Origin of the sequence: Agrobacterium sp. InxBP2, assembly GCF_026191755.1 — a bacterium.
GTDB classification, from domain to species: Bacteria; Pseudomonadota; Alphaproteobacteria; order Rhizobiales; family Rhizobiaceae; genus Agrobacterium; species Agrobacterium pusense.
The window spans coordinates 1-115343 of the sequence record NZ_JAINDY010000022.1 but is presented as its reverse complement, the minus strand read 5'-3'; the positions used below and the strand labels follow the sequence as shown (position 1 = coordinate 115343).

At 60.1% G+C, this 115343-nt stretch carries 105 protein-coding genes (1 of these 105 running past the window's edge); 43 read left to right on the top strand and 62 right to left on the bottom strand.

Translation table 11 applies throughout. The annotated features are described in order from the left end of the window. Window positions 1-107, top strand: partial view of a transporter gene (locus tag K7A42_RS05785; protein WP_282454954.1) — the 3' portion only. It extends 889 nt beyond the left edge of the window; only the last 107 of its 996 coding nucleotides appear in the window; its start codon lies beyond the left edge, outside the window; its stop codon occupies window positions 105-107. Between the two features lie 61 nt (window positions 108-168). Here K7A42_RS05785 and K7A42_RS05780 read toward each other — a convergent pair whose 3' ends face one another. The 4 genes from K7A42_RS05780 to K7A42_RS05765 all read right to left on the bottom strand — a co-directional run bounded on the left by K7A42_RS05780 (window position 169) and on the right by K7A42_RS05765 (window position 3868). Continuing rightward, the gene (locus tag K7A42_RS05780) at window positions 169-684 is read right to left on the bottom strand and encodes a BA14K family protein (protein WP_004440298.1); all 516 of its coding nucleotides are present in this window, start codon (window positions 682-684) and stop codon (window positions 169-171) included. Between the two features lie 214 nt (window positions 685-898). Next, entirely contained in the window at window positions 899-1363 is a 465-nt protein-coding gene (locus tag K7A42_RS05775; RefSeq protein WP_004440296.1) for a BA14K family protein, read from the bottom strand. 178 nt (window positions 1364-1541) lie between these two features. Next, window positions 1542-2615 (bottom strand): hybrid-cluster NAD(P)-dependent oxidoreductase, encoded by a 1074-nt coding sequence (locus tag K7A42_RS05770; protein WP_004440293.1) that lies wholly within the window; start codon window positions 2613-2615, stop codon window positions 1542-1544. An 8-nt stretch (window positions 2616-2623) separates the two neighbouring features. Next, on the bottom strand, window positions 2624-3868 hold the full coding sequence (locus K7A42_RS05765; protein ID WP_006699899.1) for an aromatic ring-hydroxylating oxygenase subunit alpha: 1245 nt from the start codon (window positions 3866-3868) through the stop codon (window positions 2624-2626). A gap of 330 nt (window positions 3869-4198) precedes the next feature. Here K7A42_RS05765 and K7A42_RS05760 point away from each other — a divergent pair, with 330 nt between their 5' ends. The 3 genes from K7A42_RS05760 (at window position 4199) to K7A42_RS05750 (ending at window position 7404) form a co-directional block, all read left to right on the top strand. After that, on the top strand, window positions 4199-4807 hold the full coding sequence (locus K7A42_RS05760; protein ID WP_004440288.1) for a DUF6656 family protein: 609 nt from the start codon (window positions 4199-4201) through the stop codon (window positions 4805-4807). Window positions 4808-4950: 143 nt separating this feature from the next. Further along, window positions 4951-5928, top strand: a complete 978-nt coding sequence (locus K7A42_RS05755) for an L-threonylcarbamoyladenylate synthase (RefSeq protein WP_174151046.1) — start codon at window positions 4951-4953, stop codon at window positions 5926-5928. Window positions 5929-5976: 48 nt separating this feature from the next. Continuing rightward, window positions 5977-7404: an FAD-binding oxidoreductase gene (locus tag K7A42_RS05750; RefSeq protein WP_282454953.1), complete on the top strand. Its 1428-nt coding sequence runs from the start codon at window positions 5977-5979 to the stop codon at window positions 7402-7404. Window positions 7405-7415: 11 nt separating this feature from the next. Here K7A42_RS05750 and K7A42_RS05745 read toward each other — a convergent pair whose 3' ends face one another. Next, window positions 7416-7934, bottom strand: coding sequence for a hypothetical protein (locus tag K7A42_RS05745; protein WP_004440279.1), 519 nt, complete (start codon window positions 7932-7934; stop codon window positions 7416-7418). A 284-nt stretch (window positions 7935-8218) separates the two neighbouring features. On the opposite strand from K7A42_RS05745, the gene K7A42_RS05740 reads away from it, so the two are divergent. Together K7A42_RS05740 and K7A42_RS05735 are read left to right on the top strand one after the other, a co-directional pair. After that, window positions 8219-9376 carry a PA0069 family radical SAM protein gene (locus K7A42_RS05740; protein WP_282454952.1) on the top strand — a complete coding sequence of 386 codons (1158 nt, stop codon included), beginning with the start codon at window positions 8219-8221 and terminating at the stop codon, window positions 9374-9376. A 441-nt stretch (window positions 9377-9817) separates the two neighbouring features. Next, complete coding sequence (locus K7A42_RS05735; protein ID WP_282455022.1) at window positions 9818-10471, top strand: ribonuclease HII; 654 nt, start codon at window positions 9818-9820, stop codon at window positions 10469-10471. A 426-nt stretch (window positions 10472-10897) separates the two neighbouring features. Here the strand turns inward: K7A42_RS05735 and K7A42_RS05730 are convergent, their stop codons facing one another. The 13 genes from K7A42_RS05730 to K7A42_RS05670 all read right to left on the bottom strand — a co-directional run bounded on the left by K7A42_RS05730 (window position 10898) and on the right by K7A42_RS05670 (window position 24609). Further along, entirely contained in the window at window positions 10898-12367 is a 1470-nt protein-coding gene (locus K7A42_RS05730) for an MFS transporter (protein ID WP_322784248.1), read from the bottom strand. A gap of 162 nt (window positions 12368-12529) precedes the next feature. Continuing rightward, window positions 12530-13015 carry a F0F1 ATP synthase subunit B gene (locus tag K7A42_RS05725; RefSeq protein ID WP_004440269.1) on the bottom strand — a complete coding sequence of 162 codons (486 nt, stop codon included), beginning with the start codon at window positions 13013-13015 and terminating at the stop codon, window positions 12530-12532. A gap of 1 nt (window position 13016) precedes the next feature. Beyond that, entirely contained in the window at window positions 13017-13658 is a 642-nt protein-coding gene (locus K7A42_RS05720; protein ID WP_004440268.1) for a F0F1 ATP synthase subunit B, read from the bottom strand. An 80-nt stretch (window positions 13659-13738) separates the two neighbouring features. Then, window positions 13739-13966, bottom strand: coding sequence for a F0F1 ATP synthase subunit C (locus K7A42_RS05715; protein ID WP_003494147.1), 228 nt, complete (start codon window positions 13964-13966; stop codon window positions 13739-13741). Between the two features lie 72 nt (window positions 13967-14038). Next, on the bottom strand, window positions 14039-14788 hold the full coding sequence (locus K7A42_RS05710) for a F0F1 ATP synthase subunit A (protein ID WP_004440258.1): 750 nt from the start codon (window positions 14786-14788) through the stop codon (window positions 14039-14041). Window positions 14789-14849: 61 nt separating this feature from the next. Next, the gene (locus K7A42_RS05705) at window positions 14850-15215 is read right to left on the bottom strand and encodes an AtpZ/AtpI family protein (RefSeq protein WP_022555707.1); all 366 of its coding nucleotides are present in this window, start codon (window positions 15213-15215) and stop codon (window positions 14850-14852) included. A 270-nt stretch (window positions 15216-15485) separates the two neighbouring features. Next, window positions 15486-16649: a cell wall hydrolase gene (locus K7A42_RS05700; protein WP_035209376.1), complete on the bottom strand. Its 1164-nt coding sequence runs from the start codon at window positions 16647-16649 to the stop codon at window positions 15486-15488. 364 nt (window positions 16650-17013) lie between these two features. Further along, window positions 17014-18933 carry a potassium transporter Kup gene (locus K7A42_RS05695; protein WP_004440255.1) on the bottom strand — a complete coding sequence of 640 codons (1920 nt, stop codon included), beginning with the start codon at window positions 18931-18933 and terminating at the stop codon, window positions 17014-17016. Between the two features lie 15 nt (window positions 18934-18948). Further along, window positions 18949-19926 carry a magnesium transporter CorA family protein gene (locus K7A42_RS05690; protein ID WP_004440254.1) on the bottom strand — a complete coding sequence of 326 codons (978 nt, stop codon included), beginning with the start codon at window positions 19924-19926 and terminating at the stop codon, window positions 18949-18951. A gap of 334 nt (window positions 19927-20260) precedes the next feature. Next, complete coding sequence (locus tag K7A42_RS05685; RefSeq protein ID WP_004440253.1) at window positions 20261-21391, bottom strand: Mrp/NBP35 family ATP-binding protein; 1131 nt, start codon at window positions 21389-21391, stop codon at window positions 20261-20263. Window positions 21392-21518: 127 nt separating this feature from the next. Further along, on the bottom strand, window positions 21519-22742 hold the full coding sequence (locus tag K7A42_RS05680; RefSeq protein ID WP_282454951.1) for a CmpA/NrtA family ABC transporter substrate-binding protein: 1224 nt from the start codon (window positions 22740-22742) through the stop codon (window positions 21519-21521). Between the two features lie 78 nt (window positions 22743-22820). After that, window positions 22821-23561 carry a helix-turn-helix transcriptional regulator gene (locus K7A42_RS05675; RefSeq protein WP_004440251.1) on the bottom strand — a complete coding sequence of 247 codons (741 nt, stop codon included), beginning with the start codon at window positions 23559-23561 and terminating at the stop codon, window positions 22821-22823. Between the two features lie 208 nt (window positions 23562-23769). Further along, window positions 23770-24609, bottom strand: a complete 840-nt coding sequence (locus tag K7A42_RS05670) for an IclR family transcriptional regulator (protein WP_107339382.1) — start codon at window positions 24607-24609, stop codon at window positions 23770-23772. A gap of 113 nt (window positions 24610-24722) precedes the next feature. Between K7A42_RS05670 and K7A42_RS05665 the strand changes: the two genes are divergently transcribed. From K7A42_RS05665 to K7A42_RS05650, 4 genes are read left to right on the top strand one after another with little or no spacing between them, the layout of a single operon-like run. Next, on the top strand, window positions 24723-25493 hold the full coding sequence (locus tag K7A42_RS05665) for an SDR family NAD(P)-dependent oxidoreductase (protein WP_153776684.1): 771 nt from the start codon (window positions 24723-24725) through the stop codon (window positions 25491-25493). Then, a complete protein-coding gene (locus tag K7A42_RS05660) occupies window positions 25493-26407 on the top strand; it encodes a 2-dehydro-3-deoxygalactonokinase (protein WP_035211808.1) in 915 nt (304 codons plus the stop codon). The genes K7A42_RS05665 and K7A42_RS05660 overlap by 1 nt, the downstream gene beginning before the upstream one ends. Window positions 26408-26422: 15 nt before the next feature. Continuing rightward, window positions 26423-27052: a 2-dehydro-3-deoxy-6-phosphogalactonate aldolase gene (locus K7A42_RS05655; RefSeq protein ID WP_282454950.1), complete on the top strand. Its 630-nt coding sequence runs from the start codon at window positions 26423-26425 to the stop codon at window positions 27050-27052. Window positions 27053-27056: 4 nt separating this feature from the next. Further along, entirely contained in the window at window positions 27057-27944 is an 888-nt protein-coding gene (locus tag K7A42_RS05650; RefSeq protein WP_282454949.1) for an SMP-30/gluconolactonase/LRE family protein, read from the top strand. A 181-nt stretch (window positions 27945-28125) separates the two neighbouring features. On the opposite strand, the gene K7A42_RS05645 is transcribed toward K7A42_RS05650, so the two are convergent. Continuing rightward, the gene (locus tag K7A42_RS05645; protein WP_004440238.1) at window positions 28126-29478 is read right to left on the bottom strand and encodes a putative bifunctional diguanylate cyclase/phosphodiesterase; all 1353 of its coding nucleotides are present in this window, start codon (window positions 29476-29478) and stop codon (window positions 28126-28128) included. A 183-nt stretch (window positions 29479-29661) separates the two neighbouring features. After that, a complete protein-coding gene (locus tag K7A42_RS05640; RefSeq protein ID WP_162719123.1) occupies window positions 29662-31281 on the bottom strand; it encodes a response regulator in 1620 nt (539 codons plus the stop codon). A 406-nt stretch (window positions 31282-31687) separates the two neighbouring features. Here K7A42_RS05640 and mutL point away from each other — a divergent pair, with 406 nt between their 5' ends. Both mutL and K7A42_RS05630 read left to right on the top strand, forming a co-directional pair. Beyond that, window positions 31688-33520, top strand: a complete 1833-nt coding sequence (mutL, locus tag K7A42_RS05635; RefSeq protein ID WP_282454948.1) for a DNA mismatch repair endonuclease MutL — start codon at window positions 31688-31690, stop codon at window positions 33518-33520. 150 nt (window positions 33521-33670) lie between these two features. After that, complete coding sequence (locus K7A42_RS05630; protein ID WP_004440232.1) at window positions 33671-33892, top strand: DUF2093 domain-containing protein; 222 nt, start codon at window positions 33671-33673, stop codon at window positions 33890-33892. Between the two features lie 106 nt (window positions 33893-33998). On the opposite strand, the gene lpxK is transcribed toward K7A42_RS05630, so the two are convergent. The 6 genes from lpxK to K7A42_RS05600 form a co-directional block, all read right to left on the bottom strand. Beyond that, on the bottom strand, window positions 33999-35045 hold the full coding sequence (gene lpxK, locus K7A42_RS05625; protein ID WP_282454947.1) for a tetraacyldisaccharide 4'-kinase: 1047 nt from the start codon (window positions 35043-35045) through the stop codon (window positions 33999-34001). 259 nt (window positions 35046-35304) lie between these two features. Continuing rightward, a complete protein-coding gene (locus K7A42_RS05620; RefSeq protein WP_282454946.1) occupies window positions 35305-36042 on the bottom strand; it encodes an HAD family hydrolase in 738 nt (245 codons plus the stop codon). Further along, window positions 36036-37358, bottom strand: a complete 1323-nt coding sequence (gene waaA / locus K7A42_RS05615) for a lipid IV(A) 3-deoxy-D-manno-octulosonic acid transferase (RefSeq protein ID WP_006699512.1) — start codon at window positions 37356-37358, stop codon at window positions 36036-36038. The genes K7A42_RS05620 and waaA overlap by 7 nt, the downstream gene beginning before the upstream one ends. Before the next feature lie 215 nt (window positions 37359-37573). Further along, window positions 37574-37813, bottom strand: coding sequence for a DUF4170 domain-containing protein (locus K7A42_RS05610; protein ID WP_004440223.1), 240 nt, complete (start codon window positions 37811-37813; stop codon window positions 37574-37576). Between the two features lie 60 nt (window positions 37814-37873). Next, on the bottom strand, window positions 37874-38680 hold the full coding sequence (locus tag K7A42_RS05605) for a 3'(2'),5'-bisphosphate nucleotidase CysQ (RefSeq protein WP_006699510.1): 807 nt from the start codon (window positions 38678-38680) through the stop codon (window positions 37874-37876). A 91-nt stretch (window positions 38681-38771) separates the two neighbouring features. After that, the gene (locus K7A42_RS05600; protein WP_282454945.1) at window positions 38772-40118 is read right to left on the bottom strand and encodes a TldD/PmbA family protein; all 1347 of its coding nucleotides are present in this window, start codon (window positions 40116-40118) and stop codon (window positions 38772-38774) included. A gap of 116 nt (window positions 40119-40234) precedes the next feature. On the opposite strand from K7A42_RS05600, the gene K7A42_RS05595 reads away from it, so the two are divergent. Then, window positions 40235-42064 carry a monovalent cation:proton antiporter-2 (CPA2) family protein gene (locus K7A42_RS05595; RefSeq protein ID WP_004440219.1) on the top strand — a complete coding sequence of 610 codons (1830 nt, stop codon included), beginning with the start codon at window positions 40235-40237 and terminating at the stop codon, window positions 42062-42064. Between the two features lie 205 nt (window positions 42065-42269). Here K7A42_RS05595 and K7A42_RS05590 read toward each other — a convergent pair whose 3' ends face one another. The 3 genes from K7A42_RS05590 to K7A42_RS05580 all read right to left on the bottom strand — a co-directional run bounded on the left by K7A42_RS05590 (window position 42270) and on the right by K7A42_RS05580 (window position 45766). Further along, window positions 42270-43196 carry a patatin-like phospholipase family protein gene (locus K7A42_RS05590; RefSeq protein WP_153776679.1) on the bottom strand — a complete coding sequence of 309 codons (927 nt, stop codon included), beginning with the start codon at window positions 43194-43196 and terminating at the stop codon, window positions 42270-42272. Window positions 43197-43284: 88 nt separating this feature from the next. Continuing rightward, a complete protein-coding gene (rsmD, locus tag K7A42_RS05585; RefSeq protein ID WP_004440217.1) occupies window positions 43285-43842 on the bottom strand; it encodes a 16S rRNA (guanine(966)-N(2))-methyltransferase RsmD in 558 nt (185 codons plus the stop codon). Further along, complete coding sequence (locus tag K7A42_RS05580; protein ID WP_153776678.1) at window positions 43823-45766, bottom strand: pseudouridine synthase; 1944 nt, start codon at window positions 45764-45766, stop codon at window positions 43823-43825. The genes rsmD and K7A42_RS05580 overlap by 20 nt, the downstream gene beginning before the upstream one ends. A gap of 71 nt (window positions 45767-45837) precedes the next feature. Between K7A42_RS05580 and K7A42_RS05575 the strand changes: the two genes are divergently transcribed. Further along, window positions 45838-46296 (top strand): nucleoside deaminase, encoded by a 459-nt coding sequence (locus K7A42_RS05575; protein WP_004440213.1) that lies wholly within the window; start codon window positions 45838-45840, stop codon window positions 46294-46296. Window positions 46297-46346: 50 nt separating this feature from the next. Here the strand turns inward: K7A42_RS05575 and K7A42_RS05570 are convergent, their stop codons facing one another. From K7A42_RS05570 to K7A42_RS05555, 4 genes are all read right to left on the bottom strand, one after another. Beyond that, complete coding sequence (locus K7A42_RS05570; RefSeq protein ID WP_004440212.1) at window positions 46347-46988, bottom strand: hypothetical protein; 642 nt, start codon at window positions 46986-46988, stop codon at window positions 46347-46349. Between the two features lie 142 nt (window positions 46989-47130). Beyond that, window positions 47131-50034 carry an isoleucine--tRNA ligase gene (gene ileS, locus K7A42_RS05565; protein WP_282454944.1) on the bottom strand — a complete coding sequence of 968 codons (2904 nt, stop codon included), beginning with the start codon at window positions 50032-50034 and terminating at the stop codon, window positions 47131-47133. A 280-nt stretch (window positions 50035-50314) separates the two neighbouring features. Next, the gene (locus tag K7A42_RS05560; RefSeq protein WP_107339075.1) at window positions 50315-51295 is read right to left on the bottom strand and encodes a bifunctional riboflavin kinase/FAD synthetase; all 981 of its coding nucleotides are present in this window, start codon (window positions 51293-51295) and stop codon (window positions 50315-50317) included. A 57-nt stretch (window positions 51296-51352) separates the two neighbouring features. Beyond that, window positions 51353-52201: a TIGR01459 family HAD-type hydrolase gene (locus K7A42_RS05555; RefSeq protein WP_004440197.1), complete on the bottom strand. Its 849-nt coding sequence runs from the start codon at window positions 52199-52201 to the stop codon at window positions 51353-51355. Between the two features lie 457 nt (window positions 52202-52658). Between K7A42_RS05555 and groES the strand changes: the two genes are divergently transcribed. From groES to K7A42_RS05535, 4 genes are all read left to right on the top strand, one after another. Then, window positions 52659-52955 carry a co-chaperone GroES gene (groES, locus tag K7A42_RS05550; protein ID WP_004440196.1) on the top strand — a complete coding sequence of 99 codons (297 nt, stop codon included), beginning with the start codon at window positions 52659-52661 and terminating at the stop codon, window positions 52953-52955. A 73-nt stretch (window positions 52956-53028) separates the two neighbouring features. Then, window positions 53029-54663 (top strand): chaperonin GroEL, encoded by a 1635-nt coding sequence (groL, locus tag K7A42_RS05545; RefSeq protein WP_004440194.1) that lies wholly within the window; start codon window positions 53029-53031, stop codon window positions 54661-54663. A 1046-nt stretch (window positions 54664-55709) separates the two neighbouring features. Beyond that, window positions 55710-56150 (top strand): hypothetical protein, encoded by a 441-nt coding sequence (locus tag K7A42_RS05540; protein WP_035211498.1) that lies wholly within the window; start codon window positions 55710-55712, stop codon window positions 56148-56150. Window positions 56151-56297: 147 nt separating this feature from the next. Next, window positions 56298-56744 carry a DoxX family protein gene (locus tag K7A42_RS05535; RefSeq protein WP_004440191.1) on the top strand — a complete coding sequence of 149 codons (447 nt, stop codon included), beginning with the start codon at window positions 56298-56300 and terminating at the stop codon, window positions 56742-56744. 62 nt (window positions 56745-56806) lie between these two features. Here K7A42_RS05535 and hisG read toward each other — a convergent pair whose 3' ends face one another. From hisG to hisS, 4 genes are read right to left on the bottom strand one after another with little or no spacing between them, the layout of a single operon-like run. Continuing rightward, entirely contained in the window at window positions 56807-57499 is a 693-nt protein-coding gene (hisG, locus tag K7A42_RS05530; protein WP_004440190.1) for an ATP phosphoribosyltransferase, read from the bottom strand. Beyond that, the gene (locus K7A42_RS05525; protein ID WP_282454943.1) at window positions 57496-58620 is read right to left on the bottom strand and encodes an ATP phosphoribosyltransferase regulatory subunit; all 1125 of its coding nucleotides are present in this window, start codon (window positions 58618-58620) and stop codon (window positions 57496-57498) included. The genes hisG and K7A42_RS05525 overlap by 4 nt, the downstream gene beginning before the upstream one ends. A gap of 16 nt (window positions 58621-58636) precedes the next feature. After that, window positions 58637-59005: a VOC family protein gene (locus K7A42_RS05520; RefSeq protein WP_006699502.1), complete on the bottom strand. Its 369-nt coding sequence runs from the start codon at window positions 59003-59005 to the stop codon at window positions 58637-58639. A 4-nt stretch (window positions 59006-59009) separates the two neighbouring features. Beyond that, on the bottom strand, window positions 59010-60533 hold the full coding sequence (hisS, locus tag K7A42_RS05515; protein WP_072494018.1) for a histidine--tRNA ligase: 1524 nt from the start codon (window positions 60531-60533) through the stop codon (window positions 59010-59012). A gap of 234 nt (window positions 60534-60767) precedes the next feature. Between hisS and K7A42_RS05510 the strand changes: the two genes are divergently transcribed. Genes K7A42_RS05510 through K7A42_RS05490 form a run of 5 tightly spaced genes read left to right on the top strand, consistent with a single transcriptional unit; the run spans window position 60768 to window position 62876 of the window. Beyond that, entirely contained in the window at window positions 60768-60995 is a 228-nt protein-coding gene (locus K7A42_RS05510) for a DUF6290 family protein (RefSeq protein WP_107339072.1), read from the top strand. Then, window positions 60979-61248, top strand: coding sequence for a type II toxin-antitoxin system RelE family toxin (locus K7A42_RS05505; protein ID WP_107339071.1), 270 nt, complete (start codon window positions 60979-60981; stop codon window positions 61246-61248). Before K7A42_RS05510 ends, K7A42_RS05505 begins: the two co-directional genes overlap by 17 nt. A 6-nt stretch (window positions 61249-61254) precedes the next feature. Further along, window positions 61255-62019: a hypothetical protein gene (locus K7A42_RS05500; protein ID WP_282454942.1), complete on the top strand. Its 765-nt coding sequence runs from the start codon at window positions 61255-61257 to the stop codon at window positions 62017-62019. A gap of 41 nt (window positions 62020-62060) precedes the next feature. Beyond that, window positions 62061-62444: a hypothetical protein gene (locus K7A42_RS05495; RefSeq protein WP_282454941.1), complete on the top strand. Its 384-nt coding sequence runs from the start codon at window positions 62061-62063 to the stop codon at window positions 62442-62444. A gap of 57 nt (window positions 62445-62501) precedes the next feature. Next, the gene (locus tag K7A42_RS05490; protein ID WP_022555684.1) at window positions 62502-62876 is read left to right on the top strand and encodes a DUF305 domain-containing protein; all 375 of its coding nucleotides are present in this window, start codon (window positions 62502-62504) and stop codon (window positions 62874-62876) included. A gap of 146 nt (window positions 62877-63022) precedes the next feature. Here the strand turns inward: K7A42_RS05490 and K7A42_RS05485 are convergent, their stop codons facing one another. Next, on the bottom strand, window positions 63023-63940 hold the full coding sequence (locus K7A42_RS05485; protein WP_004440182.1) for a LysR substrate-binding domain-containing protein: 918 nt from the start codon (window positions 63938-63940) through the stop codon (window positions 63023-63025). Between the two features lie 81 nt (window positions 63941-64021). On the opposite strand from K7A42_RS05485, the gene K7A42_RS05480 reads away from it, so the two are divergent. After that, window positions 64022-65065: a YeiH family protein gene (locus tag K7A42_RS05480; protein ID WP_282454940.1), complete on the top strand. Its 1044-nt coding sequence runs from the start codon at window positions 64022-64024 to the stop codon at window positions 65063-65065. A gap of 14 nt (window positions 65066-65079) precedes the next feature. Here the strand turns inward: K7A42_RS05480 and K7A42_RS05475 are convergent, their stop codons facing one another. After that, window positions 65080-65523 carry a hypothetical protein gene (locus K7A42_RS05475; protein ID WP_282454939.1) on the bottom strand — a complete coding sequence of 148 codons (444 nt, stop codon included), beginning with the start codon at window positions 65521-65523 and terminating at the stop codon, window positions 65080-65082. Beyond that, complete coding sequence (locus K7A42_RS05470; RefSeq protein ID WP_004440176.1) at window positions 65520-66149, bottom strand: DNA-3-methyladenine glycosylase I; 630 nt, start codon at window positions 66147-66149, stop codon at window positions 65520-65522. Before K7A42_RS05470 ends, K7A42_RS05475 begins: the two co-directional genes overlap by 4 nt. Before the next feature lie 234 nt (window positions 66150-66383). Here K7A42_RS05470 and K7A42_RS05465 point away from each other — a divergent pair, with 234 nt between their 5' ends. After that, window positions 66384-67160, top strand: coding sequence for a L,D-transpeptidase (locus K7A42_RS05465; protein ID WP_112766546.1), 777 nt, complete (start codon window positions 66384-66386; stop codon window positions 67158-67160). Between the two features lie 263 nt (window positions 67161-67423). Next, window positions 67424-68083, top strand: a complete 660-nt coding sequence (locus K7A42_RS05460; RefSeq protein ID WP_004440172.1) for an outer membrane beta-barrel protein — start codon at window positions 67424-67426, stop codon at window positions 68081-68083. A gap of 232 nt (window positions 68084-68315) precedes the next feature. Here the strand turns inward: K7A42_RS05460 and glcF are convergent, their stop codons facing one another. The 3 genes from glcF to K7A42_RS05440 all read right to left on the bottom strand — a co-directional run bounded on the left by glcF (window position 68316) and on the right by K7A42_RS05440 (window position 72471). Next, window positions 68316-69617, bottom strand: coding sequence for a glycolate oxidase subunit GlcF (gene glcF, locus K7A42_RS05455; protein ID WP_282454938.1), 1302 nt, complete (start codon window positions 69615-69617; stop codon window positions 68316-68318). A 3-nt stretch (window positions 69618-69620) separates the two neighbouring features. After that, window positions 69621-70835 carry a glycolate oxidase subunit GlcE gene (gene glcE / locus K7A42_RS05450; protein ID WP_282454937.1) on the bottom strand — a complete coding sequence of 405 codons (1215 nt, stop codon included), beginning with the start codon at window positions 70833-70835 and terminating at the stop codon, window positions 69621-69623. Between the two features lie 202 nt (window positions 70836-71037). After that, a complete protein-coding gene (locus K7A42_RS05440) occupies window positions 71038-72471 on the bottom strand; it encodes an FAD-linked oxidase C-terminal domain-containing protein (protein ID WP_282454936.1) in 1434 nt (477 codons plus the stop codon). Window positions 72472-72576: 105 nt separating this feature from the next. Between K7A42_RS05440 and K7A42_RS05435 the strand changes: the two genes are divergently transcribed. Then, the gene (locus K7A42_RS05435) at window positions 72577-73476 is read left to right on the top strand and encodes a LysR family transcriptional regulator (protein WP_022555676.1); all 900 of its coding nucleotides are present in this window, start codon (window positions 72577-72579) and stop codon (window positions 73474-73476) included. Between the two features lie 3 nt (window positions 73477-73479). Here the strand turns inward: K7A42_RS05435 and K7A42_RS05430 are convergent, their stop codons facing one another. Beyond that, window positions 73480-74754, bottom strand: coding sequence for a DUF3422 family protein (locus tag K7A42_RS05430; RefSeq protein WP_282454935.1), 1275 nt, complete (start codon window positions 74752-74754; stop codon window positions 73480-73482). A 288-nt stretch (window positions 74755-75042) separates the two neighbouring features. Between K7A42_RS05430 and K7A42_RS05425 the strand changes: the two genes are divergently transcribed. The 7 genes from K7A42_RS05425 (at window position 75043) to K7A42_RS05395 (ending at window position 82647) form a co-directional block, all read left to right on the top strand. Next, window positions 75043-75816, top strand: a complete 774-nt coding sequence (locus K7A42_RS05425; RefSeq protein ID WP_072494011.1) for a FadR/GntR family transcriptional regulator — start codon at window positions 75043-75045, stop codon at window positions 75814-75816. A gap of 103 nt (window positions 75817-75919) precedes the next feature. Then, window positions 75920-77266, top strand: coding sequence for a glycosyltransferase family 4 protein (locus tag K7A42_RS05420; RefSeq protein ID WP_004440158.1), 1347 nt, complete (start codon window positions 75920-75922; stop codon window positions 77264-77266). Then, on the top strand, window positions 77263-78009 hold the full coding sequence (locus K7A42_RS05415) for an HAD-IIB family hydrolase (protein WP_282454934.1): 747 nt from the start codon (window positions 77263-77265) through the stop codon (window positions 78007-78009). Before K7A42_RS05420 ends, K7A42_RS05415 begins: the two co-directional genes overlap by 4 nt. A gap of 287 nt (window positions 78010-78296) precedes the next feature. Continuing rightward, a complete protein-coding gene (locus K7A42_RS05410; RefSeq protein WP_034495984.1) occupies window positions 78297-78737 on the top strand; it encodes an NUDIX hydrolase in 441 nt (146 codons plus the stop codon). A gap of 161 nt (window positions 78738-78898) precedes the next feature. Next, the gene (locus tag K7A42_RS05405; protein WP_282454933.1) at window positions 78899-80404 is read left to right on the top strand and encodes an inorganic phosphate transporter; all 1506 of its coding nucleotides are present in this window, start codon (window positions 78899-78901) and stop codon (window positions 80402-80404) included. Between the two features lie 14 nt (window positions 80405-80418). Beyond that, window positions 80419-81156, top strand: a complete 738-nt coding sequence (locus K7A42_RS05400) for a 16S rRNA (uracil(1498)-N(3))-methyltransferase (protein ID WP_282454932.1) — start codon at window positions 80419-80421, stop codon at window positions 81154-81156. 117 nt (window positions 81157-81273) lie between these two features. Next, window positions 81274-82647 carry a glutamate--cysteine ligase gene (locus K7A42_RS05395; RefSeq protein ID WP_282454931.1) on the top strand — a complete coding sequence of 458 codons (1374 nt, stop codon included), beginning with the start codon at window positions 81274-81276 and terminating at the stop codon, window positions 82645-82647. A gap of 179 nt (window positions 82648-82826) precedes the next feature. On the opposite strand, the gene K7A42_RS05390 is transcribed toward K7A42_RS05395, so the two are convergent. Next, window positions 82827-83108, bottom strand: coding sequence for a DUF1127 domain-containing protein (locus K7A42_RS05390; RefSeq protein WP_004440146.1), 282 nt, complete (start codon window positions 83106-83108; stop codon window positions 82827-82829). A gap of 203 nt (window positions 83109-83311) precedes the next feature. On the opposite strand from K7A42_RS05390, the gene K7A42_RS05385 reads away from it, so the two are divergent. Then, window positions 83312-84262, top strand: a complete 951-nt coding sequence (locus K7A42_RS05385; RefSeq protein WP_282454930.1) for a LysR substrate-binding domain-containing protein — start codon at window positions 83312-83314, stop codon at window positions 84260-84262. A gap of 52 nt (window positions 84263-84314) precedes the next feature. Here K7A42_RS05385 and K7A42_RS05380 read toward each other — a convergent pair whose 3' ends face one another. Then, on the bottom strand, window positions 84315-86753 hold the full coding sequence (locus K7A42_RS05380; protein ID WP_282454929.1) for a DUF1217 domain-containing protein: 2439 nt from the start codon (window positions 86751-86753) through the stop codon (window positions 84315-84317). Between the two features lie 366 nt (window positions 86754-87119). On the opposite strand from K7A42_RS05380, the gene K7A42_RS05375 reads away from it, so the two are divergent. Then, a complete protein-coding gene (locus K7A42_RS05375) occupies window positions 87120-87686 on the top strand; it encodes a DUF6101 family protein (RefSeq protein ID WP_004440141.1) in 567 nt (188 codons plus the stop codon). A 77-nt stretch (window positions 87687-87763) separates the two neighbouring features. On the opposite strand, the gene ubiA is transcribed toward K7A42_RS05375, so the two are convergent. The 4 genes from ubiA to K7A42_RS05355 form a co-directional block, all read right to left on the bottom strand. Next, window positions 87764-88717 (bottom strand): 4-hydroxybenzoate octaprenyltransferase, encoded by a 954-nt coding sequence (gene ubiA, locus K7A42_RS05370; RefSeq protein ID WP_060942504.1) that lies wholly within the window; start codon window positions 88715-88717, stop codon window positions 87764-87766. Window positions 88718-88836: 119 nt separating this feature from the next. Then, window positions 88837-89637 carry a MipA/OmpV family protein gene (locus tag K7A42_RS05365; protein ID WP_112553586.1) on the bottom strand — a complete coding sequence of 267 codons (801 nt, stop codon included), beginning with the start codon at window positions 89635-89637 and terminating at the stop codon, window positions 88837-88839. Between the two features lie 283 nt (window positions 89638-89920). After that, the gene (locus tag K7A42_RS05360) at window positions 89921-91177 is read right to left on the bottom strand and encodes an SAM-dependent methyltransferase (RefSeq protein ID WP_037090848.1); all 1257 of its coding nucleotides are present in this window, start codon (window positions 91175-91177) and stop codon (window positions 89921-89923) included. A gap of 168 nt (window positions 91178-91345) precedes the next feature. Beyond that, a complete protein-coding gene (locus K7A42_RS05355; protein WP_282454928.1) occupies window positions 91346-93670 on the bottom strand; it encodes a Tex family protein in 2325 nt (774 codons plus the stop codon). 423 nt (window positions 93671-94093) lie between these two features. Here K7A42_RS05355 and purD point away from each other — a divergent pair, with 423 nt between their 5' ends. From purD to K7A42_RS05340, 3 genes are all read left to right on the top strand, one after another. Beyond that, the gene (gene purD / locus K7A42_RS05350; protein ID WP_184285245.1) at window positions 94094-95365 is read left to right on the top strand and encodes a phosphoribosylamine--glycine ligase; all 1272 of its coding nucleotides are present in this window, start codon (window positions 94094-94096) and stop codon (window positions 95363-95365) included. A 156-nt stretch (window positions 95366-95521) separates the two neighbouring features. Continuing rightward, window positions 95522-96037, top strand: coding sequence for a plant virulence effector HPE1-like domain-containing protein (locus K7A42_RS05345; protein ID WP_184285244.1), 516 nt, complete (start codon window positions 95522-95524; stop codon window positions 96035-96037). A gap of 316 nt (window positions 96038-96353) precedes the next feature. Next, window positions 96354-98177, top strand: coding sequence for a methyl-accepting chemotaxis protein (locus K7A42_RS05340; RefSeq protein WP_282454927.1), 1824 nt, complete (start codon window positions 96354-96356; stop codon window positions 98175-98177). Window positions 98178-98232: 55 nt separating this feature from the next. On the opposite strand, the gene K7A42_RS05335 is transcribed toward K7A42_RS05340, so the two are convergent. From K7A42_RS05335 to K7A42_RS05280, 12 genes are all read right to left on the bottom strand, one after another. Continuing rightward, window positions 98233-98727, bottom strand: a complete 495-nt coding sequence (locus tag K7A42_RS05335) for a DUF523 domain-containing protein (protein ID WP_077986662.1) — start codon at window positions 98725-98727, stop codon at window positions 98233-98235. Between the two features lie 229 nt (window positions 98728-98956). Continuing rightward, complete coding sequence (glyS, locus tag K7A42_RS05330) at window positions 98957-101110, bottom strand: glycine--tRNA ligase subunit beta (protein ID WP_113380951.1); 2154 nt, start codon at window positions 101108-101110, stop codon at window positions 98957-98959. A gap of 97 nt (window positions 101111-101207) precedes the next feature. Further along, complete coding sequence (locus K7A42_RS05325) at window positions 101208-103145, bottom strand: DUF2207 domain-containing protein (protein WP_282454926.1); 1938 nt, start codon at window positions 103143-103145, stop codon at window positions 101208-101210. Between the two features lie 188 nt (window positions 103146-103333). After that, on the bottom strand, window positions 103334-104611 hold the full coding sequence (gene aroA / locus K7A42_RS05320) for a 3-phosphoshikimate 1-carboxyvinyltransferase (protein ID WP_282454925.1): 1278 nt from the start codon (window positions 104609-104611) through the stop codon (window positions 103334-103336). Between the two features lie 74 nt (window positions 104612-104685). Then, a complete protein-coding gene (locus K7A42_RS05315; protein ID WP_006699477.1) occupies window positions 104686-105237 on the bottom strand; it encodes a LemA family protein in 552 nt (183 codons plus the stop codon). Between the two features lie 119 nt (window positions 105238-105356). Then, window positions 105357-105740 (bottom strand): hypothetical protein, encoded by a 384-nt coding sequence (locus K7A42_RS05310; protein ID WP_223215408.1) that lies wholly within the window; start codon window positions 105738-105740, stop codon window positions 105357-105359. A 107-nt stretch (window positions 105741-105847) separates the two neighbouring features. Then, window positions 105848-106810 (bottom strand): glycine--tRNA ligase subunit alpha, encoded by a 963-nt coding sequence (locus K7A42_RS05305; RefSeq protein WP_020813609.1) that lies wholly within the window; start codon window positions 106808-106810, stop codon window positions 105848-105850. 96 nt (window positions 106811-106906) lie between these two features. Then, window positions 106907-107887 carry an acyltransferase family protein gene (locus K7A42_RS05300; protein WP_282454924.1) on the bottom strand — a complete coding sequence of 327 codons (981 nt, stop codon included), beginning with the start codon at window positions 107885-107887 and terminating at the stop codon, window positions 106907-106909. Window positions 107888-108092: 205 nt separating this feature from the next. Next, on the bottom strand, window positions 108093-108287 hold the full coding sequence (locus K7A42_RS05295; RefSeq protein WP_004440115.1) for an NfeD family protein: 195 nt from the start codon (window positions 108285-108287) through the stop codon (window positions 108093-108095). 20 nt (window positions 108288-108307) lie between these two features. After that, window positions 108308-109174, bottom strand: coding sequence for a S49 family peptidase (locus K7A42_RS05290; RefSeq protein ID WP_416220898.1), 867 nt, complete (start codon window positions 109172-109174; stop codon window positions 108308-108310). A 90-nt stretch (window positions 109175-109264) separates the two neighbouring features. Beyond that, a complete protein-coding gene (locus K7A42_RS05285) occupies window positions 109265-110065 on the bottom strand; it encodes a tRNA1(Val) (adenine(37)-N6)-methyltransferase (RefSeq protein WP_045532704.1) in 801 nt (266 codons plus the stop codon). Between the two features lie 6 nt (window positions 110066-110071). After that, on the bottom strand, window positions 110072-110302 hold the full coding sequence (locus K7A42_RS05280) for a DUF2007 domain-containing protein (protein WP_142181855.1): 231 nt from the start codon (window positions 110300-110302) through the stop codon (window positions 110072-110074). A gap of 111 nt (window positions 110303-110413) precedes the next feature. Between K7A42_RS05280 and K7A42_RS05275 the strand changes: the two genes are divergently transcribed. The 4 genes from K7A42_RS05275 to moaB all read left to right on the top strand — a co-directional run bounded on the left by K7A42_RS05275 (window position 110414) and on the right by moaB (window position 114943). Next, window positions 110414-111430, top strand: a complete 1017-nt coding sequence (locus K7A42_RS05275; protein WP_004440110.1) for a polyprenyl synthetase family protein — start codon at window positions 110414-110416, stop codon at window positions 111428-111430. A gap of 142 nt (window positions 111431-111572) precedes the next feature. After that, a complete protein-coding gene (locus K7A42_RS05270) occupies window positions 111573-113465 on the top strand; it encodes a tetratricopeptide repeat protein (RefSeq protein ID WP_037090857.1) in 1893 nt (630 codons plus the stop codon). 6 nt (window positions 113466-113471) lie between these two features. Beyond that, window positions 113472-114371 carry a 4-(cytidine 5'-diphospho)-2-C-methyl-D-erythritol kinase gene (locus tag K7A42_RS05265; RefSeq protein ID WP_282454922.1) on the top strand — a complete coding sequence of 300 codons (900 nt, stop codon included), beginning with the start codon at window positions 113472-113474 and terminating at the stop codon, window positions 114369-114371. 26 nt (window positions 114372-114397) lie between these two features. After that, window positions 114398-114943: a molybdenum cofactor biosynthesis protein B gene (gene moaB, locus K7A42_RS05260; RefSeq protein WP_282454921.1), complete on the top strand. Its 546-nt coding sequence runs from the start codon at window positions 114398-114400 to the stop codon at window positions 114941-114943. Window positions 114944-115343 lie beyond the last annotated feature (400 nt).

Here is a 115343-nt window from a genome sequence, read left to right as displayed (position 1 = left end):
AGCTGCCGTTCACGGTCGGGACCGGTGGCACCATGGCGGCCAGCATCTTCATCGTCATCTCGGTCGTGCTCGCCTGGTTCGTGTTGAAACGCGCGCGTATCCTCTGACAGCAAAAAACCGTCCGGTCGAAACCGGACGGCTCTGTCAATCTCGGCCTTGGCCAACCTATCAGCCGTAGGGCGAATAGCAGGTCTGACGCGGACCGTTATACGGCTGGAACGTGTTGCTATAGGCGTCGTAGGAGCGATAGCGGCCATAGCACCAGTTCACATGCGCCTGGCTCATGCCGCCACGGCGGACCGGACGATACTCACGATAGACCGGGCGCGGGCGATATTCCGGCACCGGACGGTAGACTTCGCGCGGCTGCGAAAGAGCGCCGCCGATGATTGCGCCCGTTGCAAATGCTGCGAGCGGGAACCAGTAACCGTCATGGTGGCGGTAACCCGGACGATAATCGCGGTAACCGCGGTGACCGCGATACCAGCCGCGACGATCGCCCCAGCCGTCACGGTCACGCCAATATTGCACGTTCACGATATTCTTGCTGGCATCGTTGCCCGAGGTCTCAACGCTCTTCGGCGCTACAGGCAGGGGCATGGCGGCTTCGGCCGGAACAATCGCTCCTGCAACCACGATTGCAGAAAGACCGACAGCCAGGATATTCTTCACATAGCTTTTCATCTGACTTCCTCCATTCACGACGGTCGACAGGCCGTAAGACGTGAATTTCTGTTGTTCTATTCCGCCTTTGTCCGGGCGGTGTCGTATACTTCTACAGCCTAGGGACGTGTGGCTGAACCTACGATTAACGGTCCGATCACGCTTCGTTTATCAGAACCACGGCGTTTCAGGGCCAGACAAAAGCCCGGTAGAGACCGGGCTTCTGCTTGTGCAATTAGCGGCTGTAAGGCGATACGCAAATGCGGCGCGGACCGCTGTTGGGCTGGTAGGTGTTGTCGTAGGCACGATACGAGCGCCAGCGATTCTGACACCAGGATACATGGCTGCCGCCATAGGCCGGACGGGGTTGCTGAATCGCGCCGCCGATGATGGCGCCGGTGGCGAAAGCGGCAAGCGGGAACCAGTAGCCGTTATGATAACGGTAACCCGGACGGCGGTCGCGGTAACCACGGTGGCCATTATAATAGCCGTCACGCGGCGGGCGCGGGCGATACATGCGGTCGCCGTGACGGCGATCATGTCGACGGTCCCATTCGCGATATTGCACCTGCACGACATTGTCGGTGGACACCGCCGGCTTCTGGATCGGCACAGGAACCTGGAACGCCTGCGACGGCGTAAAGCTGGTCAGGAACACGACGAGCGCCGTGGCGACACTCGTTGTCCGGAAATTTATCATGATCTTCCTCCGTTTGCTTCAGCGCGTTGACCCACGCTTTTCACCCACTCACTCTTTTCGGAGATTAGGGTCAGCCCCGCTTCATGCCCGAGAAGAATTGGATGACGTGCAAACGAATTTACGGAAATTTGGTTCCAGACAATGGTAATGGAAGGAAAGCCTCAAACGCCTGCCGGCATCATGCCTCCACCTTGACATCGGTCAAAGGCCGCGAGCAGCAGGCGAGAATATAGCCCTCCTCGATTTCCTCATCGAGAATGCCACCATTGTGGTTCATCTCCACCTCGCCGGAAAGTTTCAAGACCCGGCAAGTCCCGCAGATGCCGGATTCGCAGGCTGCGCCGATCCGCACACCGGCTGCACGCGCCGTCATCAGAACGGTCTGCCCGGGCTGGCAGGGCATTTCTTTCCCGGAAAGGGTAAAACCCACCATCGACAACGCTTCGCCATCATCGGTGAGAACACTCTCGCCGACGGCGACGGGAGCAGCAGGCGAGAAGCTTTCCTGATGGTAACGGCCCATGTCGAAGCCGGAGGCTTCAAGCATGGAGCGGACGGCGGCCATGAACGGCTCCGGCCCGCAGCAGAAGACGGTACGCTCCATGAAGTCATGGGCGAGCAGCGCGATCTTGGCCTTGTCGACCATGCCCTTCAGGCCGGACCACAGATCGGTGCGTCCACATTTCTCGACAATGAAGCCAAGCGACAGGTTCGGCATGAAGCGGGCGAGATATTCCAGCTCGTGACGGAAGACGATATCGCCGGGTGTACGCGAGCAATTGATGAAGGCAATGTCGCTTTGCGGGGCGCGGTCGCTCATGTCGCGCACCATCGACATCATCGGCGTGACGCCGGAGCCCGCGGAGATGAAGAGATACTTGTCCCCGGGATGCTTGACGTAGGAAAAATCGCCGAGCGGACCAAGCGCCCGGATCTTCATGCCGGGCTTCAGATTGTCGAACATCCAGCGCGTGCCGATACTGTTGGCCTGCGCCTTGACCGTGACCGACAGCGAATAGGGCCGCGACGGGCTGGAGGACAATGTGTAGGTGCGGTAAAGCGGCTCCTTGCCCACCGGCAGTTCCAGCGTGACGAACTGGCCCGGCAGATAACGGAACCAGTTCTGATCCTCGGAGCGGAACAGGAACGTCATCACATCCTGTGTTTCGGGGGTTACCGAAATACATTCCAGCAGCTGGAGCTTGTCGCTCCACGGCTTCATCTCGTCAATATGCTTATATGTCACGACCATGTTCATCTTCACGCTACAGCCGAAAGCCGGGCCTTGTCGCCGGACAGCCGGTCGATCATGAAATCGGCGTACCAGTTGACGAACTGCATCACGCCGCCCTCGTCCTCCATGGAGTAAGGGCCGGGCTCATAAGCGGGCGAGCGGATGCCGAAGGCATTTTCCTCGACGATGCGGCGGTCCTGATCGTTGGTTTCGTTCCAGACATGGGTGAGATCCTCAAGATCGTAATCCACGCCCTCCACCGCATCCTTGTGCACCAGCCATTTGGTGGTAACCATCGTCTCGTTGGCGCTGAGCGGCAGCACGCGGAAGGAGATGGTGTGGTCGCCGAGGAAGTGGTTCCAGGTCGTCGGGTAATGGAACAGGAGCAGCGCGCCGATATGGCTGATGCTGACATCGTCCGACAGCGGCCGGCGCACGGCGCGTTTTCCCGACATTGTGTAGCTTTCCGCTTCGCCGATCAGCGGCATGCGCGCCACGCGGAACTGGCCCTTCGGGTCAATCTTGAAACGGCTGGGCAGGCCGGCTGCTTCGCAGCGTGCCCAGTGGCCGCCGATCTCGGGGTCGCTTGCCCCGCCATCCGTTCCCGTCACGCTCGGGTTTTCGGGATAGGTACGGCAGAGTTCCGGATGGTTGGCGGCGCAATGGTAGCACTCGCGGTTGTTTTCCCAGACGAGCTTCCAGTTACCCTTTTCGATGATGGTGCTCTCATGCGCGACCTTGGCTTCCCATATGCGGTGCGGCGCCATGTAGCTCTCCACTTCGGCGCGCATGGGCTCAAAATCCGCAGGCTGATCGGCGAGGCAGATGAAGACGTAGCCAGCGACGGTTTCGCAGGCGACAGGCTTCAGGCCGAAATCGCCCTTGTCGAACTCCTCGCCCATGTGGCGGGCAAAAAGCAGCTTGCCGTCAAGATCGTAGGTCCACTGGTGATAGGGACAGACCAGACGCGCCGACTGGCCCTTCTGCGTGGTGCAGACGCGGGAGCCGCGATGGCGGCAGGAATTGTGGAACGCGCGGATTTGCCCGTCGCGGCCACGAACGATGACAACCGAATAGGCGCCGACCTGCACGGTGAAATAGCTGCCGGACTTCTGTACCTCACAATCATGGCCGACAAACAGCCAGTCGCGATACCAGATGGTTTCCATATCCAGCTTGAAGTAATCCGGGTCCGTGTAGAAGGGCTGTTCCAGGCTAAAACCTTCGCGGCGGTTTTTCAGCTGGCGCAATACGGTATCACGCAATTCCATGGCCAAATCCTCGATCAAACCGCCCTGCCCGACACCATTTGCGGGGGCTGCGGAAGCATGTCCTCATCTAATCATCGGCGGTCATTTGCGGCAGCACAGACAGCGACATCGGCTTCCGCATTGGCGACAAATTGCGACATGTCCGAACGGCGTCTTCAGGCCATTCCACTGCAAAATCCGGCAACTATTTACCGCCTGCAACGACGTCGCAATATGACGCATGATGGCGCAGCCACTGCCCACCCATCAAAAAACAGGGGCTGCAGCGCAACGGAGTATTAACGCACCCTAAATTATCTTACCGGATCGACAGCAACGAGGGTGTTCCCGGTGGAGAAGGCGACACGCATACGCTATTTCGATGCGAGCAGGCATTCGGTCACACCGATACGCTCGAAGACCGCGCATTCCGATTTTTTGCGGACAGGGCGCATCAGCCGTTACGAAGAGCGGTGGCTGCCGAAAGAACGCGTCTACTACAGCCATGACGAAGTGGCTGCGCTGACCGGGCGAAAGCTGGAAGCTGCCGCCGATGCCACCCACAGCCGCCTGAACGGTTTTCACCAGTCCATCCGTTTTCCGAAGATGGTGTTTCACCATCTGCTGAATGACCGGCCGCATCTGGGTTATTGCCACGTCACGGCGGCGACGACCAGCTTTGATGCAGAGCGTCATGTGCTATGGTCCTTCTATTTCGCGAATTTCTTCGCGGAACTGAGCGGTGCCGAAAACTTCTTTGAAAATATCGATGCGCGTTATTCGCGGATGTATTTCGCTGTCGCCATCAACGCCCTTCCCGATCAGGAAATCGCCGTCGATACATCCGTCCATCGCGGCGGCCTGCTGTTCCAGACCCACGATCCGCGCGTGGCGCTGAAAAACGTCCTCATGCTCGGCGCGCGCTCGGAGGAGATGCGCAGGATCATCAAGGCGATATAGCAGCGACAAAGCCCCCAGGGACTTCATCTTTCTTTCTTAGGCATGTCGTTGTCCCGAAACCGACGACCAGTTTCGGACAATGCGCATTAGCGCTTTCCATTCTGCCCGGAAATACGCTATTGACCGCCCTGAAAGGCAGCATCATGGCGCGTCATATCCATATTGAAAACGAGCGGGAAACCGCCCTTCAAGCAGCCGTCACGGAGCTTGCCGCCGGCCAGCCGATCGCCCTGCCGACGGAAACCGTTTACGGCCTTGCCGCCGATGCCACCAACCCTGCAGCCATTGCCCGTATCTACGAGACCAAGGGCCGGCCGCAATTCAACCCGTTGATCTGCCACATGGCAGATATCGCCATGGCGGAACGTTACGCCATCTTCGATCCCATATCGCTTGATCTTGCAGAGGCCTTCTGGCCCGGCCCGCTGACACTGGTGCTGCCGCTGAAGCCGGCAAGCGATATTCATGCACTGGCGACGGCCGGGCTCGATACGGTCGGCATTCGCGTACCGCAAGGTTTTGCCGGCGATCTCATCCGCCGGTTCGGCAAACCGCTCGCAGCCCCCAGCGCCAATAGTTCCGGCAAGATCAGCCCGACAAGCGCCGCCCATGTGGAGGCCGATCTCGGTCAGAAAATCAACCTCATTCTCGACGGCGGGGCGGCTTCGGTCGGCGTCGAATCCACCATCGTCAAGGTGGAAGAAGGTGGAAAGGTGCGTCTGCTTCGTCCTGGCGGCGTCGTCACGGCCGAAATAGAGCGTGTTGCGGGCAAGCGGCTTGAACGTTCTGAAAAAGCGTCGGCGGCCATCGAGGCGCCAGGCATGCTCGCTTCGCATTATGCCCCCGGCGCCGCCGTGCGCCTCAACGCCACATCGGTTTCGCCTGGCGAAGCGTTGATCCGGTTCGAAGGTATCCCGGTTGCGGGTGAAGAGACCGCCCGCGCCGTTTTCGATCTCAGCCCCTCCGGCGATCTTTCCGAGGCCGCCGCCAACCTGTTCGATTACCTCAAGGCCGCCGATGCAAGCGGCGCAGACAGCATCGCCATCACCAGCATTCCCACTCACGGTCTTGGAGAGGCGATCAATGACCGCCTTTCCCGCGCCGCCGCACCGCGGAGCTGAGGCCCGCCGACCATTCGCCCACCGTTTCAAATGACAGAGAGACGCCCGATGACAACCGTCCCCTCCTCCGACATCCTCGACCGCTTTACCGCCATTGTCGGAGACAGGAATGCGGTGCGCGATGCGGCAGAGATGGCGCCGCGGCTGGTGGAAAATCGCGGGCTTTATCGTGGCGCTTCGCCGTTGCTCCTCAAACCCGGATCGGTCGAGGAAGTATCGGCCATCCTGCAGTTCGCCAGCGAGACGGGTACCCCAATCGTGCCGCAGACGGGCAATACCGGCCTTGTCGGCGGGCAAACGCCGCGCGCCGGGGGAACTGACATCATTCTTTCGCTGGAGCGCATGAACCGCATTCGCGATATCGATCCCGTCGCCAATATCATCGTTGCCGATGCCGGCTGCATTCTCGATGACATCCATAAAGCCGCCGATTCGGTTGAACGCATGTTCCCGCTGTCGCTCGGCTCTCAGGGGTCCTGCCGTATCGGCGGCAATCTCGCCACCAATGCCGGCGGTACCGCAGTGCTTGCTTATGGCAATATGCGCCAGCTCTGCCTCGGGCTCGAAGTGGTGTTGCCGACAGGCGAGATCTGGAACGGGCTGCGCCGGCTGAAAAAGGACAATACCGGTTACGATCTGCGTGATCTCTTCATCGGCTCCGAAGGTACGCTCGGCATCATCACCGGCGCGGTGCTGAAGCTCTTCCCGAAGCCACTCGGCCATCAGGTGGCCTTCGCCGGGCTGGCCTCAACCGAAGATGCGCTGAAGCTGTTCGAGATGGCATCAAACCTCTGCGGCACGGCGCTGACCGGCTTCGAGCTTATGCCACGAATTGGCGTGGAGTTTACCGCCAGACATATTCCCGGCGTGCGCGATCCCCTGGAACAGCCCCATGACTGGTACGCGCTGATCGACATCTCCACCTCCGATTCGGCCGCGACGGCGGATACGATGATGCAATTGCTGCTGGAGCGTGGTTTTGAGGCTGGGCTGGTCGAGGATGCCGTGATCGCCGCCTCCGAAGCCCAGCGTCAGGCACTGTGGCACATGCGCGAGAGCATGTCGGATGCGCAGAAGCCGGAGGGCGGCTCCATCAAACACGATGTCTCCGTCCCGGTTTCCAGAATACCGGAGTTCATGGCGACGGCGGAAAAGGCGGTTCTTGCTGCCATCCCGGGCGCCCGTGTCTGCGCCTTCGGCCATCTGGGCGACGGCAACATCCATTACAATATTTCCCAGCCGGTGGGGGCGGACAAGGCGCAATTCCTCGCCCGCTGGCGGGACATGAACGAAATCGTGCACGGCATCGTGCTGTCGCTGGGCGGTTCGATTTCCGCCGAACACGGCATTGGCCAGTTAAAGCGCGACGAACTGGCCGCCATCCGGCCCGGCATCGAAATGGAGCTGATGCGGCGCATCAAGCACGCATTCGATCCCGCCGGAATCATGAACCCCGGCAAGGTGCTGGCGGAATAACCCTTTCCGCCTCAGGCCGAAGCCCGCAATGCCCAGGCGGGCACCATTTCCGCATTCAGCCGGCGCGGCTTCTGCGCGCCGACAAATTGCGTCAGGCTCATGCCCGATTTCGCAATCGACATCGCGTGCTTCTTCGGCAGGAGATAACCATGCTCCAGCGGCGGGGTGCGGCGCAGGACACGGCTGAAAACATTCCGCCGGTGATAACGTGATGGGGAAAAGCGCGCTGGCTGTTCGCAGATCGCGACATATTCCAGGATTTCATCGATCCAGCCTGCCTGCGGGCGTGCGCCCGGCTCGATCAGCAGCAACCAGCCGCCACGCGCGGACTTGACGATATCCTCCAGTTCCCATTGCCCATAAAAACGGCAGCCGGCCGCATCGGCCACACGCGACGATCCATCGCGCGAACCGTGATCCAGAATCACAACATCGCTTACAAGCCCTTCCACGGCACCGGTGACAAGCGCAGACAGCGTATGCGCCAGTTCCGGCTCCTGATCCCGGCATTCCATTATGACTGTCAACATGTGCATAGCTCTAACGCATCGCACAATAAATTGCCACCATGCTCGTCGCGGTAAAATCCGCGGGGGTTGATGTCGCTCTCCGCGATCTCAGGTGCCGGCGTGCCCGTCCTGGCGCTGGCCCCGGCAGTACAAAAGGAGCCAAATTTACAATTTTGTTCTTGTAATGTTCTCATTCGTGATGTAGGAATTTAATCATTCGAGGGGCGATGAGGCCTCTCAGGATGGAAACGGTTTAGGGCGTTCAGCGTGCCTCGAAAGGCGTGCGACGTCTTGGGAGCATCCAGATGAGAAATCATTCGCTTTCGGGGCAGGCTGCCTTCCAGCCGAGCCATATGCCTGGCATTGCCAATGCGCTGGCCGATGCATCCGGCCTGCGCATCGAGATTGACCGTCGCCGCGGCCGTGGTGCGGGGCTCAATCCCGACGGACGTTTCGAAGCCTTGCAGCGTGAGGTCTTCGACGATGGCTGGCAGACGCTGGAAGAGATGCCGGAATTCCGCACCGAGGTGCAGGTGGAAAAGCCACGCAGCATCATCACCCGCAATGAATCGCCCGATATCCCCTTCGATCGTTCCATCAATCCATACAGGGGCTGCGAACATGGCTGCATTTACTGTTTTGCCAGGCCCACTCACAGCTACATGGGCCTTTCGGCCGGACTTGATTTCGAGGCCAAGCTGTTTGCCAAGCCTGATGCGGCCAAACTTCTGGAACGGGAACTGGCGAAACCCGGCTACAAGGCGCGGGTAATCGCCATCGGCACCAATACCGACCCTTACCAGCCGATTGAGCGCGAATGGCGCATCATGCGGCAGATACTGGAAGTGCTGGCCAAGGCTGATCATCCCGTCGCCATCGTCACCAAATCGGCGCTGATCAAGCGGGATATTGATATTCTCGCGCCAATGGCAAAAAAGGGGCTCGTCAAGGTCGGCATTTCCGTCACGTCGCTGGATCGCAAGCTTTCGCGCACGATGGAGCCGCGCGCCGCCACGCCGGAGAAGCGGCTGGAGGCCGTCAAGGCGCTGACGGATGCCGGAATTCCGGTGGCGGTGATGATGGCACCCGTCATCCCGGCGCTTAACGATCATGAAATCGAGCGCATTCTTGAGGCCGGCAAGGCTGCTGGCGCGACCGAGGCTTCCTATGTGCTTTTGCGGCTGCCGCTGGAGGTAAGCCCGCTGTTCCGCGACTGGCTGCTGCGCAACTATCCGGACCGTTACCGTCATGTCATGTCGCTGGTGCGCTCCATGCGCGACGGCAAGGATTATGACGCGGAGTTCGGCAAGCGCATGAAGGGTGATGGCCCTTATGCCTGGCAGATCGGCAGGCGATTCGAGATGGCGACCAAAAGACTTGGTCTCATCCGCCGCGGCATCAACCTGCGTGACGACCTGTTCGTGCCTCCGGGCGGTGCCGGGGTGCAATTGTCTCTGCTTTGAGAGCCGCATGGTGAAAGTGACTGAAGGTAATGAATGCCTGTGATGAACCAGACGCTACCCTCGGGCTCGACCCTGGAACGTGAACCGAGCGCGGCAGGATCTCGGGTCAAGCCCGAGAGGACATCGAGCATGGGGTAACGCGCCGACAATACGAGGTTCTGTGAGCTTTTAATAAACGGAATTCAAAATGACAGGAGCAACCGTCTCATCGTGTTGCTCTCGACGAAATGCCCGGCTGGTTTTCCCTGGCCCGCCGGACATCGCCCCTGGAACCGCCGCCTCGCGTGCGATCGTTTTTCCTCCGCCGCCCTGCTGGAGGATAAAAGGTCATGACGACCTTGGGCACGGTGAGCCACGCCCCTTGACCCCGGCTCATCGTGCCTGTCATCGCCCGCTTCCGGGGGCTTGCAGGAGATCGGGTGTGTGTGCCAGTTTCGCCGCATGAAACGCACGGCCACACCCGATTCTTCTGCCCTTTTTGATCTTGCCGATACCGGCCCGGATTTCTCGTTCGAACTGGAAGCGCGAAAGAAGGGCCTCTGGCCGGTCGCCGGCACGGACGAGGCAGGGCGTGGCCCGCTCGCCGGCCCTGTGGTTGCGGCCGCCGTCATTCTCGATCCGGACAATATTCCTGACGGAATGGATGATTCCAAGAAACTGACGAAGCAGAAGCGCGAGAGCCTGTTCGTCCAGATCATGGAAACCTCGATCGTATCGGTCGCCTCCTCCGGCCCGGGCCTGATCGACACGATGAATATCCTGCGCGCCAGCCTCGACGCCATGCGCCGCGCAGTCCTCGGACTCGAAATTTCCCCCGCCCTCGTACTGGCCGACGGCCGCGACAGGCCACCAGGCATCACCTGCGAAGCCAAGGCCGTCATCAAGGGCGATTCCCGCTCCCTCTCCATCGCCGCCGCCTCAATCGTCGCCAAGGTGACCCGCGACCGGATGATGGAACGTGCGGGTGTGGTGCATTCATCCTATGGCTTCGAAGGCCATGCCGGTTACGGCACGCCGGCCCACCTGCGCGCCATCGAAAGCCACGGGCCCTGCGCGCTGCACAGGATGAGCTTTCGGCCACTGAAGCGGGATTGATGACAAAGTAGTGAACTTCCGTTGAAATGCGGTTCGCATATCTCTTGGGTCGCCGGCTCCAATCCCAGTCGCGAAAAGTCTACATCCTACGGCGACCAGTTATTTCCGAAAGAGCCGGTTAGGTCAGCACGATTTCCAGCTCAAGGTTAATAACAATGCAGCGCGCCGTTTCAGCCTGAGTTGTGATTCGTGACGAAATCCAGACGGACATCATAGGCCGCCGCGTGGCGTCGATCTTCGATCCGTTCGGCCACATTTGCTTGTCGGCGTAAGACCGAGAGCACGTCACTTGCGGCGTCATTCTGTCGTAAACTTATATCGCAAGACTTCGAGTTCAGCGACTGAGTTTCGCGACAGAAATTACCCTCACTTTTAAAGAGTTGAGAATTTCTCGCATATGTCAGCATTTATGCGAAGACTGTTCCCTTAAACCTCCCCAATGGTAGTCTCTTGTTCGACCGGCAAAGCACGTAGTCCTAGCACTGGCGAAAGGAGGATAATCAGAAACTGGATCATGAATCCTCCCGTTGCCAAGAATAGACATGCTGCAACCCCGAAGTAGCCAGCGACTACAGCGCCGAGAGCAGCCCCCAGCGGCCTTGAGCCATAGGTGGCGGTCATTATCAGCGCCGATACTCGACCAAGCAAGAGGTTTGGCGTGACCGCCTGACGCAGTGTCATCGTCGTGATGCTCCAAAGGATTGGACCGACGCCGAACAGGAAGAAACTGGTACATACCAGCCAGAATGAAGGAAGCCACAGCGTCAACAACATGAGGAAAGCTCCGCAAAATCCTCCGAGCGGCCCCAATACAATCATGGTTCCAACCGTAAAACGCCGCGCGAGGACTGGCGCGATCATAGCTCCCACGATCATGCCGACACCGTCAACTCCCAACGCAATCCCTACCTGGGTTGCACTCATGCCCAGGTCCTGGACGGCGTAGGCAACAAAGACCGCCATCAAAATCACCCACGCGGTATTAAAGAAAATCGCGGTGAATAGAATCGGAAGTAGGAGTTTATGATGTGCAACGAATGCCGCTCCCGCCTTCAGGTCACGTAGCGGGTTGCTGAAGGGGCGTGATGTCACATTGTCTTTTGAAATGCTTGCTAGATACAGCGCGGCCAGAATGGAAAGCACGGTTGCAAACACATAAGCAGTAGATGCGCCGGTCCAACCGACCAATGCACCGCCGAGGGCGGGGCCCGCGGCGAAAGCAGCGCTGCGCACCAATTCAAGCCAGCGGTTCGCATCGCCGAGTCGTGGACGAGGCACAATTGAGGAAATAATCGCGGGAGCGGCCACGCTGTAACAAACCGTGCCAACCGCACCTATGAAGCCGAGAGTCGCGAGAAGCGGCACGTTCAGCAATCCAAATACTAAAAGCAGTACAGTAACGATAAGGGAAACACTGCGCAAGACCTCCGATCCCACCATCAATGCTTTGCGCGAAGCCCGATCAACGGCAAGTCCAGCCGGAATGGACAAAAGTAAAAACGGAAGGGTTTGCGCCATTTGCAGCCAGCCTGTTTCAACCGGACCCGCACCAAGCAGTAAAACCGCCGCCAATGGAGCCGCTGCCAATGCTATCTGCTCGGAAAATTGCGCGAAGAGATTCGACCAGCCTATGCGTTTGAATGCGGAGGGTAGTGGAGCAGATTGGATAGAATTCAACATCGTTGTCCTCATGTTCAATACATGAGGACAGATGGACTGATCTACAGAGCCACAGGCCACCCGTTTCTTGCGGATAAAGCTTTCTTTGTCGCGGAGATCCCAATTAATGCGACACTTGTTTTTCTGATTTTTGCGACGCCGCACAACAGGGAGTTTTGCGACGGTCGCAATGACCGGTGTTGGCGCGAAGCGGAAGCACAATCCAGCATTCAGCATAAAATAACACCAATCACCGCCACCTCCGAGGGAGGCCTGTGGCCGCGAATGCCGCATTTCCGTGGTGCAGGCGACACCCTATTCCTAACCAGCTTTATCACCTCAAACAAAAAACCCCTCGCGGCGGGGCCGGAGGGGTTTTGAACAATACCGAGATAAATCTCAGTTCAGTTTCGACTTCACTTCGCCGATCGTGGCAGTGAAAAGCTTGGCCTTTGCGGCGGCCGTCGTCTTTTCGGCCAGCAGCTTCTCGGAAGCGGCAATGGCGATGTCGACGGCGGCGGCGCGGACGGCGCCGATGGCGTCTTCTTCGGCCTGCTTGATCTTCTGTTCCGAGAGGGCCGTGCGGCGGGCGACGAATTCTTCCGTCTTCTGCTTGGCCTCTTCCGTCAATGCGGCGGCTTCGCGTTCAGCGGCGGCAACGATGCCGGCGGCTTCGGCTTCGGCTTCCTTGCGCTTGCGCTGATATTCGGCCAGCAGGTGCTGGGCCTCTTCACGCAGGCGCTTGGCTTCGGCCAGTTCGTCCTGAATGTTCTGCGCGCGCTCGTCCAGAGACTTGGAGAGCATGCCCGGAACCTTGAGATAGGCGATCAGGACGAAGAAAAGGACGAGACCGACGAGAGCGAAAAATGAAGCATCAAATGCCATATCAGGCTCCCTTCACGTTCGAAGCGGCGGCAATCGCTGCCTTGACGTCCGTGTCCTTGACCTTTGCGCCAACCAGCTGGTCGACGATTGCGGTCGCGGTTTCCTCGGCGATGGCGCCGACATCGGCGAAAGCCTGGTCCTTGATGCCGGCAATGCGCTTTTCGGCAGCGGCAAGCTTTTCGGCGAGACCGGCTTCAATAGCGGCGCGATCGGCATCGGCCTTCGCCTTGGCGGCGTCACGGGCCGCGGCGCCGATCGAGCTTGCCTTGGCGCGGGCTGCCGCGAGTTCTTTTTCATAGGTTTCGACGGCAGCGTCAGCTTCAGCTTTCAGCCGTGCCGCTTCGTCGAGATCCTGTGCGATGCGTCCATGACGGTTTTCGAGAATGCCGCCGACGCGCGGAACGATGACCTTCTGCATGAGCAGGTAGAAAAGGCCAAACGTAATCGCCAGCCATAGGACCTGCGATGCATAAGTAGACTGGTCGAACGGCGGGAAAACGCCGGAAGAACCGTGCTCGGCGCCATGCGCTACACCGGTTTCCGTGTGCGTGGCTTCCGGTTGCGGCTGGCCAACGGCCGGAGTTTCCGTATGCGTTTCACCTACGGTCGGTGCTGACTGGGCATAAGCCTCGGTCACGAACATGCTCACCTCCAGGGGGACTGCAAATGCGAAGGATCACGGCACGCTATGTTGCGGGCCGTGATCCAGACCTGATGCCGATATTAGACAGCGAACAGGAGAAGGAGAGCAACGAGCAGCGAGAAGATGCCCAGAGCTTCCGTAACGGCGAAGCCGAATACCAGACGGCCGAACTGGCTGTCGGCAGCAGAGGGGTTGCGCAGTGCGCCGGACAGGTAATCACCGAAGATACGGCCGAGTGCGAGGGACGTACCAGCCATGCCGAGGCATGCGAGACCTGCGCCGATGTACTTTGCTGCTTCCGCTTCCATGTGAGACTCCTTGAGATATTGGTTGTTGCGGCTGTTTTTGACGCCCGTTGCCGGGGCCAGCGACTTTACTTCTCAGTGACCACCATGCACGGCGTCGTTCAGGTACATGCAAGTCAGTACCGCGAAGACGTAAGCTTGCAGGAAGGCAACGAGAAATTCGAGAGCGGTCATGGCGACCGTCATGATGAGAGGCAGGACTGCACCGCCGACGCCGAGCGCGCCAAGCGCGCTCATGGAGGCGACGAAGCCTGCGAAAACCTTGAGCGTGATGTGGCCGGCCAGCATGTTCGCGAAAAGACGAACGGAAAGGCTGATCGGGCGCGACAGGAAGGAGATCATTTCAATCGACGCCACAAGCGGCAGAAGCGCCTTGGGCACGCCGGAGGGGGCGAAAATACCGAAGAAATGCAGACCGTGCTTATAAAAACCGTAAACCACGACCGTGCCGATGACGAGGCAGGCGAGCGCGAAGGTGACAATGATCTGGCTGGTGACCGTGAAGAAATACGGGAACATGCCGAGCAGGTTTGCCGTCAGCACGAACATGAACAGCGAGAAAACGAAGGGGAAGAACACCATACCCTTCTTGCCGGCGCCTTCGCGCAGCATGGAGGCGATGAACTCATAGGACATTTCGGCAACGGACTGCATGCGGGTGGGGATCAGGCCGCGGTTCGACGTTGCGAAATAAAGGAAACCGGAAGCAGCAGCCACGGTCGCGACCATGAAGAGCGACGCATTGGTGAAGGAAAAATCGACGCCGCCAATTTCGATCGGAATGATCGGCTGCACCAAGAACTGATGGGTCGGATCGTTTGCCACCGGCTGCCCTCTTTACCTGTCGCCGCCTGTCGCGGCATCTCAACTGTAAGGAAAAACAGCCTCAAAGGCCGCGTTTTCCACCCTCGTCTCGTCTGTCCGCCTTCTCAAGCAGCGGCGGCTTGGCCACCGCGCCCGTCGAACGCAACACATTCAATACGCCTGCGCAGAAACCGAGAAGAAGAAGAACGATCATCCCCCACGGCGTCGTGCCGGCAAAATAGTCCAGAAGATAACCCAGCATAGCGCCGACCACGATGGCCGAAATGAACTCCGATGAGAGCTTAACCGCCATCGCGAAGCCCTTCCGGCTCTCCGCAGCGTTGGTCTCCGCCCTCACTTCCGCCTCATCCTCCGCCTTCACCTTTGCCAACTCGTCAGCAAGGCGTTTGCGGCGCTCGTCCAGACTATCGTCACGGTTGCCAGTCATCTTAAAATCCCACCCATTTTCTCCGTTCCAGCCATGCCAGAACCCTTTGGAGTTGTAAACGGTGACGGATTAAGCCTGTTCCAGCCCGCTCTGAAGTCGCGCGCAACATAGTTTTAGGGGCTTCTCTAGTCAAGGCACTGCGAGCGGTTGTTTAGGCACAAATTAATCATGCAAAAACAATGCCTTGACTAGAAATCACGGTTTGGGGGCGATGTTTCGCCGGGGAATCGGCATTTTTGACACGCAAAATGCGACAAATTGGCGGTGGTATCAGCTCCAGCCGCCACCATAGGTACGGTAAAAGACGTGGAGGCCGATTCTGCCGACCTTCTTCATCGACTTGCCCCAGGCGGGACGCACGTAAACGGCGTGATAGTGGGTGGCAGAGCCAACTTCCTTCAGCCAGATCTTGCCGGCCGTAGTCGCCATGGCCACTTCGCGCGCCATCTTCCAGTGGCGTTCGGAATTCACCCGGTCTTTGATATTATCGCAGGCGAAGGAGAACTGGCAGCGATTGCGCCAGTCCTTGTTCTGGTAGACAACGCCGCAGATGGTTTTCGGATAGGCCGGATTGCGCACGCGGTTGAGGATGACCTGCGCCACCGCCGCCTGACCTTTAACGGACTCACCGCGCGCCTCGAAATAGATGCCCGATGCAAGGCACTGCTGTTCGGCCGGAGAAAACACGGCTGCCGGCAGCGGCGTTGCGGCCCAGGCGTGGTCATCTGGGTTGATCTGCGGTACGAAGCGGCCGGCCTCGGGCTTCTTCAGAATGGCGTCGAAGGGAGACTCGCGGGCAAAATCCGGTTCGGCGGGCGCATAGGCAGTCGCCAGGATGTCCGGCGTGCGGTTGGTGACGAGTTCCGCCAGCATCGGCGAGACGCTCTTGTCCGCCTTCTTTTCCTCGCGGCGGAAATAGAAAGAGGCGAGTTCGACATCCTTGCCGCGCTTCGGCTTGACGAAGGCGGTGCGATCCTTGCGCTTCAGCGGCTCGATATCCAGCATCGAGGTGCGCTGCAGCACCGAACCGGCGGTGAAGGCCTTCGGCGGCTGCATGATTTCGGTGGCGACGATGCGGCCCTTCTTGGCGGCGCGGTTCACCCGCTCGCTGTCCGGCGTCGTTGCCTCGCCCTTCTTGTTGGTGACGAACGCGACCTTGCTGCCATTGGGCAGGGTCATGCCGCCGCCATGCAGCGCCTCGTCCCCTTCCGCATCGTTGAATGTCAGGGAGGCGTTATGCGTCGAGCCCGCCGGGGAGGCAGTCAGCACCATGCGCCATTGTTCGCCGCCCTTGTCGAGACCCGCCAGAAGCGAGGCGAGATCGGCACGCGCAGCGAGGGAGGGAAAGACAAGCCAGGCGGCCAGGCCGAAGACGACGGGTGACGTCCACTTGGACGCCCATCCCTGAAAGGACACGGGGGACCGACGACGCATTACTCTTTTCGAACGCAAAACCAGCACTCCGAACACCGACAACCGAATTTTCTACAGGTGTTCGAGAATCTCTTATTAACCTTGATGGTTGGTTAACGCCGCGCAGGAAGGTGTCTTCACGTTAATGTGTGAGGGAATGCTAATGAGTGTGGCGTGGAGTCGAGTTCGCATGCGCCGATCAGAACTGTGCCGCAGGGCATCTCCTCATCCGTCATTCCGCCTCGAGCCGGAACCAGCCGTCGCGCGTCGGCGCGGCGTAAAGACCCCCTTCACCCCAAGGACTTGGGCTGGCTGGATACCGGCTCAAGGCCAGTATGACAGAGAGAACGAGATCGCCCAGCTGCATTGAGGGCATGCCACTTCGTCACACCACGACGTGCGAACCGAGTTCCACCACCCGATTGGCAGGCAGGCGGAAATAGTCGGAGGGATCGGCCGCGGTTTCGGCGAGCGCGATGAACAGGCGGTTCTGCCAGCCCGGCATGCCCGATTTCGGATCTGGAACCAGCTTGCGGCGGCCGAGATAGAAGGAGGTCGACATGATGTCGAACTTGTAGCCCGTGCGGCGCAGATAGCCCAGCGCCTGGGTAACATTCTGGGTTTCCATGAAGCCGAAATGCAGCTCGACCACGGCGAAACGGTCGCTCATCTTCGTCAACGTATAACGATCTGCCGGATGAACGCGCGGCTGATCCTCAGTGCGGATCGTCAGGATGACGTTCTTGTCGTGAAGGACGTGGTTGTGCTTCAGATTGTGCAGCAAAGCCGCCGGCGCCGTTTCCGGATCGCCGGTGAGGAAAATCGCCGTACCCGGTACGCGCACCGGCGCATGGGCGCTTTCCTTTTCCACCGAGGCGATGAAGGCCTTCAGCGGCACATCGATGCGGCGCGTCTTGGCGAACAGGATTCTCGAACCGCGCTGCCAAGTCGTCATGATAACCGTGAAGGCAATCGCCAGCAGCACCGGCACGTAACCGCCATCATGAATTTTCAGGAGGTTTGCGCCGAGGAAGATCAGTTCCAGCACCAGAAGCGGGGTCAGCACCGCAAGGGCAAGCCAGATCGACCATTGCCAGCGTTTGCGCACGAACTCGAAGAACATCAGGCTGGTGACGACCATCGCACCGGTGACCGAAATACCATAGGCAGTGGCCAGCGCATCCGAGCTCTTGAAGGTGAGCACCAGGGCAACGACACCGAAAAGCAGGATGGTGTTGACCGCCGGAAGATAAATCTGCCCGGTATTGGTTTCCGAGGTGAAGAGAATTTCCATGCGCGGCAGGTAGCCGAGGTGAATCGCCTGGCGAACCAGCGAGAAGGCGCCCGTTATGACGGCCTGGCTGGCAATGATTGTCGCGGCGGTCGCCAGAATGACGGCGGGCAGGATCGCCCATTGCGGGAACATCAGATAGAAGGGATTGGACATGGCTGCCGGGTCTTTCAGAACCAGCGCGCCCTGCCCCAGATAGTTCAGCGTCAGCGCCGGGAATACCAGACAGAACCACGCCCACTGGATGGGGCGGCGGCCGAAATGGCCGAGGTCTGCATAAAGCGCTTCTGCGCCCGTAATCGTCAGGAACACCGCGCCGAGCACGACAATGCCATAAAAACCTTCATTCGCCAGAAACTCGACCGCGTGCCACGGGTTGAAGGCAAAGAGAATGCTGAAGTCGTCAGCAATATGAATGAGGCCTGCAAGGCCCATGACGATGAACCAGACCGCGGTGATCGGTCCGAAAAATTTTGCCACCGTGCCGGTGCCGTGGGACTGGATGGCGAAGAGGCCAATCAGGATACCGACAGAGATCGGAATGATGAAGGCGTCCATCTCCGGGGTGACGAGCTTCAGGCCTTCCACCGCCGAAAGCACTGAAAGTGCCGGGGTGATCATGGCATCGCCGAGAAACAGCGCCGCGCCAATCAGGCCAAGCACGATAAGAACGCTGCGATGGGTGCCGGCCGTCTTCATCAGCAGCGCCAGCAGCGACAGCGTACCGCCCTCGCCGTCATTGTCGGCGCGCAGCAAAAGCGTGATGTATTTGAAGGTGACGATGATCGTCAGAGACCAGATCATCAGCGATGTGAGGCCGATGACCTCTTCCTGCGTCACCCCGTCATAGGCGATGGGCCGCAGGGCTTCGCGAAAGGCGTAGAGCGGGCTGGTGCCGATATCGCCATAAACGACGCCGATCGAACCAAGGATAGCGGCGTAAAGCCCCTTGTTCTTGTGAGCGTCATCCGCATCCGGCTTCTCGGCAACATCCTTGTCAGCGATCTGGGACATGATGATCCTGGCTCCTCAGAGCCAGCCCTTCCAACGAAAAAAGAGAAACGGGATGATTGCGGACATCACCATGACGATCAGCGCAAGTGGATAACCAAATGTCCAGTTCAACTCCGGCATGAGCTGAAAGTTCATTCCGTAAACCGAAGCCACCAGCGTGGGCGGCAGAAAAACCACCGAAGCGATCGAGAATATCTTGATGATGCTGTTCTGCTCGATGTTGATGATGCCGAGCGAGGCATCGAGCAGGAAGGTCAGATTGCCGGAAACGAAGGAGGCATGTTCGTTCAGCGACTGGATATCGCGTCCGATGGACTTGCCCTGCTCCCTCGCAACCTTGTCCGCGCTCGCCTGATCGCTGGTGGAAAAGAACGTCTGCAGCCGCGCCAGCGATGCAAGACTGACGCGGACCTTCGAAATCAGCCGATGATAGGCAGCGATGTTGGTCAGGCGGTCTTCGAGATAACGCGGCGCCTTGCGCTTGGAACGGGCCTGGCTGCCGAGAATATCAGCGGCGAGATTGTCGATGCCAGCGACCGAGTTTTCGAGAATTTCGGCCGTGCGATCGACGATTGTCTCGAGCAGTTTCAAAAGCAGCGCCGTGCCGCTGCGCATCTCATGCGGCGCGCGGGTGATGGCGGCAATGAAAAGGTGGAATGATTTCGGCTCAGCATAACGGATCGTTACGAGGCGCGTGCCGGCGAGGATGAAGGCGACATCGGTGAGGCGGGGGTCGTCCGAATCCGCCTTCCACACCAGCGATGCGGTCATGAAAACATTGCCGTCTTCCATGTAGAGACGGCTGGAGGGCTCGATATCCTTCAGATCCTCACGCGTCGGCAGATCGAGCTGCAGCAGCTTTTCCACATGCTGCTCTTCCGCCCTGTCCGGGTTGACGAGATCGATCCAGACGATGTCATCAGGAATCTGTACGGAGCCGTCGTCTGACGACAGGCTGATCGCCTCGCAATTGGCGCGATAGGCTTTTATCAATCCGTTTCTCCGCTCCACATTGCAGGCCTTAGCCGCAATGCTGCTTAACATATCCTGTTTGCTGTCGGCAAACCTTTGGACGACAGTTCAGGGACCACCGAAACAGGCGCAACGTCATATCGCGCCAGCCCGATGGACCAAGAGCCAAACGGCGCAGGCGTATGCGCCCAAAGCGAGATGCAATCAAGCAATATTTTTTCGCGACAGCTTTGCAGACGAAGCACTTCTGGATTTCATGGCCAGAAACCGCACCGTTACTGGCCACCAATCTTCTGTTTTTACAGGACTATTCACAGCGCAGGTGCGCTTTGCGGTTTTTCCGGCCGTCCGTAGCTTATTCGAAAACGATCTTTGGAGCCGCTTTTCTTTCACCGGCGCCAATACGCTCCCAGACTTTTTTCGCTATCTCGCGGTAGATCGCAGCCTGTGGACCATCCGGGTCGGCAACGACGACAGGCGTTCCGGCGTCCGACATTTCGCGGATGGCGATGGTGAGCGGCACCTCGCCGAGGAACGGCACACCGATCCTTTCGGCTTCCGCCTTCGCGCCGCCGTGGCCGAAAATATCGTAGCGGGCGCCGGTATCAGGTGCGATGAAGTAACTCATGTTCTCGATGACGCCGAGCAATGGCACCTCCACCTTGCGGAACATGGTGATGCCCTTGCGCGCGTCGAGCAGCGCGAGGTCCTGCGGAGTGGAAACGATGACCGCGCCGGCAAGCGGCACCTGCTGGGCGATGGTCAGCTGCGCATCACCCGTGCCGGGCGGCATATCCAGCACCAGCACGTCGAGCTCGCCCCAGGCGACTTCACGCAGCATCTGCATCAGGGCGGACTGCACCATTGGCCCGCGCCAGATCATCGCGGCCTCCTCATCCACCAGAAACCCCATGGACATGACCTTCAGCCCATAATTCTCCATGGGAAGTATGATGCGGTCTTCCTGCTGTTTCGGACGACCGGAAATCTTGAGGAGCCGCGGCAGCGAAGGCCCGTAAATGTCCGCATCCAGCATGCCGACCTTCAGGCCAAGCGCCTGAAGGCCGAGCGCAAGATTGACTGATGTCGTCGATTTGCCGACCCCGCCCTTGCCCGATGCGACGGCGATGATGGCACGGACGCCGGGGACGCCCACCTTGGACGAGCCCGGCTGCTGTGTTGGCCGGCCGGCTGCCGCGGCGGGACGCGCCGGCGCCGGCTGCTGTTGGCCGGGCTTGCGATCGGCAGTCAGCGCCACGACCGCGCCGGCGATGCCCGGAACGCCCTTCGCCGCCTGTTCGGCGGACAGGCGCAACGGCTCCATCTCGGCCGCCCTGTCGGCCGGGACGGTGATCGAGAAATAGGCCTTTCCATCTGCGATGAAGATTTCCGAGACCATGCCGAGGGAAACGATGCTTCTGCCGCTGCCGGGATAGATGACGGCGTCCAGAGCCTTTTCCACCTGGTTCTTGCTGACCTCTGCCATTGTCTTACTCCGTTACATCGTCCGGCCTGATAGGGAAACAATTTGCGCCATCCATAGACAAGCGGAGGCGGTTCGCCAATGCCAAAGCGCAAACAGGAACCATTCGCGACGATTTAGCGCTGCGATTTCAAATCTCGTCATCCATATCGAGCGTCTCCGGATCGAAGACGCGCCCGTCGAAGAAACAGTCGGGTCCCAGAACGAGGCCGGTGCGCGATGCGCCGACATGAACAGGTTCCCTCAGCGTGCCTTCCAGCTTCAGATTGGCGCCCGGCACCGGCACGAAAAGTGGTTTCATCGCCTTGCGAAAAATATCCGGCCTATACGCATTGCGTGCGGCTTCCACCACCGCGGCATCGAAACGGCAACCGGCGGGTATTTCCCCCCAGCGCAACATCTGGCTGAAGAACCAAAGAGCCTGGCTTTGCCACGGAAAATTCGCCGCTTTCGCGCTGGTGACGAAAAATTCCTGAAAACGCTGCATGTCCTTCTGCGAAGTCGAAATATAGCCCGTCAGGGCCGGAAGCAGGAATTCGCCACTGACGTTCATATAATGAGGAGCGGCCAGAATACCGGCAAGTTCCTCGATATTGGCGGGGTTGGCGCACCACTCGCCCGCGCGATAAAGCGCGCGTAGCAGCCCCTCCAACAGGCTGGCATTCGCATCAGCCCAATCTCGCTTCACGGCAAGTATTTTTTCCGGGGCATTGTGCCAGATGAGCGCGCCCGTCGTCACGATACGCCCGGCGCCAACCAGCACCGCAGCGCTGCCCGCGGGTTCAGCAGAACAGAGCGCATCGACGTCGCCGCTTTCCAGAAGCCCGGGCATCGCCTTCGGCAGCGCTTCGACGATTTCCATGTCACGGCCAAGCAGCACACCGCAGCTTCCGAGCAGATAACGCAGGGCATAAAAGGACGTCGAGGCGATATCCTCAACCGCGAAGACGGGCGGATTTTCACCCGCGGCCCGGCGTGCGGCGCAGACGCGGGCCATCGCGCGGCCGAAAGCCGCCGGGTCCGGCAGCTTCAGTCCCTCACGGTAAAGTTCATCATAAAACCCAGGGGAAACCGTGGTCGCGGAGCCGCCGAGGGAAAGCGTGAAAACGCCGACTATATTGGCCGGCATATCATGGAGGCCAACGGCCGACCCCACGGGAACAGGAGCGGGCAAATGCGCGATCTGAACGCCGTCCTCGCCGAGCACCGAAAGAACACCACGTGCGGACTGCTTTCGGACCAGTTCCAGTTCTATGCCTTCATCGGCGGCAAAGCCTTTTTCGGCAGCGACTATCAGCACGGCGCAATCGACAGTCGGAGAAAATCCCGCTTTTACACTATGCCGCTCCGGCAACGATTTCTCCTTTCCGGTGATTCGAAAAGAGGATCGCCCAGGAAGGGCTTTATCACAATGATAAAATTGCGAGTTTCGCTATTTAATCAGTCCGACGCGCAGGGCCTTGGCGACCGCCTGGGTGCGGTTGACCGTATCGAGTTTTTTCGTCGCGCGGTTCAGGTAGTGATTGATGGTATGCTCCGACAACATCATGATCTCGGCGATTTCGGCACTGGTCTTTCCGGCTGCCGTCCAGTTCAGGCAGTCGATCTCCCGTTCGCTCAATGTTTCCGGCACGCGGAGATCGAGACGGCGGATTTCGGACAGCCGGGCAAAGACGTGGCTGGAAATGTAAAAAAGCTCCGCAAGCCGGGCTTCCGGCAGGGCCGTCTTGTTGCCGGAAAAGGATACGGCGCCGCGCCTGAGGGTGACATCATGCACCGGGAACCATACGGAATTTATCATCTCGAACCGTTCGAAAAGCGCGACCACGTTTTTCTTCAGGACATGCCCCTCGCCTTCGACCAGGAAATCCAGCGACACGGAAAAGGGTACAGTGGATTTTCTTAGCCGCGCCATGACGCGGCTGTTCTGCAACTCGCCTTCTTCATCATAGCGTTGCAACAGTTCGGCCGGCCAGCTGGTGATGACGGTATAATGCGACAATTCGCTTGAGACCTCTGTAGTGAGGTCGAGTACCATGAAGGCCCTGAATTCCCACGCTTCCGTCAGCCGCTTCAGGAAGCGGAATATATCGAACTGCGTATTAAGATTGGCGATCTCGCGAACGCAATCAACACCAATCGACTGAACGCTGGCCGTTTCTGTTTTCTGCATGAAAGCTGTTCTTCGAGCATGAGGAAATGCCGCCGCAAAGGCCCGCCTCTGCCCGGAATTTTGAGGATGTTACTCAGCAAATCGATTCATGCAAACAAAAGTTGAAAATTAGATCAGAATATTCGAAAATTAGCGTTATCTCGCGTAAGCCGGTCATGTCTCCTCTTTTTCGCGGGCGGGCATCCCCATAAGCGGCATCGCCTTTTCGTCAATCATCCGCAACCGGCGATAAGCGATAGACAAGTTCTGCCGAAATTTTATCGGCGGTTGCACGCACCAGCGGCGCCCAGGCGCGGAGCTGTTCCACATCCACCCTGTAGGCGGGGCCGGTCACTGAAATCGCCGCGCGGAAACTGCGTCCCGGGGCCGGTAACGGCGCCGCAACGCAATGAATGCCGATCTCGTGCTCCTGAAGATCGAAACCGTAACCGAGGGTGCGAATGGCCGAAACATCCTCCATCAGGGCCTGCGGTGTGGTGATGGTGTTGTCCGTGAAGCGCTTAAAATCCAGCCCGGCCGCGAGATCTTCGAGATCGCCGGCGGGTAGCAGCGACAGCGCGGCCTTACCCACGCCTGTGCAATAGGCTGGCGAGGTCTTTCCAACCTGCGAATGCATGCGCAAGCTGTGCTTGCCCTCAATCTTGTCCAGATAGGTCACTTCGCGGCCGATCAGAACCGCGAGATGCACCGATTCCTGCGTTGCCTCCTGCAGCGCCGCCAGGTGTGGGGCGGCTATGCTGCGCAGATCGTTGCCACTCCAGGCCTTGGCTGCAAACTGCAACAGCCTCAGGCCAACAACGTAGGTCTGGTCGGGGGCCTGCTCTATTAGGCCTTCGGCAAGCAGATGTGCGAGCTGGCGATGGACGGTGCCTCGCGGCTGCCCGCACGCTTCCACCACATCGGTGAAACGCATCTGCCTTTCAGAAAGGGCGATCAGTTCTAGGAGCGAGATGGCCTTACCAAGTGTACCGGTGTCGCTATCGGTTTTTTGCCGCGCGGCTGGAACTGCGCTGCGCATCCTCCCATTGGGTATTTTGGTATCAGGCATGGCAACATCCGTTGTCATTCACCTTGACATGAGGCTTGCGCCAAGGGAATAATTCCATTTATTAAAATCTAGTTCCAAATAATGGAACAATCAAGCCCCTGACGGATGAGATCATGCCGATGACGACAGCCCAATTTCCGGACCTCAAGGATGCGGGCGTGCTGATCACCGGCGGCGGTTCCGGCATCGGGGCTTCGCTCGTGGAAGCCTTTGCCATGCAGGGCGCAAAGGTAGCGTTCATCGATATCGCCGAAGAGCCGAGCGAAGCGCTGGTCCGGCGGCTTGCCGGGGTGTCGCCCCACCCGGTCCATTTCTTCAGGGCCGACCTGCGCGACGTGGCGGCCATAGCCGTGACCGTCACTGAGGCGGCCTCGGCGATAGGCGGCATCAAGGTTCTGGTCAACAACGCCGCCTGGGACGACCGTCATGACATAGATACGGTGACGGAAGCCTATTGGGATGCCAATCAGGCGGTCAATCTCAAGCAGATGTTTTTTACCGTTCAGGCCGCGCTTCCCTACCTCCGGCTCGCGAAAGACGCCTCCATCATCAATTTCTCGTCCATCTCGTTTCTGCTCAACATGGGCGAACTTCCCTCCTATGCGGCGGCGAAGGCAGGTATCATCGGGTTGACAAAAAGCCTTGCCGGCCGGCTGGGGCCAGAAAATATCCGCGTCAACACGCTGCTGCCGGGCATGATCGTGACCGAGCGGCAGAAGGAACTGTGGCTGACGGATGAGGGCATTGCGACGACCACGGCGCGGCAATGCTTGAAGCGCACGCTCGTCGCTGCCGATTTGTCTGGGCCATGCCTGTTTCTCGCATCCTCGGCATCAAGCGCCATCACGGCGCAATCCATAATCGTAGACGGAGGCCTTCTATAATGTCTGAACCCGCTTTTATCGCCGTTGACTGGGGTACGACCAGTTTCCGGCTCTGGCTCATGAGCCGCTCGGGTGCTGTGCTGGCGGAGCGCAGAAGTTCGGAAGGCATGACCACGGCCATGCGGACCGGTTTTGCCGAGGTTCTGCAAGCGCATCTCGACGCCATCGGCGCTCCTGAAGGTTTGCCGGTTCTCGTCTGTGGTATGGCAGGCGCGCGGCAGGGTTGGGTCGAGGCGGGTTACATCGACGTGCCGGCATCGCTGTCGTCGGTGCTGGATGGCGCGGTTCGCGTGCCGGGTCAGGCGCGCGATGTGCGCATTCTGCCGGGGCTGGCGCAGCGGGATAAAAACGCGCCCGACGTGATGCGTGGCGAGGAAACGCAATTGCTCGGCGCTCTTGCCTCCTCGGACACCGGCGAGAAACTTGTCTGCATGCCCGGCACGCATTCCAAATGGGTGACCGTTCGTGATGGCGACGTCAACGGCTTTGCCACCTTCATGACCGGCGAACTGTTCGAGGTCATTTCCAAGCAGACGATCCTGTCCCATGCGGTGGCCGAGGCGGAGCCTTTCACCGGCCAACACGAGGACTTCAGAGCGGCCGTGCTCGACATTTACGCCAATCCGCAGCTCGCCAGCAACCGGCTGTTCACACTGCGCTCCGGTCAATTGCTGCATGGCCTCGCCGCCACAGATGCCAAGGCCAGGCTTTCCGGCATCATGATCGGGCTGGAGATCGCCGGCGCGCATTCGACGGCGCGGCGGGAGACACCGGTGGTGCTGATCGGCTCCGGCGCGCTTGGCGCGCTTTACGAAGGTGCCTTCACCGCTCTCGATATACACTATACGGTCATCGACGCAGACGAAGCCGTGCGGCGCGGATTGCTGGCCGCTGCAACAGCCATCTGGCCATAAGAAGAAAGATCGACCATGCGTATTCCCTTCCCTTCCATCAAATATCCGCTGATTGCCATCCTGCGCGGCCTGAAACCCGAGGAGACAGAAGGCGTTGTCGGCGCGCTGATCGAAACCGGCTTCCGCGCCATCGAAATTCCGCTGAACTCCCCCGATCCGTTCCGCTCCATCGAGATCGCGGCAGAGATGGCGCCCGCCGATTGCCTGATCGGCGCCGGGACCGTGCTGAGCGTGGAAGACGTCGCATCGCTGGACGCGGCAGGCGGCAGGCTGATGGTTAGCCCCAATGCGGATGCGGAGGTCATTACAGCTGCACGTGAAAAAGGCATGGTGACGATGCCGGGCGTTCTCACCCCCACCGAAGCGCTGGTGGCCGCAAAAGCCGGTGCGACCGGGCTGAAGTTCTTCCCCGCCAGCATCATCGGCCCCGCCGGCATCAATGCGATCCGGACGATCCTGCCGAAGGATCTGGTCATCGCCGCGGTCGGCGGTGTCTCGGATAAGAATTTTGCCGACTATACATCGGCCGGCATCATGGCGTTCGGGCTCGGAACCAGCCTCTATAAACCCGGCATGACCGCAGCGGAGTTGCGCGAACGCGCCACTGTCACACTGTCGGCCTATGATGCAGCCATCGGAGGATAAGAGCTTGGCGACTGTTTTTCCCTTTACCGGACGTGTTCTTGACGAGACGCCGATGCTGCTCGGCGAAGGCCCGACCTTCGACCCTGCGACCGGCACGGCCTGGTGGTTCAACATTCTCGAGCGGGAATTGCATGAACTGCACCTCGCCTCCGGCCGCAAGACCGTCCATGCCCTGCCCTTCATGGGCAGCGCTCTGGCGAAAGTCAGCGACAGCCAACAGTTGATCGCCTCCGATGACGGGCTTTTCCTGCGTGATACGAAGACTGGTGTGCTGACTCTGCATGCGGAGCTGGAAAAGGACCTGCCCGGCAACCGGTCCAATGACGGGCGCATGCACCCTTGCGGCGCGCTTTGGATCGGCACCATGGGCCGCAAGGCGGAAACCGGCGCGGGCAGCATCTATCATGTTTACAAAGGCACGGTGACGAAGCTGTTTGCCGATATCAGCATTCCGAATTCGATCTGCTTCTCGCCCGATGGCGCGGCCGGATATTACGTCGATACCAAGGTGAACAAGCTGATTCGCGTGCCGCTCGATCCCGAGACCGGCCTCCCCTCCGGCAAGGCTGAAGTCTTCATCGATTCGACAGGAGTCGATGGCGGTATCGACGGCTCGGTCTGCGATGCCGAAGGGCATATCTGGAATGCTCGTTGGGGCGAAGGCGCGGTTGATCGTTATGATACCGACGGCAACCATATTGCCCGATATGCGGTGCCCGCGGGACAGACGACCTGCCCGGCCTTCGTCGGCCCGGACGCATCGCGCCTTCTCGTGACGTCGGCGCGTGAAAATCTTGACGAGGACGCCCTAGCCGCCAATCCGCAGCACGGGTTGACGTTCGAACTGGGGGTTGAAGTCAAGGGCCGGTTTGAGCCGCTTTACAGGCTCTGAGACGCGGCACGCACCGCCTTCTCATTCCTGTGCTTGTCACAGGAATCTAGCCAGCCCAAGTCTTGGACCGAAGGGACTCTCTTCGCCGCGCAGACGCGCGTCGGCCGGGTTCCCGTGACAAAGACAGGAATGTGGGGTGTTGGGGGCGTCCCCACCGCCTCGTCCAAGGTCATTCCGTTTCTCAGGAAATATCCGACAATATCTCGCGGTAATTCTCGTGTAGATACCGCTGGGTCGCCGCGGCGTCGGCGGGGCGGCCGTAGAAGTAGCCTTGTCCCATGGCGCAGCCGAGCGCGCGCAGTTTTTCCTCTTCCGCCCGCTCCTCTATCCCTTCGGCCACGACTTCAAGATCAAGCCCTTCGCACATGGCGACGATGGCCTTGATGATATGTTCGGAAGGGCGGTCGCTGCTGATGCGCGAGACGAAAGCGCGGTCGATCTTCACCTTGTCGAATGTGAAATCCCGCAGGCGGCCGAGGCTCGATTGGCCGGTGCCGAAATCGTCGAGAGAAATACGAACGCCCGCGCTCTGCAACTCGCTGATGATCCGCTGGGCGGTATCGGCGGAGGTCATGACCGCCGTTTCGGTGATTTCAAGCTCCAGCCGGTGCGGGTCGAGGCCGACACGCGAAAGTATGGACAGAATATTGTCGGCCGTGCTGGGGTCCATCAGTTGCGCGGACGACAGGTTGAAGGACAGAAAGAGCTCACGCGGCCAGAAAAGCGCCGCTTCCGCGGCTTTTCTGAGCAGGGCCTCCGAAAGCGCATCGATGAAACCGCGTTCTTCGGCCAGCGGCACAAAAACCGCAGGCGATACGAAGCCGAGATCCGGATCGTTCCAGCGCGCGAGCGCCTCGAAACCGATGACCTTCGCCTCCTCCAGCCGGACGATGGGCTGGAAATGCACGTCGATCGCGTCGGTGATGATCGCGTTTCTGAGCGCCTGCTCAAGCTGCGTGGCGCGCTTCATCTCCTGCGCAATCTCACGCGAATAGACGGTGATCTGGCCGCGGCCGCGCCGCTTGGAGCGGTAGAGCGCCGTCTCGGCGCTTTTCAGCAGATCCTCAAAATCATCGCCGGCGAAGGGATAGATGGCAAAGCCGAACGAGGAGGAAAGCCGGACGTTACGATCGCCAAGATCATAGGGAGCGGAGAGCACGTCCTTGATCATGTTGCCGACACGCTCGGCACCGGTGCGTTCGAACACCAGCGGCAATACGAAAGCGAATTCGTCGCCATCATGGCGCGTCACGATGGCGCCATCGGGAATGCAGGCTTTGAGGCGGTGAGCAACCTGGCAGAGGATTTCATCGCCCGCCTGCACGCCGAAAAGGTCATTGATGGGTTTGAAGCCGTCTATATTGGCGATGCCGACCGTGAAGGGTGCTGGATCGCTGGAGCGTTCGCTGGCGAGCATGCGGATCTTGTCCCGCAAACGGTAGCGGTTGCCGAGCCCTGTCAGCGGATCGCTGTAGGCCATCGCCTGAAGCTCGTTCTGGCTAACCTGCAACGTTTGCGGCTCTGCCCGTTTCATTCCTGCATCTCTTGAATCCTCTATCGACCGCGATCACAATGCAGGGCAAGTATTAAAAAAGCCATAGAGCGACGAACCGAAAAACGCAGACCGCCCTCGTTGAGACCCGCTGCCAGCGCAAAACGGCCGAGGCAGCGGCAATTAATTGTATGTTTACGCCACGCCGTTCGATGGAGGGGGCTATCACGCCTGCAGCTGCAGCACGTCCTTGCCAAAAAGCCGCACAAAAACAGCCTCCACCATATCGGGGCTGACAGGTTTCAGCAGCATGTCCTCCATCCCGGATGCGAGGCATTTGTCGAGGTCGCCTTCGAATGCGTGGGTAATGACGCCGACAACAGGAATGCGCTTTTCACCCGAAAGATCGCGCATGCGGCGGGCGACCTCGAAGCCGTCGATATCGGCAAGCGTCGTGTCAAGCAGGACGACCGATGGAGCCTGTTCCACGAAGAGACGCAGCGCTTCCTCGCCCGACGTGGCGAGCCGCCAGGAAAGCCCGAGACCCTCAAGTATCTGCGAAAAAACGATCTGGTTGACCCGGTTGTCCTCGACGAGAAGAACGTCGCACACGCCGCCGTTGCTGAGGATTTTGGGCAGGTCCTGCGTCATGATCTCCCAGTCCTCCTCTACCGATTTCTCCTTCGGCACCGAATGGAGCCCTACAGCCACATGATGCAACAACGACGCGTCAATCTCGTCCTCCTCGATGCTGACGACGGGCAGATGGTGTGCCGCGGCAATATCGAGGCATGCGATGCTCATCTGGGCGTCGATGACAACAACATCGATGGCAACCCCGGCGGAGGCGGCGACATCGATAAAGGCGCGCTGCTCTTCCTCGCTCGTCACCGCTGCATGGTCCATGCCACCTGCCGTGAGCTGGCGGCCTGCGGCCTCTGCAAAGCGGCTGTTTTCGGAGACGACCAGCACCGCCTTGCTTTTCAGCAAGCCGTTACGGCCTTCCTTCTCCTCATCCTTTCCATAGGTTGAGGACACAAATGCCACATGCTCCAGAGAAGGGATGACGGGCATGCCGTTCGCATCGAGCGTGGCGAGCGCAGTCACATCCTCCATCGTCGTCACCAGAAAATAACGGCCTGACCGTCCTACGCGCTGTTTGCGCGTGATCGTCAGTATCTCTTCACCGTTCAGGCGTCTCACCCTTTCCGGAATGACGCTTGGCGTGCCGCTCTCCAGTACCGTCCGGTCGGCCGCATCGATCCGCCCCGCAACCTTGCTTGAATGGAGATCGAAGACCGTGCGTCCGAGCAGGCTCTCGGGGCTGGTTTCGACCAGGGTGCAGGCGGATTTGTTCACGGCGGCATAGGCCAGGTTCCGGTCCTTGACGAAGACGGGAAACGGCAGATTGTCGAGAATATCCTCGAGGAGCTGTACGCGCTCGAGATCGATACGCCATTGTTCTTCACGCTTCTTCTGTTCAGAAATATCCGCGAGGACACTAATGCCGAGACCGGATGGCAGGCGGTTCATGACAAAGCGCAGGAACCGCTCCCCCTTCAGCCGTTCGGTTTTTTCAGACCGTTCCTTCCAGTGCAGAGCCAGCCGTTCGCCGATCCACTCTTCCCGACCGAACTGGCGGGCATTGGCGGCAGGATTTTCCGTCTCGATATGGTAACAATCGTACAGGGCGCCAAGATAATCGCGCAGGCGCGCGCCGGGGCCGATGACGGCCTCTTCCAGCGGGAAAAAACTGAGGAGCTTCCGGCTTGCGAAAATAATGTGATCGTTACGGTCGTAAACGACGATCGCCGCGCCAAGCGCGTCGCAAAGGGCATCAAGCATCACCGTATGAACGCCCGCGCCGGAGGACGCCAAATCACTCAACTGCAAACTCCCGCCTGTTTTAATGGGTCAGGCTTTTGTTTCTATTGGAATCGTCCAGGGCAGATGCCGGGATGAAACGAAAATTCCGGAAAACAGACATCAGGGTTTGCCGCTTGAAGCAGTCTTGAGGAGAAGATGACGCTCACCCATAGTCGACGTCACACACCACCCGGCAGAGGTGGCCCCGTTTCTGCGGTCATTTCAAGCTGCCCCACCATAAACAAGGGCGATTAAGGGCGGATTAACGCTTAAACTGCATTGGCGGAAATGGTCCGATGCCATGCAACCCGCAAAACATGTGCAAATTTCCGCGGTCTCAGTTTTTTGCTTTCGAAGCCGGCGCGAATCCGCGAAAATGGCGATCATGGCCATCAAGCAGCTCTCAGAAACCCTTATCAACCAGATCGCCGCCGGCGAGGTCATCGAAAGACCCTCCAGCGCCACGAAGGAACTGGTGGAAAATGCCATCGACGCCGGGGCGACGCGCATCGAGATCGCCACGGCGGGCGGCGGCAAGGGGCTGGTGCGGATTACCGACAATGGCTGTGGCATGTCTCCGGCCGATCTCGAGCTTGCGGTCAGGCGGCACTGCACCTCGAAGATTTCCGATACACTTGACGATATACGCACGCTCGGCTTCCGCGGCGAGGCACTGCCCTCCATCGGCTCCGTGGCCAAGCTGACGATCACCAGCCGCCAGCAGGGCGCGGAGCAGGGTTCGGTGATTTCCGTCACCGGCGGCAAGGTTTCCGATGTGAGGCCGGCCGCCTCGAATGCCGGCACCATCGTCGAGGTGCGCGACCTGTTCTTCGCCACACCGGCACGGCTGAAATTCCTGAAGACGGAACGCGCCGAAGCGGCCGCAATCACCGAAGTCGTCAAACGCATGGCGATCGCCTTTCCGCATATCCGCTTCGTGCTGTCAGGCACGGATCGGTCGACGCTCGAAATTCCGTCGACGGGTGACGATCATCTGGCCCGCATGGCGCAGATTCTCGGTGCGGACTTCAAGGACAACGCCATTGAAATCGATGCCGGGCGTGAGGATGTGACGCTGACGGGCTTTGCCGGCGTGCCCACCTTCAACCGTGGCAATTCGGCGCATCAATATGTCTTCGTCAACGGCCGTCCGGTGCAGGACAAACTGCTTTTATCCGCCATTCGCGGTGCTTATGCCGAAACCGTGCCGCATGGGCGATATCCTGTCGCGGTGCTTTCCATCACGCTCGATCCCGCCTTTGTGGATGTAAACGTACACCCGGCGAAATCCGACGTTCGTTTTCGCGACCCCGGGCTCATTCGCGGGCTGATCGTCGGCGCGATCCGCCAGGCGCTGACGCGTGACGGCGACAGGGCGGCAACGACGGGCGCCAGCCAGATGATGAACGCCTTCCGCCCCGGCTATAGCCCTTCTGGCCTCAGGCCATCGCCTTTCACGACCGCTCCCACGCCATGGTCCGCCGCGACCTCGCCGTCACGGCCGCTCGCCGTTTCAGGCGCAACGCAGTTTTCGGAGGCGGTACAATCACATTTCTCGGACATCACCACCCCAACGGCGCGGGCCGAGTCTCGGGAAACTTATGAAGCCGGCGCGAGCTCCTCGCCCGAGCCCACGCTCTACCCGCTCGGGGCCGCGCGGGCGCAGCTGCACGAGAACTACATCATCGCGCAGACAGAAAACGGCCTTGTCATCGTCGACCAGCATGCGGCGCATGAGCGGCTGGTTTTCGAGCAGATGCGGAATGCACTGCATTCCAAACGGCCGGCTTCGCAGGTGCTGCTCATCCCCGAAATCATTGATCTGCCGGAAGAAGATTGCGACCGGCTGATGGATCACGCCACCGGTTTCGATGCGCTGGGGCTCGTCATCGAGCGTTTCGGGCCGGGTGCCGTCGCCGTTCGCGAAACCCCGGCCATGCTGGGTGAGGTCAACGTGCAGGGAATGGTGCGCCAGCTTGCCGACGAGATCGCCGAATGGGACGCCGCCTCGACGCTTGCCAACAAGCTGGAATATGTCGCCGCCACAATGGCCTGCCACGGCTCGGTGCGTTCCGGCCGGCGCATGCGGCCGGAGGAGATGAATGCGCTTCTGCGGCAGATGGAAAATACACCGGGTTCGGGCCAGTGTAATCATGGCCGTCCGACCTATATCGAACTGAAGCTTTCCGATATAGAACGGCTCTTCGGCCGCAGCTGACGCCGTCTTACATGCACGGGCGTCGGGGCTGGCCTTGCGCCACGCCGGCCTATATAAATTCAGGATACTGGAGCATCCGGATTGTTCAGGAAAACGCTACGCCGTTTCGGACTGGGTGCCCCGACAGGACAGAGCAGGAGACGAAAACGGATGAACAGATTTGAAGGAGGCGGCAATCGCCTCGCCGTCATCGAATATCTCGACGGTGACTTCCGCATCGTCCAGACCGGCTCGCATGTCATCTGCGCCATGACAGGCAAGAGCATTCCGCTCGATGAGCTGCGCTACTGGAGCGTGGCGCGGCAGGAGGCCTATGTGGATGCCGCGGCTTCTCTGGAAGCCGAAAAGAAGGCCGGTACTTTGCCGGCATAAGGAGGGAAGCGACGCGTTGAGTGTCGCGTGTTTGCCTCCCTCGTCCCTGTGCTCGTCACGTCAGTGAGGAGAAACCGGCGCACGACGGCTTGTCTTTTTCGGTGCCTTATAGCGACGTCCGCGAATTATCCCGAAGCAAACGGGCGCGGCAGTTCGCCACGGCCGTATCGATAATCGTTCCAGCCGCATTGGGATCGTCGAACACCATGTCGACCTCGATCACCAGGCTGTTCCAGAGCAATTCCTCTGCCCGGCCGTGGTGCCCGTTAAGCCGCACGGCATCCTTGGCCGTGGTGACAAGTTGCAGATCCGCCTTGCCTGCGTCCTGCAGAAGATCGGCAATCTCGTCATCGCTGAAGTGGTGATGATCCGGGAAAGCGCGCTGCATCACGATATCGCCGCCGAGCGCTTCGACGGTTCGATAAAATTTGGCCGGGTCGGCTATGCCCGCATAGGCCAGCACACGCCTTCCCCTGAAATCCTGCGGCTCCTGCGGCGTGATCGCCGCAACGAAAACGGGTTTAGCAGCCTTTGCGGCTCGCCGCACAAGGGCATCGGCCGCGTGACCATTACCGACCTTCAGGAGCCCGGTCATATGCCGCATCTGTTCGGCGAGCGGTGCTCTTACCGGACCGCCCGGCACCAGATGGCCGTTGCCGATGCCGCGCATCGTATCGATGACGACAAGCGCATAATCCAGCGTCAGACGCGCACTCTGAAACCCGTCATCCATGATGATGAGATCGACGCCCTCTTTGATCAGGCGATGCGCACCCTCAACGCGGCGGCGCGAAATCACCGTCACCGCTTCGCGCGCCAGAAGCAACGGCTCGTCGCCGACATCGGCAGAGCGATGATGTGCGGGATCGACAAGGGTGGTGACGTCCAGTGTGCCGCCATAACCGCGGCTGAGAAATCCGGGTTTCAAGCCTTTCGCAACGGCGGCCCTTGCAATTGCCATTGCCGTCGGCGTCTTGCCGGCGCCACCCACGGTAAAGTTGCCGATGCAGATGACCGGAACGGTGACACTTGCCCTTTTTGCCGTCCGCATGCGCCGGCCGGCGACCTTGCCGTAAAGAAGCGAGAAAGGAGACAGGAGCCACGCCTGCCAGCCCGCTTTCTGCCACCAGAAGGGCGGCGCTTCAGAAACCATCTATTCCCGCTCCCGGCCGGGTCGCCCACGGCATTGCGTTCGCCATTTCACGTCTGGGAGGTTGTTTGCCAGAAAAAACCGTAAATTGCAAAATCCGAATAGACGGCTTTACGCACCGGTGCTGATACGGACTGGCCGTGATTTAACATGGAACTTCAATCTGCGCGCCGCGATATCCATTTTCTCCGTCATACCGGCTCAAGGCCGGCATGACGGGACGTAGAGAGTGCCGCGACAATGCAAACCGTGCGGCACCGCTTCAAACAGCCCGTTCCGGCAGAAGCGCTTCGAGCCCGGTGATGTCATCGAAACAATAATGGGCATCCGCACCCAGGCTTTCGCGAGAGCCGGTGCCGGTGAGAACGGCGACCCTGAGACCCGCGCCGGCGTTTTTCGCCATATGCAGATCGTGGTTATTATCGCCGACGACGGCCACGCGGTCGGGAGAGATACCGATCGCCTGACAGAAGCCGAGGACCATGCCGGGCTGCGGCTTGGTGCCGTAACCGCTGTCATATCCCGCAACGAAATCGATATCGTTTTCGAAACCGAAGCGGATGGCCGTCTGGCGGATGGAGTTTTCGTTGTCGCTGGAGGCGATACCGAGCTTGTAGCCGCGAGCCTTCAGCCTCGCGAAAAAACCCTTGAGATCGGTCACCGGCACGGATTTAGCCGCGGCCTCGGTAAAAAGCCGGTCGAGACGTTGCGTGAGCTCGACAACATCGCAGGGCGAGCCGGCGGCGACGAGACCGGCGGCGATCTCCGCCGTGTTGCCGGCGGCCAGAAGACTGTCGGGCACCACATGACCGGTAACGGGATCCATGCCGCAGGCGGAGAGAAGCCTGTCGGCGAGGACGGGATCTCCCTTGGCCGCAATCGACGCGAGTTCGCGGTTCACCGGTCCCCAGCTTGCGTCATAGCCCAGCAGCGTGCCGTCCTTGTCGAAAAGCACTGCGGCGATTGACTGCGCGGCGTTGAGTTCTATATCCGCTACCATGATCCGATGGCGCTCCGCGGCTGCAGCTTGGCGGAAACGGTGAGCGGGTTGATATAGGGCTCCAGCGCCTTCACCGTGGAGGAAAGCGCGCCGCGCATATCCTGAATGACCCGATTGCCCGCATCGATCATCTTGTAACGCTCATTATCGTTGACGAGCAGATAATGCACCGCCTTTGCCAGCATCTCCACATCACGGATAATGCGGCCACCACCTGCGCGGATCAGCTTCTGATAGGCCTCGCGGAAGTTCTGCACATGCGCGCCCGACAAAACCGCACAGCCAAGCATGGCAGGCTCCAGCGGGTTCTGCCCGCCTTCGGCCGTCAGCGAGCGGCCAACAAAGGCAAGCTCGGTCAGCCGCAGGTAAAGCCCCATTTCGCCAATGGAGTCTCCGAGGAAAATATCGGTTTCAGGCGTTATCACATCATTGCGGCTGCGGCGAGCAACGGAGAGATTCATGCCCTTCAGCATGGCCTCCACCTCATCTCCACGCTCGGGATGGCGCGGCACGATGATGGTCAGTTGCCCGTTGCGCGACTTGATCGCCGCATGCACGGTGGCTGCGGCCTTCTCCTCACCGTCGAAGGTTGAGATCGCCGCCCATGTCTTGCGATTGCCGACCTGCTTGCGGTAGCTCTCCAGCAGCGCCTCGTCACAGGGCGGCGGGTCGGTGTCACCCTTGAGGTTACCCGATATCACCACCGGCCAGGAACCGAGATCGCGGAAACGTTCGGCATCGAGATCGGATTGGGCAACCACCAGCGCCAGCTTGGAAAACAGCGATTCAGCAATGTCGTGGCGAGCTTTCCAGCGATCGAAGGAACGGTCGGAAAGGCGTGCATTGACCCGGATCTGCGGAATGTGCCGACGCTCCAGTTCCATCATCGTCACCGGCCAGATTTCGGACTCGGCCGTGATGGCGGCATCGGGTGCCCAGTAGGTCAGGAAACGGTTGACCGCGATCTTGATGTCGAGCGGCACATATTGGTGGATCACGTCATCGCCGAGCCGGGTGCGGGTCAGTTCGGCCGAGGTGACCGTACCCGTGGTCAGAAGCACGAAGATGTCGCGTTTGCGGATTTCGCGGATGAGCGGAATGAGCGCCAGCGTTTCGCCGACACTTGCGGCGTGGAACCAGACGAGCGGCCCGCGCGGGCGCTCGGCACTCGCATAACCGAAACGTTCGAGCCGGCGGCGTTTGTCTTCCTTGCCCTTGGCGGCCCGATAGGAAAGATAGGGCTTGGCAAACGGGTAAGCGGCGATACCGGCAATGCGGTAACCGGAAAGAGCGAAACGTGCGATACGGCTGCTCATGACAGTCTGCCCTTGATCATTCCGCGCAATGCCCTGCCCCTGTTCTGGTTGTTATCGCCGCCTACTTCTTCTCAAATTGCGTCATTTTTTGTCATCGGAAACGAAAGCGCGATCACATTTTCTCGTAACGGCATTCCCGGGCTGCGCCGCTCGCGCAGGAATCACGGGAAAGCGCGCTTTCATCCAATAGTATTACAACGCAAGGGCAAAGGGACTCAAATTTTGTCGTCAGGATTGAGAAGACGATGCATATGCACGATAAAATAACGCATATGGGCGTTATCGACAGTCATCTGTGCCTTCGACTTCCAAGCCGTGAGCGCGGAGGCGTAATCTGGGTAGATGCCGACGATGTCGAGCGCGCTCAAATCCCGGAACTGAACATCCTGAAGGTTTTCCAGTTCGCCGCCGAAGACGAGGTGCAGCAGCTGTTTCGGTTTGCCAGTTTCCGTCATGTCTTATCTCTTTCTTGAACTCTGAGAGAGGCCTTCATCTGCGGGATTTCCCGCCAAACGTCAACTGCCAGACGGATGTGAAAACGCTTTCAAAAGTGCAGGCAGCGCATAATTTGCTGCGGCGCACAATGCGGGGTGGTTCACCCGGCGGCGATTATACATCAGAGGTTTGCCATCCAGACCGGCAAGCCGGCCGCCGGAGCGTTCGAGAATGAGATCGGCCGCGGCCAGGTCCCACTCGTGTGAGTTGGGCATGACCAGCGTACCGTCGATACGACCATCCGCCACCATCGCCAGCCGGTAGGCCAGCGACGGCACATGCGGGACACGCTCGACATTGTTGCGCATCGTTTCCGGCAGATGCGTGATCGCCTCTGCCGCGGCGGCGAGATGGAAGGTGCCGGTATTGCCGCCGCTTGCGGAGATGGGGCTTCCGTTTTTTAACGCCACGCCGCCCTCTATCGCGGTAAATTCCTCCGACAGCGCCGGTGCGACGAGTACGCCCACCACCGGTCGCCCTTCATGCACCACGGCAACGCTGATGCACCAGGTATCCCTGCCGCCAATGAAGGCGCGGGTGCCGTCGATGGGATCAACCACAAAGACGGTGGAACGGGAAAGCCTGTCCGCGTCGTCATCCGTCTCTTCGGAAAGCCAGCCATAATCCGGCCGGGCGGAGCGCAGAATGGTTTCGAGGATTTCATTGGCGGCGTAATCGGCCGCGCTTACCGGCGAAAGCCCGCCATTCTTCCACCAGACCTCGGGATCCTTGCGGAAGAAACCGAGGGCTGTCTCGCCCGCCTTGCGGGCGGCTTCGAGGACCAGCCTCAGATCGGAGGCCCAGCGGGCCTCATCCATGTCGTTCATCTTGCCGTCTTTTCCGCGCGCCTCAGATGGCGCGCCCGTTTTTCTGTTCGCACTTGCATATGAAGCGCCAGCGAAAACCCCGCAGGTCGCCTCACTTGCCTGCGATCGTCATGCCTTCGATGGCGAGCGTCGGGGCCGCGATGCCGTATTTGCGATCAATATCGTTGGCCGGCGTGATCCGCATGAACATGTCCTTCAGGTTCGAGGCAATCGTGACCTCGGAAACCGGAAAGGTCTTTTCGCCGTTCTCGATCCAGAAACCGCTCGCGCCGCAACTGTATTCACCAGTGATCATGTTGGCACCGTGGCCGATCAGCTCGGTGACGTAAAAGCCCGACCCGACCTGCCCCAGCAGGTCCTCCGGCGAGAGATCGCCCGGCTCCAGAGCAAGGTTGGTGGAGGCCGGCGAGACCGAAGTGCCGCCACGCACGCCGCGGCCGTTGGTTTCCAGGCCGAGTTCCCGTGCCGCGGAGGTGGAGAGGAACCAGTGCTTCAAAACGCCATCCTCAATCATCGTCATCTTTTCGCCGCGAACACCTTCGCCATCGAAAGGACGGGAGGAAGGGCCACGCACGATCTGAGGATCGTCGGTGAGGTACAGGCCTTTTTTCAGCACCTGCTGGCCCATCTTGTCGCGCAGGAAGCTGGTCTTGCGGGCAACGGAAGCGCCGTTGATCGCGCCTGCAATCGCACCGACGAAGCCGCGGGCGATACGGGGATCAAACACGACAGTGATGTTGCTGCCGGTATCGACCTGGCGCGGGCCAACACGGCGCACGACTTTTTCCCCGGCGCGGCGGCCGATCTCTTCGGCGGCATCGAGATCTGCATAATAAAGGCGGCTGTCGAAATCGTAGTCGCGCTCCATCTTCGTGCCTTCGCCGGCGATGACACTGACGGAACGGCTGAAACGGCTGCCCATATAGCTGCCGGCAAAGCCATGCGAGGTGACGAGAACGAGACCGCCCATCCCGCTCGATGCACCGGCGCCGGAGGAATTGCTGACGCCCTTGACCGCCAGCGCCGCCTCTTCCGAAGCAAGGGCCGCCTCGCGCAATTGATCCGCAGACACGTCCGTTGCATCGAAAAGCTCGAGATCACCATAGGAAGTTGCCAGCCGTTCCTTGTCCGCAAGGCAGGCAAAGGGGTCTTCCGGCGAAACCTTCGCCATGGCCACTGCCCTTTCCGCCAAGGTCTTCAGATCGAAGCCGGGATTGGCCGAAACGCTTGCCACCCGGCGGCCAACGAAGACACGCAGGGAAAAATCGTCGCTTTCGGAGGATTCGGTGCTTTCCACCTTGCCGAGCCGCACGCCGACCGACTGTGAGCGCGAACGCACGACAACAGCATCCGCCTCATCCGCGCCGGCGGCCCGGGCAAGATCGACAAGCTGGCTGGCGCGCTCGAGAAGTTTGGAAGAATCTATTTCTGAGGACATGAGTTGGCCTTTCATTCCTGTTCCATTTATTGTGCCAGCAACCCCGCATCAAGGGCGAAACGTCGCTTTCTCCGTCCAGAGGGCGCCATCGCCACCCTATTCGAAAGTTCGCCCGCATGACCGAGCACGACGCTCTCTTTTCCGAACCCTTGCTGCTTCTGGCCGGCGCGGTCATTGCGGCTTCCGTTTTCCGCAAACTCGGACTTGGCACCGTGCTCGGTTATCTGGTGGCCGGCATCGTCATCGGGCCGTTCCTGCATCTGGTTACCGATGCGAAGGACATCTTCAACGTCTCGGAACTCGGCGTCGTTTTCCTGCTCTTCATCATCGGGCTGGAACTCAAGCCGTCGCGCATCTGGCAGATGCGGCGCGATATTTTAGGGCTGGGGCTTGCGCAAGTACTGGTGACGGGCAGTGTGCTTGCGGCGATTGTATGGTGGGCGGGGCTGATCGACTGGCGCGGCAGCCTCGTCGCAGGTTTCGGCCTTGCGCTTTCCTCCACCGCCTTTGCACTGCAGATCCTTGCCGATGACGGCGACATGAATACAAGGCACGGCAACCGGTCCTTCTCGATCCTGCTGTTTCAGGATCTCGCCATCGTGCCGCTTCTTGCCCTTGTCACCATTCTTTCCAACCGGCCCGATGTGCCGACGGATTCCATGGTGTCCGATCTCATCGCCTCCGTCGTCGCGGTGGCCGGAATGATCCTTGCCGGGCGGTATCTTCTCACCCCCATGTTCCAGATCATCGCCCGCACCGGCGCGCGGGAGGTGATGATCGCCGCCGCCCTCTTCGTCGTCATCGGCGCCGCCGCGATCATGGAGGCGGTCGGCCTGTCGATGGGCATGGGCGCGTTGCTGGCGGGGTTGATGCTGTCGGAATCCTCCTATCGGCACGAGCTGGAGGCCGATATAGAGCCGTTTCGCGGGTTGTTCCTGGCATTGTTCTTCATGGCCGTCGGCATGTCGCTGCACGTCCATATCGTTTATGAGAACATCGTGCTTATCCTGATCGCCGTGCCTGTCATGATGGCGGTGAAGGCGGCGCTGATCTATGGCCTCTGCCGCATCGCAGGCTCATCGCGTTATGCGTCGAGCCGCATCGCGCTGCTTCTGGCGCAGGGCGGCGAATTTGGTTTCGTGCTTTTCACCACGGCTGCCGCCTCGGGGCTGTTTCCGCAGGCAACGGCCTCGATCCTCGTTGCCGTCGTTACGCTCTCCATGGCGCTGACGCCGCTTCTTGCGGTGATTTCACGCCGGCTGACGGCGGAGGATGCGGAAGAAGACAAGCTGGAAGAGGATTTCGACGGAGCCGGCGCGGATGTGCTGATGATCGGCTTTTCCCGTTTCGGTCAGATCGCCTCGCAAATCCTTCTCGCCGGCGGGCGCGACGTGACCGTGATCGACAGTTCCGCCGATCGCGTGCGTCAGGCCGCCCGTTTCGGTTTCCGTATCTTTTTCGGTGATGGCACCCGCAAGGACGTGCTGATCGCCGCCGGCATCGAACGGGCCGATCTGGTGGCTGTCTGCACCCACAAGAAGGAAGTCACCGACCGTATCATCGACATGATCCAGTCGGAATTTCCAAGCGTGCGCATCTATGCCCGCTCCTATGACCGCATTCATTCGATCGACCTTAGAAAGAAGGGCGTGGAATATGAGCTCCGCGAAACGCTGGAATCCGGCCTGCTGTTTGGCAGGCGCATTCTCGAGGGGCTCGATATGGATGGCGACAGGGCTCTGGCGATTGCCGACGACATTCGCGAACGCGATGAGGAGCGACTGCAGTTGCAAGCCGTGGAAGGCCTCGCCGCCGGCCGGCAGATGCTGCACAACAAGCCGGTACGCGAGGTGAAGCCGGAACCGCTGATGAAGCCGAAGAACAAGGCGGAAAAGCGGGAGGAAGAAGAGGATATGGAGGACAGCGAGACGGAGGTGTCGTTGTGAAATGCGTTCTTCGTAGTGGCTGGGATAGCGCCACTTATGTCTTCTCCCCGCCGGGGAGAAGTCCGCGGCAGCGGGATGAAGGGGCAAGTTCTCCGAAATCCGGCAACGTTCCCCCTCATCCGACCCTTCGGGCCACCTTCTCCCCGGCGGGGAGAAGAAACCAGTGGCACCCGCTCGTTCCTAGCGAATACTCAGGGATTACTGCTTAAGCCTCCACGCCCTGCCCGCGATGAAACAGCTCTACCTGCAGTTCGATCTGGCGTTTCAGATCATCCTTGATGCTGGACGACGCGTTCAGCACCTCTTCCGACTTCAGGAAGTCCAGCACGCCGAAACGGTGAACCGGAGGGCGTAGGAAAATGTGTGGCGGGCGCAGTCTGAGCTTCAGGGCAATCGCCGCCTGCATCATCAGCTGGCTGGCGCCGAACAGGCTTTCCAATCGGCTGGGCATGGTGGTTCCATCCCCTTCCGGACCACCGACGACATCGACGCCAATGACGATATCGGCGTGATCCAGCAAATGTTCATAGGGGACCGGATTGAAGATACCGCCATCGATCATGATGCGGCCATCGATACGAACAGGCATGAACAGCGCCGGAATGGCGGCTGAAGCCGCCAGCGCCTGGATGATCTCGCCGCTCTCGACCACCACTTCGGTCTGGGCGTAATAATCCGTGGTTATCACTTTCAGCGGAATGGCGAGTTCGGAAAAATCCTTCGGCAGCGTCTGTGGCATCAAGGCGTGGAGAATGAGTTCGAGATTGAACTGGCCGAGACGAAAACCGTCCACCGCATGGCGCATCGATGCCGGGCCGAGGCTCCAGAGCCGGTTGGCGACCGAACCTTTGCGTCCCATAAGTTCCAGCGTGTATTCGCGGATTTCGCGGCCAGACATGCCGGCCGCCATGCCCGCGCCGATGATGGAGCCGATGGACGAACCGGAAATTGCCACGGGCCGGATGCCGAGTTCGTCGAAAGCCTCGATAACGTTGATATGGCAGATGCCGCGTGCGCCGCCGCCGCCGAGCGCCAGTCCGAATGTCGGCTCATGATTGCCCGCACCATCGCCTTCGAGAACTTCTTCTCCGGCGCGGACGATCGTGACGCTTTCGTTCCCAGCCTGATCCATGCGAAACACCCAAAACTGGTTACCACGGTGAAGGGGTCTGCCTATCCGGCAAACACGACAAGACCGTGGCGTGACGGGGCACTCCCCGTCAGGGCTCGTAGCGGTAGAAATGCATCTTCGTGTCGCCGAAGATACGGCTTTCAAGCAGCTTAAACGCCGGATCGACATTGACCGTCACATCGCCGCGCTCTTCCAGAATGGCAAGCGCGCCGGCGTTGAGCCAACCGCCACTATGGGCAGCCGCGAAAGCCTTTTCGCCATGGCCATAGCCATAAGGCGGATCGGCGAAAAGAAGATCGAACGGCTCGATATTGTTGACGCCGCCGAGCTTGGTGGCGTCACGCCGCAAGATGCGGGCGCGGCCATGCAGACCCAGCGCATCGATATTTTCCCAAAGCAGACCCCTGCCCTCGACGCCGTTTTCGACGAAGAGCGCCACACGACAGCCGCGCGAAAGCGCCTCCAGCCCGACCGCACCGGTTCCGGCGAAAACGTCCAGAACACGCGTGCCATCCAGACTTTCCGGATAGGCATGGCTCAGAATGTTGAAGAGGCTTTCCCGCGTCCTGTCGATGGTCGGACGAATGGAATTTGTTTTCGGCGCGGCCAAGCTCCGGCCGCGGAACTCACCGCCTACGATCCGCATTACGTGTCATTCCCCTGCCTCCAGAAGGTTTGCCACCCGGGCCCTTGCCGCCCGGCTTACTACCGCCGGGGCCCTTGCCGCCAGCGCCTTTTCCGGAAAACCCCGAACGTTCGCCACGCTCGCCCGATTTTCCGAAGGACGGCTTGCCAAAGCCGGGTTTGCCGCCCGGCTTGCCGCCGCGGGGCTTGTCACCCGCTGGCCGCTCGCCGCGGGCGCGATCACCGTCGTCACGAGGTCTGTCGCGGAACGGACGGTCACCGGCGGGTCTTTCCCCCCGGGCGGTGCGATCGCCGAAACTCTTTTCGCCACGTGGGCGGTCGCTGCGCGGACGGTCACCGTCTTCGCGCGGGCGGTCACGGAAGGGCCGGTCGCCGAAGGGTTTGTCGCCCCGGGCCGGACGGTCACCAAACGGCTTGGCACCACGCGGGCGGTCGCCATCTTCACGGGGACGGTCGCGGAACGGCCGATCGCCGAACGACTTGCCGCCGCGTCCGCCACGATCGCCAAAATTCTTCTCGCCACGTGCGGAGCGATCGCCACGGCCCTGCCCGCGGTCATCGTCGCGGGTGGGTTCGGAACGAATCCACTCACCGTCTTCATCGGCATGGCGCACGAGGCTGCGGCGGGCTTCGTCCTGCGCAGAAGGCTTCTTGAACAGGCTTTCCGCCTCAGCACGGGCCGAAGACTTGCGTTCCTTGCCGTCACGGGTCGGCTTCGCACCAGGCGCCATCCAGACATTGGCCGTGCGGCTTGTGCCGGCAGGCTGGCGGGGGCGGCGGTCGTCACCCTCATCCTCGGTGCGGCCCTTGGCGCCGAACTTGCCGGCAGGCTTGGAGCCGAACTTGCCGGCGGGCTTGTCGCCCCGCTTGGTGTCGAGGCGGCCAAGCGCCTTTTCACGGCGGTCCTCGGACTTGCCGCCTTTTTCGAAGCGTGGCTTGCCTTCCGGCGCATCGCTCTTTGCCCATTCGGCCTTCGCGGGCCGCTTCGGCGCGTTGTCTTCCTCGTCCTCAACGGGGGCATTGTAGATCGGCGCATCGAAATTGGCGCCCGCCTGTTCGATCAAGCGCGGGCCGAGCTGGTCGCGCAGCATTCGGCCACGCACTTCCAGCACCTTGCCTTCGGGCAGATCACCCAGCTGGAACGGACCGTAGGAAACACGGATCAGACGGTTGACCTCGAGGCCGAGCGCGCCGAGCACGTTCTTGATCTCGCGGTTCTTGCCTTCGCGCAGGCCCATGCTGATCCAGACGTTGTGGCCCTGGGTACGGTCAAGCGTGGCGTCGATCGCGCCGTAGAGCACGCCATCGACGGCGATGCCTTCCTTCAGCTTGTCGAGCGCCGCCTGATCCACCTCACCATGGGCGCGCACGCGGTAACGGCGCAGCCAGCCGGTGGTCGGCAATTCCAGAACGCGGGAAAGACCGCCATCATTGGTAAGCAGCAGCAAGCCTTCGGTATTGATATCGAGGCGGCCGATGGAGAGGACGCGCGGCAGGTCGCTCGGCAGATTGTCGAAAACGGTCGGGCGGCCTTCCGGGTCGGAATTGGTGGTCACCAGACCGGCGGGCTTGTGATAAAGCCACAGCCGCGTGCGCTCGGCGCCGCGAATCGGCATGCCATCCACTTCGATCTTGTCCGACAGCGTGGCGTTGACGACAGGCGTATCCAGCTTGACGCCGTTCAGCGACACGCGGCCCTCCATGATCATGCGCTCGACATCGCGGCGCGAAGCCACGCCGGCGCGCGCCATGATCTTGGAAATGCGCTCGGGCTTCGAGGCGCCAACGGTTTCCGGCACCGGGGCGGCCTTTGCCTCGGCAGGTTTCTTTTCGCGCTCGGCTGCAGGTTTGCCGGGGCCTTTCGGCTTCCTGTCTCGGCTAAATGTCTTGCCGCCGTCACGCTTCGGCTTGTCTTTAAAAGTCATTTGCTGTTTGCCTGTTGTTTGGGCTGTCCTATCAGGTCCAAGCACAAGGGTTAAGAGGAAATTGAAACGCAATGGCCGAAAGGACGCATTTCATGGAGCTGGCGCTTTGGGAAGCCCGTGCCGCCGGCGAGCGGCAGGAGGTTCCAATCGGCGCCGTACTGGTACTGGACGGTCGCGTCATTGCCCGTTCCGGCAACCGCACCCGTGAATTGAACGATGTGACGGCGCATGCTGAAATCGCCGTGATCCGTATGGCCTGCGAGGCGCTGGGACAGGAACGCCTGCCCGGTGCCGATCTCTATGTGACACTGGAGCCTTGCACCATGTGCGCGGCGGCAATTTCATTTGCCCGTATCCGTCGGCTCTATTATGGCGCGCAAGACCCGAAGGGCGGTGCAGTGGAGAGTGGCGTGCGGTTCTTCAGCCAGCCGACATGCCATCATGCGCCGGATGTTTATTCGGGACTGGCGGAAAGTGAAAGTGCTGACATCCTGCGGCAATTTTTCCGCGGGAAACGTCTCGACGACTGAGCGACTCGCGGGAGGCGTAAGCCTTCCCGCCAGCCATCAACCATTCGCGATTACTGGAAGGGGTTCCACCAGCTCTTGCCGGTGCCGGCCATTGCCGCTTCTTTCTTGCGGCGCTTTTCCTTTTTCTGCTCCGGCTCGCCGAGATCGGTCAGCTGATCCTGCGGAACGCTGCGATATTCGGCCGGCGGATCGGTGAGGAACTTGCGCTGGGCGTTGACCACAGAGCCGCCCTGGGCTTCGGCCTTGGCCTTGCGGAAGGCTTCCCACTTCTGGCTTTCGGTCATCTGACCGGCGGTGCCGTTGCCGGCGAGCAGCGGCGAACGATAATGCGGGTTGTTCTTGTTGGCATCCGCCTCATCGCGCAGGCGTTCGCGGGTTTCTTCCGGCGATTCGACCCATTGCGGGTTGTTTTCGCGGCTCGCCATGTTCTGCTGCGGCTGAGCCAGCTGCTCGGCACGGGCCTGGGCGGGAACGACGAGGCCCGGGCGAGGACCATATTTCAGGTTGCGCTTGGTCTGGTCGCCGGTGATCGAGGTTGCGTTGCCGAGATCGTCGACAAGCTGTTCGGCTGCCGTCTTGCCCGTACCGTAGGTCGGGCTCGTGCACGCGCCGAGCAGCACGCCTATCGTCGTGACGCCAACCACTGTGCGAAACATGCCCAAACCCTGCGCATTACCCTGCATCGTCTTCATTGAAACCCTTCCAGCCGTCCGTCCCACTTCGCCAGACATCGTCTTTCGGCAGGCGGCAGCCCGCATTGCCCTGTAAATCCGGCCATTTTCAGGCAGGTGTACCGGATGAAGAGGCAAAGCGCAATTCATCCGGCCATTTTCATTATGCCAGGGCCGCAAGCTCGCGCAGGGCGGCCGCATCGCGCGCCGAGACATCGGGATAATCCGGATCGGACCCGACATCGGTGGTGATGCGCCACGAACGCGCGCATTTTTCACCTTCCGCTAGCTTCTGCTCGACCACGACCTTCGGAACTTCCGGCAGGCGGAAACCGTCGGCAGGGCCTTCGTCACCCACAACCGTAATGGCCGAGGTGATGCAAATTTCGGCGAAGTCCTGATCCTTCAGCGCGGCCAGAAGATCGGCGTCGGCGATGTGGACGACCGGAGCCGCTTCCAGCGAAGAACCGATGCGCTTTTCACGGCGCTCGACTTCAAGCGCGCCCGTCACGACGGTGCGGACCTTGCGGATTTTCTCCCACTTCGCTTCCAGCGCATCATTCTTCCAGTTTGCCGGGATTTCCGGGAACTGGGCGAGATGCACAGACTCCGCATCCGGGTAGCGCGACAGCCACGCTTCTTCCGTGGTGAAGGGCAGCATGGGGGCAAGCCACGTCACCAGGCAATCGAACAGCTTGGCGATGACCGACAGGGCCCCGCGGCGCTTCAGTGACGACGGCGCGTCGCAATACAGCGTGTCCTTGCGGACGTCGAAATAGAAGGCCGAAAGCTCGACATTGGCAAAGTCGATCAGCGCACGGGTGATCTTCTTGAACTCGAAGCCGTCATAACCTTCGCGAACAACGCCATCCAGTTCGGACAGGCGGTGCAGCACCAGCTTTTCCAGCTCCGGCAGATCGTCATAGGCGATCTCCTCACCCTTGTAATGGGCGAGCGTACCGAGCATCCAACGGATGGTGTTGCGCAGCTTGCGATAGGCATCGACATTGGTCTGGATGATGGCCTTGCCGAGGCGCTGGTCTTCCCAGTAATCCGTGGTCATCACCCACAGGCGCAGGATATCGGCACCCGACTGGCTCATGACTTCCTGCGGAGCAACCACGTTGCCGAGCGACTTCGACTGTTTGCGCCCCTGCTCGTCCATGGTGAAACCGTGGGTCACAACGGCATTGTAAGGCGCACGGCCGCGCGTCGCGCAGCTTTCGAGCAGCGACGAATGGAACCAGCCGCGATGCTGGTCGGAGCCTTCGAGATAGACATCCGCCGGCCACTTCAAGTCCGGGCGATCTTCCAGCGTGAAGGTGTGAGTGCAGCCGCTGTCGAACCAGACGTCGAGGATGTCCATGACCTGTTGCCACTTGGCATGGTCGTGGTCATTGCCAAGGAAGCGTTCCTTGGCGCCTTCGGCGAACCAGGCGTCCGCGCCTTCGGCCTCGAAAGCCTCGAGGATGCGGGCGTTGACGGCTTCGTCGATCAGAACTTCACCTTTCTCGTCGGCGAAGACGGCGATCGGCACGCCCCAGCTGCGCTGGCGCGACAGAACCCAGTCCGGGCGGCCTTCGATCATGGCGCGCAGGCGGTTCTGGCCGGAAGCCGGCACGAAGCGGGTCTGGTCGATGGCGGAAAGCGAACGCGAGCGCAGCGTCGTGCCGTCGCCCAGTTCCTTGTCCATATAGACGAACCATTGCGGCGTGTTGCGGAAGATGACAGGCTTCTTGGAGCGCCAGCTATGCGGATAGCTGTGCTTCAGACGGCCGCGGGCAAACAGGTTGTTTTCCGCGATCAGCGCCTTGATGACGCGGTCATTGGCGTCACCCTTCTTGCCGTTATCGTCCATGACACGGGCGGCACCGCCTTCGGCCGACGGGCCGAAACCGGGGGCGTCTTCGGTGTAGAAACCGTCATCGCCGACCGTGAACGGGATCTTGGAGGAGATACCGCGCGCTTCCAGATCGCGCGCCTGCGCCATCCACGCGTCAAAGTCCTCGCGGCCATGGCCGGGGGCTGTGTGCACGAAGCCGGTACCGGCATCGTCGGTGACGTGATCGCCATCGAGAACCGGAACAGGGAAGGTGTAACCCAGCGATGCCAGCGGGTGGGCGCAGGTAACAGCGGCGAGCTCCTCCGCCTTCACATCGCGCAGGCGTGTGAATTCGAGCTTCGCCTTGGCAAAGCATTCGGCTGCCAGCTTGTCTGCGAAGACGAGCTTTTCGCCCGGCTGCGGTCCGAAATCATTGGCCGCCGCCGTGACCTCATAAAGGCCATAGGCGATGCGTGACGAAAACGAGATGGCGCGGTTGCCGGGGATCGTCCACGGCGTGGTCGTCCAGATGACGATGGAAGCGCCGTCAAGCTCGGCAGAGCCTTCAACGACCGGGAACTTCACCCAGATCGTGTCACTCTCGACGTCATGATATTCGACTTCCGCTTCCGCCAGCGCCGTGCGTTCGACAACCGACCACATGATCGGCTTGGAACCGCGGTAGAGCTGGCCGCTCTTGGCGATCTTCAAAAGTTCGCCGGCGATACGGGCTTCCGCGTGGAAGTTCATCGTCGTGTAGGGGTTTTCGAAGTCACCCTCGATGCCGAGGCGCTTGAACTCCTCCGACTGGACCTTGATCCAGCCGGCTGCGAACTCACGGCACTCCTTGCGGAATTCGTTGACCGGAACCTCGTCCTTGTTCTTGCCCTTGGCGCGGTAGGCTTCCTCGATCTTCCATTCGATCGGCAGGCCATGGCAATCCCAGCCGGGCACGTAATTGGCGTCGTAACCGCGCATCTGGAACGAGCGGGTGATGACGTCCTTCAGGATCTTGTTCAGCGCATGGCCGATATGGATGTTGCCGTTGGCATAGGGCGGGCCGTCATGCAGCACGAATTTCTCGCGGCCGGCGGCCGAGGCGCGCAGCTTCTTGTAGAGACCCATTTCCTGCCAGCGCTTCACCGTTTCCGGTTCTTTCTGCGGCAGGCCGGCGCGCATCGGAAAATCCGTCTGCGGAAGATAGAGGGTGGTGGAGTAGTCCAGTTTTTCTGCGGTGTCGCTCATGATCATACCGTTGTTGCGCGCCGTGCGGGCCGCGCCATATCAATTCCAAAGAGGGCAAATTCGGAAAGCGCCACGTCCGTCTGTCACAGAAGCGCCAAAATCCCGGACCTTCCGGCTCTCTCAGAGCGGGCGGAAGGCCGGGCCAATAATTCGGCCAATCTGAACTGCAAATTTCAACCGGTATTGGGACATGGCCGGTTGTTTATGCGGTTTTCCGGTAAAAAGGAAGAGAAAAGCGACGGCAAGGGGCGGGCGAGTAAGGACATGCCCCGCAGCCTGCTCAAAACGCGATCTTCGCATCCACTTCGCTCAGCGGCTGCACACCCGACAGCATCGCCCTCGCCTCTTCTTCATCCCGCTTGATCTGCGCCACGAGCGGATCGAGACCATCGAATTTCAACTCATCGCGCAGGTGGCCGAAGAAGGAGACCGAGCAGACCTCGCCATAGAGATCGCCCGAAAAATCGAAGACGAATGTTTCGAGCAACGCCGCGCCGTTGTCCGTGACCGTCGGGCGATAGCCGAAGCTCGCCACGCCGTCGCGGATCGAGCCATCGGGTCGGCGGAAGCGGACGGCATAGATGCCGGCCTTCAGTTCCGTTTCCGGCGCCAGCGCCATGTTGGCGGTGGGGTAACCCAGCGTGCGGCCAAGCTTCTGGCCGCCGATGACTTCGCTTTCCACCGTGAAACGGTAACCAAGCAGGCCTGCGGCGCCCGCCACATCACCCTCGCACAGAAGCGAGCGTATCCGGCTGGAAGAGACGACATCCGCGCCCTCGTCGCGGAAAGCGTCCACTAGCGTCACATCGAAGCCATGGCGTTTTCCGGCTTCCATCAGGAATGCCGGCCCACCTTCCCGGCCCTTGCCGAAATGGAAATCGAAACCGGTGACGACGGCGCTCGCCTGCAGCCAGTCAATCAGGATGGACTGGACGAACTCTTCCGCCGAGCGCTGCGAAAACTCGCGGTCGAACGGATATTCGATGACCGAGCGGAAACCGATGGCCTCAAGGATGCGCGCCTTCAATGGCGCAGGCGTGAGGCGAAAGACCGGCGTATCGGGCCTGAACACGGAACGGGGATGCGGCTCGAAGGTCAGCACCAGCGCGGGGACGCCGCGGGCTTCCGCCAGTTCCAGCGCGCGATCCAGCACGGCCCGGTGGCCGCGATGCACGCCATCGAAATTGCCTATGGCGACGACGCCGCCACGAAGAGCTTCGGGCAGCGGCTCTTTTTTTTCATTGCGGTGAAAGACGGTCATGACAGTCGATCCATTCCAGCGCCAGCTATTCCCGAGGCGAGACGTAGAAATGCGTCCTCAGGCAAGTCGGGGCATCCACCAGCCGGGTGAAGCGCCCTGCCCCTTGAGATAGGCATTGAGAAGCGCCTCGTCCGTCTGGCCGTTCAGCGTATATTCGGCGACGTGAATACCGCCGCTGATATAAAGAAGGTTGAGACCGCTCGCAATCGCGCCCTTCACATCCGTCGGCATGCCGTCACCGATGGCGAGAACGCGATCCTTGGCGAAGGCACCGCGCACTTCCTTGGCCGCTGCAAGGCAGGCCTCATAGATCGGCGCATGCGGCTTTCCGGCGATGCGAACCTCGCCGCCAAGCTGTTCGTAATAGGCGGCCATGGCGCCGGCGCAGGGAATGATGCGCTCGCCGCGCTCCACCACCAGATCCGGGTTGGCGCAGATCATCGGCACGTTGCGGGCAATAAAGCCCTTAAGCATTTCGGTATAGTCCTCCGGCGTCTCCGTCTCGTCGTCGAAGAAGCCGGTGCAGACCACGGAGTCCGCGTCGGCCTCGCCAACCACCTCGACATCGAGACCCTCCAACAGCGGCATGTCCCGCTGCGGTCCCAGCAGGAAGACTTTTCTGGGGCCTTCCGCGATCAGGCCACGCGTTACATCGCCTGAGGTGACGATGCGGTCATAGGCCTCGTCGGGCACGCCGAGCACACGCAGCTGGGCGATGACGCCGGGCGCGGGACGCGGTGAATTGGTGATGAGAACCACGGTCTTGCCGGCCTCGCGCGCGCTTCTCAGGGCAATGGCCGCGTCCGGAAAGGCGCTGACGCCATTGTGCAGCACGCCCCAGACATCCGACAGGATAACGTCGAACCCATCAGTGATTTCGCCGAGAGTTTGAATGCGGTGGGCCATGAGATGCTTTCCGGATGCGAGAAGAGTGTGTGCGTCACATCGCAAAGCGGGACGCCGATGGCAAGGAAAAAAGCGCCGCCGGTCCGGGCGTCGGACTGAACGGAATGGCGCGTCACACTCGACGTCATCCTCAGGCTTATCCCGCGCATCCAAACCCGTCACGAAAATCAATGCGTTGGCAGATCATATTCCTGGGACAAGCCTGAGGAAGACAGCGGCGCGCTTTTCGAGCCTTCCAGCCTCCCGATGTGAAGCTTCATAGCATCGCGCAGACATAGAAATTCCTGTCACGGAACGCTGGTAACCATAAGCCACGAAATTTTTCAGACAGGGCGTTCTTGACTCCGGAAGAAGCCCTCCTTATCTCGGTTCCGCTGGCACTCGATAAACGAGAGTGCTAACACCCATCAGGCGAGTTCCAAAAGCTCGCGCAGTCATTTGATCGAGGGATTAGACAATGACAAGCACCAATTTCCGCCCGCTTCACGATCGCGTCGTTGTTCGTCGCGTTGAGTCCGAAGAAAAGACCAAGGGCGGCATCATCATTCCCGACACCGCCAAGGAAAAGCCGCAGGAAGGCGAAATCGTCGCCGTAGGTTCCGGCGCACGTGACGAAGCCGGCAAGGTCGTCGCTCTCGACGTCAAGGTTGGCGATCGCGTTCTGTTCGGCAAGTGGTCGGGCACCGAAGTCAAGCTCAACGGCGAAGACCTTCTGATCATGAAGGAAGCCGACATCATGGGCATCATCGGCTGATTTCGGCCACCCCATCCTTCCTTAAATTTCAAGCCGGACCCCGTCCGGCCATTCGAAACCAGGAGTTTTGAAAATGGCAGCCAAAGAAGTAAAATTCGGCCGCACAGCACGCGAAAAGATGCTCAAGGGCGTCGACGTTCTTGCTGATGCAGTGAAGGTAACCCTCGGCCCGAAGGGTCGTAACGTCGTTATCGACAAGTCCTTCGGCGCTCCGCGCATCACCAAAGACGGCGTTTCGGTCGCCAAGGAAATCGAACTGGAAGACAAGTTCGAGAACATGGGCGCACAGCTCGTTCGCGAAGTTGCCTCCAAGACCAACGACATCGCCGGTGACGGCACCACCACCGCGACCGTTCTGGCCCAGGCCATCGTTCGCGAAGGTTCCAAGGCAGTCGCTGCCGGCATGAACCCGATGGACCTGAAGCGCGGTATCGATCTGGCCGTTGCTGAAGTCGTCAAGGACCTTCAGGCCAAGGCCAAGAAGATCAACACCTCTGAAGAAGTTGCGCAGGTCGGCACGATCTCCGCAAACGGCGAACGTCAGATCGGTCTCGACATTGCTGAAGCAATGCAGAAGGTCGGCAACGAAGGCGTCATCACCGTTGAAGAAGCCAAGACCGCTGAAACCGAACTCGAAGTCGTCGAAGGCATGCAGTTCGACCGCGGCTACCTGTCGCCCTACTTCGTGACCAACCCGGAAAAGATGGTGGCTGACCTCGAAGACGCCTACATCCTCCTGCACGAAAAGAAGCTCTCGAACCTCCAGGCCATGCTGCCGGTTCTCGAAGCTGTCGTTCAGACCGGCAAGCCGCTCGTCATCATCGCTGAAGACGTCGAAGGCGAAGCTCTTGCAACGCTCGTCGTCAACAAGCTGCGTGGCGGCCTCAAGATCGCTGCCGTCAAGGCTCCTGGCTTCGGCGATCGCCGCAAGGCCATGCTGGAAGACATCGCCATCCTGACCGGTGGTACCGTCATTTCCGAAGACCTCGGCATCAAGCTCGAAAACGTTACGCTCGACATGCTCGGCAAGTCGAAGAAGGTTTCGATCTCCAAGGAAAACACCACGATCGTTGACGGCGCCGGCCAGAAGTCCGACATCGAAGGTCGTGTTGCCCAGATCAAGGCCCAGATCGAAGAAACCACCTCCGACTACGACCGCGAAAAGCTGCAGGAACGCCTTGCCAAGCTCGCTGGCGGCGTTGCCGTTATCCGCGTTGGCGGTTCGACGGAAGTCGAAGTGAAGGAAAAGAAGGACCGCATCGACGACGCTCTCAACGCGACGCGCGCTGCCGTTCAGGAAGGCATCGTGCCTGGTGGTGGCGTGGCTCTGCTGCGTTCGTCCACGAAGATCGCCGTCAAGGGCGAAAACGACGACCAGGAAGCTGGTATCAACATCATCCGCCGCGCCCTGCAGGCTCTGGTTCGCCAGATTGCAGACAACGCTGGTGACGAAGCTTCCATCGTTGTTGGCAAGATCCTCGAGAAGAACGAAGACAACTACGGCTACAACGCCCAGACCGGCGAATATGGCGACCTGATCCAGCTCGGCATCGTCGACCCGGTCAAGGTTGTCCGCACGGCTCTGCAGAACGCAGCTTCGGTTGCTTCGCTGCTGATCACCACCGAAGCCATGATCGCCGAGCTTCCGAAGAAGGACGCTCCGATGCCGGCAATGCCGGGCGGCGGCATGGGCGGCATGGACTTCTAATCAGTCCTGTCACCGGAATAATGAAAGGGCGGTCTTCTGATCGCCCTTTTTCGTTGGCCGCCCATGCCCCTTGAGTGGTCCGGCGTCGCCAGCGCGCCGGACGGGCGGCATGGACTTCTAACCAGTTCTGCCATCGGAATAATGAATGGGCGGTCTTCGGATCGCCCTTTTTCTTTGGCCGCCCATGCCCCTTGAGTGGTCCAGCGTCGCCAGCGCGCCGGACGGGCGGCATGGACTTCTAATCAGGCCTGTCACCGGAATAATGAAAGGGCGGTCTTCGGATCGCCCTTTTTTCGTTGGCCGCCAATGCCCCTTCAGTGGTCCGGCGTCGCCAGCGCGCCAGACGGGGCGGCATGGACTTCTAATCAGGCCTGTCACCGGAATAATGAAAGGGCGGTCTTCGGATCGCCCTTTTTCGTTGGCCGCCCATGCCCCTTGAGTGGTCCAGCGTCGCCAGCGCGCCAGACGGGGCGGCATGGACTTCTAATCAGTCCTGTCATCGGGATAATGAACGGCACTCGTCGGGTCGGCCTTGTCCCCTGACCGAAGAGAAAAGAGCGCAGTTTGTGAACCTCGACGCCAGGCTGAGCAGAACGTCGGCACTTCCCAGAGAGATGCCTCGTAAAATCAACCGGTTGCACAATTTCGAAGGCCCACGCGGAAGGGCTCAAATATTGTCCCGTTTTGGAACAGCGCCGCATTTATCCCGCCGTTTTTTTGCGGCTCATGGAATATTGCGGTGGCGCTGCTGCGAATCATCATCACCACGGGACTCGATATCGGCGCCAAGTGACCTGTAAGTACGCTATTTTAGTTGTGGCTTTTCACAAGTCTCGCGGTTTTGAAGAAGAAATACATATTATTTTTATATTTCTCACTGACTGGTTGTTGTAGGTAGAAGAAAATAAACTATAAGCAGCCCCCGTAAGGGTGCCGCGACGGGACGCAAGCATTGAAGGGGTTTCGATGCCTGGCAGATACGTCCGACTGCGGATGGCGGTGGAAGTTCGACCCGGCGATAACGCTTCAAAAGCGGCGCCGGCGCGATGTTCATACGGGGGCGCGAATTGTTCGAAATATCAAGACGCAACGATGCTTTGCCCGCGGCGGCTCCCACCACACCGGATCCACGGACTTTGGCGCGTTTCTTCATTTCGGAAGAATGGAGCAGTGAGCTTTCGAGCGGTGTCATCCGGCTCGGCGAACACGCATCTTTCATGCATGGCCTGCCGCCGGGTGAGTGCGGCCTGCTCAGCCTCGTCCGCTGTTACGACCGCGCTGACCACGCCCGGGTGCTGGAACTATTCGAACAGGCTTCTTCCGCCCCCTCGCGTTTCTGCTTTTCAACCGGCATCTCGATGTTGCCGGCCCTGCGGCAACCGGTCATCTGCATGGGTGAATCCTTCAATTTTGAAGATGGCCAGCCCGGTCGTATCACGGGACTGTTCCTGTTTCCCCGTTTCGAAGACATGCGCTTCGCCGCCTGATATCCTGTTTCCAGTTTCACCATCGTTCACAAAATAAAGACAATTCGTCTTCTGTTGTTCATCTTTATGGGCGAATGATTTTCAGTCATTGATATCTCCAGACATTGCCCCAACCGGCGAAACGCCGATCATTTACCGGAGATTTCCATGTCCAGCAGCCAGAACGTTCTCGTTCTTATTGCCCGCATTCTGCTTTCCTTCATCTTTATCTATGCCGGCTTCGGCAAGCTGACCGATCCGGCCGGTACGGCCGGCATGATCGCCGGTGCCGGCATGCCTGCCGCAACCGCGCTTGCATATCTCGCAGGCCTCTTCGAACTCGTGACCGGCCTTGCCATTCTCGTCGGTTTCCAGACGAAAATCGCCGCCTGGGCGCTTGCCGTCTTCTGCGTCTTCACCGGCCTCGTTTTCCACAGCGGCACCGTTGCCGTTCCCGGCTGGCCTGACCCGGCGCTTGGCTGGATCAATGCGCTGAACGGCATCATGCTGATGAAAAACATCACCCTGGCCGGCGCTTACATCCTGCTCGCCGCCTTCGGTCCCGGCGCTTATTCCGTCGATGCAAAGCGCGGCGTCGCTCTGGCTCACGCTTAATTCAGGCGTCCCGCTAACGAAAAAGCCGCTGGAGCGATCCAGCGGCTTTTGTGTTTTGATGCTCAGACCGCCGCCCTGATGCGCGACGCGATCTCCTCAATCCTTCCATCGCCGTCATGTTCCGGTTTGCGGGCGCGGACAAAGCAGGCTTCCGAACGCACGATGATACCGTCCGAGAGAATTTTCAGATGGTTGGCTTTCAGCGTCGAACCCGTGGAGGTGATATCAACGATGATATCCGCCTGCCCCGCCGCCGGCGCGCCTTCGGTGGCACCGAGGCTTTCGACGATGCGGTAAAGCTGGATGCCGTGCTGGCGTGAAAAGAACTGCTGCGTCAGCCGCCAGTACTTGGTGGCGATGGCGAGCCTTCGACCATGGCGGGCGCGGAACTCCGAAGCGACATCACCCAGATCTGCCATGCTGTCCACATCCAGCCAGATTTCCGGCACGGCGACTACGACGTCGGCATGTCCAAAACCGAGACGGGCGCAGAATTCCACCTGCGCATCGGCATTGGTCAGCCCTTCACGCACAAGGTCCTCCCCGGTCACGCCGAAATCCACCGTGCCGGCGCCGATCTCGCGGGCGATTTCTGACGCCGACAGATAGGCGATCTCGATATCGTCGCGCCCTTCGACGCGGCCGCGATAGGAACGATCATTGCCGACGGCAGCGACTTTCAGCCCGGCGCGTTCCAGAACGGCGGAGGAGTCTTCCTTCATCCGGCCCTTGGAGGGCAATGCGATGGTGATCATGGCTTACTCCCGCGCACCGTTTCGATGCGATCCAGCCAGAGCGAGAAGCCCACGGCCGGTATTTTTTCCTGTGCGCCGAGCAGCGTCAGCAGCCGGTCGAAACGGCCGCCACCGGCGAGAACACTATCTCCACCCGCTTCCACCACCTCGAAAACAAGGCCGGTATAATAGTCGAGCGGACGACCGAACGCCGCGCCATAGGTGACGGTTTCGAGGTCAACGCCCGCGTTAGAAAGAGCTGCGACACGTTTGTCGAAAGCGGAAAGCGCTCCGTCCAGTTTCAGCTTCGCCTTCGCAGCAAAATCGGCCAGAACCTGCGAGGCCTGCTGCAAAGGCGCCTTCAAAGCGAGGAACTGCTTCAGCAGCGCAAAGCTGTCATCCGGTAGACGTGTGGCCGCAAGGGCCAGTTTTTCCCGCAGGCGGCGGGCGATTTCCTGTGGTGAACGGCTTGCATTGGTGGAGTAGCCGGTTTCCTGCATCACCGTATCGAGATAATCGACCAGCACCGCCTCATCCCCCGTCGCCAATAGCCCGGCGACGCGGGCGTCCAGCCCGGTCATCGGCTTGGGATGCATGAGGCTTTCCAGCAACGCGTCAAGCTGCGCCATGTCACCGAAGGCCTGTACCAGCCGCTTCTGCCAGCCGAGCGGCAGGCCAAGGGCGGCAACAACCGCCTCGAACACCTGTTGATCGCCCAGGGTGACGGCAAGCGCCCGGCCCGGCAGCAGACGCTGCAGAATCCCGGTGGCATCGATGACGGCACGCGCATCGGCGGCAGCAATATCGGTATCGCCGAGATCCTCGATGCCGGCCTGATAAAATTCGTTCGCACCTTCGCGGCGCTGGCGGAAGACTTCACCGAGATAGGAATAACGTTTGGGTGTGCCGGTCGCCGTCTCGATATGGCGCAGGCAGACGGGAATGGTGAATTCGGGCCGCAGGCACAGGCTCTCACCCGTCTCGCTTTCCGTCATGAAGATACGGCGGCGCAAATCCTCGCCAGCCATATCCAGAAACGGTTCCGCAGGCTGGATGACGGGCGTGTTCACGCGACTCGCGCGGCGGGCGGCGAATTCTTCCAGTAGCTCTCCGGAAAACTCCGGCATGTCGATCAGGGGCATGGAACGGTACTTTTCGTCACGGTTCGAGCGGCTGCATCATTTCGATGCGGTTTCCGAAGGGATCATGGACATAAAACCGGTGATATCCCTCAAGCGGTTCATCCTCAACCACATGGCAGCCCGCTGTTTCAAGTGTTTTTCGCAAGTCTGCCAAGTCATCGACCAGAAACGCCGGATGGGCTTTTTTCGCCGGTCGGAAATCCTGCTCGATGCCCAGGTGCAGTTTTATCGAACCCCGGCTGAACCAACAGCCGCCGCGGGCAACCAGATTGGCCGGTTTTGCCTGTTCCGCAAAGCCGAGCAGGCTCCCGTAAAAAGCCCGCGCCTCTTTTTCACGGCCAGCCGGCATCGCCAGTTGAACATGGTCGAGCGCAAAGATCCCCATGGCTTCAGCGCCCTTCGGCGGCGCGGCGAACGTCCTCTGCCTGATGCTCCAGAATCTCGCGGACCTTTGCCACCAGCTCGGCCTCCGGCACGCTGACCTGGGCCACACGCGCCTCGCGCCAGCTGGCATTGTCCTCGATCTCGCCGGAGAGGCGCTTGCCTTCGATCAGGTCCTTGATCTGCACCACGCCTTCGGCGCGCTCGTCACCGCCCTGAATGATGGCAATGGGGGAACCGAGGCGGTCGGCGTATTTCAGCTGGTTGCCGAATTTCTTCCAGTTGCCCTGATACATTTCGGCGCGGATGCCTTCGGCCCGCAGCGCCTGGGTGAAGCGCTGATAACGGCTCATACTCTCCACATCACCATCCATGACGGTGATGAGAACGGGTGCGAGCGGCTTCACCTGGCCGAGCTTGCCGAGGTTCTTCAGCGCCGTCATCAGACGCGAGACGCCGATGGAGAAGCCCGTGGCGGGAACCGGCTGGCCCATGAAGCGGGAGACGAGGCCGTCATAACGGCCGCCGCCGCCGACGGAGCCGAACACGACCTTTTCGCCCTTTTCGTTGGTGACGTCGAAGGTGAGCTCGGCCTCATAGACCGGGCCTGTATAATATTCGAGGCCGCGAACGACCGAGGGGTCGATCTTGATGCGATCCGCATCGTAACCGGCACTGGAGACCAGAGCGCCGATGATGTTCAGTTCATCAACGCCTTCCTCGCCTTTCGAGGTGCCCGCGACCAGTTTCGCCAGATCATCGGCGCTCGCCGCATAATCCTTGATGCCGACGAAAAACAGGACCTTTTCGATCTGCTCGTCACCGAGACCGGCACCCTTAGTAAAGTCACCGGACTCGTCCTTGCGGCCGGGGCCGAGCAGCAGCTTTACGCCTTCAGGACCAAACTTGTCGAGCTTGTCGATGGCGCGCAGCACGTTCAAACGACGACCGGCATTTTCCTCGCCGCCGAGACCGATGGCTTCCATGACGCCATCGAGCACCTTGCGGTTGTTGACTCGGATAACGTAATCGCCGCGCTTGATGCCGAGTGCTTCCAGCGTATCCGCCATCATCATGCACATTTCGGCATCCGCCTGCACGCCGGATGCACCCACCGTATCGGCATCGAATTGCATGAACTGCCGGAAACGGCCTGGGCCGGGCTTTTCATTGCGGAAGACATAACCGGCGCGATAGGTGCGGTATGGCAGCTGGATTTCGTTGAAGTTTTCGGCCACATGGCGTGCGAGCGGCGCCGTCAGATCGTAGCGCAGGCTCATCCACTGGTCGTCGTCATCCTGCAACGAAAACACGCCCTCGTTCGGACGATCGCTGTCCGGCAGGAACTTGCCGAGCGCATCGGTATATTCGAACTGCGGCGTTTCGATCGGGTCGAAACCGTAAAGCTCATAAACCCTGCGGATCTTGTCGATCATCTCGTTGGTGGCATGGATATCGGCAGCCGAGCGGTCCACGAAGCCGCGCGGCAGGCGGGCTTTCAGTTTCTGAGGCTTTTTTGCTTTTTCGCTCATGATGCCGATCCGATATTTTCCTGAAATTATGCCGGTGTTAAAGCGCGCCGCGCTTTAAATTCTGTTTCTACGCATGTCTTTATCCCAAAACCGCTGCGCACTTTTGGGAGACATGCTTTAGAGGATGAAGCCCTGTGCGGCAAGCCGCAAAGGCTCCGGTTTTACTGGCCGCGAAGGACAAGTGATGCTATATGGGATGCATGTATCCCATTTTAGTCGGAAAGGACGCAAGCGATGAGCAAACAGACGGCCATCCGCCTCCCGGATGAGACCTATGAGCGGCTGAAAGCGCTTTCCGAGCGCACCGGACGCACATCTGCCTATTACATTCGCGAGGCGATCGAGAAGCATATCGAAGATATGGAAGATCTTTATCTCGCCGAAGAGGCGACGCGGCGCCTCCAGCGCGGTGAATCAAAGGTGATAAGCGCCGAGGAGTTCTGGCGTGATCTGGACAATTGAATACGATAGTCTTGTCCAGAAAGAGATGCGGAAAATCGATCCGCAGGCCCGTCAGCGTATCCGCGCTTTCCTTCAAGAGAGAGTAGCGGCGCTAGACAATCCGCGCCAGACTGGTGCCGCCCTGCAAGGCTCCGAACTCGGCAATTATTGGCGCTACCGGGTGGGCGATTATCGCATCATCTGCGATATACAGGATCACAAGCTAATCGTGCTGGTGGTCGAAATCGGCCATCGCCGAGAAATTTACCGTTAGGCATTCATGATCCTCGAAGCACTGCAATATGCCGCGACACGCGCGGTCACGCCGAAAGAATTCCGGCCGCATATCCGCTATTCCGTCAATCTCTGGGCACGCGCCAATCGTTGCGCCAAAGCCTGGGCGGAGCATGAAAACAACAGCCGGCAATTCGTGCTGCAATCGGCGAGAAAGCTGAAGCAGAGACGGACCGCCGTGGTGCTGGGGTCCGGCCTGTTGCGGGATGTGCCCCATGAGGCGCTGGTGGCGATGTTCGATACCGTCGTTCTGGTCGATCTGGTACATCTCGCCAGCGTGCAGGCGAAGTTGCGGCTCAATGCCAAAAAGAACGTCCGCATCGCCAATCGCGATCTTTCCGGCTTCGATGATCTCATGGCCGGCCGACCGGCGGAACCGCTCGATTTCCTGCGGCGGGTGCCCTATCTCGATTTTGTCGTCTCGGCCAACCTGCTGTCGCAGATCGGTACGGGGGCACAGCATCGGCTGGAACGGCAGAAAATAGCGGCTGCGCCTGATGATCTCCTGCCGAAACTCATTCATACGCATCTCGATGCGCTGGCCGGTCTGCCCTGCAAGGTGTGCCTCGTGACGGACACCGCCTTTGACGTCATCGGCAAGGATGGAAGCCTGCACCAGTACGAAGACCTGCTGCACGGCATTGAGCTTCCCGCGCCCGCCGCTGCATGGGAGTGGCCGCTCGCGCCGCTTGGCGAGGAAAGCAGGGATTATCGCATCGTGCACCACGTCATTGCACGCGAACTGACCTGATCGTCATGCTTATTCCATAATTTCAGCGGTAACTTCACATCATGTCCCATGTGGTCCGCACATTGATGTTCCTTGCCTGCCTGCTTTACGGCGCGATGCCGGCGCAGATGGCGATGAGCATGCCGACAGGCATGGTTGTTTCCTCGCAATTGCCGATGAAACATCAAGATACCCAATCACACCCGCAAGATCACGGTTCTCAAACGCCTGCGGAGAATGCCGCTCATGAAGCGGGAACGGGCGGTTGCTGCCCCCACGGCAACGATGCTTCACATCCGGATTCCTGCGCCGCCTGCCTGATCGTGGTCCCACGAATGATCTTTGCCGATGCCGGGCGGATGGCATTCGCCTATCCGAAGCCGCAACGCGGCACTGTCTTTGACGGCAAGGCTTTCGCGCCGCCGCTACCGCCTCCCCGCGTCTGACCGCAGATTTTTCAGACCGACTTTCGAAAAATCCGTCAGACACAGGAAGGATAATCCATGTCTATCAAGACCATTACGCTCGCCGCCGCTTTTGCGGCCTCTCTCGCCATGCCCGCTTTTGCACAGGACGCCGGCGGCCATGCCGGACACGACATGTCAAAAGGCAGCATGAGCGACAGCGCCTCCGCCCAGGCCTTCATGGAAGCCAGCAAAAAGATGCATGGCAATATGGCAATCGATTATAGTGGCGATGCCGACGTCGATTTCGTGCGCGGCATGATCCCGCATCATCAGGGGGCGATCGATATGGCCAAGGTCCAACTGCAATACGGCAAGGACCCGGAAATCCGCAAGCTGGCCGAAGAAGTGATCAAGGCGCAGGAAGGCGAAATCGCCATGATGAAGGCCTGGCTGAAGTCCAGGGGCAAGTGATTGCTACTGTTGAAGGGGAGCGCCGGCTATGGCGCTCCTCCGGCAACTTTGCGGCATATTTCTTCCCCCGGCGGGGAGGAGAAACTTGCGACAGCTTTCCCATACAACGGCGAACGCGCGAACGCCGCCTGCCACCCCGCGCTTTACTATAACCCCGCAAGACCGGCCTTGTAATCCTCCGATGCCGCGCGGCTGAGGCGTTCCAGCTCCATGGCTGCCCGGCTGGTGTGGCGTTCCTTGTGGCGCAACAAAGCGAAGTTGCGGGCGGGCAAATCAATACCAGCGCGAACGAGCAGGCCTTGCCGCAGGAAGAGGGATGCCACTGAGGCTGAAACCGCCGTCGCAGCCCCGCCGGAGCGTGCCGCCATCACCACCGCCTCGTTGGACGGCAGTTCAAGCATGACCGAGAGTTCACCCGGATCCACGCCCATCTGCCGCACCGCCGCCTCGAAGGCGGAGCGGGTGCCGGAGCCCTGCTCGCGCAGAACCCATGAAGTGCCGTAGAGGATATCCAGCGCGGTGAGATAACGGCCATCGGCAAAGGGATGGGCGGAGCCCGTGACGACCAGAAGCTTGTCAGACACCACCGGCTGCACCATCAGAGCCGGCTCATCGATCCTGCCTTCAATGAAACCCACCTCCGCAAGACCGTCCAGCACCGCCTGCGTCACGGTCTTGGTATTGCCGATATCCAGCCGCACGGTGACACCGGGATAGAGCTTCTTAAACTGCATCAGGATCGGCGGCAGCCAGTAGCTCGCAATGGTCTGGCTGGCGCAGACGGTGATTTCGCCGCGCGTCAGCCCGCCCATTTCGGAGAGAATTAGCTCCGCATTGCGCACACGCGCCAATGTCGCCTTTGCTTCACCCAGAAACACCCGGCCGCTTTCAGTCAACTCAATGTTGCGTCCGACGCGGTGGAACAGTTCGACATTATAAAAGGCTTCGAGATTTTTGATGGCGGAGCTGACGGCGGAGGCGGTCAGACCGATGGCTTCCGCAGCCCTTGTCAGGTGCTCGCGTTCGGCTACGGCTATGAAAATACGGAGCTGCTCAAAGGTCATGGTTTTTCATTCGATTTTATCGAATAATATATGCCATATTATTTGATAGAATAAAACAGGCTGCTGCGGCATGGTCTGGTCATGGCCCAACATCGCACCCTTGCTCATCCCTTCCAGTTTTCGCTCCGCTGGCTCGCCCCGCTTCTTCCGGGCATTCTCCTCTGTGCGGCCGTCAGCTGCGCCGCCATTCTGGCGGAGCGCTTTCAGGTGCGGCTTGCGGGCCATGCCTGGCTTGGCGATCTCGTTCTCGCCATTCTGATCGGGACCATGCTGCGTTCGCTGGTGGCTCTGCCCGCAGCCGCTTCCGCCGGCATAAAGTTCAGCGCCAAGACCCTGCTTGAAATCGCCGTGGCGCTTCTCGGTGCATCGCTCAGCCTGTCCATCCTCAAGGGCGCGGGCGGTCTGCTGATAGGCGGCATTGCGCTGATCGTCGCGCTGTCACTGGTCGTCAGCTATGCCGCCGGGCGGATGCTCGGCCTCCCGCCCAAGCTCGCGACGTTGATTGCCTGCGGCAATTCCATCTGCGGCAATTCCGCCATTGCCGCTGCGGCCCCCGCCATCGGCGCCAAGCCGGAAGATGTCGCCGCCTCGATTGCCTTTACCGCGGTTCTCGGTGTCGCCGCCGTGCTTTTGATGCCATTCCTGCCGCAGCTTCTCGGGCTCGACGCCACCCAATACGGCATCTTCGCCGGGCTTACGGTCTATGCCGTGCCGCAGGTTCTGGCCGCCACCGCCCCGCTTGGCGCGATTGCCGTGCAAACCGGCACCATCGTGAAGCTCATCCGCGTGCTGATGCTGGGACCTGTCATCGCCACCCTCTCCGTCGTCCACGGCCGGTCGGACAAGGGACGCCTCAGATTGCAGCAGATGGTTCCGTGGTTCATCATCGGCTTCGTGCTGATGATCATGGCCCGGTCATTCGGTTTCATACCTGAAGTCCTGCTTGCCCCCGTCGCCTCTCTCTCAAACATCCTCACCATCATGTCGATGGCGGCGTTGGGCCTTTCGGTCGATATCCGCAGCCTTCGCCACGCCGGCGGCAAGGTCATCCTCGCTGCCAGCCTGTCTCTCTTGCTGCTCGGTATCCTGAGCTTTGGCCTGATCATATTGACCCAGACGACCTGAGCCAGCTTCCGGCTTTATTCGCCGGCGCTGACAGTAAGTGTATAATGCGCACCGAGCCCGCGGCGCGGCGAACCGAGAATGAGCGTCGGGCGAATCAACCACTCGGTATCTGCCTTTGGTGTCAGCGTCGCCACCTTGCCCTGGGAATCGCTGAAGAAAATCGCATCTTCATCCGGGGTCGAAAAATCGAAGATCGCCATCAACACGAATTCGCTCGAGGCGGCAAGCTCGACCTTCACCGTCTGCCCTGCCTTCACCTTCAGACGATAAACATCGCCGCGCCCGCGACGCGTCCAGCCCTCGAGCTTCAGCGGGCCGGCCGGTAGCAACGCCACCTCCTTAAGCCTTTCGCCGTCATCCAGCCAGATACCGTCAACGTTGCGGCCTTCCGCAAAGGAGGGGTGCGGCACGGCGGCCATGGCCATGGCAAGCGCCAGGAGAAGGGGGGTTACCTTCATGGACGTACAAACTCCCGCCGCATGACCTCTATCGGCTGGCGGCAATGACAGCCTTCGATATGGTCGTTGACCATACCCATGGCCTGCATGAATGCATAGACGGTCGTCGGACCGACGAAGGTCCAGCCCCGCTTCTTCAGATCCTTGGAAAGGCGGATGGAGGCGGCGCTGGTCGGGTTGGCCCTTAAAGTCGCATAGTCCAGCCTTTGCGGCCTTTCTGCGGCAGCCGGTTCGAAACCCCAGAAATATCGGGCGAGCGACCCGAACTCGTCCCGCAGAGCCACGGCGCGGCGGGCGTTGTTGATGGTGGAAACAATCTTGCCGCGATGGCGGATAATGCCCTTGTCGGCGAGGCAGCGCTCGATATCGGCCTCGCCGAACTCGGCCACTTTTTCGAACTCGAAATTGGCGAATGCAAGACGGAAAGCCTCCCGCTTGCGCAGCACCGTCAGCCAGGAGAGGCCGGACTGAAAGCCCTCCAGGCAAATTTTCTCAAACAGGCGGCGATCATCGGTGACGGGATAACCCCATTCCTCGTCGTGATATCGGCTGTAATCCGCAAGCCCCTGCTGCCAGAAGCACCGAACAAGGCCATCCGCGCCCGTTTCAAGTCCCGCCTCGATCATTTCCGCGACCACCTTTTCCACTCCGCCTGCGACCACTTAAAGACTGCACTTACCACTCATTCACCACGTTTCAAAACGGGGTGCTAACCCTAAAATCAGCTTTCCTTAATCAAGCGCTTTTTAATGAACAGCCATTTACGATTCGCTGGCGTCAAGGTGCGAACGTGTTCGGCAAAGCGGGAGAATGATCCCGCAAATCCATAGTTGCGACGTCCCGCAGAGAGAGTCCACCCGATGACGATGAAGTCCGTTTTCCTGGCGTTGAGCCTTGTTTCCACCCTCGCCGTCCCTGCCGCCATGGCCAATGAACGTTATCGCGAGCGTCCGCCCGTCGTCGTCAGCCCGGATCTTTCCGCGCCATGGGTAACCCAGCTCGGCGGCCGCGGCAACGTGCGCCCCGTTGTCTATCCGCGCGCACCTGCCGCGCGCCAGCCGTTCTTCCAGCAGCGTCAGGCCGCAATGCCGCAGCGACCCAGCTCCGGCGTCACATCGCAGCGCCCGGCACGGGTGCAGAATGCCGCCGTACGCCCCAATCCGCCGGTGCGTACCCAGATCGCGCCGCAATTCCTGCCGCAGATCGTCACCTATCCGACCAATGAAAAACCCGGCACTATCGTCATCGATACGCCGAACCGTTTCCTCTATCTCGTGCTTGCCGATGGCAAGGCCCGGCGTTATGGCGTCGGCGTCGGCAAGCCCGGTTTCGAATGGGCTGGAACTCACAAGGTGACCCGTAAGGCGGAATGGCCGAGCTGGACCCCGCCGAAGGAAATGATCACCCGAGAGGCGGCAAAAGGACATTACCTGCCGGCCTTCATGGAAGGCGGCCCCGCCAACCCGATGGGGGCGCGCGCCATGTATCTCGGCTCGACGCTTTACCGGATCCACGGCACCAACCAGCCCTGGACGATCGGCAGCAACAATTCCTCCGGCTGCATCCGCATGCGCAACGAGGATGTCACCGATCTCTATGAGCGCGTCAACGTCGGAACCAAGGTCATTGTGATATGACGGCAACGGTTCAGCCTTTCCGGCCGCTTCGGAACCGGCGTATCGGCTTATCCGCTTGAATTACCGCCCTGCGGCGGTACAATCCGGCTCACTTCAGCGGAATGAGACTTGGCGGGGGACGCCAGGCGCCGAACCTCTCTCAGGGGGATGACGGAACGGCCTTAAAGCGGGTGGTCAATCGACCGCCCGTTTTTCGTTTCTGTCATTCAAATGTTATCAAAAAACGGTTTGGTGAATTACTGATATCAATCTGGATTCACTTCATGCCGCGCCATACTTCATTTGTTTGCGCCCTGCTCTTCAGCGGCGTTTCCTTCTCTGCCGCAATCGCGGGCGAATTCGAAATTTCCGGTTACGGCGGCTGGCAAAGCGCACCGCACAGCGATGTGAAAGTTTCCGACGGTCCCGATTTCCGCGCCGGATGGGAAGGCAAGTCCTTTTCCAACCCGCCCTACTGGGGCGTTCGCGGCACCTACTGGTTCGATGAGGGTCAGCTCCGGAATTTCGGTATCTCGCTCGATTTCACCCATGACAAGGTCTATGCCGATGACCAGACACTTGCCCGCTCAGGCTGGTCGCATTTCGAATTCACCGACGGCCTGAACCTACTGACGCTGAACGCGCTCTACCGCTTTCCGCTGGAATCCCTGCCGATCACCCCGTACGTCGGCGCCGGCGTCGGCATCAACGTGCCGCATGTGGAAGTGTACCGCCCCTCGGGCAAGACTTTCGAATACCAATTCGGCGGCGCAACGCTGCAGGCGCAGGCCGGCCTCAGCTACCGCATCACCGACAGCTGGTCGACCTTCGTGGAATATAAGGGCACCTATTCCTTCGTCGATGTCGATATTGACAACGGCGGCTCGTTGAAGACCGACATCATCACCAATGCGGTGAATTTCGGTGTGGCGTATAAGTTCTAGTGGTGGCTTGGGAAGCGGGGCGCATCCTGGCAGCCGGTGGGCATCCCCTCACCCTCATTCCCTGTGCTTGTCACAGGAATCTGGGCGATGCGCGTCCGCGTGACGGAAAGAATCTTCTCGGCCCAAGGACTGGCTGGATCCCCGTGACAAGCACAGGGATGAGGAAACGAGAGCGACGACGCTCAGGCGAAACTTTTCCCATGCACGACGGGCTTTACTGGTGCGCGGCGTTCTACACCGAGAGCCTCGCCGGCTTCGGCCCGCCATAAGCCCAGTCCAAAAGCTCGACAGTGTGCAGGATCGGCATGTCCGTGCCGGTTCCGATCTGCTTGATGCAGCCGATATTGCCTGTCGCGATGACATCTGCCCGCGTGGCCTCGATGTTCTTCACCTTGCGCGCCTTGAGCTTGCCGGAAATTTCCGGTTGCAGGATGTTGTAGGTTCCGGCCGAGCCGCAGCAGAGATGCCCTTCCGCCGGATCACGCACGGCAAAACCCGCCGCCTTCAGCAGTTGTTTCGGCGCAAGCGTGATCTTCTGACCGTGCTGCATGGAGCAGGCGGAGTGATAGGCGACCGTCAGCCCCTGGCTTTGCTGTTGCGGCAGATCGAGGGTGGCGAGATATTCGGTAACGTCTTTCGCAAGCGCGGATACCCGCGCGGCCTTTTCGGTATAGGCCGGATCAAGCCTAAGCATATGGCCGTAATCCTTGATGGTGGTGCCGCAGCCCGACGCTGTGATGATGATGGCGTCGAGACCGCCATTCTCCATCTCGCGCGTCCAGACATCGACATTCCGCCGAGCAGAAGCCAGCGCCTCTTCCTCCCGCCCCATATGATGCACCAGCGAACCGCAGCAGCCCTCCCCTTTCGGCACAACGACCTCGATACCGAGCCGCGTAAGCAGCCGCAGCGTCGCCTCATTGATACCGGGATCAAGCACCGGCTGGGCGCAGCCGGTGAGAATGGCGACGCGCCCGCGCTTCTCGCCTTCGGCCGGTCGCGCGCCCGGGCGGCTTGACGCCGACGCTGGAGGGACCGCGGCCGGTGCGAGAGCAAGCATGGACTGCAGCGGTTTCAGCGCAGGAGCCTTTGCAAAAAGACCGGCGAAAGGCCGTGCCAGACGGGCCAGATGCAGGGCCAGCCGGAAACGGGCAGGATGGGGTAATATGCCGACCAGAAGATTGCGGATCAGCCGATCCATGAAGGGGCGCTTGTACGTCTGCTCGATATGGGCGCGGGCATGATCGACCAGATGCATGTAATCCACGCCGGAGGGACAGGTGGTGGTGCAGGCAAGACAGGAAAGACAGCGGTCGATATGGGTGACCACCTCGCGGTCGGCCGGACGGCTGTTTTCCAGCATGTCCTTGATGAGGTAGATGCGGCCGCGCGGGCTGTCCAGCTCGTTGCCAAGCGTGACATAGGTGGGACAGGTGGCGGTGCAGAAGCCGCAATGCACACATTTGCGCAGGATTTTTTCGGATTCCGCCACATGTGGATCGGCCAGCTGCTCAGGCGTGAAGGATGTTTGCATGGTTCAGACGGCCCTTTCCATCGTTACGGCCATCTTGCCGGGATTGAAGATGCCCACGGGATCGAGCTTTTCCCTGATACGCGCGGAAAGCAGCGCTTCCGCCGCCGGGCGCGGTTCGAAGGCCGCGACTTTGGCGCGCACAGCATCGCTCGCCCTCATCAGCGTGGCATGGCCACCGCCGAGCGCACGGATTGCGCCGCGCAGCAGATCGGCTTCGGGGTCCGCCTCCATCTGCATCCAGACCAGGCCGCCCTGCCAGTCATAGAAGGCGTCGATGCCTGCCTCCATGCGCAACGCCGCAACAAGCTGGTGGCCCATCGAAGGCGCTACCGAGACTTTCCAGAGCGGCTTGGCGGATTGGCCGGCATAAGGCGCGACATCCCGGACCTGCCGCCACAAAAGACTGCTTTCCTCGCCCTCCAGCAGCGCCCAGGGTCCGACGCGATCCATGACCGACAGGAGTTTAGCCGTGCGGGCCTCCACCGAGGCCGCAAGGCCTTCCAGACGCAGAATGGTGGCCGGTCCTTCCGGCAAGCCGCCATCGATAAAGCGGGAACGCACGCTTTCAGGCAGATGTGCCGCGCCGGAGACCTCGACGCTCATCGCCATCGCCGCCGCCATAATGCGCGTCGCCGCCTCGTCATCAAGGCCGGACACTACAACGGTTTTTTCGACGGGCGGTTTCGGCAGCACGCGGAATGTGACTTCGGTGAGGAACCCAAGCGTGCCGAAAGAGCCCGCAAGAAACTTCGACAGATCGAGACCGGTGACATTCTTCATCACCCGGCCGCCGGCCTTGATGATTTCGCCGTTACCATTGACGAAGCGGATGCCCAGCAGGCTGTCGCGCGCCGCACCCGCCACATAGCGGCGCGGACCGGAAACATTGGCAGCAAAGACGCCGCCAATGGTCGGTTCGCCATGGGTGCCCATGATCGGGCGATGGTCCATTGGTTCGAAGGCCATCATCTGGCGATTTTCTGCCAGCGCCGCTTCGACAGTTGCGAGCGGCGTGCCAGCCCTGGCAGTCATGACCATTTCGGCGGGGACGTAGGAAACGATACCGTTCATCGCACGGGAGGTCAGCACGGTCTCCGCCGTCACCGCATTGCCGAAACCGGAGCGAGTGTTGCCGCCGAAGATTTTCAGCGGGGTTTTACGCGTGGCATGATCGCGGATGATGTCGGCGACCTGGGTTTCTGCGTAGGGCGTCAGCATGCGATTGTTGCCTTCGAGCAAGTGATACCCCCCTCTGCCCTGCCGGGCATCTCCCCCTCAAGGGGGGAGATCGATATGCCGCGCTCACCCGTTCCATGGGCAGGGTGTTCTCCCCTTGCCGATCTCCCCCCTTGAGGGGGAGATGCCCGGCAGGGCAGAGGGGGGTAAGCCACACCCTGCAACATCATAAATCCAGCGCCCATCAACCCCTCCCCTCCAGCGGAAACACCTTGGAAGGGTTCATCAGCCAGCCCTCGTCAAAGGCTGCCCGCACCGCCATCTGCTGGGCGAGATCGGCCTCGCCATATTGGTGCCGCATCAGGTCACGCTTTTCGATGCCCACACCATGTTCACCGGTCAAACAGCCACCGGCATCCACACAGAGCTTCAAAATTTCGTTGCCCGCTTCTTCCGCACGGGCCGCATCGTCAGGGTCATTGGCGTTGAACAGGATCAGCGGGTGCATGTTGCCATCGCCGGCATGGAAGACATTGGCGACGCGCAGGCCGAGGCGATCGGTGATCTCACTCGTCTTTTTCAGCACATGGGAAAGCTGGGAGAGCGGCACCGTGCCGTCCATGCAGATATAATCCGCGATACGACCCGTTGCGCCAAAGGCGGATTTGCGGCCTTTCCAGATCGCGGCCGCCTCCATTGCCGACTGACATTCCTTCACCGTCTTCACGCCATGTCGTCGGGCAATGGCCACGATATCGGCCAGCATGGCGTCCATTTCCGCCTCGGAGCCTTCGACCTCCACGATCAGAAGCGCACCGACGTCAAGCGGATATCCCGCTTTGGCGAAGGCCTCGCAGATTTCGATTGCCGGTTTGTCCATGAACTCGATGGCAACAGGGATGATGCCCGCGCCAATGATATCCGCGACGCAGGAGCCCGCTTCTTCGGAGGTTTCGAAACCGAACAGCACCGGGCGCGCGCCCTCCGGCTTGGCGATGAGGCGCACCGTTGCCTCCGTCACGATACCGAGCTGGCCTTCGGAGCCGCAGACAAGCGCGAGCAGGTCGTAACCTGCAGCATCCAGATGCTTGCCGCCCAGCTCGAGCACCGTGCCATCGACCAGCACCATCTTGACGCCAAGCAGGTTATTGGTGGTGACGCCATATTTCAGACAGTGCGCGCCGCCGGAATTCATACCGATATTGCCGCCGATGGTGCAGGCAAGCTGCGAGCTGGGGTCGGGTGCATAAAAGAAACCCTCCGCGCCTGCGGCATCGGAGATGGAGAGATTGGTGACGCCCGCCTGTACCCGCGCCGCGCGATTGTAAAAATCAAGCTCAAGGATCGCACTCATCTTCGACAGGCCGATCACCACGGCGTCTTCCTGCGGGATAGCGCCGCCGGAAAGCGAGGTGCCGGCCCCGCGCGGCACGACCGGAATGCCGGAGCGATGGCAATATGTCATGACAGCCGCCGCCTCCTCCGTCGTTCTCGGCAAAGCGACGGCGAGCGGCAGACGGCGATAGGAAACGAAAGCATCGGTCTCGAAAGGCACGAGTTCGCGGGGCTCGTGCACAAGACAGTCATCAGGCAGGACGGTCTTGAGGTCGGCGATAATTCGTTCGCGATCCGCCAAGACCTGAGCGCGCGGCTCCAGAAACTTTATAGGCTGCGTCACCGCCGCTCCTCCGTGCCGATAACTGGTATTGTTTCTTTACCACTTTGAAGCTGCGCAATCAAATGTTATGGATTTTTTCCATTCTGGAAGCAATCGAGGGCAACTATGACAAATCTGGGTGATCTCGAAGTCTTTGCCAGCGTTGCCGCCTCCGGCAGCATGTCGCTTGCTGCCAAGGAGCTTGGTTATTCGCCCGCCGTCATTTCCAAGCGCATCAAGCGATTGGAAGAAAAGCTCGGTGCCCGGCTGTTCCAGCGCACCACGCGACAAATCTCTTTGACCGAAGCGGGGCAAGGCTTTTACGAACGGGTGCTGGCTGTTCTCGAAGGGCTGGAAGAGGCGGAGGATTTCGTCTCCGGCCGGGCCAATACCGTCAACGGCACGCTGAAGGTTTCCGCACCCACCTCTTTCGGGCGCATGCATATCGCGCCACATCTGAAGACATTCATGGAGCGGCATCCGGACCTGTCGGTCAATCTGGTGCTGAGCGATGAGTTCATCGATATTATCGAGGGCGGTTACGATCTGGCGATCCGTATCGCCGATCTCAACTCCTCCAGCCTCGTGGCCCGCAGGCTGGCACCGGTGCGGCGCGTGCTTTGCGCCTCGGCGGAGTATGTAAAGGCGTACGGCATGCCGGCCACGATCGAAGACATCAGGAAGCATCGCTGCCTGCCCGCGCATAATAACGACATCTGGCGACTGGAAGGACCCGGCGGCGCGCTCAGCCTTCGCCCGGAGGGGATGCTCATCACCAACTCAAGCGAGGTGATCCGCGAGGCCGTCATATCGGGCCTCGGCATTGCGCTGCGCTCCACATGGGATATCGGCCACGAATTGCGCAGCGGGAAGCTGGTGCAGGTCCTGCCTGACTATGAAGGGTCGCGCAACGTGACGCTGTCTGCGGTCTACCCAAGCCGGCAGTTTCTGCCGGCAAAGGTGCGGCTGTTCATCGATTATCTCGCTGCGCTCTACGGTCCTTCACCCTATTGGGAGCAGGGCTGACACTCAGTGCCCGCCCTCCGCATGAGAGCGGCGGATGCGGCGCACTACCCACCAGACGCCAAGCACGGCGAAGGGCACAGAAACGCCGGTGACCACGGTCGGGTCGACCGGCAGCACATCATGGCTGATTGCCTTGGTGAGATAACCGATAAGCCCGACGACATAATAGGAGATGGCGGCGACAGACAGGCCTTCCACCGTCTGCTGCAGGCGAAGCTGCATCGCGGCGCGCTTGTTCATGGTGTTGAGCAGCACGGTGTTCTGCCGTTCCAGCTCCACATCAATCCAGCTTCGAACCAGAGCCGTGGCGCGATAGAGCTTGCGCGACAGGTTGGCCTGCCGCTCTTCCACCGACTGGCAGGTGCGCATGGCGGGCGCCATACGCCGTTCCAGAAAGCTGCCCATCGTCTCATGGCCCTGAACCGGGGTTTCCGCCAGCGCCCGGATGCGTTCGCGCACGATGCCGTCATAGGCGCGGCTGGCGCCGAAACGATAGAGGCTGAGCGCGGCATTGGCTTCAAGTTCGGCCGCAAGCCGGGTCATTTCGGCCAGCAGCGCATCCGCCTCGTCACGGGCGCCGTTTTTCATGCGTTGGGTGATGCCCGTCAAGCCATCCTCGATGCGGCGGATTTCCGGCGAGAGCGTCTGCGCCATCGGCAGGCCGAGCATGGCAAGCGTGCGATAGGTTTCAATATCCAGCAGCCGCTGCACCAGCGCGCCGCGGCTGTAATCGCTAAGGCCCCGGTCGATCACCAATATCTGCGTCAGCCCGTCGCGATCCTGCCTGAAATCGGTGAGGATGGCCGCCTGACCGTCGCGCACGTCGCTATGACAGAGGCTGGTCGGCTCGAAGATTGTTTCCGCCTGCGAGGTAAAACCACTCTCCGGGCGAATTTCCAGCCGCACGCCCGAGATCAGCGAGCCGGGCGGCGAAAAGCCGTCACCGAAGGGATCGCCGGCAATCTCCCCGCCAAATTTTTCCGGCGCAGGGCCGTCCCAGAACCAGGTCGAGAATTCGGTATGCCGCTCCCAGCGCAATGTCCCCTGCCCCCACGGCATGGCGTGGTGACGCGCATCGCGTTCCGGCGGCGCAACACCGCGGCTGCGCGACATTTCCGCAATGACGGAATGGTGCACGGCCGAGCCGCCATCCATCATGAAGGCAAGCTGGATGATGATGCGTGACGGGGCGAGCAGCACCGTCGGCCGCGCATGCACCTCGCCCAATGCCAGCGACCGTTCCGGCGCGCTTGCGAATGCAAATCTACCCTTTGCCATTGCGATATCGTCCCCGCTTTTATGGCTGATGTCTAAGGCATCGTTTGTGATGACAACACCACGATCGACGCCGATGTCACTGTTTTGATCCACCTGACAGAAAAATCCGCTGTAGTGCCCCTGTCGGGACCGCTTTAACAAAAGCCAATTCAAAAAGGCAGATGCCGTGTTGCCGCAGGCATTGATACAGCGAGCGAGAGAACTGGACAGAATATTTGACCAGTGCGAGACTTGCCTGATACTTTATACGATATCAAACACGGGCGGATTTCGCCGGGGACTTCTGCGATGGACGAAACGCTTTTTGCGCGCATCGAGCACAGCCGCACATCGCAGGAGGTGATCTTACGTTTCGAAGAACTAATCCTCGACGGCATATTGCGCGATGGCGACCGTCTACCCGGCGAGCGCGAACTGGCGCAGCGCCTCGACGTCTCGCGACCTATCCTGCGCGAAGCGCTGAAAGAACTCGAAACCCGCGGACTTCTCGTGAGCCGGCATGGCGGCGGCACCTATGTCGCCGATATTGTCGGGCCGGTCTTTTCCGATCCCTTGAGCGCGCTGATCACCCGCCACAGCCGGGCGACGCGGGATTTTCTCGAATATCGCCGTTATATTGAAGGCATGACCGCCGAACTTGCCGCGCAGCGGGCGACAGAACCGGACAGGCGCAACCTTGCCGCCATTGTCGAGCGGATGCGCGATGCGCACGAGGCAGGCCGCTTCGAAGAGGAACTGGCGGGGGATGTGGAGTTTCACAACGCCATCGGCGAAGCGGCGCACAACATCGTCCTTATGCACACGCTGCGCTCCTGCTACCGGCTGTTGAGCGACGACATCTTTTATAATCGCCACATCATCTTCAGTATCGCAGGCGCCCATGACGAGGTGCTGAGACAGCATGTCGCCATTTACGACGCCATCGTCGCCGGCGATCCGGCATCGGCACGGGCGGCGGCAGAGGCCCACATCGACTTCATCGTTGAGACGACATCCAGGGCGCATCAGGCGCGGGAATGGGACCGGATTTCCCGTTTGCGGCAGCAGCAGCGGAGTAGTTAAAAACGCCCTCAGGCGAAATACGCAATCCATTTTATTCAGGTTTTGATGGAACCTTTTGTGCTCTTTGGTCTTTTTATCGGGTTAATTGGAAAAATTTACCAAGATGGGACCCATGACAACCACGAGCGAAACTGAACGCTATCCGCGGATAGCTCTCATATCGACGCATGGCTATGTCGCCGCGCATCCGCCACTGGGCGCGGCTGATACCGGGGGGCAGGTGGTTTATGTGCTTGAGCTTGCACGCAAACTCGGCCAACTCGGTTATACCGTCGATCTTTATACGCGCCGCTTCGAAGACCAGCCGGAATTCGACGAGGTCGATGAGCGCGTCCGCGTGGTGCGCATTCCCTGCGGCGGGCGTGACTTCATTCCCAAGGAATATCTGCACCGCCACCTGATGGAATGGTGCGAAAACGCCCTGCGTTTCATCAAGAAAAACGATCTCAACTACTCCTTCATCAACAGCCATTACTGGGACGCAGGCGTCGCCGGTCAGCGGCTTTCCGAGGCGCTGAAAATCCCGCATCTGCATACGCCGCATTCGCTGGGCATCTGGAAAAAACGCCAGATGGAAACCGACTATCCGGAAAAGGCCGATACGTTCGAACTGGAATTCAATTTCAAGGAACGCATCCAGCACGAACTCATCATCTACCGCAGCTGCGACATGGTGATCGCCACCACGCCGGTGCAGCTCGACGTCCTCATTGAAGACTACGGGCAAAAGCGCAAGCACATCCACATGATTCCGCCGGGTTATGACGACAACCGCTTTTTCCCGGTATCGGATGCGACACGGCAGATGATACGCCAGCGTTTCGGATTTGAAGGCAAGGTGGTGCTGGCGCTCGGACGACTTGCTACCAACAAGGGCTATGACCTGCTGATCGACGGCTTTTCGGTTCTTGCCGAGCGCGAGCCGGAGGCCCGCCTGCATCTTGCCGTGGGCGGCGAGAACATGGACGAGCAGGAAACCACCATCCTCAACCAGCTCAAGGAGCGGGTGAAATCGCTCGGACTGGAGGAGAAGGTGGTATTCTCCGGCTATGTCGCGGATGAAGACCTGCCCGACATCTATCGCGCGGCCGATCTCTTCGTGCTGTCCAGCCGCTACGAGCCCTTCGGCATGACGGCCATCGAGGCGATGGCAAGCGGCACGCCGACCGTTGTTACCATTCACGGCGGATTGTTCCGAGCCGTCAGCTATGGTCGCCATGCGTTATTCGCCGATCCCTTCGACAAGGAGGATCTTGGCATCACCATGATGAAGCCGTTCAAGCACGAGCGACTCTATGGGCGCCTCTCCCGCATGGGCGCGCATAAGGCGCGCAGCCTCTTCACATGGACCGGGATTGCTCAGCAGCTTCTGGCCGTGGTGGAAGGCAGGACCATGATGCCGGTCCTCGAGGAAGCCGACTGGGCCGAACCATGGAATGACGGCGATTGAGACCGCTTCGCCTTTTTTCAACGGATCTCGACGGCACCGTCGTGGGCGATAATGACGCCACGCGGCGGTTCCGGGATTTCTGGCAGTCATTGCCGGACGATCGCCGTCCGGTTCTGGTGTTCAACAGCGGCAGGCTGGTGGATGACCAACTCGCCCTTCTGGAAGAAGTGCCGCTGCCCCGGCCCGATTACATCATCGGCGGGGTCGGCACCATGCTGCATGCCAAGGAGCGCAGCGACCTGGAGAGCGCCTACACACATTCCCTCGGCACCGGATTCGACCCAAAGAAAATTGCCGATGTAATGAGCGCTGTTCCGGGCGTGACGATGCAGGAGGAGCGTTACCAGCATGGCCTCAAGTCCAGCTGGTTCCTGCATGACGCAGATGAAGCGACACTGGCCGATATCGAGGCTGCGCTGATCAGGGCCGATATCGAAGCCCGGATCGTCTATTCCAGCGGGCGCGATCTGGATATATTACCGAAGGCCGCCGACAAGGGCGCGGCGCTCGCATGGTTATGTGGACAATTGTGTATCGGCCTCGACGAATCAGTGGTCGCAGGCGATACTGGCAATGATCGGGCGATGTTCGAGTTGACGGACATTCGTGGCGTCATTGTCGGCAATGCCCTGCCGGAGCTTGTATCGCTGGCTGATCTCGACAGCCGTTATTTCCGCTCGGGCGCGTCCGAAGCGGACGGCGTGGTTGAGGGCCTGCGCTATTGGGGACTGCGCCCCGCCTGAAGCGTTCCGTTATCGATGCTTTGGTTGCGAACGGTGTGAACAGGACGCATCCGTGAGACCGCAATCGGGCTGTTCGGCCGGGGAACCACCCGGTCGAAACTTTGTTCGCAAATCTGCCGCATCATCTTTTCCGCAGGCTTCATCAGCGTGAAGACAGTAGTGGGTTATGGAGGTTGGGGGATTGGCGGAATTTACGGGATATCTATATTAGCAATTATCATAGGCAGGCAAAGAAGGACCTATTCGGATTGAAGATTTTGAATCGATTGGCGACAGATGTTGGCTTGATGTTGCGCAGACCGCCGCGGCAGCAATATGCGGCGCTGTGCTATCGGTTCTCCAAGAAAAATCCGGGGCCTGAAGTGCTGCTGCTGACAAGCAGGGACACGGGACGATGGGTCATTCCCAAAGGCTGGCCCATGGCGCATAAAAAGGCCCATGCGGTAGCCGAGCAGGAAGCCTATGAGGAAGCAGGCGTCAAGGGCACGGTGGAGAAGGCCCCCTTCGGTTACTACGAATACGAGAAAAAACTGAACAGCGGCATCAATGTGCCATGCAGGGTTCAGGTGCATCTGCTCGAAGTTTCCGAAATGCAGGATAGCTTTCCTGAAAAGGAATCCAGGCGACTGGAATGGGTCAGCCCCCAGGAGGCGACCAGGCGGGTCAACGAGCCGGAACTGAAAGCGCTGATGCTCGCTTTCGACAAACGGATGACGCATTCAAAATAGTGCGGCCGCCCCAGGTGTGGCAATTTGCAGTTTGTTTTTCCAACACGGCTTTTATCGTCTTTCCTTTTGGAAAGATGTACGAGATGTAACAGTCTTTCTGTAAATTGCCTTCAACCTGCGACACTGCCGGACGAAAGGGAATGCTGGCAAACGAGGTCTGAATGGCATTGAAGCCGCCATCAAACATGAAGCCGACGCTCGACAAGGATCTCGACAAGATTACCCGTGTCGAAGAAGCGACGCTGCATGTCACACAGCAGCTTGCGGGCCTTGGCGCCGGCTTCATGTTCGTCGTTTTGGCGGCGGTCTTCGCCGGTGCTTTTGTCGTGGGCACTTCGGGCGCCGTCATCATCATCGCCGCCGTCGCCATCGGCGCCTATATGGCAATCAATATCGGCGCCAATGACGTGACGAACAATGTCGGCCCCGCGGTCGGCGCCAAGGCGATGCCGCTTGCCGTCGCGCTCATCATCGCCGCGATCTGCGAGATTGCGGGGGCGCTGATCACCGGCGGCAATGTCGTCGAAACCATTTCCAGCGGCATCATCAACATCGAGACCATTCCCGACAGAACCGTTTTCTCCTGGGCAATGCTGTCTGCGCTTCTCGCCGCCGGCCTTCTCGTCAATATCTCGACCTGGACCAGAGCACCGATTTCAACCACTCATACGGTCGTGGGCGGAGTCGCGGGCGCGGGCATGGCCGCCTACGGAGCAAAAGCGGTGGACTGGCTGTCGCTCGGCAGCATCGCCTTCGCATGGGTCCTCGCGCCTTTCATCAGCGCCGCCATAGCCATCATCATCCTTGCTTTCATCAAGGAATTCATCATTTACCGTGAGGACAAGATTGGCGCGGCGCAGCGGTGGGTGCCGGTCCTCATCGGTTTGATGGCGGGTGTTTTCACGGCTTATCTCATCTGGGTCGGGTTGCGGCAGCTCATGCATGTGTCGCTTGGCCACGCCAGCCTGATTGGGCTGGTGACCGGGCTTGTCGTCTGGCGGCTTGGCGTGCCGATCATCCGCAAGCAGTCGGAAGGACTGGAAAACCGCAACCAGTCGCTTCGCATCCTGTTCCAGTGGCCGCTCGTTCTCGCCGCCGGCCTGATGTCCTTCGCGCATGGGGCTAATGACGTTTCGAACGCCATTGGCCCTGTCGTTGCCATCGTGCGGGCCCTGCATGACGAGGCGGTGAGCACCTCTGCACGTGCGCCGCTGTGGGTGATGCTGGTCGGCGCCTTCGGGCTCTCCTGCGGTATCCTTCTTTATGGCCCGCGCCTCATCCGCCTCGTCGGTGAGCAGATCACCAAGCTCAACCCGATGCGCGCCTTCTGCGTTTCGGTGGCAACTGCGCTCACCGTTCTCGTCGCCTCGCGTTTCGGCCTGCCAGTCAGCACCACCCATACGGCGATCGGCGCGGTGTTCGGCGTCGGCTTTTTCCGCGAATGGTACACGCAATCGTCCCGCAGGCGAGAGGATCTGGTCCAGGTTGGTGACGGCCGACCCCGCCGGTCTGACAAATATGCCGACAATCCTTCGGAGATACGCCGCCGATATCTTGTCCGCCGCTCCCACTTCATGACGATCATCGCCGCCTGGCTGGTCACCGTTCCCTCCAGTGCAGCGCTCGCGGCGCTGCTCTACTGGTTCATGTCCTTCCTCTTTCTCTAAAGCCGAAAAATCCCATGCGCGCCAATTTCCGGATGCAACGCCTGTATATCGAAGCCAGCCTTGCCGAAGGCGTCGCGCTGGAGGCGACCGCCGAACAGTTCAACTATCTCGCCAATGTGCTGCGCATGACCGATGGTGCGGAAATCCTGCTGTTCAACGGTCGCGACGGCGAGTGGAGAGCGAAACTTGCCTTTCCGAGCCGCAAGAAGATCGTGCTCGTCCCCCTCGAACAGACGCGGCCTCAGCCAAACCCCGCGGACCTGCATTATCTTTTCGCGCCGCTGAAAGTCGGGCGCATGGATTACCTGGTGCAGAAGGCGGTGGAGATGGGGGCCGGCCTGTTGCAGCCGGTGATGACACAGCATGTCCAAGGCAAGATTCACAACACCGAAAAATTGCGCGCCAACGCCATCGAAGCCGCCGAGCAGTGCGGCATACTGTCCCTGCCCGAGGTGGCCGAGCCGGTGAAACTGAAGGACATGCTGGACACCTGGCCCCACGACAGGCGCATCATCTATTGCGACGAAGGCGACACGGGGCAAAATCCGCTGCCGATCCTGCAGGCAGTGAAGGAACGCAAAATCGCATTGCTGGTCGGTCCGGAAGGTGGATTTTCGGAGGAAGAAAGGGAGCTTCTGCGCAGCCTCGACTTCGTCACCCCCATTCCGCTCGGGCCGCGCATTCTGAGGGCAGATACGGCTGCGGTTGCCGCACTGGCGGTCATTCAGGCCACGATCGGCGACTGGAACTGAATGCTCCGTTGCTCTTCATTCATCTTTAAAAGAAATTCATTTGCCTCCAGCTACGATACGGCCCTATCTGCCAATCATATGCCTCGCCGCAACAGAGACGTCATAACAAGGTAAGCCATGGCACGCGACACGACCGACCAGACCCCCCTTTCCTCCGTTACGGAGCTTACAGATTATCTGGCGGGCGGTAACAAAGCTGAAGCCGATTTCCGTATCGGCACCGAGCACGAAAAATTCGCCTTTTTCCGCGAGGACAACCGGCCGGTTCCTTATTTCGGCGATGCCAGCATTTCCGCACTTTTGAAGGGCATGCAGGAGAAGCTCGGCTGGGACCCGATAATGGACGGTGAAAACATTATCGGCCTCGGCGAACAACACGGCATGGGTGCCATCTCCATCGAACCGGGCGGGCAGTTCGAACTTTCGGGCGCGCCGCTTGAGAACCTGCACCAGACCTGCAAGGAATCCAACCAGCATCTGGCGACGCTGCGCGAAGTGGCAGAGCCGATGGGCATCCGTTTCCTGGGCATCGGCGGCAGCCCGCTGTGGACCTTTGACGAAACGCCGCGCATGCCGAAATCGCGCTACGCGATCATGACGCGCTACATGCCGAAAGTCGGGACCAAGGGTCTCGACATGATGTACCGCACCTGCACCATTCAGGTTAATCTCGACTTTTCATCCGAAGCCGACATGCGCCAGAAGATGCGCGTTTCCATGAAGCTGCAGTCTCTGGCAACGGCGCTTTTCGCCTCGTCGCCCTTTACGGAGGGCAAGCCGAACGGTCTTCTCTCGTGGCGCGGCGATATCTGGCGCGATACTGACAATCGCCGCTCGGGCGTCTTGCCCTTCACCTTCAACGAGGATTTCGGGTTCAAGGACTATGTGGAATGGGCGCTCGACGTGCCGATGTATTTCATCGTGCGCGACGGCAAATACCATGATTGCACCCATGTCACCTTCCGTCAGTTCATGAATGGTGCGCTCAAGGGCGAAATCGCCGCATCTGAACCGACCATGGGCGACTGGACGAACCATCTCTCCACCCTGTTCCCCGATGTGCGCCTGAAGCGTTTTCTGGAAATGCGCGGCGCCGACGGCGGTCCGTGGAGACGCATATGCGCCCTGCCAGCCTTCTGGGTCGGCCTTCTCTACGATCGGCAAGCGCTGGACGCTGCCGACGCACTGACGGCGGCCTGGAGCTTCGACGAGGTCATCGCCCTTCGTGATGCGGTTCCGGCCAAGGGACTGAATGCCGAAATCGCCGGCAAGCCGCTTCTCGGTATCGCGCGCGAAGTGCTCGATATTTCCCGCACCGGACTGAAAAACCGCAACCGGCTGAATGGCGAAGGTCAGGACGAGACCGTATTCCTGTCCTCGCTGGACGAGGTTTTGGCGAAGAAAACGACACTCGCCGAAGACTTGCTGGCGCTTTACAATGGCCGCTGGGGCGGCTCGGTTCTTCCTGTGTTCGAGGAATACCAGTATTAAAACCAGCGGAACCGCTTCGGGTTTCGCGAGAGCGCCAATCGCAGACATAAAAAAAGCCCGGTGCGGCCGAGGGGGCCTGACACCGGGCAAAGGCAGGGCTATTGGCAAATCACCCTGCGGGGAAACCTTTCGGCTGGAGGGCCTCTCCGGCAGCTGGAGGCCTGCCGGATGGCGCTATTTCAAAGGGTCTTGAACCGTGTTACGGCCCGTCGACGTGCCGCGCGGGTCAGATGAGCGGTGGGATCTTCCAGCAGGCCCGTGTTGAGGGCGTCGCTGACGTCCGATCTTGCCAGGCCGATATCGGCGAGAAGACGATCATCCAGCTCGGTGAGGCCATTCGCCACGATACGATTGTAGATGCGCTGCACGAAGGTCTTGACGCGGAAAGCGACGCGGCGGAACGTATCGTTCGGCCGTGCTGTTGCAAGTTCCAGTTCCATTCTCCGTTCTGCCGTGCGCATGACACTTATCCTTTCGTAACGGCACGATGCGGCACCGCCCCCGGCGCACCACGCGCGAGAAGCTGCCTCGGGTTGGGGGCCTGACGTTTCGCCGGCCCGGGGTTGAGATTGATTTGCTTGGTGTCAAAATGTCGCAAGACTATTGATCAGTCCAACGAATGTTTCTAATGTAAGACATCAATCATTCTGATGGATGACCATCCATGTCCGCACCTCTCGACATAGACCAGCTGCACACCTTCATCGCCATCGTCGATACGGGCAGCTTCACCAAGGCCGCAGATCGCGTTTTCAAGACACAGTCCGCCGTCTCGATGCAGATGCGACGGCTGGAAGAACGCATCGGCAAACAGCTCTTCGCCAAGGACGGGCGGGGCAACCGCCTGACGGCGGAAGGCGAAAAGCTGATGAACTATGCCCGCCGCATCATCCGCCTCAATAACGAGGCGATCGCCGCCTTCGATGACAACCGGCTGGAGGGCACGCTGCGCATCGGCACGCCCGATGACTATGCCGACCGTTACATGCCCGAGATCATCGGGCGTTTCGCGAAGACTCATCCGAATGTCGAGCTTTACATCGTCTGCGAGCCGTCGGTTAGCCTTGCGGAAAAAATGGCGCGCGGCGAACTGGATATCGCTCTCGTCACCCACAATCCGCGGGCCCGCTCGTCGGATGTGGTGCGCACCGAACCGCTGTGCTGGGTCGCTTCCGCCAACCATCCGCTGAAGGACGATGCCCCGGTGCCCCTCGCCGTCGGACGACGTGACTGCCACTGGCGCCAGCTCGCCTGTTCGGCGCTCGATGCCGACGGGCGCGATTACCAGGTGCTTTTTACCAGCTGGTCTTCAACCGTCGTTGCCGCCGCCGTGCTGGCGGGCATGGCTGTTTCGGTGCTGCCGGAATCGACGCTGCGCACCGGCATGAAGGTTCTGACCGCCGCAGACGGCTTCCCGCCGCTGCCGCCGGTGCAGATCGGCCTGATGAAACGACCGGGCCTTTCCCCATCGCTGGTGAATGCCATCACCGACCATATCACCGCCTGCCTCGACAATATCTCACCGATGAGCGTGGTCGACGAGATGGACAGCGATGTGAAGACCTATCCGAAGATGCCGCGCCTGCGCGCCGGGCATATGCTGCCGGGCTGGTAATCCGGCGGCGGATCGCCGAGCGCGCCCTGCTGACAAGCCGGTCTGAACGCGCCTATCGCGCGCGCAGCGTCGCTACCGCCAGCAGCGTATCGCCGCTGATTCCCGCAGAGCCGCTGCCATTGAACAGCATCATGATGGGATCTGTGGTGTTCTGCGCGTTGTCATACATGACGGTAAAACGCGCGACGAGCTTCTTTACCTTTTCCGGGTCCTGAAAATCCTTGATGTCGAAATATTTCTTCATCATCGCCACCTGCGTATCGACCGGGGCATTGCCGAGTTCGTCAGGAATGCCGAAGGTGGTGTTGATGAAACTCTGGATCGCGGTATCGGCAAGAATGGAATAATAGGACGTCGTGCCTGCCGCGATGCGCTTGAAATAAAGCGCCAGACGGACGCCGGCATTCTCTTCGCCCGCCTGCGTCTCCAGGGTCTGGGTCAGATAATTGTCCAGTGTCTCGTAGAGACCGCGCCGTGTCTGGATCAGGCTGCGGTCTTCGTGAAGGATATTGCCGTCAGAATCGAAGTTGAAGGCGGTGACGAGACGGCGGAAGACCGGGTCCATTTCCTTGTTGAGATAGCTTTCGCCATCTTCCAGTTTCGACGAGAACATCTTCTGCAGCTGTTCCTTCGTCACAGTTTTGGGATCGATGCCAAGCGATTCCATCGCGAATTCCGTAAGACGATCATTGCTCAGAAAATCCTTGAGCGTCTTGATCTTCTGCATCTCGCCCGTGAAATATTCCGCCTCCTTCTTGGCGGTTTCCTTGTCTTTCTCAGTGCCGAAAGCCGACTTCTTCTTGATGTAGTCAGCCGACATGGTCTGCATCTCGATTTCCGACTGTGCCAGCACCGGGGAGCCCAGACTTCCGTCCGGTGCGAAGTTGAAAAGCTCCGCCAGTTTGACATATCGCTCGTCTTTCAGCGTATAGACGTAGCTCTTTTTGTCCTGAAGGTCGCTGGTGAGGACCTTGCGGATATCCGCCGCATTCACCTTGGCCGGATCGAGGCCGACGGCCTTCAGCGCATAATTATAGACTGCGCTGCTGTCGAGGAAATCCTTGACGGACGTGACGCTTCTAATGTCACTCTTGAATAAGGTCAGCGCCTTCTCGTCGGCGGCGTCATCCTTTTCGCCGTAATGGGTCATGTAGCCGCTTGTCGTGGTCGCGGTCTGCAGCGTCGTCTGCGGCGTGGTGCCGTCGGCAAGCGTTCCGTCCGTCTTGAAATTGAACGCGTTCCTCATGGCGAGGTAGCGCTTGTCGTTCTTGCCGAAAGTCGCGATGTAATTGTTCGGGTCGTTCAGGTCGCTGGTCAGGATGTTCTCGATCGTCGCCGTCACGATCGTCAGGTCGTTAAGGTCAAAGGCAACCTTGATATAGTTGAGGAGACGCGTATCCGAGAGCAGTTCGTCCACGGTCTTGATCGAACCGATCTTCGATTCGAAATAGTCGCGGTTCAGCGTGGCGACCGTCGGCGTCACGCGCGGTGCGCTGCTGATGTAGGCATCCGTCATCACCTTGATATTGTCAGCTTTCTGCGCCCCGCCGGCGGCAACGGTGCCATCGTTTTTGAATTCGAAGGCGGCGGCGAGCTGTGCCATCTTGTTATATTGGGTAACGGCATTTGAAAGCGTCGTCTGTTCTGCGGTGATCGCGGCAAGCTTCGCTTCCCACTCGCTCTTGGGTGGCAACACGGCTTCGAGCTGCGTCAGCTGGTCCTGCCTGGTAACTTTTTCCGCCTCGAGCGCCGTGCGCTGCTCGTCTGTCAGTTCCGTTCCCGCGAGCGAAGTGTCGATTGCGGCGATCCGCGCCGTGACCTCCGCGTGCAGTTCGATATTACCTTTCATGGTCAGCTTTTCGACCGCATCATTATAGGCAGCGCCAAATTTCTGATTGAGGTAGCTGTCGGGATCGGCGATGTCGCTCGTCATCAATCCCCGGATATGGGAATAGGTATAGGTCTTCTCATCGATGCTGAAGACCTGAAATATATAGGCGCGGGCCCTGTCGTTCTGGAGCAGCTGATCAACGTTGGTGACCGTGCCGATGATCGCCTTGTAATAGCGGGTCTCTTCGGCAAGGCTGTCATCCATGTCGGTGATCGACGTCCCGTAGAGCCCGATCATCTTGTCGAGCTGTGCCTCCGTCTGAACCGTCTTTGTCGACGCCGTGAAATTGAAGGCAGCGGCGAACTCCCGATACCGCTCGTCGGTCAGCTTGTTGGCGAAGCTGTTCTGGTCGTTCAGGTCGCTCTCCAGCACCTTTTTCATGAAAGCCTTGGCATAGGTCATCTCGCCGAGGCCGAAGGCATCCATGGCATAGGAATAGAGCTGATAGTTATCGAGGAATTCATCGACGCTTTTCACATTGCCGATGTTTTCCTTGTAATATTTCGTCTGACGCTCGGTGATTGCCTGCTGCGACACGCGCGAAATGCTTGTCTTCATATCGCGGTTGATGAGGTCGTAGCTGAGATAAGTCGATACCATCCGAATGCCCCCTGGAGCCTCGCTTGTCCCCGTGGGACGTCGAAACTCCGCTTTGAATCCGCCCTGCCATGCCTCCATCCGGAAGCGCGGCAGGGCCCGACGCGACTATGCAGGACGCGCCTTGCCCGGAGCTTGAAAGAGCACAATTTCGACCGGGATAAAAACCGCATTCTCCCGATCTCCTTTACCCAAGCGAAACCATGCCACAGTGTGTTTTGCTAACCATTTGGGAATGCAAAGTTTTCTTAACCGCGATTTTTAAGCAGTCTCGAACAGGCGGCGGATATTCTCCTGACATCAGAGGACGAAAAGTCCCGATGAGAAGACCGGAAACCGGCTCTCAGGTAAAACAAGGGTAGAATAAACATGACCAAGACCGTTCTGAAGCCCGACTGGGCCGTCGCCACTCTCAGGTTAGACCCGGCACGTTTTCCGCAACAGGTCACCTATGGAAAAGGCAATGGCGCGACCGATGTCGCCGTCACCCTCGATGAACGGGGCGCCGTTCTGAGAAAGGTTCTGTCCTCTTCCGGCCTGCCTCTGTCCTTCGCCCTGCCTGCCCGCGCCTTCAAGGGTGTTGCCGCCCGCGCCATCGACCATGGGGACGGGCAGGTGACGGTGACTCTCGAGCTGCATCACGACGATCCGGATCTTTGCGTTCCGCTTCTCGTCGCCCACGATCTGTGCGATATCGCCGCCGACTGGCGCAGCTGGTCCGAGGCCTACCGCATTCCCATGCTGATGGTGGAAGCCGATGGCGTCGCCCGTCCGCTGGAAGAACATCTCGGCAAGGTGCGCACCCAGAATACCCGTCCGCGCCGCCGCCATTCCTATTTCGCGGAGCGCCGCCCGCGCTTCCTCGTTCGCCGTTCCACCGGTTCGCTCGGCATGAGCATGAAGATCGAGGGCAAGGAAATCATCGCCCGCAACTGATCTTCTTCAATCCAGAACACAAAAAGCCCGGCGCGGATGACGCGACCGGGCTTTTTCGTATTCGCTATTCCAGCAGCTTACACCAGCAGCAGCGGCAGAATGAGCCCTGCGAAAATCAGCACGCCGACGCGGTTGTTGGATTTGAACAGCACGAGACACTGGTCAACGTCATCGATATCAAGCACCCATACCTGCCGGAACAGCATGAGAGCCGCGGCGGCAAGTCCGCTATAAGCAATGACGTTAACACCCGCCGTCCAGAACGACAGGAACATCATGGCAAGGGCTGTGCCATAAAGGAAAACCAGCCAGCGATGTGTGTTTTCTCCAAACAGGAGGGCGGTAGAACCGATACCTACGGCCGTGTCGTCTTCCTTGTCCTGGTGGGCGTAGATTGTATCATAACCGATCGTCCAGGCGATGGAGCCGACATAAAGCAGGACAGCCGGCCAGGCAATCGATCCGAACTGCCCCGCCCAGCCCATCAACGCGCCCCAGGAAAAGGCAAGACCGAGGAAAAATTGCGGCCAGTTGGTGAAGCGCTTGGCGAAGGGATAGATCGCCACGAAGAACAGCGAGAACATACCGGTTGCGATTGCGAAACTGTTGAACTGCAGGAGGACGACCAGCCCGGCAAGCGCCTGCAGGACGATGAAGACCTTGGCCTGTCCGCGGCTCACCCGGCCCGACGGCAGCGGTCGCGAGCGGGTGCGCGCCACTGCCATGTCGATCTTGTGGTCGGCCAGATCATTATAGGTGCAGCCCGCGCCGCGCATCGCCACCGATCCGATGAAGAACAGCACTAGGTGCCAGAGCAGCGTGCCCCAGGAAAAGCCGCCGGTCGACACCGCCGCGTTGGCCGCGAGGGCTGCGGACCAGAAGCATGGCCACATCAGCAATTGCCAGCCGATGGGTCGATCCCACCGGGCCAGCTGCGCATAGGGCCAGAGGGGCCTCGGCAAAATCCGATAGACCCAGTTATTGGATGGCGCGTCGGAGACGCGGTCTGACAAATCGCTGTGGTGAACCATGGGATGGTTCTACAGCATCAGCCGCAAAATCGGAATGGATTTCAGCAGCCGACCGTACACGCAGAAAAGCCCCGCAGCGGTTCGCGGCGGGGCTTTTCAGGAGCATATCTCCACTCGTGTCAGGGCAGGGAGAAATTGAATTTGTAGCTCGCCTGAACCCCGATGATGAACTGGTTCTTCGAACCGCGCTCGCGCACGAGCGAACTGTCCGCGGCATCGCCGGTCAGGCGGCGATATTCCGCAAAGGAGCCGACTTCGGCATTTTCGGTGACTTTCCAGGTGATGGCGGCGCCGATACCGGCCGAATGCAGGCCGCCGCCCGGGCTATAGGGCGATGGCGCGCCGGCGGCCGCCTGTGCCGCACTCACACCGTAATAACGTTCATTGTATTTGCTGCTCACCCACGTGGCGCGCGGGCCGGCCGAAATCTGGATGCCGGGGGCGATATCGGTGAAGGCATCGACAGCGACATCGCCGACCACGCCGCTGTGGCTGCGGATGCCCTGACGAACTTCGCCGCGAACGCGCAGCCAGTCGGTCGGATAAGCCTCGGCAAAACCACCAAGCTCGCCGCCGCGCTTGATACGCGTCATGCCCTTCAGATCGGCAGAATCACCCTCATCACGTGGAGAAATCAGGCGGCCGGCGAGACCCATGCTGATCGGGCCGTTATCCAGAAGCGAGATCGAGGCGCTGTCGTTCCGGGAGGTGAAACGGGCGCCCTGCCCCTGACGGCCGAGGGAAATGATGGGCGAAAAGCCGAATTCATTCTTGTTATCGCCCTGATATTTCGGCGCAGTGAAACCCGCGCCGCCGAGTTTCAGATACCAGTCGCCGGAAAACCAGCCATCCGCATGGGCATTGCCCACGGCAAAAAGCGATACAACACAGGCGGCAACGGCCGCTGATGGCTTGAACATGAAAGAACCCCAGAAACGCAATACAGACAGGTGTCCGTAGAATTAGAGGGATTGTCTTTCCATTCGATTAACCAGTGCGTTAAGAAGCAGACACCACTGCGAGGCTCACGACACGGCGCCAAACCTCTCGTTCGTCATGCTCGGGCCTGTCCCGAGCATCTGCGACCGAAGGACTTTACGCAACGTGGATAGATCTTCGGAACAAGCCCGAGGGTGACGCCGAGATTGCGGAGACGCTTGTCAATACTCTCCGCAATTCGGTCACTCGTCGCCCACACCGTCGTCAGAATGTCACTTTCTCCAGCGGCGCCCGGGTCTTCTCAAACTCCAGCAGCTTTGCCTCGTTCTGCGCAATGTAGTCGCGATTATGCGGCACGGCATCGCGGTCCTTGGCGATCTGGATCTGGAAGATGTGGAAGTTTTCATGGGTGAAGGCCATTTCCGACCCCGCCAGATAAAACTCCCACATGCGGAAGAAGCGCTCATCGTAAAGCGCGATCGCTTCTGCCCTGCGTGCCACGAAACGTTCCCGCCAGTGGCGAAGCGTATGGGCATAATGCATGGGCAGAATTTCGATATCCTTTACCAGCAGCCGCGACTTCTCGAGGGCCGGCAACACTTCCGCGAGCGATGGGATATAGCCGCCGGGGAAAATATATTTTTCGATGAAGGGGTTGGTCGCCAGTGCCGGATAGGGCTGACCGATGGAATGCAGCACCATCACGCCCTTGTCATCAAGCACCTCCGCCACCTTCTCGAAATAGTCGCGATAATGGGTCGGCCCGACATGTTCGAACATGCCGACGGAGACGATGCGGTCGTATTTTTTCGAGGCAGGCAGATAACGGTAATCCTGCAACTCGAAGCGGACATTGCCGGCAAGACCGCGTTTTGCGGCTCGGTCGCGGGAAACGCGCAGCTGTTCCTCGCTAAGCGTGATGCCGGTGACATCGGCTCCGGCGCTCTCGGCGATATACATGGCCATGCCGCCCCAGCCGGAGCCTATTTCCAGAACACTCTGGCCCGGCTCGGTCATCAGCTTGGCGGCGATGTGCCGCTTTTTCGCGACCTGCGCCTCATAGAGGCTGATGCCGGGCGGATTGAAATAGGCGCAGGAATATTGCCAGTCCTCATCGAGAAAGAGGTCAAACAGCTTTGCGCTCAGATCATAATGGTGGGCGACGTTGCTCTTGTTGTGATTGACCGGCAGATGCATCTTGATGCGGGCGGCGATGATGCGAGCCATGCCACGCCAGATCATGCCGAAGGACAGGGCTTCGCTCAGCGTATTGCTTTTGACCAGCGCCAGAAAATCATAAATGTCGCCTTCCGCGACCTTCACACGGCCTTCCATGTACATTTCAGCAAGCTTGAGCGCCGGATCGGCGGCAATCTCCTGCATGGCGGCTTCGTCGGTGAAGTTGAGAACCACCTTCTTTCCGGCACCATTGCCGAATGTGCGGCTGCCGCCGGGGCTGTTGACGGTCAGATCACCGTTCTTGATTATCTTTTCGAGAAGAACATGCAGAGACGACGCCATGGCACCCCCAATTGCTAAGTCTCACTTATCAATTTTGCTGACCGTATTCCTTTCGGCATAAGTTGCAAGATAGTCTTATTTCAAAAAAATTGAACGATTTCATCAAGCAAAAAGCCCTGCCGAGGTGTATGGCAGGGCTTTACTCAGAAAAATCATTTCAACCGCAGGTCAGCGCCGCTTCATGGCTTCAGCCAGGGCAGCTGCCAGTGCACCACCGGATTGCGACCCCTCGTTGCGATCTTTGGGCTTGGATGTCGCGTGGCGCATGGCGTTGGTATTGCCCTTCTCCCGCATCGGCTGCGGCGCAGCCTCACCACCATCCTTACGCATGGTCAGCCCGATGCGCTTGCGCTTCACATCCACTTCAACGACTCGCACCTTGACGACATCACCCGCCTTGACGACCTCATGCGGGTCTTTGACGAAACGGTCGGCGAGCTGCGAGACATGCACCAGCCCGTCCTGATGCACGCCGATATCCACGAAAGCGCCGAAGGCAGCCACATTGGTAACGGTGCCTTCCAGCAACATGCCGGGTTTCAGATCGGTGATCTCGTCCACACCCTCGGCAAAGGTCGCGGTCTTGAAGCTCGGGCGCGGGTCACGGCCGGGCTTTTCCAGTTCGGCGATGATGTCCTTGACGGTCGGCAGGCCGAACTGCTCATCGATGAACTTCTTAGGGTCCAGCGACTTCAAGGTGGCGCTATCGCCCATCAGCGAGCGCAGATCGCGGCCGCAGGCGGCGACGATCTTCTTCGCCACGCCATAGGCTTCCGGGTGAACGGACGAAGCATCCAGCGGCTCCTTGCCGTTTGGAATGCGCAGGAAGCCCGCGCATTGTTCGAAGGTGCGCTGGCCGAGGCGCGGCACTTTGAGCAATTCCTTGCGGCTCGCGAATGGACCGGTCTGATCGCGATGGGCAACGATGGCATCGGCAATCGAGGCACCGAGACCGGAAACCCGCGCCAGAAGCGGCGACGAGGCCGTGTTGAGGTCTACGCCGACGGCATTCACGGCATCTTCCACGACAGCATCGAGCGAGCGGCTGAGGCGGCCCTGATCGACATCGTGCTGGTATTGACCGACGCCGATAGATTTCGGCTCGATCTTCACCAGTTCCGCCAGCGGGTCCTGAAGGCGGCGGGCGATCGAGACCGCGCCGCGCAGCGATACATCGAGATTGGGGAATTCAGCCGCCGCCCGTTCCGAAGCGGAATAGACGGATGCGCCCGCCTCCGACACGATTACCTTGGTGGGCTTTGTACCTGAAGCGGAAGCCGGCATCTGGGCCAGAAGATCGGCCACCAGCTTTTCCGTCTCGCGGCTGCCGGTGCCATTGCCGATGGCGATCAGCTCGACATTGTGCTTGCGAATGAGCAAGGCGAGTTCCGCCTGCGCGCCGCGCACGTCGTTCTTCGGCTGGAAGGGATAAACCGTCGAGGTGTCCAGCAGCTTGCCGGTGCCATCGACCACGGCCACCTTGACGCCGGTGCGGATGCCCGGATCGAGACCCATGGTGGCGCGCGATCCGGCGGGGGCGGCCAGCAGGAGATCCTTGAGGTTCCGTGCGAAGACATTGATCGCCTCTTCTTCCGCCCGCTCACGCAACTCGCGCATCAGGTCGAGCGATAGCGACATGGAGAGTTTCACGCGCCAGGTCCAGCCGGCGACCTCCATCAGCCATTGATCGGCGGGGCCAGCATTGCGGATATCGAAGGCGGCGGCGATGGTGCGCTGCGCCGGCTTCACCGGTGCGGGATCGTCTGCATCGACATCGATCGTCAATGTCAGAATTTCCTCGTTCCAGCCGCGCAGCATGGCAAGCGCCCGGTGGCCCGGCACCGCCGCCCAGCGTTCGGAATGGTCGAAATAATCGGAAAACTTCTCGCCCGCCGCCTGTTTGCCATCCACCACCTTGGCGCGGAAGGTGGCGTTCTGGCGCATGTAATCGCGCAGGCGGCCAAGCAGATCGGCATTTTCCGTCATGGTTTCAGCCACGATGTCTCGCGCGCCCTCGAGCGCCGCCTTCACATCGGCCACCTCTCCCTGCACATAGGCCTCCGCCAGTTTCGCCGGATCGGCGGCGCGGTTTTCCCATATGGCTTCGGCAAGCGGCCCGAGACCCCTTTCGCGGGCGATTTCGGCACGGGTGCGGCGCTTCGGCTTATAGGGCAGGTAGAGGTCTTCCAGCTCGGCCTTGGTGCCCGCCTGCATGATCTTGACCATCAGCTCATCGGTCATCTTTCCCTGCCCGCTGATGGAATCGACGATGGAAGAGCGACGGGCATTGAGTTCGCGCAGATAGACAAGGCGTTCGGAAAGCGTGCGCAGCTGGGTATCGTCAAGCCCTCCCGTCACTTCCTTGCGGTATCTGGCGATGAAGGGAACGGTCGCGCCCTCGTCCAGCAGGGTCACCGCCGCCTTTACCTGATCGGGGCGGGCGTTGATTTCGGAGGCGATGAGCGTGGCGAGGCGGGCGTTGTCTGCGGTCATATGGGTCTCTGCTGTCATATCTGGAGCGGCGACCATAATGTCTGATTGTGGCGTGACAACAAGAGGCGACAACGATTCCACAGGAAAGGCTGACTTCAGGGGAAAGACAGGCAATTCATCGTAGTGACCGCGGCGTCTCGAAAAGCGATTTCTGATGCAGAACGGCACCATCCGCACACCGTCACCCCGGACTTGATCCGGGGTCCAGTGCGATCAAGTCCTTGATCGCTTAAGACTCTTTCACGGCGCAGACGCGCCGTGGCTGGATGCCGGATCAAGTCCGGCATGACGGAGGAGGGATTTGCAGCCTCTATTCGCAGGCTCCATGCGCGGCAATCGCCACATATTCGTCTTGACCTTTCGCCCCCCTGCCCTTAACGCCGCTGACACAAGGTTACTGGCGAATTTGCAGGGGTATTGACCATGAAAGTTCTGTTGATCGGTTCCGGCGGACGCGAACATGCGCTGGCGTGGAAAATCGCCCAGTCCCCCCTGCTTGATGCGCTCTACGCCGCCCCCGGCAATCCCGGCATCGCCGACCATGCGACGCTAGTGGAGCTGAACGTGGAAGATCATGCTGCCGTCATCGCCTTTGCAAAAGAAAAGGCAATCGACTTCGTCGTCATCGGCCCGGAAGCACCGCTGGTCGCCGGTCTGGCGGATGACCTGCGTGCCGCCGGCATCGCCACTTTCGGGCCATCGAAAGCGGCAGCCCAGCTGGAGGGTTCCAAGGGTTTCACGAAGGATCTCTGCGCGCGCTACGATATTCCGACCGGCGCTTACCAGCGTTTCAAATCCGCAGAGCCGGCCAAGGACTATGTCCGCGCACAGGGTGCGCCCATCGTCATCAAGGCCGACGGGCTTGCCGCCGGCAAGGGCGTGACCGTGGCCATGACGGAAGCGGAAGCGCTTGCCGCGATTGACGACTGTTTCGACGGCGCTTTCGGCGCGGCCGGCGCCGAAGTGGTGGTGGAGGCCTTCCTCGATGGCGAGGAAGCGAGCTTCTTCTGCCTTTCCGACGGCAAGACCGCGCTGGCGCTCGCCACCGCGCAGGATCACAAGCGTGTCGGCGATGGCGATACCGGCCCGAACACCGGCGGCATGGGCGCCTATTCGCCCGCCCCCGTAATGACCGCGACCATGGTGGAGCGCACCATGAAAGAAATCATCGAGCCGACGATCTCGGGCATGGCGAAAGACGGTAATCCCTTCTCCGGCGTGTTCTTTGCTGGACTGATGATTACCGCCAAAGGCCCGGAACTCATCGAATACAACGTGCGCTTCGGCGATCCAGAATGCCAGGTGCTGATGATGCGCCTGAAAAGTGATCTGCTGCCCATCCTCTACGCCACGGCCACTGGCACACTGGACAGGGTTGACGCGGAATGGCGGGACGAGGCTGCGCTGACCGTCGTCCTGGCTTCCAAGGGTTACCCCGGCGCATACGACAAGAACACGCCGATCGCGCATATTCCTGAAGCGAGCGAAGAAGCGAAGGTGTTCCATGCCGGGACTGCGTTGAAGGACGACAGGCTGGTGGCTACGGGTGGCCGCGTGCTGAACGTTACCGCCCTTGGAAAGACCGTGACGGAGGCGCAGGCCCACGCCTATGCGCTGGCGGACAGGGTGGAGTGGGAAAACGGCTTTTGCCGGCGCGATATCGGCTGGCAGGCTGTGGCGCGCGAAAAGGTCTGATTTTTAGATCAAACGGGCCGGCAACGAATATTTCGTTCAATTTTTACCAAGTTTGCTGACCCGATGGAAACGAAACGCCGGTAATACTTGCCCAAACATGGAATGGCGCACTTTGCCCGTATCACGAGGCGGCGCCGTTATTTGGGGGCTTTTTCGATGCGGCGTCTTCTTCTGACAGCGATTGTCGTGCTGACCGGCGGGTCTGCCATGGCGTCTTCCATCGAGTATATCAACGGTGTTCATACCACCAATGGCAGCTTCATCCGTCGCGACTGCGCCGGCTGCCAGCAGGTCAAGGAGAAAACCGCGGCGCAGGTTTACAGCATTCCTTCCATAGAACCCGGGACCCAGCACACGGAAATGCGGGAAGTGGATGGCAAGCAGACGCTGGTGCGCACGGAAGCATGGCTCGGCGGCGCGCCCGTGACATTTGTCAGCACCAATCCGGCATGGATGCCGAAGGAAGCGTCTGGCACCGCAATCGCCACCTATGACGACGTGGAGCCAACGGCGCACACGCAGGAAACCGCTGCGACGCCCGGCGGTATAGACATGACGACCACCACTGCGGCTACGAAGGAAATTTCGAGTACCGATGCGGCGGCCCCCTCACGCGCGTCTGCCTTGCCCGCTCCGACCAACTTCCCGGACTTCCAATTGCGCGGCAACTGACCTGCGGGTTGGATGACAAATGTCAAACAATCGCGTCCGCGCTGTATTTTTAAAGGCCATCAGCAACCATTTGGGGAATTAAAAATCCCCGAGAGGTTATTCCGCCGGCTGGCGTGATAAAGCTTCCACTAATTAAATATTTCTTCAAATTTTTGGCTGCTAAGTCATCTCATGGTGCAATGCAGCACAGCATGAGGCCTTGGGCGGATGCCGCTCTTCAGGCCCTTCCCGGCGCATCATGCGCCTCTTCCCTTTCCGAAACACCGGCAGCGCGCGGCAAAGCGAGGCGCGCGAGGCCAAACGCTTGTGAGCGCTCATGAAGAACCTTTCCATTTCCCGTCAGTTGATCGTTCTCGTAGTGGCCCTGATGGCCGCCTTCGCCGTGGCAACCTTCTACCAGCTGAAGTCCGCCACCGACGCGATCTATGAGGAACGCTACGGAATGCTGCGGACTCAGGTGCAGTCGGCCATCTCCATCCTGCAATCCTTCCACGACAAGGAAAAGGCCGGCACCCTTTCGCGCGACGAGGCCATGAAGCAGGCTTATGCAACCGTCAGCGCCATACGCTTCACCCCGGATGGCTACCTCTTCGGTTATGATTACGATGTGACGATGAAGTTCCATCCCGATGCCAAGCGCGTCGGCGAGAACTTCAAGGGCAAGCCTGACAGCAAGGGTTTCGCTTATCGTGACGAGCTGGTGCGGCTTGGTCGCAATGGCGGCGGCCAGACAGATTTCTACGGCCCGAAGCCCGGCATGGAAGGCAATGACTACGCCAAGAGCTCCTATGCACTTGCCTTCGAACCCTGGCAGGTGGTGGTCGTGACCGGCGTTTACATCGATGATCTGAACGCACAGGTGCGCGGCGAGGTGATGAAGGCGCTATCCATCGGCGCGTTGATCTTCGTGCTGGCGCTTGCAGCCGCTTTCTATGTCATCCGTGGTATCTCGAAGCCCCTCGGCGATATTCACCGCGCGCTTGGCGAAGTCGCCAATGAAAACGTCTCGCTCGCCATTCCCCATACTGGCCTCACCAACGAAGTGGGCATGATGGCGAAGGCTACTGCCTCGCTTCAGGACAAGGTACGCGAGCGCCATGCCATGCAGCGCCGTGAGGAAGAACAGCAGCAACAGCTCAATGCCGAGCGCCAGAACAACCTCGACATGCAGCGCGACGAGGCAGAATTGCAGGCGCGTGTGGTCGCCACCATCGGCGAGGCGCTGGAAAAGCTAGCCGGCGGTGATCTGACCGTGCGCTGCGGCGATCTCGGCAACCGATACGCAGCGCTGCGCGCCAATTTCAACGAAGCCCTGACCCATCTCGATGCCGCCATGGCCAAGGTGAACTCCAAGAGCATCGACATTGGCGGCTCAAAGGAAGAAATCCGCAAGGCCTCCAACGAGCTATCACAGCGTACCGAACGGCAGGCTGCCAATCTGGAAGAGACCTCCGCAGCGCTTGACGAACTGACCGTCGCGGTGCGCCAGACGGCGGAAGGGGCAGCTGACGCCGCCAAGCGTGTCACCACCGTCAGCTCGGAAGCCATGCGCAGCGACCGTGTGGTGGAAGAAGCGATCATGGCGATGAGCGGCATCGAGCAGTCTTCCGACCAGATTTCCAACATCATCGGCGTGATCGACGATATCGCCTTCCAGACCAACCTTCTGGCACTGAATGCCGGCGTCGAAGCTGCTCGCGCGGGTGAGGCTGGCAAGGGCTTTGCCGTGGTAGCGCAGGAAGTGCGCGAACTCGCACAGAAATCCGCGGCTGCCGCCAAAGAGATCAAGGACCAGATCGCCCGCTCTTCCGCCCAGGTGGAAAATGGCGTGCGGCTTGTGGGCGAGGCCGGCGATGCACTGAAGCGTATCTCGGACCAGATCAAATCCGCTAACGAGATCGTCAGCAAGATCGCCCACTCGGCAGCCGAGCAGGATACGACGCTGCGCTCGATCTCCTCATCGCTCAACCAGCTCGACGTCGCCACCCAGCACAATGCGGCCATGGCGGAAGAAACCACGGCTTCGGCGGAAGCGCTTGCCGTGGACACCGAGGAACTGCTGAACCTCATCCGCGGCTTCCGCGTGTCGTCCGGTCACCAGCTTCATGCCATGGCGCATGAGCTGCGCATGGCGGGGTGATACGCCGCAAGACTATCGATGAACAAAGGCGCCGGAGAACTCCGGCGCTTTTCTTTTAACGGGTCAGCACATCCAGCCGGTCGATATCGGCAGGTGAAAAAACGGCAATACCGGCTTTTTCGAGCAGCGCCGCCGTCACCCCATTGCCCGCATGTTTGACGCCAGAAAACGAACCGTCATAGATCGCAACCGATCCACAGGACGGGCTGCCGTCGATCAGAAGCGCGTATGTGCAGGCATTGGCCCTCGCAAAGGCCAGCGCCCTTTCTGCGCCGGCAATGAATTGCGCCGTGACATCGCCGCCGGTCACCTCTAGCACGCGGGCGCGGCCCTCCAGCACATCGAGACCGGAGGCACGATCTTCGATTTCCGCCGGCGGGCGCGGCACGGGCATACCGCCCGCCATCTCCGGACAGATCGCCACCAGCCTGCCTTCGCTGCGCCAGCGGTCGATCGCCGGGGGGAAGAAGGGCTTGCCTCTGCCGTCGTAACGGACAGGTTGGCCGAGGAGGCAGGCGCTGATGAGGATTTTGGAGGTGGGGTGGGTCAATGGGAAGTTATCCTGCGGGAGTTGAGGCTGTGGCTTAACCCCTCTGCCCTGCCGGGCATCTCCCCCTCAAGGGGGGAGATCGGCGAGAGGCATGCTCCCCCTCTTCCCGAAACGTTCAATGTGGTTGAGAGCTCGCCACAAGTCGATCTCCCCCCTTGAGGGGGAGATGTCCGGCAGGACAGAGGGGGGTGAACCGCGCACACTGACATGTACGGCTACCCCAACCCTATCAGCCCGTTATCTTCGAGAAATCCGCAACCGTGCCAGTTGCCTCGCGAATGGCCTTCAGCAACGCCAGACGGTTTGCGCGGATGGCCGCGTCCTCGTCGTTGACGAGCACATCTTCGAAGAATTTATCGACGGGCGCGCGAAGCGTCGAAAGCGCCTGCATGGCAGAGCGGAAATCTTCGCCGGCAACAGCCTTCGCGGCATCGGCAGACGCGGTCTTGATCGCCGCATAAAGCGCCTTTTCGGCATCGAGCTTCAACAACTCTTCCGAAACGCCATCCGCCACCACAGTCCCCTTCTTCTCCTCCGCGGCCAGAAGCTGGGTGGCGCGCTTGGCGCCTGCCAGAAGGTTACGGCCATCCTCACCGGTGATGAAGGCGGTGAGCGCTTCGACACGGCGGGCGATCATCAGCAGGTCGTCGGATTCCGGCGTCAGGACGGCGTCGATCAGATCGTAACGCGCGCCGAGATCGCGGAGATAGACCTTCAGACGGTCGTGGAAGAAGGAGAGAAGGTCCGGATCCTTGGCAACGCTCAGCAGTGGCAGCCGCACGTTCTTCTCAAGCAGAATACGCACCACACCCAGCGCCGCACGGCGCAGCGCGAAGGGGTCCTTCGAGCCGGTGGGCTTCTCATCGATGGCCCAGAAGCCGGCGAGGGTGTCGAGTTTGTCAGCGAGAGCGACCGTGATCGCCACCTTGTCAGCCGGCAGGCGGTCGGAAGGACCCTGCGGCTTGTAGTGATCTTCGATGGCGGCCGCAACGCTTTCGTTTTCGCCCTGAAGCGCCGCATATTTGCGGCCCATCAAGCCCTGAAGCTCGGGGAATTCGCCGACGGCTTCGGTGCGCAGGTCGGCCTTGGCCAGCACAACGGCGCGGTCCACCAGCGCGGCATCGGCGCCGACGATCGGGGCCAGCGTCTTCGCCAGTTCGCGGATGCGGGATACGCGCTCGCCCTGCGTGCCGAGCTTGGCGTGAAAGGTGACGTTGAGCGCATCGAGCTTCGCCATGCGCTGGTCGAGGGGCTTTTTAAGATCGAGGCTGAATTTTGCAGCCGAGTCCTTCAACGTCTCAAGATCGGGCAGATCACCCTGGTCACGGGTCCAGAAATGGCGGGCATCCGACAGGCGCGCGCGCACGACCTTGCCATTGCCGTGGATGATTTCCTTGCCGCCATCACTCGCTTCGATGTTCGAGACAAGGATGAAGCGGTTGGAAAGGCCCTCTTCCGCACCCTGGTTGCGGGTGACGAAACACTTCTGGTTGGTCTTGATGGTGAGGCGGATGATTTCTGCGGGGATTTGCAGATAGTCCTCTTCGAAAGTGCCCATCAGCACCTGCGGCCATTCGACCAGGCCGGAAACTTCTTCCAGCAGGCCTTCGTCTTCCACAAGGTCGAGCCCGTTGGCGAAAGCGAGGTCCTTGGCGTCGTGCAGGATGATGTCCTTGCGGCGCTCGGCATCGAGAATGACCTTCGCCTTTTCGAGGCTCGAGACATAATCCTCGAAACGGCGCACGGTGATCGGACCCGGCGCATGGAAACGATGGCCATAGGTAACGTTGCCGGCAACGATACCATCGATGGCAAACGGGATGACCTGCGTTTCATCGTGTTCGGGGCCGAACAGGCAGACAATGGATTGCAGCGGCCGCACCCAACGCAGGCTTTCCGAACCTTTGCCTTCGATACCGGCATAGCTGGAGCCTTTCGGCATCGAAGCGGGGCCGGAGCGCATGGATTTCGGCCAGGGGAAAGAGCGGATGATGCCGGGCATCACCTCGGCGATGATCTCTTCCGCCGGACGGCCCGGCTTGTTGATGATGGCGATGTAGAAATCACCCTTCTTCGGATCGGAAACAACCTGCGCTTCCGAGATATCGTTGAGGCCTGCGCCACGCAGAAAGCCTTCGATGGCCTTTTCATTGGCATCGGTGCGCGGACCCTTCTTTTCCTCACGCACATCGGCCGAGCGGGCGTTGAGGCCGCGAATATCCAGCGTCAGGCGACGCGGTGTCCAATATTCGCGCGCACCTTCATAGGTCAGCCCTCTCTCCACCAAGGCATCGGTGACGAGTTTCTTCAGATCGCCCGCCGCCTTGCGCTGCATGCGGGCAGGGATTTCCTCGGAGCGAAGTTCAAGCAGAAGATCGGGCATGGGATAAGGACTTTAATCTGTTGCAAAAGAGTGTCGCGGACTTAGCAAGACCAGCGGCAAAAGTCACCAGCTATCGGTTAAATTACCGCGGCAGGCATCACCAGCCGCCGCCACCGCCCCCGCCGCCGCCAGAGCCGGAAAAACCGCCCCCGCCCCCGCCTGAGAAGCTGGAGCCGGAAGAGCTGACAGGCTGCGGAATGGTGGAGGCGATTGTGCTTGCCATAGAGGTTGAGAACCCGCCGATCCTGTCGCCAAAGCTGCCGTAATTGCTGCCCAGGTACCAGCCCGGCGCATAACTTGCCGCGGCGGCACCGGCGGCGGCGGTCGCGAGCCAGGTCTCGAACGTACGGCTCCAGGGCTTTTCGACGCCGAGCGCCACGGCATAGGGCAGCAGCGTTTCGAAATGTTGCGGCGACATGGCCGGCGCGCCCGCCATGTTCATCCGGTCCTTTTCGGCCAGCGTCAGATAGGTCCGCAGGCCTTCGATGCCATCCATCAGCTTGCGACCGAGCGGCGTCGGTGCGCCCATCAGAAACAGGAACAGCGCATTGGTGAGCACGATTCCGCCGATGGCAGCGAGCGCCAGTGACTTGGTGTCATGTGTAACGTCAAGCAGGATTTGCGTGGCGATGCCGCCAATGGCCGAAAAGGCCACGAAACCGGCAAAGGCGAGCATGACGATGCCACCGATCCGCTTGCGCAGCGGCGCGCCGCGCGAAAACTGCCGGCCGATGCCAATCGAAAGGATGCTGAAAAAGAAAGCAAAAAAGCCAAAGACCAGCACAGCGGCGATGGCGCTCTCATCCAGATCGCCGAAGACCAGCGTCGCAACGATGAGGGCGAGGCTGAGGAAGATACCGAAGACGGTGTAGCCGGCATTGCTGCGGTAATACTTGCCGCGATGTTCTTTCTCTATAGCTGCGCGAAACTGTTTGCCGACCTTCTCGACCTCCGCCCCATGGGCCTTGTCGATGGTTAGTGTCTCCCCCGGCCCACCGATGGAGGAAAGCAGCGTCTTCTGTCCCGTCGGCAGGTTGTCGGCCGTCGCCTTTTGCGTGCGGCGGATGACGATGGCGTTCTTCAGGTCCTCCAGAACCACATAACCTTTTACGGCCAGATCAAGTGCCGAAGCGGAAAGCGCCGTCCAGCCCGCGCCGGAAAAACCGCGGTTATCGACGTAATTGACCAGCGCCGGGGAAAGTCCATCCGGCGCGTCCCAGCGCGGCACGACGACGCCTTTTGCCGGATCGCGGCCCACGGCGAACCAGGCTCGCAGATAATAGAGGAGCACGACGAAGAGACCGCCGCCCGAAAGGAGGATGGCGAGATTGTCCCGCAGCCACCACCCCGCCTCCTGCGTGGTGTCAGGAGCCGTTATAGCCCCCTTGGGCAGTTTCACCGCAACCGTCATGCCCTCGCCCACCGAAAAGGGGCGAGTGGAGGCGAAGAAAACCTCGTTGCCCTCACTGAGGATGCGGGCGTCCTTGCCTTTTGCGCCAAGCGGACCGGTGAAGACGGCGGTATCCGTCGCCTTGACACCATCAGGCAACGTGATGGTAGCGGAAATCTCGCCCATGGGGAATTGCCAGCCATTGCCGGTAACATTCCAGGTCAGCTCGTCATAATCGCTGAAATAACGGATCTGCCGGGCGGTGGTGTAGGTGATCTGGAAGATATGTTCGCCGGTCGGCAGAAAACGGTTGGCGCTGCCGGTATAGATGCGTATACCTCCGTCGATATTTTCTGTGCGCCAGTTTTCCGGCGCACCATCGCGCTCCACCGAAACGACGCTGAAATCCACCTTGGTGCGGCGGTTATTCGCATCCAGCGCATAAAGCGGAAAATCGCGGAAAATGCCGCGCTTGATGTTCTGGCCTTCGGCGCGGGCGGTGATGGTCTCCGTCACCGTCAGCTTTCCGTCTCGCGCAACCTCGATGACGGAATGATACGAACGGATGAACTCTTCCGCGAAAGCCGGGAAGGCCGCGCCCAGGAAGACGAACAGCGCGAGAAATCTTGCGGCGATGGTCTTCACGGGTGATTTCTCCTTAAGGGAATGGAGCGTTTCCGGTTTCAGAATACAGTCATTGCCGTCATACCGGGCTAGACCCGGTATCCAGCAGCCGCGCGTCTGCGCGGCTTGAAGAGTCTTTCGCGATCAAGGACTTGATCGCACTGGATTCCGGCTCAGGGCCGGAATGACGGAAAACCAATACCGTTCTTCTAATGCTGCGGCTCGGCAGCGGTTTCCTTTTCCGAGTATTCGACGCCGAGCGAGGCGAGGGCCTTCCAGTAACCGGGATAGGTCTTGGCCACGCAGGCCGGGTTCTGGATGGCAATACCGCCGATCTTCAGTGCGGCCAGCGCAAAGCTCATGGCGATGCGGTGGTCGGCGAAAGTGTCGATGGAGGCCTTGACCGTCTGGCCCGCAAGCGAAGGATCGGAATGCACAATCAAGTCGTCGCCTTCCTCATGCGCCAGACCATCGCGGATTTCGTTGAGGCCGAGTGAGACGGCGCGGATTCGGTCGCACTCCTTGACACGCAGATTGGCGATGCCGACGAAACGCACCGGCGTTTCGTTAAAGGCGGCGAGAACCGCAATGGTGGGAATAGCATCCTGCATCTGCGAACCGTCGATTTCAGCGGGCAGGTGGGGAAACTGCGCCATGACCTCATGGGCCTTGGCATCGGGCTGGGTGAATTTATCGGCAGGCGTGCCGATATCGATGGCGCCGCCGGTCAGAAGTTCAGCGCCCCAGAGATAGGTGGCGGCGGAGGCATCCGGCTCGATGTGGAAATCGGTCGCCGTGTAGCCGGTCGGATGCACGCGCCAGATGGCGTTGCTCACCCGCTCCACCTTTGCACCGAAGGCTTCCATGGCCGATGTGGTGAGATCGATATAGCCCTTCGCGCCGATATCCTCACCTTTGAGGATGATATCGACAGGCTTGTCGCCGCAGGCGGCGGCCATCAGAAGTGCGGACACATACTGGCTGGAAAGATTGGCGTCGATCGTGACGCTGCCCTTCGGGAAGCCAGTACCCTTGCCGCAGACGGTGACGGGCGGGCAGCCGGTCGGCGCCTCCGCCTCAACGCCGAGGGAGCGCAGGGCTTCCACCAGCGGCATGATCGGGCGTTTGCGCATATGCTCGTCGCCATCGATGATGACGGCGCCATCCACAAGGGCGGCAGCGGCCGTGAGAAAGCGGGTGGCTGTGCCGGCATTGCCGAGGAAAAGCGGCTTTTCCGGCTGATGCAACCCACCTGAACTCTCCACCACGAAGGTGGTGGCGTCAGGCTCGGTTACCTTGACACCCATCTCACGCAGCGCTTCTGCCATGTAAAGCGTATCGTCGCTTTTCAGCGCGCCCGTGAGACGGCTTTTGCCCTTGGCGAGCCCGGCCAGCAGAAGTGCACGGTTGGTAATGGATTTGGAACCGGGCGGCTCCACCTTGCCGGAAAGCGGGTGGCCGGGCGGGGTGATGGTCAGTTCGATCATGATCGTCGTCTTGTCAAAGTATGCGGCGCAAAGCCGGGCTATCGGAATATCGGCGGGAATTTGTGAGCCGGTGCTTAGAACTTCACCGTCGGCACGGCGCGGTCGGCCGGGTTGTCGATCTCGAAATAGGGCGCCTTGGCAAAACCGAACTGCCCCGCCACGAGATTGGACGGGAAGCTCTCCACCTTGACGTTAAGATCGCGCGCAGCGCCATTGTAATAACGGCGCGACATCTGGATCTCGCTTTCGATGGTTTCGAGCGAGCGCTGCAATTCCAGAAAGTTCGTATTGGCTTTCAGATCGGGATAGGCTTCGGCGAGCGCAAAGAGCTTGCCGAGCGCCTGTGACAGCAGTCCTTCCGCCTGGGCGCGACCTTCAACGTCTCCCGCCGGTACGGCCTGCGCGCGGTTGCGCAGGTTGATCACCTCCTCGAAGGTGCTCTTTTCATGGGCAGCGTAACCCTTCACGGTCTCGATGAGGTTGGGGATGAGATCAGCGCGGCGCTTCAGCTGCACGTCGATGCCCGACCACGCCTCTTCCTTCATCTGCCGCGCCTTGACGAGACCGTTATAGATGAAGACAACATAAAGCGCGATTGCCGCGATGATTGCCAGCGTGATGAACATGAATTGCGATTCCCAGCTTCGTTGCGCGCACGATAACCGCTCATTACCGCAAAGTCATGGGGCTTCGCTCATTCTGTCCGCTTTTGGCGGAACGGACCCGCTGCAGGAAGCAGCGCCCGTTATTTATAAAAGACGGTACAATATAATTTCAGGCCGGATACCTTACGGACAAAAAGAGTATAGGAGGCAAGCCTGTAGCCTCGCTCAGCCCAATATTCCTTGTTTCCCTCCAGATGATTCCAGCCGTCTATGACCCAGTCGAGCATTTTCGTATTGCGCGTGTAGTGCATGCGGACGAGCGCGCTGCCCACATCGAGAGAGCGCTGGCCGCTATCCTTGCACTCCATGCGGGTGACGATCATTCCGAAAGAACGCAGCTTGTCGGCGCGGGCAAAGGCATCGTTGCCGCTCATCCAGTCTGTCGTTTCCGCAGCCGCGCCATTACCGAGAACGCATCCGAGTGTAAGCACATATAGAAAACAGAAATTTCTAATATTATTCACGGTTAAACCCATTGCGCTATTCAGCCATACGAATCCACACAAAATAAAAGGCCGTCAAGAACGGCCTTTCAAATCATCAAAGTTAGACAAGAGCTTACCGCTAAAAATCAAGCGGCCCTGTTCCAGTTCAGCCCACCCGCATCCGTCAGCAGGAAAGCTTCGCCGCAGGCTTTGGCCAGCGTGCGCACGCGCAGGATATAGCTTTGACGTTCCGTCACCGAAATCACGCCGCGCGCATCCAGAAGGTTGAAGACGTGGCTGGCCTTGATGCACTGGTCATAGGCCGGGAACACGCATTTGTGCAGGCGCTGATTATCGTTGTCACCGGGCGCACCGGCAGCGAGAAGCGCCTGGCATTCCTTTTCGGCGTCGATGAAATGGCGATGGAGCATGGCCGTATCGGCGAATTCGAAGTTGTGGCGGGAATATTCCTGCTCGGCCTGCAGGAAGACGTCACCATAGGAAATCTTCTCTTCGCCCTCGCGGCCGTTGAAGTTCAGGTCGTAGACATTGTCGACGCCCTGGACATACATGGCGAGGCGTTCCAGACCATAGGTCAGTTCGCCCGCGACCGGCGAGCATTCGATGCCGCAGACCTGCTGGAAGTAGGTGAACTGCGAGACTTCCATGCCATCGCACCAGCATTCCCAGCCAAGGCCCCAGGCACCGAGCGTCGGGCTTTCCCAGTCGTCTTCGACGAAGCGCACGTCATGCAGCAGAGGGTCGAGGCCGATTGCCTTCAGCGAACCGAGATAGAGTTCCTGCAGGTTGGAAGGATTGGGCTTCAGGATGACCTGATACTGGTAATAATGCTGGAGACGGTTGGGGTTTTCCCCGTAACGGCCGTCCGACGGGCGGCGCGAGGGCTGCACATAAGCGGCCTTCCACGGCTTCGGCCCAAGTGCGCGCAGCGTCGTGGCCGGATGGAACGTACCCGCGCCCACTTCCATATCGTAAGGCTGCAGCACCGCGCAGCCCTTGTCGGCCCAGTAATTATGGAGCGTCAGGATCAGCGCCTGAAAGGAACGCTTCGGGTTCATATGGTCGGGAACATCGGTCATTGCAGTCATCGCGGCGTTAGGAGGACAAGTAAGCATTGACTTACTTCGGATGCGGACTGGTGCCACGGCATGGCCTGAGGGTCAAGGTTTTATGCGAAGCGACGATCAGCCCACGGCCTCGGCACGTTGACCACCGATGCCACGGTCTGCGAATTTCCTGAGAAGCCTGATCACCGGTTTTTCAAACAGGAGATGTGCTGCAACCGAGACAGCCAATGCAGCAAAAACAACCACGATCCCCGCCGCAGGGCCCGGCGCTATGATCTTGTAGACCACGGAAATAACCAGCCCGTGCAGGAGATAAAGCGCATAGGAGGCGTCCCCGATGATTTCAAAGGGCTTCAGCCACGCGATGGGCCAGCCACCCGCTCTTTCGATCCACACACAGCCCGCCACCAGCAGAAAGGCTGGCACGCCCCAGCTCGCGATGCGCAGAAGGCCGGATTGCTCACCGATACCGGCCGCGAAAGCGAAGCCGACAAAAGAAAGCACGAGGGCCGCAGCGCCGCTGCGCACGCCCGCAAAGGCAATCTGCGACAGGACAAGACCGGCGAGGAATTCCAGCAGCAGCGGCGAGGCCCATATCTGCATGAAGGGAGACTGCCAGTCCGCCAGTTGCCCCAGGCAGACCATGCCCGTCAGGACAATGATCGTCACGGAAATGGGCGCGCGCAGTGCAAGACCCAACGCAAAAACGAGATAAAAGAACATCTCCATATTCAACGTCCAGCCCACCATCACGAGAGGCGTGACCTGGCCCGAAGCATCCGCATAAGGGATGAACAGCAAAGATTTCCAGAGATGGTCCATGGTAAAGGTGAATGTGGAAAACACGCCTGCCAGCGCGCCAAGGCACATGAGCAATGTAACGGCCCAGTAGAGCGGCACGATACGGAAAAGCCGATGACGCAGGAATTTGGTGGGTGTCGCCTTATCGCCGACCATGCCCATCACAAATCCCGATATTACGAAAAACACATCCACCCCGGCGGCGCCTATCGTCAGAGGAGCCCCGGCAATGTGAAAAAACATGACGGAAAGCGCGGCGACCGCCCGCAAAAACTGAATGGAATGAACTTTTTGCAAAACTACCCCGTCCGGCTGCGCAATGCGAGACTTCAGCCGGCTTAGGCCGAAGCAAAGCAGATCACCCTAAAATTTGTGGATCACTAATCGCACAATCGGGACTAAAATACTCGGCGAATTTCAGGGCTGTCCCGAAAAGCTGATTTTTGGGTTAACCCCCAATCCTTCAGGACTGGCAAACGAGATTGTCCGGGATGACTGCGCCTTACGCCTCATCCTCACGCTTCACGCGGTACTCCCCCGTCTCGGGATCCTTGATCAGCGTGCCGATCGCTCCGGTCTCTCGTTCCTTCTCGCGCTGTTTCGATTTTGCCGAGAGCTTTTCCGCATCGCGAACGAAGCGGCGGTAGAGGATGATGGCCCCCACCACCAGAAGAATGATTGTAATAAGCTGCGCCATAAGGCTTTATTCCCGCGACATCATAGACCGAAACGCGACCACAATGCCTTTTCTTCGGCAACCTCCGCAAGACCCGCGACGGCGCCCGCCGCCAGCTTTGGGGTGTCGAGGCCAAACGCAGCATTCACACCAGGTACTTTTTTACCGAACAAAGTGCGCCCGCCGCTGACGAGCTGGAGCTTGACCTTTTCACCATAACGGCGGCGCAGAACCTCGCGCATGTCACCCAGCCCATCGATCAAGCCAAGGTCGAGGCCACGCATGCCGGTCCAGAACAGGCCGGAGAAGATCGCCTCGTCGCCCTTTAGCTTGGAGCCGCGGCGCATCTTGACCATATCAATGAAAACATTGTGGATTTCGACCTGTAGCGACTTCAGGTAATCGATGTCGCCTTCCTTTTCCGGCTGGAAGGGATCGAGAATGACCTTGTTCTCGCCGGCTGTATAAACGCGCCGCTCCACACCGATCTTCTTCAACATTTCCGGAAAACCGAAGCCGCCGGAGACGACGCCGATCGAACCGACGATTGAGGTGGGGTCGGCGATGATCTCGTCGCCGGCAAGAGCGATCATATAGCCGCCCGAGGCCGCGACGTCCTCCACGAAGATGAGGACTTTCTTGTCCTTTTCCTCGGCAAGCTGGCGGATACGGTTATAGATCATCCGCGCCTGCACCGGCGAGCCACCGGGCGAATTGAGCGAAATGGCGACGGCCGGAGCATCCTTGACGGCGAAGGCCTTTTCGAGAAGCGGCGCATAGGAAGCGAGATTGAGGGCGGGGCGGAGCTGGTTGCCGCCGGCCATGATCGCGCCATGCATGCGCACCACGGGAATGACGAGCTCTTTTTTACGAAAGCGTTTCGGCACAAGAAGCTTCAGCAAACCCACCAATCAATCCTCACAGCAATGACTTCATCGACACGGATGTATGTATCGCCCGGCAAAACACAATGGCATGCGGCTAGCGTCACGGTGATTTTATAAGCCGGGTCTGATTGCCCTTACATTACGGGAATAGGCCGCACGACCATTGTTGAGGTCATCAACGAAGGGGGTGAAGGCGTGGCTGCCGGTCTCATGCATGATGAGCGGTGCGCGGAAGGACAGCCGTGCGCGCGATCCCTTGATGGCGGTTACGAGCATACGTACCGCATCCTCGCCGGGACGCGGATGGATGAGGGTGATTTCGATACCGCCGAACCGGCTGCCGCAGGCAGCAATGATCTCCGCCACTGATTGCGGCCTCGAAATCAGGGAAAGCTGCCCGCCCGGGATCATGATCGCACCAGCGGTCCTGATCCAGTCTTCGAACAGACCCTCCGTCATCGCATGGGCCTCGGCCTTCAGAGCATCCGGCGTGCGGCGGTCGCCCGCATCATTATAGGGCGGATTCATGATGACGTGATGGAAATGATCGTCGGGCAAACCCGCTTCCACACGGGCTTTCGCGCGCAGCGTCACATCCGCTTCGCGCACCTCGACGCGGGCCGAAAAGGCTGCATTGTCAAGCAGTTCCAGACTGCGGCGGGCAAATTGCGCCATTTCCGGCGAGCGCTCATAGAGCGTCACCCTGGCCTTTTCGAGCCGCGCCGCAACCGCCATGCCGGCGGCACCGGCACCCGCACCCAGATCGGCAATCCGGCAGGGGCGGTCATCCGCCACCAGCGAAGCCAGAAGCATGGCGTCCATGCCGGCCCGATGCCCCCTGCCCTTCGGCTGGATGATATGAAACCGGCCCCGATGAAAGGCATCGATCGTTTCGGAAATGCCGTCGTCCACCGTCGTTCAAGCCTCTTCGTTGCGCAACTCGTCGCCGAGCCCGGCATCGATGAGGATACGGCGCGCCTGATCGGCGCGGTCGTCCTCCACCAGGAACCGTCGCGGCAAAAGGCCGAGCGATCCCTCCAGAATGCTCATTGCCTGATCGGCAATGAGGCAATGGATGCCGGCATCCTTCATCAGGCTTTCGGCGAAGGAGAGCAGCACGGCATCGTTGGTACGGATCAGTTCACGCATGGATAGACCTTAAATTCCCATCTTTTTGAATGGCTAGCGGCAATTCGCCCCTTGCCGCGCAAGGCGTCAGTTTTTATTGTCGAATTCAAATTCGAACTGGAGTCCTGTCCCTTGGGCGTCGTCATACCGCTTGAAGAAAGCAAAAACAAACTCGCATCCGTCAAGCCGCTTGTCGACCTGACCCGCCCCGACATGGAACGGGTGAACCAGCTTATCCTTTCCAAGGCCGGTTCCGACGTTCAGATGATACCCGAGGTGGCCAACCACCTCATCTCGTCCGGCGGCAAGCGCCTGCGGCCGATGCTGACGCTCGCCTCGGCCTCGATGTTCGGTTACGAGGGCGACAACCACATCAAGCTCGCCACCAGCGTGGAGTTCATGCACACGGCGACGCTTCTGCATGACGACGTGGTGGATGAAAGCGATCTGCGCCGGGGCAAATCCACCGCCCGCACCATCTGGGGCAACCAGGCAAGCGTTCTCGTCGGTGACTTCCTGCTTGGCCAGGCCTTCCGCATGATGGTGGATGTCGGCTCTCTCGATGCCCTCGACGTGCTCTCCACTGCCGCCTCGGTCATCGCCGAGGGTGAGGTACTGCAGCTTTCGGTCGCCAAGAACATGGAAACGACCGAGGACGATTATCTTCAGGTGATTCGCGCCAAGACGGCTGCCCTCTTCGCCGCCGCGGCCGAAGTCGGCCCTATCGTCGCCAAGACCGACAAGGCGACCCGCAGTGCACTGAAATCCTATGGCATGAATCTCGGCCTCGCCTTCCAGCTGGTCGATGACGTCTTGGACTATGGCGGCAAGTCGGCTGATCTCGGCAAGAATACCGGAGATGACTTCCGCGAGGGCAAGATCACTCTGCCGGTTATCCTGTCCTATCGCCGCGGCACGCAGGATGAACGTGCTTTCTGGCGCAATGCCATCGAAAATGGCGAGAGCAGCGACGAGAACCTCGAAAAGGCGCTCGGCCTGATCACAAAATATAACGGCCTCGGTGATACAATAGGCCGTGCAACGCATTATGGCACCATTGCCCGCGATGCGCTTGCACCGTTGCCGCAGAGCCCCTGGAAAAATGCGCTTCTGGAAGTGATCGACTTCTGCATCGAGCGTCTGAACTGACGCCGCAGGCCAGGCGAAAGGCGGATGGAACACAGCATCCGCCCGAGGTTACGGGCCTGGCTCTCCGCGAGGCGTGATTGTGGCCGGGGCCATAATTTCTTGCGGGGTTGCTTCAAAAAAGCCATTCTGTAGTGACCAAACAATGGAAACTGATTTTTCCGTGCTTCTGCACAAAGGCAAAGGTTCCCTCATGCGGCGTAAACCAGCACTCCGTCTTCTCTGCAGCGCGGCTCTTGCCGCCGCTCTCGCAATCGGCGCGGGTGCAAGCCCCGGCTTTGCGGAGACGAAGGCGACACCGGAAGACAAGGCCGTTACGTTCGACCCCGGCAAGGTCAACACCTTCTCCGGCGCCTTCCTCGCCGGACGCAATGCCGATGTCGATCAGGATTATCCCACCGCAATTTCGCTTTACAAGAAGGCGCTGGAATTCGACCCTGCCAACTCGGAAATCCGCCAGCGGCTGATGATCGCCGAACTTCTGAGCGGCAACTTCGAAGCCGGCGCCAAGATTGCCGATTCGATGAAGGACGATACCTCGGTGGAACGCGTCACGACCATCGTGCGTGGCCTCGACGCCATCAAGGACAAGGAATTCGCCAAGGCCGAGAAAATCCTGAAATATTCCGGCCCGAACGATCTGGACCGCATGGTCAACACGCTTCTGACCGCCTGGGCGCGCGCGGGTTCCGGCAAGCCGAAGGAGGCTCTGGCGCTCGTCAACAACATGAAGGGCCCGGGCTGGATTTCGATCTTCCAGAAATACAATGCGGCAGCCATCGCGCTTGTTTCCGGCAACACCGAGGCCGCCCGCAAGAGCCTGAACGAAGCGGTAACCGACCGCGAAGGCGGAGCGACCGCCTCCGATACCTATATGCGCGCAGTGATGGCGCTCGCAAGGCTGGAGGCTTCCGCCGGCAACAAGCAGAAAGCGCTGGATGCGATCGCGGTCGGCGACACTTTCGCGCCGAATTACGCACCGCTGAAAGCGCTCCGCCAGTCCATCGAAAAGGGGGAGAAGCCGGAGCAGCAGATCACCAATGCCGTGGAGGGCGCCGCCAGCGTCATGTTCTCCATCGCCGGTGCGTTGAACCGCGAAGGCGCCGAAGAGATCGTCACGCTTTATCTGCAGACGTCGCGCGCGCTCGATCCGAAGAGCCCGGATACGCTCATTCTTCTCGGCGGACTTGCAGAAGCCATGAAGAAGCCGGAACGTGCCATCGCCTTCTATCGTGAAGTGCCGAAGGACTCGCCGATGTATCGCATCTCCGAGCTGCAGCTCGGACTGACGCTGGCGCAGACCGAAAAGGTGGAAGAGGCACGCAAACACCTCAAGTCGCTCCTCGAATCCGACCCCAAGGATATTCGTTCCTACCTCGCCTATGGCAGCGTGCTGTCCGATGCCAAGGACTACAAGGCCATGGCGGAGAATTACGACAAGGCCGTTGAAGTGATCGGCGCCGTGCCGCAGAAATCCGACTGGACGGTGTTTTTCCAGCGCGGCATCGCCTACGAGCGCCTGAAGCAATGGGACAAGGCCGAACCGAATTTCAAGCGGGCGCTGGAGCTCAACCCCGAGCAGCCGCAGGTTCTGAACTATCTGGGTTATTCCTGGGTGGACAAGGGCATCAATCTCGATGAAGGCATGAAGATGATCAGTCGTGCCGTCGAGCTTCGTCCGAATGACGGCTATATCGTCGATTCGCTCGGCTGGGCGCATTATCGCCTCGGCGATTTCGACGATGCCGTGACCGAACTGGAGCGGGCAATCGAACTCAAGGCCGGTGATCCCACCATCAACGACCATCTGGGCGATGCCTATTGGCGCGTCGGCCGCAAGATCGAGGCGGTCTATCAGTGGAACCGCGCATTGATCGGCGACAGCGACGACGTGGACAAGGCCAAGGTGAAGGAAAAGATTGCCAACGGCCTGCCGCCAGTCGAAAAGGATGCCGAGAATACGGCCAAGAAGGACGTCGCGCCGCAGCCGCCGGCTCCTCCGGCCCCGGCGACCCCTGCTCCGGACAAGAAATCCTGACGCCACATGGCGATGCAGGGAATTTCCGGGGCGGCCGAGACAGTCGAGGCGGCCCCGGCCAAGGTTAATCTGGCACTCCACGTCACCGGGCAGCGGGCGGATGGCTACCATCTGCTTGAATCGCTGGTGGTGTTTACCGAAGCCGGCGACACGATCCATATCCAAGACGCCGATGTCGACAGCTTCTCCGTCTCAGGACCGTTTGGCGATCTTCTACACGTCGGCGACGGCGGCGATAACCTCGTTACCCGGGCCAGAGATTTACTGCGCAACGCGCTCGCATCAATGGGTCAACCAGCGCCCCCGGTCGCCATTCATCTTGAAAAGAATCTGCCCGTTGCATCAGGTATAGGGGGCGGCTCGGCGGATGCGGCGGCAACGCTGCGGGCGCTTCTGCGCCACTGGCGTGCCGGGATGACACCGGATAGGATTTCGTCCATAGCGCTGAGGCTCGGTGCGGATGTGCCTATGTGTCTTGAAAGCCGATCGCTGATCGCGCGCGGCATCGGCGAGGACATCGAACCGGTCAATGACCTGCCGGAACTGTTTCTGGTGCTGGCCAACCCGCTGAAAGCGGTTTCGACGCCGGAGATTTTCCGGCGATTGCAGAACAAGGCCAACCCGCCTCTGCCGACGCCAGCCAAGGTTGGCGAGGTGACAACCGGATGGATGGATTTTCTCGCGGAAAGTCGCAACGATCTGCAACCGCCGGCCCAGGCGCTTCTGCCTGACATCGGCGAGATCATCGGGTTGCTGTCTGAGGAGGGCGCCACCCTTGTGCGCATGTCCGGTTCGGGGGCAACCTGTTTCGGGATTTTTCATTCCTTCGATGCCGCCCAAAACGCGGAAACATCGCTTCGGAAGAAGCGCCCAGGCTGGTATTTTCAGGCAACGCGGACCATTTGAGGGCCGGATATTTCGAGGACAAAGCCATGGCAGGCGATAGACCCTTCATTCCCCTTGGCATTGCGGTTCTGACCGTTTCGGACAGCCGCACGCTGGAGAATGACAAATCAGGCGATACGCTGGTCGCAAGGCTGCAGGAGGCAGGCCACAGGCTCGCCGCCCGTGCCATCGTGCCTGACGACAAGGCGGCGATCGCAGACACGGTGCGCGAATGGACGCTCACTGACGGCGTGGATGTGGTCATCACGACAGGCGGCACCGGCTTTACCGGCCGCGATGTGACACCCGAGGCGCTGGAACCGCTGTTCGAAAAGCGCATGGACGGGTTTTCGGCGCTGTTCCATCGCATTTCTTATGACAAGATCGGCACCGCCACCATCCAGTCACGCGCGACCGGTGGTGTGACGAATGCGACCTTCATCTTCGTGCTGCCGGGATCACCGGGGGCTTGCAAGGATGCGTGGGATGGCATCCTCAAGGCGCAACTCGATTATCGTCATCTGCCGTGTAATTTCGTGGAAATCATGCCGCGGCTGGATGAGCATTTGAAGCGTGGAGCTGGTGGGGTTTAGGGCACTTGATCGAGGGTGCGTGGAGCTTTACCCCCCTCTGCCCTGCCGGGCCTCTCCCCCGCAAGGGGGGGGATCGGCTCGCGGGTGGGTCTCCCCCAGCGCGACGGTTGCGAATGGAGTGGCGGGGGCGCTTGCTGCCGCTCTCCCCCCGGGAGGGGGCGATGCCCGGCGGGGCAGAGGAGGGTAAAGCCACACCCACCAAGGCCCCCCTACGCTAATCTTGTCCCCGCGCAGCCCCGCCCCACGCCACCACCTCACCCTGCCCCCGCAACGAAACACCGCAGCGCGGAAGGCACATCATGACCGAACAGACGGCGAGACTTCGGCTTCCCTATATCCTCCCCTCGCAGGCGCAGAAACACGTCACCCACAACGAGGCGCTGCAACGGCTCGACGCGAT

Bases quoted from the DNA above. Each gene is read 5' to 3' on its own strand.
- K7A42_RS05380 (WP_282454929.1), bottom strand. From the start codon at position 86,753: ATGGTATCGACTTATCTCAGCTACGACCTCATCAACCGCGATATGAAG.
- lpxK (WP_282454947.1), bottom strand. From the start codon at position 35,045: ATGGTTTCTGAAGCGCCGCCCTTCTGGTGGCAGAAAGCGGGCTGGCAG.
- moaB (WP_282454921.1), top strand. From the start codon at position 114,398: ATGGCAGGCGATAGACCCTTCATTCCCCTTGGCATTGCGGTTCTGACC.
- K7A42_RS05745 (WP_004440279.1), bottom strand. From the start codon at position 7,934: ATGTTGACAGTCATAATGGAATGCCGGGATCAGGAGCCGGAACTGGCG.
- K7A42_RS05675 (WP_004440251.1), bottom strand. From the start codon at position 23,561: ATGCAGAAAACAGAAACGGCCAGCGTTCAGTCGATTGGTGTTGATTGC.
- K7A42_RS05540 (WP_035211498.1), top strand. From the start codon at position 55,710: ATGTTCATACGGGGGCGCGAATTGTTCGAAATATCAAGACGCAACGAT.
- K7A42_RS05695 (WP_004440255.1), bottom strand. From the start codon at position 18,933: ATGTCCCAGATCGCTGACAAGGATGTTGCCGAGAAGCCGGATGCGGAT.
- K7A42_RS05305 (WP_020813609.1), bottom strand. From the start codon at position 106,810: ATGACTGCAATGACCGATGTTCCCGACCATATGAACCCGAAGCGTTCC.
- K7A42_RS05410 (WP_034495984.1), top strand. From the start codon at position 78,297: ATGTTGCGCAGACCGCCGCGGCAGCAATATGCGGCGCTGTGCTATCGG.
- K7A42_RS05610 (WP_004440223.1), bottom strand. From the start codon at position 37,813: ATGACGGAAACTGGCAAACCGAAACAGCTGCTGCACCTCGTCTTCGGC.
- K7A42_RS05480 (WP_282454940.1), top strand. From the start codon at position 64,022: ATGGCCCAACATCGCACCCTTGCTCATCCCTTCCAGTTTTCGCTCCGC.
- K7A42_RS05770 (WP_004440293.1), bottom strand. From the start codon at position 2,615: ATGGTCGTGACATATAAGCATATTGACGAGATGAAGCCGTGGAGCGAC.
- K7A42_RS05720 (WP_004440268.1), bottom strand. From the start codon at position 13,658: ATGTTCGTGACCGAGGCTTATGCCCAGTCAGCACCGACCGTAGGTGAA.
- K7A42_RS05600 (WP_282454945.1), bottom strand. From the start codon at position 40,118: ATGTCCTCAGAAATAGATTCTTCCAAACTTCTCGAGCGCGCCAGCCAG.
- K7A42_RS05295 (WP_004440115.1), bottom strand. From the start codon at position 108,287: ATGGCGCAGCTTATTACAATCATTCTTCTGGTGGTGGGGGCCATCATC.
- glcE (WP_282454937.1), bottom strand. From the start codon at position 70,835: ATGCTGACGCCCTACGCAGAAACCCAGGTCGCCGACATCATCCGCGAT.
- K7A42_RS05465 (WP_112766546.1), top strand. From the start codon at position 66,384: ATGACGATGAAGTCCGTTTTCCTGGCGTTGAGCCTTGTTTCCACCCTC.
- K7A42_RS05730 (WP_322784248.1), bottom strand. From the start codon at position 12,367: ATGCTGAATGCTGGATTGTGCTTCCGCTTCGCGCCAACACCGGTCATT.
- K7A42_RS05740 (WP_282454952.1), top strand. From the start codon at position 8,219: ATGAGAAATCATTCGCTTTCGGGGCAGGCTGCCTTCCAGCCGAGCCAT.
- groL (WP_004440194.1), top strand. From the start codon at position 53,029: ATGGCAGCCAAAGAAGTAAAATTCGGCCGCACAGCACGCGAAAAGATG.
- K7A42_RS05365 (WP_112553586.1), bottom strand. From the start codon at position 89,637: ATGTTCAAGCCATCAGCGGCCGTTGCCGCCTGTGTTGTATCGCTTTTT.
- K7A42_RS05705 (WP_022555707.1), bottom strand. From the start codon at position 15,215: ATGACTGGCAACCGTGACGATAGTCTGGACGAGCGCCGCAAACGCCTT.
- K7A42_RS05620 (WP_282454946.1), bottom strand. From the start codon at position 36,042: ATGGTAGCGGATATAGAACTCAACGCCGCGCAGTCAATCGCCGCAGTG.
- groES (WP_004440196.1), top strand. From the start codon at position 52,659: ATGACAAGCACCAATTTCCGCCCGCTTCACGATCGCGTCGTTGTTCGT.
- K7A42_RS05575 (WP_004440213.1), top strand. From the start codon at position 45,838: ATGGCCGAAAGGACGCATTTCATGGAGCTGGCGCTTTGGGAAGCCCGT.
- K7A42_RS05265 (WP_282454922.1), top strand. From the start codon at position 113,472: ATGGCGATGCAGGGAATTTCCGGGGCGGCCGAGACAGTCGAGGCGGCC.
- K7A42_RS05685 (WP_004440253.1), bottom strand. From the start codon at position 21,391: ATGGCAGAGGTCAGCAAGAACCAGGTGGAAAAGGCTCTGGACGCCGTC.
- hisG (WP_004440190.1), bottom strand. From the start codon at position 57,499: ATGATCACCATCGCATTGCCCTCCAAGGGCCGGATGAAGGAAGACTCC.
- K7A42_RS05500 (WP_282454942.1), top strand. From the start codon at position 61,255: ATGATCCTCGAAGCACTGCAATATGCCGCGACACGCGCGGTCACGCCG.
- K7A42_RS05570 (WP_004440212.1), bottom strand. From the start codon at position 46,988: ATGAAGACGATGCAGGGTAATGCGCAGGGTTTGGGCATGTTTCGCACA.
- K7A42_RS05755 (WP_174151046.1), top strand. From the start codon at position 4,951: ATGGCGCGTCATATCCATATTGAAAACGAGCGGGAAACCGCCCTTCAA.
- K7A42_RS05435 (WP_022555676.1), top strand. From the start codon at position 72,577: ATGACAAATCTGGGTGATCTCGAAGTCTTTGCCAGCGTTGCCGCCTCC.
- K7A42_RS05460 (WP_004440172.1), top strand. From the start codon at position 67,424: ATGCCGCGCCATACTTCATTTGTTTGCGCCCTGCTCTTCAGCGGCGTT.
- K7A42_RS05595 (WP_004440219.1), top strand. From the start codon at position 40,235: ATGACCGAGCACGACGCTCTCTTTTCCGAACCCTTGCTGCTTCTGGCC.
- mutL (WP_282454948.1), top strand. From the start codon at position 31,688: ATGGCCATCAAGCAGCTCTCAGAAACCCTTATCAACCAGATCGCCGCC.
- K7A42_RS05715 (WP_003494147.1), bottom strand. From the start codon at position 13,966: ATGGAAGCGGAAGCAGCAAAGTACATCGGCGCAGGTCTCGCATGCCTC.
- K7A42_RS05655 (WP_282454950.1), top strand. From the start codon at position 26,423: ATGCGTATTCCCTTCCCTTCCATCAAATATCCGCTGATTGCCATCCTG.
- K7A42_RS05645 (WP_004440238.1), bottom strand. From the start codon at position 29,478: ATGAAACGGGCAGAGCCGCAAACGTTGCAGGTTAGCCAGAACGAGCTT.
- K7A42_RS05535 (WP_004440191.1), top strand. From the start codon at position 56,298: ATGTCCAGCAGCCAGAACGTTCTCGTTCTTATTGCCCGCATTCTGCTT.
- K7A42_RS05560 (WP_107339075.1), bottom strand. From the start codon at position 51,295: ATGACCGTCTTTCACCGCAATGAAAAAAAAGAGCCGCTGCCCGAAGCT.
- K7A42_RS05700 (WP_035209376.1), bottom strand. From the start codon at position 16,649: ATGCGTCGTCGGTCCCCCGTGTCCTTTCAGGGATGGGCGTCCAAGTGG.
- aroA (WP_282454925.1), bottom strand. From the start codon at position 104,611: ATGATCGAACTGACCATCACCCCGCCCGGCCACCCGCTTTCCGGCAAG.
- purD (WP_184285245.1), top strand. From the start codon at position 94,094: ATGAAAGTTCTGTTGATCGGTTCCGGCGGACGCGAACATGCGCTGGCG.
- K7A42_RS05405 (WP_282454933.1), top strand. From the start codon at position 78,899: ATGGCATTGAAGCCGCCATCAAACATGAAGCCGACGCTCGACAAGGAT.
- K7A42_RS05485 (WP_004440182.1), bottom strand. From the start codon at position 63,940: ATGACCTTTGAGCAGCTCCGTATTTTCATAGCCGTAGCCGAACGCGAG.
- K7A42_RS05345 (WP_184285244.1), top strand. From the start codon at position 95,522: ATGCGGCGTCTTCTTCTGACAGCGATTGTCGTGCTGACCGGCGGGTCT.
- K7A42_RS05420 (WP_004440158.1), top strand. From the start codon at position 75,920: ATGGGACCCATGACAACCACGAGCGAAACTGAACGCTATCCGCGGATA.
- hisS (WP_072494018.1), bottom strand. From the start codon at position 60,533: ATGAGCGAAAAAGCAAAAAAGCCTCAGAAACTGAAAGCCCGCCTGCCG.
- ubiA (WP_060942504.1), bottom strand. From the start codon at position 88,717: ATGGTTCACCACAGCGATTTGTCAGACCGCGTCTCCGACGCGCCATCC.
- K7A42_RS05270 (WP_037090857.1), top strand. From the start codon at position 111,573: ATGGAAACTGATTTTTCCGTGCTTCTGCACAAAGGCAAAGGTTCCCTC.
- K7A42_RS05660 (WP_035211808.1), top strand. From the start codon at position 25,493: ATGTCTGAACCCGCTTTTATCGCCGTTGACTGGGGTACGACCAGTTTC.
- waaA (WP_006699512.1), bottom strand. From the start codon at position 37,358: ATGAGCAGCCGTATCGCACGTTTCGCTCTTTCCGGTTACCGCATTGCC.
- K7A42_RS05725 (WP_004440269.1), bottom strand. From the start codon at position 13,015: ATGGCATTTGATGCTTCATTTTTCGCTCTCGTCGGTCTCGTCCTTTTC.
- K7A42_RS05590 (WP_153776679.1), bottom strand. From the start codon at position 43,196: ATGGATCAGGCTGGGAACGAAAGCGTCACGATCGTCCGCGCCGGAGAA.
- glyS (WP_113380951.1), bottom strand. From the start codon at position 101,110: ATGCCCGATCTTCTGCTTGAACTTCGCTCCGAGGAAATCCCTGCCCGC.
- K7A42_RS05430 (WP_282454935.1), bottom strand. From the start codon at position 74,754: ATGGCAAAGGGTAGATTTGCATTCGCAAGCGCGCCGGAACGGTCGCTG.
- K7A42_RS05475 (WP_282454939.1), bottom strand. From the start codon at position 65,523: ATGAAGGTAACCCCCCTTCTCCTGGCGCTTGCCATGGCCATGGCCGCC.
- K7A42_RS05280 (WP_142181855.1), bottom strand. From the start codon at position 110,302: ATGCGTGAACTGATCCGTACCAACGATGCCGTGCTGCTCTCCTTCGCC.
- K7A42_RS05605 (WP_006699510.1), bottom strand. From the start codon at position 38,680: ATGAACGACATGGATGAGGCCCGCTGGGCCTCCGATCTGAGGCTGGTC.
- K7A42_RS05390 (WP_004440146.1), bottom strand. From the start codon at position 83,108: ATGCGCACGGCAGAACGGAGAATGGAACTGGAACTTGCAACAGCACGG.
- K7A42_RS05670 (WP_107339382.1), bottom strand. From the start codon at position 24,609: ATGCCTGATACCAAAATACCCAATGGGAGGATGCGCAGCGCAGTTCCA.
- K7A42_RS05360 (WP_037090848.1), bottom strand. From the start codon at position 91,177: ATGGCGTCGTCTCTGCATGTTCTTCTCGAAAAGATAATCAAGAACGGT.
- K7A42_RS05640 (WP_162719123.1), bottom strand. From the start codon at position 31,281: ATGCTTGATGCCCTTTGCGACGCGCTTGGCGCGGCGATCGTCGTTTAC.
- K7A42_RS05375 (WP_004440141.1), top strand. From the start codon at position 87,120: ATGACCAAGACCGTTCTGAAGCCCGACTGGGCCGTCGCCACTCTCAGG.
- K7A42_RS05400 (WP_282454932.1), top strand. From the start codon at position 80,419: ATGCGCGCCAATTTCCGGATGCAACGCCTGTATATCGAAGCCAGCCTT.
- K7A42_RS05470 (WP_004440176.1), bottom strand. From the start codon at position 66,149: ATGATCGAGGCGGGACTTGAAACGGGCGCGGATGGCCTTGTTCGGTGC.
- K7A42_RS05495 (WP_282454941.1), top strand. From the start codon at position 62,061: ATGTCCCATGTGGTCCGCACATTGATGTTCCTTGCCTGCCTGCTTTAC.
- K7A42_RS05510 (WP_107339072.1), top strand. From the start codon at position 60,768: ATGAGCAAACAGACGGCCATCCGCCTCCCGGATGAGACCTATGAGCGG.
- K7A42_RS05580 (WP_153776678.1), bottom strand. From the start codon at position 45,766: ATGACTTTTAAAGACAAGCCGAAGCGTGACGGCGGCAAGACATTTAGC.
- K7A42_RS05520 (WP_006699502.1), bottom strand. From the start codon at position 59,005: ATGGGGATCTTTGCGCTCGACCATGTTCAACTGGCGATGCCGGCTGGC.
- K7A42_RS05385 (WP_282454930.1), top strand. From the start codon at position 83,312: ATGTCCGCACCTCTCGACATAGACCAGCTGCACACCTTCATCGCCATC.
- glcF (WP_282454938.1), bottom strand. From the start codon at position 69,617: ATGCAAACATCCTTCACGCCTGAGCAGCTGGCCGATCCACATGTGGCG.
- K7A42_RS05315 (WP_006699477.1), bottom strand. From the start codon at position 105,237: ATGTTCATCACGCTGGCAATCATCGCGGCAATCGCGCTTTATGTTGTC.
- K7A42_RS05395 (WP_282454931.1), top strand. From the start codon at position 81,274: ATGGCACGCGACACGACCGACCAGACCCCCCTTTCCTCCGTTACGGAG.
- K7A42_RS05340 (WP_282454927.1), top strand. From the start codon at position 96,354: ATGAAGAACCTTTCCATTTCCCGTCAGTTGATCGTTCTCGTAGTGGCC.
- K7A42_RS05630 (WP_004440232.1), top strand. From the start codon at position 33,671: ATGAACAGATTTGAAGGAGGCGGCAATCGCCTCGCCGTCATCGAATAT.
- K7A42_RS05750 (WP_282454953.1), top strand. From the start codon at position 5,977: ATGACAACCGTCCCCTCCTCCGACATCCTCGACCGCTTTACCGCCATT.
- ileS (WP_282454944.1), bottom strand. From the start codon at position 50,034: ATGAGCGACACCGCAGAAAAACTGGACTACTCCACCACCCTCTATCTT.
- K7A42_RS05525 (WP_282454943.1), bottom strand. From the start codon at position 58,620: ATGCCCCTGATCGACATGCCGGAGTTTTCCGGAGAGCTACTGGAAGAA.
- K7A42_RS05355 (WP_282454928.1), bottom strand. From the start codon at position 93,670: ATGACCGCAGACAACGCCCGCCTCGCCACGCTCATCGCCTCCGAAATC.
- K7A42_RS05780 (WP_004440298.1), bottom strand. From the start codon at position 684: ATGAAAAGCTATGTGAAGAATATCCTGGCTGTCGGTCTTTCTGCAATC.
- K7A42_RS05665 (WP_153776684.1), top strand. From the start codon at position 24,723: ATGCCGATGACGACAGCCCAATTTCCGGACCTCAAGGATGCGGGCGTG.
- K7A42_RS05765 (WP_006699899.1), bottom strand. From the start codon at position 3,868: ATGGAATTGCGTGATACCGTATTGCGCCAGCTGAAAAACCGCCGCGAA.
- K7A42_RS05490 (WP_022555684.1), top strand. From the start codon at position 62,502: ATGTCTATCAAGACCATTACGCTCGCCGCCGCTTTTGCGGCCTCTCTC.
- K7A42_RS05735 (WP_282455022.1), top strand. From the start codon at position 9,818: ATGAAACGCACGGCCACACCCGATTCTTCTGCCCTTTTTGATCTTGCC.
- rsmD (WP_004440217.1), bottom strand. From the start codon at position 43,842: ATGCGGATCGTAGGCGGTGAGTTCCGCGGCCGGAGCTTGGCCGCGCCG.
- K7A42_RS05425 (WP_072494011.1), top strand. From the start codon at position 75,043: ATGGACGAAACGCTTTTTGCGCGCATCGAGCACAGCCGCACATCGCAG.
- K7A42_RS05775 (WP_004440296.1), bottom strand. From the start codon at position 1,363: ATGATAAATTTCCGGACAACGAGTGTCGCCACGGCGCTCGTCGTGTTC.
- K7A42_RS05555 (WP_004440197.1), bottom strand. From the start codon at position 52,201: ATGGCCCACCGCATTCAAACTCTCGGCGAAATCACTGATGGGTTCGAC.